This window comes from Escherichia sp. KS167_9B (assembly GCF_030295215.1).
Lineage (GTDB): Bacteria > Pseudomonadota > Gammaproteobacteria > Enterobacterales > Enterobacteriaceae > Escherichia > Escherichia coli_F.
The window spans coordinates 1,210,298-1,325,375 of sequence record NZ_AP025754.1; the positions used below are offsets into that span (position 1 = coordinate 1,210,298).

At 50.3% G+C, this 115,078-nt stretch carries 104 protein-coding genes, 1 tRNA gene, 12 pseudogenes and 2 other annotated features (2 of these 119 cut by a window edge); of the genes and pseudogenes, 66 read left to right on the plus strand and 51 right to left on the minus strand.

Translation table 11 applies throughout. The annotated features are described in order from the left end of the window. From QUE34_RS05940 to QUE34_RS06035, 20 genes and pseudogenes are all read left to right on the plus strand, one after another. A protein-coding gene (locus QUE34_RS05940) for a phage major capsid protein (RefSeq protein ID WP_089540288.1) crosses the window boundary here: on the plus strand, nt 1-1,192 show its 3' portion. The gene continues 35 nt to the left of window position 1, outside the view; only the last 1,192 of its 1,227 coding nucleotides appear in the window; its start codon lies beyond the left edge, outside the window; its stop codon occupies nt 1,190-1,192. A 45-nt stretch (nt 1,193-1,237) separates the two neighbouring features. Further along, nucleotides 1,238-1,561 (plus strand): head-tail connector protein, encoded by a 324-nt coding sequence (locus QUE34_RS05945; RefSeq protein WP_000924706.1) that lies wholly within the window; start codon nt 1,238-1,240, stop codon nt 1,559-1,561. Continuing rightward, on the plus strand, nt 1,558-1,974 hold the full coding sequence (locus QUE34_RS05950; protein WP_000702444.1) for a phage head closure protein: 417 nt from the start codon (nt 1,558-1,560) through the stop codon (nt 1,972-1,974). Before QUE34_RS05945 ends, QUE34_RS05950 begins: the two co-directional genes overlap by 4 nt. Then, complete coding sequence (locus QUE34_RS05955) at nt 1,940-2,464, plus strand: hypothetical protein (protein ID WP_047085174.1); 525 nt, start codon at nt 1,940-1,942, stop codon at nt 2,462-2,464. The genes QUE34_RS05950 and QUE34_RS05955 overlap by 35 nt, the downstream gene beginning before the upstream one ends. Further along, on the plus strand, nt 2,461-3,024 hold the full coding sequence (locus tag QUE34_RS05960; RefSeq protein WP_105283013.1) for a phage tail terminator protein: 564 nt from the start codon (nt 2,461-2,463) through the stop codon (nt 3,022-3,024). Before QUE34_RS05955 ends, QUE34_RS05960 begins: the two co-directional genes overlap by 4 nt. A 9-nt stretch (nt 3,025-3,033) precedes the next feature. Then, entirely contained in the window at nt 3,034-3,195 is a 162-nt protein-coding gene (locus QUE34_RS05965; protein ID WP_047085173.1) for a DUF2635 domain-containing protein, read from the plus strand. Further along, on the plus strand, nt 3,192-4,688 hold the full coding sequence (locus tag QUE34_RS05970) for a phage tail sheath subtilisin-like domain-containing protein (RefSeq protein ID WP_075843147.1): 1,497 nt from the start codon (nt 3,192-3,194) through the stop codon (nt 4,686-4,688). Before QUE34_RS05965 ends, QUE34_RS05970 begins: the two co-directional genes overlap by 4 nt. Further along, complete coding sequence (locus tag QUE34_RS05975; RefSeq protein ID WP_105283014.1) at nt 4,688-5,044, plus strand: phage tail tube protein; 357 nt, start codon at nt 4,688-4,690, stop codon at nt 5,042-5,044. The genes QUE34_RS05970 and QUE34_RS05975 overlap by 1 nt, the downstream gene beginning before the upstream one ends. Then, nucleotides 5,044-5,379, plus strand: coding sequence for a phage tail assembly protein (locus QUE34_RS05980; RefSeq protein ID WP_001251341.1), 336 nt, complete (start codon nt 5,044-5,046; stop codon nt 5,377-5,379). The genes QUE34_RS05975 and QUE34_RS05980 overlap by 1 nt, the downstream gene beginning before the upstream one ends. A gap of 84 nt (nt 5,380-5,463) precedes the next feature. Continuing rightward, on the plus strand, nt 5,464-7,377 hold the full coding sequence (locus QUE34_RS05985; protein ID WP_075843146.1) for a phage tail tape measure protein: 1,914 nt from the start codon (nt 5,464-5,466) through the stop codon (nt 7,375-7,377). A 15-nt stretch (nt 7,378-7,392) separates the two neighbouring features. Further along, on the plus strand, nt 7,393-8,784 hold the full coding sequence (locus QUE34_RS05990) for a DNA circularization protein (RefSeq protein ID WP_286338940.1): 1,392 nt from the start codon (nt 7,393-7,395) through the stop codon (nt 8,782-8,784). Further along, nucleotides 8,781-9,840, plus strand: a pseudogene (locus QUE34_RS05995) (phage baseplate assembly protein). Before QUE34_RS05990 ends, QUE34_RS05995 begins: the two are co-directional and overlap by 4 nt. Beyond that, entirely contained in the window at nt 9,840-10,373 is a 534-nt protein-coding gene (locus QUE34_RS06000; protein ID WP_075843144.1) for a phage baseplate assembly protein V, read from the plus strand. The pseudogene QUE34_RS05995 and the gene QUE34_RS06000 overlap by 1 nt, the downstream one beginning before the upstream one ends. 5 nt (nt 10,374-10,378) lie before the next feature. Further along, nucleotides 10,379-10,792: a phage GP46 family protein gene (locus QUE34_RS06005; protein ID WP_057697897.1), complete on the plus strand. Its 414-nt coding sequence runs from the start codon at nt 10,379-10,381 to the stop codon at nt 10,790-10,792. After that, the gene (locus QUE34_RS06010) at nt 10,785-11,867 is read left to right on the plus strand and encodes a baseplate J/gp47 family protein (protein WP_075843143.1); all 1,083 of its coding nucleotides are present in this window, start codon (nt 10,785-10,787) and stop codon (nt 11,865-11,867) included. The genes QUE34_RS06005 and QUE34_RS06010 overlap by 8 nt, the downstream gene beginning before the upstream one ends. Next, entirely contained in the window at nt 11,867-12,457 is a 591-nt protein-coding gene (locus tag QUE34_RS06015; RefSeq protein ID WP_075843142.1) for a YmfQ family protein, read from the plus strand. The genes QUE34_RS06010 and QUE34_RS06015 overlap by 1 nt, the downstream gene beginning before the upstream one ends. Then, nucleotides 12,444-13,550, plus strand: coding sequence for a phage tail protein (locus QUE34_RS06020; RefSeq protein ID WP_286338941.1), 1,107 nt, complete (start codon nt 12,444-12,446; stop codon nt 13,548-13,550). The genes QUE34_RS06015 and QUE34_RS06020 overlap by 14 nt, the downstream gene beginning before the upstream one ends. Before the next feature lie 26 nt (nt 13,551-13,576). Then, nucleotides 13,577-14,107: a tail fiber assembly protein gene (locus QUE34_RS06025; protein ID WP_215260606.1), complete on the plus strand. Its 531-nt coding sequence runs from the start codon at nt 13,577-13,579 to the stop codon at nt 14,105-14,107. A 23-nt stretch (nt 14,108-14,130) separates the two neighbouring features. After that, entirely contained in the window at nt 14,131-16,053 is a 1,923-nt protein-coding gene (locus tag QUE34_RS06030; protein ID WP_179799921.1) for a prophage tail fiber N-terminal domain-containing protein, read from the plus strand. 14 nt (nt 16,054-16,067) lie between these two features. Beyond that, complete coding sequence (locus QUE34_RS06035) at nt 16,068-16,652, plus strand: DUF4376 domain-containing protein (protein ID WP_100733702.1); 585 nt, start codon at nt 16,068-16,070, stop codon at nt 16,650-16,652. 139 nt (nt 16,653-16,791) lie between these two features. Here QUE34_RS06035 and QUE34_RS06040 read toward each other — a convergent pair. Continuing rightward, nucleotides 16,792-16,879, minus strand: a tRNA-Ser gene (locus QUE34_RS06040). A 425-nt stretch (nt 16,880-17,304) separates the two neighbouring features. Here QUE34_RS06040 and hyaA point away from each other — a divergent pair. The 10 genes from hyaA (at nt 17,305) to appA (ending at nt 27,081) form a co-directional block, all read left to right on the plus strand. Next, nucleotides 17,305-18,423: a hydrogenase 1 small subunit gene (gene hyaA / locus QUE34_RS06045; RefSeq protein WP_001353311.1), complete on the plus strand. Its 1,119-nt coding sequence runs from the start codon at nt 17,305-17,307 to the stop codon at nt 18,421-18,423. Continuing rightward, nucleotides 18,420-20,213: a Ni/Fe-hydrogenase large subunit gene (gene hyaB, locus QUE34_RS06050; protein WP_000107368.1), complete on the plus strand. Its 1,794-nt coding sequence runs from the start codon at nt 18,420-18,422 to the stop codon at nt 20,211-20,213. The genes hyaA and hyaB overlap by 4 nt, the downstream gene beginning before the upstream one ends. Before the next feature lie 18 nt (nt 20,214-20,231). Next, nucleotides 20,232-20,939: a Ni/Fe-hydrogenase b-type cytochrome subunit gene (hyaC, locus tag QUE34_RS06055; RefSeq protein ID WP_001186429.1), complete on the plus strand. Its 708-nt coding sequence runs from the start codon at nt 20,232-20,234 to the stop codon at nt 20,937-20,939. Beyond that, on the plus strand, nt 20,936-21,523 hold the full coding sequence (hyaD, locus tag QUE34_RS06060; protein WP_000003634.1) for a hydrogenase 1 maturation protease: 588 nt from the start codon (nt 20,936-20,938) through the stop codon (nt 21,521-21,523). Before hyaC ends, hyaD begins: the two co-directional genes overlap by 4 nt. Then, nucleotides 21,520-21,918: a hydrogenase-1 operon protein HyaE gene (gene hyaE / locus QUE34_RS06065; RefSeq protein WP_000063963.1), complete on the plus strand. Its 399-nt coding sequence runs from the start codon at nt 21,520-21,522 to the stop codon at nt 21,916-21,918. Before hyaD ends, hyaE begins: the two co-directional genes overlap by 4 nt. After that, nucleotides 21,915-22,772, plus strand: coding sequence for a hydrogenase expression/formation protein (locus tag QUE34_RS06070; RefSeq protein WP_032302818.1), 858 nt, complete (start codon nt 21,915-21,917; stop codon nt 22,770-22,772). Before hyaE ends, QUE34_RS06070 begins: the two co-directional genes overlap by 4 nt. A 133-nt stretch (nt 22,773-22,905) precedes the next feature. After that, nucleotides 22,906-24,450 (plus strand): cytochrome bd-II oxidase subunit 1, encoded by a 1,545-nt coding sequence (gene appC, locus QUE34_RS06075; RefSeq protein ID WP_000263563.1) that lies wholly within the window; start codon nt 22,906-22,908, stop codon nt 24,448-24,450. 11 nt (nt 24,451-24,461) lie between these two features. Beyond that, the gene (appB, locus tag QUE34_RS06080) at nt 24,462-25,598 is read left to right on the plus strand and encodes a cytochrome d ubiquinol oxidase subunit II (RefSeq protein WP_032302819.1); all 1,137 of its coding nucleotides are present in this window, start codon (nt 24,462-24,464) and stop codon (nt 25,596-25,598) included. A 12-nt stretch (nt 25,599-25,610) separates the two neighbouring features. Continuing rightward, the gene (gene cbdX, locus QUE34_RS06085) at nt 25,611-25,703 is read left to right on the plus strand and encodes a cytochrome bd-II oxidase subunit CbdX (protein ID WP_000270305.1); all 93 of its coding nucleotides are present in this window, start codon (nt 25,611-25,613) and stop codon (nt 25,701-25,703) included. A gap of 79 nt (nt 25,704-25,782) precedes the next feature. Continuing rightward, entirely contained in the window at nt 25,783-27,081 is a 1,299-nt protein-coding gene (appA, locus tag QUE34_RS06090) for a bifunctional acid phosphatase/4-phytase (RefSeq protein WP_032302846.1), read from the plus strand. Nucleotides 27,082-27,201: 120 nt separating this feature from the next. Here appA and etk read toward each other — a convergent pair whose 3' ends face one another. The 10 genes and pseudogenes from etk to cspH form a co-directional block, all read right to left on the minus strand. Further along, the gene (etk, locus tag QUE34_RS06095; RefSeq protein ID WP_000208674.1) at nt 27,202-29,382 is read right to left on the minus strand and encodes a tyrosine-protein kinase; all 2,181 of its coding nucleotides are present in this window, start codon (nt 29,380-29,382) and stop codon (nt 27,202-27,204) included. Between the two features lie 19 nt (nt 29,383-29,401). Next, nucleotides 29,402-29,848 carry a protein-tyrosine-phosphatase Etp gene (gene etp, locus QUE34_RS06100; protein ID WP_286338942.1) on the minus strand — a complete coding sequence of 149 codons (447 nt, stop codon included), beginning with the start codon at nt 29,846-29,848 and terminating at the stop codon, nt 29,402-29,404. Continuing rightward, a complete protein-coding gene (locus QUE34_RS06105; RefSeq protein WP_001295357.1) occupies nt 29,836-30,975 on the minus strand; it encodes a polysaccharide export protein in 1,140 nt (379 codons plus the stop codon). The genes etp and QUE34_RS06105 overlap by 13 nt, the downstream gene beginning before the upstream one ends. A 45-nt stretch (nt 30,976-31,020) precedes the next feature. Beyond that, nucleotides 31,021-31,851 (minus strand): annotated as a pseudogene (locus tag QUE34_RS06110) (YjbH domain-containing protein); the annotation flags it as partial. A 42-nt stretch (nt 31,852-31,893) separates the two neighbouring features. After that, a protein-coding gene (locus QUE34_RS06115) for an IS3 family transposase (RefSeq protein ID WP_394295875.1) occupies nt 31,894-33,107 on the minus strand; the annotation gives its coding sequence in 2 pieces (ribosomal slippage) (nt 31,894-32,819 and nt 32,819-33,107; 1,215 coding nt in all). Then, nucleotides 32,710-32,826, minus strand: a sequence feature (AL1L pseudoknot). Its footprint overlaps the gene before it by 117 nt. Before the next feature lie 54 nt (nt 33,108-33,161). Continuing rightward, nucleotides 33,162-34,430, minus strand: a pseudogene (locus tag QUE34_RS06120) (YjbH domain-containing protein); the annotation flags it as partial. After that, nucleotides 34,430-35,176: a capsule biosynthesis GfcC family protein gene (locus QUE34_RS06125; RefSeq protein ID WP_105268726.1), complete on the minus strand. Its 747-nt coding sequence runs from the start codon at nt 35,174-35,176 to the stop codon at nt 34,430-34,432. The pseudogene QUE34_RS06120 and the gene QUE34_RS06125, both read right to left, overlap by 1 nt. Beyond that, the gene (gene gfcB, locus QUE34_RS06130) at nt 35,173-35,817 is read right to left on the minus strand and encodes a lipoprotein GfcB (protein WP_001316256.1); all 645 of its coding nucleotides are present in this window, start codon (nt 35,815-35,817) and stop codon (nt 35,173-35,175) included. The genes QUE34_RS06125 and gfcB overlap by 4 nt, the downstream gene beginning before the upstream one ends. Nucleotides 35,818-35,923: 106 nt before the next feature. Further along, nucleotides 35,924-36,229 carry a hypothetical protein gene (locus QUE34_RS06135; protein ID WP_103253245.1) on the minus strand — a complete coding sequence of 102 codons (306 nt, stop codon included), beginning with the start codon at nt 36,227-36,229 and terminating at the stop codon, nt 35,924-35,926. A gap of 441 nt (nt 36,230-36,670) precedes the next feature. Next, nucleotides 36,671-36,883: a cold shock-like protein CspH gene (gene cspH, locus QUE34_RS06140; RefSeq protein ID WP_000087763.1), complete on the minus strand. Its 213-nt coding sequence runs from the start codon at nt 36,881-36,883 to the stop codon at nt 36,671-36,673. A 285-nt stretch (nt 36,884-37,168) separates the two neighbouring features. On the opposite strand from cspH, the gene cspG reads away from it, so the two are divergent. The 4 genes from cspG to QUE34_RS06160 are packed head-to-tail and all read left to right on the plus strand — an operon-like array spanning nt 37,169 to nt 37,948. Next, complete coding sequence (gene cspG, locus QUE34_RS06145) at nt 37,169-37,381, plus strand: cold shock protein CspG (protein WP_000066490.1); 213 nt, start codon at nt 37,169-37,171, stop codon at nt 37,379-37,381. Between the two features lie 10 nt (nt 37,382-37,391). Further along, on the plus strand, nt 37,392-37,580 hold the full coding sequence (gene ymcF, locus QUE34_RS06150; RefSeq protein ID WP_071524879.1) for a cold shock small protein YmcF: 189 nt from the start codon (nt 37,392-37,394) through the stop codon (nt 37,578-37,580). Then, nucleotides 37,555-37,785 carry a protein YmcE gene (gene ymcE, locus QUE34_RS06155; protein WP_103253243.1) on the plus strand — a complete coding sequence of 77 codons (231 nt, stop codon included), beginning with the start codon at nt 37,555-37,557 and terminating at the stop codon, nt 37,783-37,785. Before ymcF ends, ymcE begins: the two co-directional genes overlap by 26 nt. Next, nucleotides 37,775-37,948: a GnsA/GnsB family addiction module toxin gene (locus QUE34_RS06160; RefSeq protein WP_001019197.1), complete on the plus strand. Its 174-nt coding sequence runs from the start codon at nt 37,775-37,777 to the stop codon at nt 37,946-37,948. The genes ymcE and QUE34_RS06160 overlap by 11 nt, the downstream gene beginning before the upstream one ends. Nucleotides 37,949-37,996: 48 nt before the next feature. Here QUE34_RS06160 and QUE34_RS06165 read toward each other — a convergent pair whose 3' ends face one another. Then, a complete protein-coding gene (locus QUE34_RS06165) occupies nt 37,997-39,070 on the minus strand; it encodes a 4Fe-4S binding protein (RefSeq protein ID WP_103253241.1) in 1,074 nt (357 codons plus the stop codon). Between the two features lie 71 nt (nt 39,071-39,141). Further along, on the minus strand, nt 39,142-41,886 hold the full coding sequence (torS, locus tag QUE34_RS06170) for a TMAO reductase system sensor histidine kinase/response regulator TorS (protein ID WP_103253240.1): 2,745 nt from the start codon (nt 41,884-41,886) through the stop codon (nt 39,142-39,144). Nucleotides 41,887-41,968: 82 nt separating this feature from the next. On the opposite strand from torS, the gene torT reads away from it, so the two are divergent. Continuing rightward, a complete protein-coding gene (gene torT / locus QUE34_RS06175) occupies nt 41,969-42,997 on the plus strand; it encodes a TMAO reductase system periplasmic protein TorT (RefSeq protein WP_103253239.1) in 1,029 nt (342 codons plus the stop codon). Here torT and torR read toward each other — a convergent pair. Next, the gene (torR, locus tag QUE34_RS06180; RefSeq protein ID WP_001120131.1) at nt 42,970-43,662 is read right to left on the minus strand and encodes a two-component system response regulator TorR; all 693 of its coding nucleotides are present in this window, start codon (nt 43,660-43,662) and stop codon (nt 42,970-42,972) included. The genes torT and torR overlap by 28 nt on opposite strands. Nucleotides 43,663-43,791: 129 nt before the next feature. Between torR and torC the strand changes: the two genes are divergently transcribed. Genes torC through torD form a run of 3 tightly spaced genes read left to right on the plus strand, consistent with a single transcriptional unit; the run spans nt 43,792 to nt 48,106 of the window. Beyond that, nucleotides 43,792-44,964 (plus strand): pentaheme c-type cytochrome TorC, encoded by a 1,173-nt coding sequence (gene torC / locus QUE34_RS06185; RefSeq protein WP_032302826.1) that lies wholly within the window; start codon nt 43,792-43,794, stop codon nt 44,962-44,964. Next, complete coding sequence (gene torA / locus QUE34_RS06190; protein ID WP_103253238.1) at nt 44,964-47,510, plus strand: trimethylamine-N-oxide reductase TorA; 2,547 nt, start codon at nt 44,964-44,966, stop codon at nt 47,508-47,510. The genes torC and torA overlap by 1 nt, the downstream gene beginning before the upstream one ends. Continuing rightward, on the plus strand, nt 47,507-48,106 hold the full coding sequence (torD, locus tag QUE34_RS06195) for a molecular chaperone TorD (RefSeq protein WP_000209911.1): 600 nt from the start codon (nt 47,507-47,509) through the stop codon (nt 48,104-48,106). The genes torA and torD overlap by 4 nt, the downstream gene beginning before the upstream one ends. A 151-nt stretch (nt 48,107-48,257) precedes the next feature. Here torD and cbpM read toward each other — a convergent pair whose 3' ends face one another. Beyond that, a complete protein-coding gene (gene cbpM, locus QUE34_RS06200) occupies nt 48,258-48,563 on the minus strand; it encodes a chaperone modulator CbpM (protein WP_000024566.1) in 306 nt (101 codons plus the stop codon). Then, nucleotides 48,563-49,483: a curved DNA-binding protein gene (gene cbpA / locus QUE34_RS06205; RefSeq protein ID WP_000420641.1), complete on the minus strand. Its 921-nt coding sequence runs from the start codon at nt 49,481-49,483 to the stop codon at nt 48,563-48,565. Before cbpA ends, cbpM begins: the two co-directional genes overlap by 1 nt. A 257-nt stretch (nt 49,484-49,740) precedes the next feature. On the opposite strand from cbpA, the gene QUE34_RS06210 reads away from it, so the two are divergent. Beyond that, nucleotides 49,741-50,994, plus strand: coding sequence for a hypothetical protein (locus tag QUE34_RS06210; protein WP_000535375.1), 1,254 nt, complete (start codon nt 49,741-49,743; stop codon nt 50,992-50,994). Nucleotides 50,995-51,288: 294 nt separating this feature from the next. Next, nucleotides 51,289-52,530, plus strand: a complete 1,242-nt coding sequence (gene agp, locus QUE34_RS06215; RefSeq protein ID WP_032302828.1) for a bifunctional glucose-1-phosphatase/inositol phosphatase — start codon at nt 51,289-51,291, stop codon at nt 52,528-52,530. 37 nt (nt 52,531-52,567) lie between these two features. On the opposite strand, the gene QUE34_RS06220 is transcribed toward agp, so the two are convergent. Next, nucleotides 52,568-52,795: a YccJ family protein gene (locus QUE34_RS06220; RefSeq protein WP_001143120.1), complete on the minus strand. Its 228-nt coding sequence runs from the start codon at nt 52,793-52,795 to the stop codon at nt 52,568-52,570. A 20-nt stretch (nt 52,796-52,815) separates the two neighbouring features. Further along, on the minus strand, nt 52,816-53,412 hold the full coding sequence (gene wrbA, locus QUE34_RS06225; RefSeq protein ID WP_001151437.1) for an NAD(P)H:quinone oxidoreductase: 597 nt from the start codon (nt 53,410-53,412) through the stop codon (nt 52,816-52,818). Nucleotides 53,413-53,784: 372 nt separating this feature from the next. On the opposite strand from wrbA, the gene QUE34_RS06230 reads away from it, so the two are divergent. Then, nucleotides 53,785-53,958, plus strand: a complete 174-nt coding sequence (locus tag QUE34_RS06230; RefSeq protein WP_001273658.1) for a con-10 family general stress protein — start codon at nt 53,785-53,787, stop codon at nt 53,956-53,958. Nucleotides 53,959-54,215: 257 nt separating this feature from the next. Here the strand turns inward: QUE34_RS06230 and rutG are convergent. The 7 genes and pseudogenes from rutG to rutA all read right to left on the minus strand — a co-directional run bounded on the left by rutG (nt 54,216) and on the right by rutA (nt 59,658). Then, nucleotides 54,216-55,544: pseudogene (gene rutG / locus QUE34_RS06235) on the minus strand (pyrimidine utilization transport protein G). A gap of 20 nt (nt 55,545-55,564) precedes the next feature. Continuing rightward, nucleotides 55,565-56,059: an NADH-dependent FMN reductase RutF gene (gene rutF / locus QUE34_RS06240; RefSeq protein WP_001028095.1), complete on the minus strand. Its 495-nt coding sequence runs from the start codon at nt 56,057-56,059 to the stop codon at nt 55,565-55,567. A 10-nt stretch (nt 56,060-56,069) separates the two neighbouring features. Then, nucleotides 56,070-56,660, minus strand: a complete 591-nt coding sequence (locus tag QUE34_RS06245) for a malonic semialdehyde reductase (protein ID WP_032302831.1) — start codon at nt 56,658-56,660, stop codon at nt 56,070-56,072. Beyond that, nucleotides 56,657-57,469 (minus strand): pyrimidine utilization protein D, encoded by an 813-nt coding sequence (gene rutD, locus QUE34_RS06250; protein ID WP_105268729.1) that lies wholly within the window; start codon nt 57,467-57,469, stop codon nt 56,657-56,659. Before rutD ends, QUE34_RS06245 begins: the two co-directional genes overlap by 4 nt. A 7-nt stretch (nt 57,470-57,476) precedes the next feature. Continuing rightward, entirely contained in the window at nt 57,477-57,863 is a 387-nt protein-coding gene (rutC, locus tag QUE34_RS06255) for a 3-aminoacrylate deaminase (RefSeq protein WP_001126793.1), read from the minus strand. 11 nt (nt 57,864-57,874) lie between these two features. After that, complete coding sequence (gene rutB, locus QUE34_RS06260; protein WP_032302833.1) at nt 57,875-58,567, minus strand: peroxyureidoacrylate/ureidoacrylate amidohydrolase RutB; 693 nt, start codon at nt 58,565-58,567, stop codon at nt 57,875-57,877. Beyond that, a complete protein-coding gene (gene rutA / locus QUE34_RS06265) occupies nt 58,567-59,658 on the minus strand; it encodes a pyrimidine utilization protein A (protein WP_001297176.1) in 1,092 nt (363 codons plus the stop codon). The genes rutB and rutA overlap by 1 nt, the downstream gene beginning before the upstream one ends. A gap of 287 nt (nt 59,659-59,945) precedes the next feature. On the opposite strand from rutA, the gene rutR reads away from it, so the two are divergent. Beyond that, the gene (gene rutR, locus QUE34_RS06270; protein ID WP_000191701.1) at nt 59,946-60,584 is read left to right on the plus strand and encodes an HTH-type transcriptional regulator RutR; all 639 of its coding nucleotides are present in this window, start codon (nt 59,946-59,948) and stop codon (nt 60,582-60,584) included. A 39-nt stretch (nt 60,585-60,623) separates the two neighbouring features. Here rutR and putA read toward each other — a convergent pair whose 3' ends face one another. Beyond that, complete coding sequence (gene putA / locus QUE34_RS06275) at nt 60,624-64,586, minus strand: trifunctional transcriptional regulator/proline dehydrogenase/L-glutamate gamma-semialdehyde dehydrogenase (protein WP_105268730.1); 3,963 nt, start codon at nt 64,584-64,586, stop codon at nt 60,624-60,626. Between the two features lie 54 nt (nt 64,587-64,640). Between putA and QUE34_RS06280 the strand changes: the two genes are divergently transcribed. From QUE34_RS06280 to phoH, 6 genes are all read left to right on the plus strand, one after another. Next, the gene (locus QUE34_RS06280; protein ID WP_000979515.1) at nt 64,641-64,850 is read left to right on the plus strand and encodes a hypothetical protein; all 210 of its coding nucleotides are present in this window, start codon (nt 64,641-64,643) and stop codon (nt 64,848-64,850) included. 158 nt (nt 64,851-65,008) lie between these two features. After that, nucleotides 65,009-66,517 carry a sodium/proline symporter PutP gene (gene putP, locus QUE34_RS06285; protein ID WP_105268731.1) on the plus strand — a complete coding sequence of 503 codons (1,509 nt, stop codon included), beginning with the start codon at nt 65,009-65,011 and terminating at the stop codon, nt 66,515-66,517. 665 nt (nt 66,518-67,182) lie between these two features. Then, the gene (gene efeU, locus QUE34_RS06290) at nt 67,183-68,013 is read left to right on the plus strand and encodes an iron uptake transporter permease EfeU (protein WP_000497942.1); all 831 of its coding nucleotides are present in this window, start codon (nt 67,183-67,185) and stop codon (nt 68,011-68,013) included. Between the two features lie 57 nt (nt 68,014-68,070). Continuing rightward, nucleotides 68,071-69,198, plus strand: coding sequence for an iron uptake system protein EfeO (gene efeO, locus QUE34_RS06295; RefSeq protein WP_000154382.1), 1,128 nt, complete (start codon nt 68,071-68,073; stop codon nt 69,196-69,198). A 5-nt stretch (nt 69,199-69,203) separates the two neighbouring features. Continuing rightward, a complete protein-coding gene (efeB, locus tag QUE34_RS06300) occupies nt 69,204-70,475 on the plus strand; it encodes an iron uptake transporter deferrochelatase/peroxidase subunit (protein WP_032302836.1) in 1,272 nt (423 codons plus the stop codon). Between the two features lie 737 nt (nt 70,476-71,212). Next, nucleotides 71,213-72,001: a phosphate starvation-inducible protein PhoH gene (gene phoH, locus QUE34_RS06305; RefSeq protein WP_000533536.1), complete on the plus strand. Its 789-nt coding sequence runs from the start codon at nt 71,213-71,215 to the stop codon at nt 71,999-72,001. Nucleotides 72,002-72,050: 49 nt separating this feature from the next. Here phoH and pgaD read toward each other — a convergent pair whose 3' ends face one another. The 4 genes and pseudogenes from pgaD to pgaA (QUE34_RS06325) form a co-directional block, all read right to left on the minus strand. Then, the gene (gene pgaD / locus QUE34_RS06310; RefSeq protein WP_001061101.1) at nt 72,051-72,464 is read right to left on the minus strand and encodes a poly-beta-1,6-N-acetyl-D-glucosamine biosynthesis protein PgaD; all 414 of its coding nucleotides are present in this window, start codon (nt 72,462-72,464) and stop codon (nt 72,051-72,053) included. A gap of 1 nt (nt 72,465) precedes the next feature. Continuing rightward, nucleotides 72,466-73,791, minus strand: coding sequence for a poly-beta-1,6-N-acetyl-D-glucosamine synthase (gene pgaC, locus QUE34_RS06315; RefSeq protein WP_000610451.1), 1,326 nt, complete (start codon nt 73,789-73,791; stop codon nt 72,466-72,468). Beyond that, a pseudogene (pgaB, locus tag QUE34_RS06320) lies at nt 73,784-75,807 on the minus strand (poly-beta-1,6-N-acetyl-D-glucosamine N-deacetylase PgaB). Before pgaB ends, pgaC begins: the two are co-directional and overlap by 8 nt. Nucleotides 75,808-75,815: 8 nt before the next feature. After that, nucleotides 75,816-76,784: pseudogene (gene pgaA / locus QUE34_RS06325) on the minus strand (poly-beta-1,6 N-acetyl-D-glucosamine export porin PgaA); the annotation flags it as partial. 84 nt (nt 76,785-76,868) lie between these two features. Between pgaA (QUE34_RS06325) and QUE34_RS06330 the strand changes: the two are divergent. Further along, nucleotides 76,869-78,097 (plus strand): IS3-like element IS2 family transposase gene (locus QUE34_RS06330; protein ID WP_088895425.1). Its coding sequence is split into 2 segments (ribosomal slippage): nt 76,869-77,184 and nt 77,184-78,097, totalling 1,230 coding nucleotides; the frame shifts between segments, so codons are not numbered across the junction. An 11-nt stretch (nt 78,098-78,108) separates the two neighbouring features. Here QUE34_RS06330 and pgaA (QUE34_RS06335) read toward each other — a convergent pair. Further along, nucleotides 78,109-79,575 (minus strand): annotated as a pseudogene (gene pgaA, locus QUE34_RS06335) (poly-beta-1,6 N-acetyl-D-glucosamine export porin PgaA); the annotation flags it as partial. 589 nt (nt 79,576-80,164) lie between these two features. Between pgaA (QUE34_RS06335) and QUE34_RS06340 the strand changes: the two are divergent. Together QUE34_RS06340 and QUE34_RS06345 are read left to right on the plus strand one after the other, a co-directional pair. Next, complete coding sequence (locus tag QUE34_RS06340; protein WP_105268733.1) at nt 80,165-81,532, plus strand: GGDEF domain-containing protein; 1,368 nt, start codon at nt 80,165-80,167, stop codon at nt 81,530-81,532. 277 nt (nt 81,533-81,809) lie between these two features. Then, nucleotides 81,810-83,012 carry a tyrosine-type recombinase/integrase gene (locus QUE34_RS06345; protein WP_000279869.1) on the plus strand — a complete coding sequence of 401 codons (1,203 nt, stop codon included), beginning with the start codon at nt 81,810-81,812 and terminating at the stop codon, nt 83,010-83,012. A gap of 186 nt (nt 83,013-83,198) precedes the next feature. On the opposite strand, the gene QUE34_RS06350 is transcribed toward QUE34_RS06345, so the two are convergent. Next, nucleotides 83,199-85,016: a hypothetical protein gene (locus QUE34_RS06350; protein ID WP_047082477.1), complete on the minus strand. Its 1,818-nt coding sequence runs from the start codon at nt 85,014-85,016 to the stop codon at nt 83,199-83,201. A gap of 196 nt (nt 85,017-85,212) precedes the next feature. Here QUE34_RS06350 and QUE34_RS06355 point away from each other — a divergent pair. The 6 genes and pseudogenes from QUE34_RS06355 (at nt 85,213) to QUE34_RS06380 (ending at nt 92,399) form a co-directional block, all read left to right on the plus strand. Beyond that, nucleotides 85,213-85,905: pseudogene (locus tag QUE34_RS06355) on the plus strand (IS1 family transposase). A 222-nt stretch (nt 85,906-86,127) separates the two neighbouring features. Continuing rightward, nucleotides 86,128-86,424 (plus strand): helix-turn-helix transcriptional regulator, encoded by a 297-nt coding sequence (locus QUE34_RS06360; protein ID WP_001303889.1) that lies wholly within the window; start codon nt 86,128-86,130, stop codon nt 86,422-86,424. A gap of 307 nt (nt 86,425-86,731) precedes the next feature. Then, nucleotides 86,732-86,848: a hypothetical protein gene (locus QUE34_RS06365; RefSeq protein ID WP_001451890.1), complete on the plus strand. Its 117-nt coding sequence runs from the start codon at nt 86,732-86,734 to the stop codon at nt 86,846-86,848. Between the two features lie 218 nt (nt 86,849-87,066). Further along, on the plus strand, nt 87,067-88,500 hold the full coding sequence (locus QUE34_RS06370; protein WP_000335695.1) for a YfjI family protein: 1,434 nt from the start codon (nt 87,067-87,069) through the stop codon (nt 88,498-88,500). 820 nt (nt 88,501-89,320) lie between these two features. Next, complete coding sequence (locus QUE34_RS06375; protein ID WP_286338943.1) at nt 89,321-89,884, plus strand: YagK/YfjJ domain-containing protein; 564 nt, start codon at nt 89,321-89,323, stop codon at nt 89,882-89,884. 154 nt (nt 89,885-90,038) lie between these two features. Continuing rightward, nucleotides 90,039-92,399 carry a TOTE conflict system archaeo-eukaryotic primase domain-containing protein gene (locus QUE34_RS06380; protein ID WP_047082478.1) on the plus strand — a complete coding sequence of 787 codons (2,361 nt, stop codon included), beginning with the start codon at nt 90,039-90,041 and terminating at the stop codon, nt 92,397-92,399. Between the two features lie 161 nt (nt 92,400-92,560). On the opposite strand, the gene QUE34_RS06385 is transcribed toward QUE34_RS06380, so the two are convergent. From QUE34_RS06385 to tnpB (QUE34_RS06400), 4 genes and pseudogenes are all read right to left on the minus strand, one after another. Next, nucleotides 92,561-92,737: a hypothetical protein gene (locus tag QUE34_RS06385; protein ID WP_000136079.1), complete on the minus strand. Its 177-nt coding sequence runs from the start codon at nt 92,735-92,737 to the stop codon at nt 92,561-92,563. Between the two features lie 137 nt (nt 92,738-92,874). Continuing rightward, a pseudogene (locus QUE34_RS06390) lies at nt 92,875-93,117 on the minus strand (IS30 family transposase); the annotation flags it as partial. A gap of 38 nt (nt 93,118-93,155) precedes the next feature. Further along, nucleotides 93,156-94,694, minus strand: a complete 1,539-nt coding sequence (locus tag QUE34_RS06395; protein ID WP_000998048.1) for an IS66-like element ISEc8 family transposase — start codon at nt 94,692-94,694, stop codon at nt 93,156-93,158. 49 nt (nt 94,695-94,743) lie between these two features. Continuing rightward, on the minus strand, nt 94,744-95,091 hold the full coding sequence (gene tnpB, locus QUE34_RS06400) for an IS66 family insertion sequence element accessory protein TnpB (RefSeq protein ID WP_000612591.1): 348 nt from the start codon (nt 95,089-95,091) through the stop codon (nt 94,744-94,746). Nucleotides 95,092-95,256: 165 nt separating this feature from the next. Here tnpB (QUE34_RS06400) and QUE34_RS06405 point away from each other — a divergent pair. Next, a protein-coding gene (locus tag QUE34_RS06405; RefSeq protein ID WP_394295875.1) for an IS3 family transposase occupies nt 95,257-96,470 on the plus strand; the annotation gives its coding sequence in 2 pieces (ribosomal slippage) (nt 95,257-95,545 and nt 95,545-96,470; 1,215 coding nt in all). Further along, nucleotides 95,538-95,654: a sequence feature (AL1L pseudoknot), on the plus strand. (Overlaps the previous gene by 117 nt.) A gap of 42 nt (nt 96,471-96,512) precedes the next feature. On the opposite strand, the pseudogene QUE34_RS06410 reads toward QUE34_RS06405, so the two are convergent. Continuing rightward, a pseudogene (locus QUE34_RS06410) lies at nt 96,513-96,629 on the minus strand (complement resistance protein TraT); the annotation flags it as partial. A gap of 424 nt (nt 96,630-97,053) precedes the next feature. Here QUE34_RS06410 and QUE34_RS06415 point away from each other — a divergent pair. Together QUE34_RS06415 and QUE34_RS06420 are read left to right on the plus strand one after the other, a co-directional pair. After that, entirely contained in the window at nt 97,054-97,317 is a 264-nt protein-coding gene (locus tag QUE34_RS06415; RefSeq protein WP_000803992.1) for a type B 50S ribosomal protein L31, read from the plus strand. 301 nt (nt 97,318-97,618) lie between these two features. Further along, nucleotides 97,619-97,759, plus strand: a complete 141-nt coding sequence (locus QUE34_RS06420) for a Hok/Gef family protein (protein ID WP_001135715.1) — start codon at nt 97,619-97,621, stop codon at nt 97,757-97,759. Nucleotides 97,760-98,243: 484 nt separating this feature from the next. Here QUE34_RS06420 and QUE34_RS28545 read toward each other — a convergent pair whose 3' ends face one another. The 4 genes and pseudogenes from QUE34_RS28545 to tnpC (QUE34_RS06435) all read right to left on the minus strand — a co-directional run. Then, nucleotides 98,244-98,585 carry a colicin E1 family microcin immunity protein gene (locus tag QUE34_RS28545; protein ID WP_001303895.1) on the minus strand — a complete coding sequence of 114 codons (342 nt, stop codon included), beginning with the start codon at nt 98,583-98,585 and terminating at the stop codon, nt 98,244-98,246. A gap of 45 nt (nt 98,586-98,630) precedes the next feature. After that, nucleotides 98,631-99,302: a hypothetical protein gene (locus QUE34_RS06425; RefSeq protein WP_000397130.1), complete on the minus strand. Its 672-nt coding sequence runs from the start codon at nt 99,300-99,302 to the stop codon at nt 98,631-98,633. Between the two features lie 1,019 nt (nt 99,303-100,321). Next, nucleotides 100,322-100,495 carry a hypothetical protein gene (locus QUE34_RS06430; RefSeq protein WP_000097913.1) on the minus strand — a complete coding sequence of 58 codons (174 nt, stop codon included), beginning with the start codon at nt 100,493-100,495 and terminating at the stop codon, nt 100,322-100,324. A 339-nt stretch (nt 100,496-100,834) separates the two neighbouring features. Further along, a pseudogene (tnpC, locus tag QUE34_RS06435) lies at nt 100,835-101,572 on the minus strand (IS66 family transposase); the annotation flags it as partial. 67 nt (nt 101,573-101,639) lie between these two features. On the opposite strand from tnpC (QUE34_RS06435), the gene tnpA (QUE34_RS06440) reads away from it, so the two are divergent. The 3 genes from tnpA (QUE34_RS06440) to QUE34_RS06450 are packed head-to-tail and all read left to right on the plus strand — an operon-like array spanning nt 101,640 to nt 104,056. Next, nucleotides 101,640-102,065, plus strand: a complete 426-nt coding sequence (gene tnpA / locus QUE34_RS06440; RefSeq protein WP_000435663.1) for an IS66-like element accessory protein TnpA — start codon at nt 101,640-101,642, stop codon at nt 102,063-102,065. Next, a complete protein-coding gene (gene tnpB, locus QUE34_RS06445) occupies nt 102,062-102,412 on the plus strand; it encodes an IS66 family insertion sequence element accessory protein TnpB (RefSeq protein WP_047082742.1) in 351 nt (116 codons plus the stop codon). Before tnpA (QUE34_RS06440) ends, tnpB (QUE34_RS06445) begins: the two co-directional genes overlap by 4 nt. A gap of 30 nt (nt 102,413-102,442) precedes the next feature. Then, nucleotides 102,443-104,056, plus strand: coding sequence for an IS66-like element IS682 family transposase (locus tag QUE34_RS06450; protein ID WP_000088522.1), 1,614 nt, complete (start codon nt 102,443-102,445; stop codon nt 104,054-104,056). Nucleotides 104,057-104,086: 30 nt separating this feature from the next. Here the strand turns inward: QUE34_RS06450 and tnpC (QUE34_RS06455) are convergent. The 10 genes and pseudogenes from tnpC (QUE34_RS06455) to QUE34_RS06500 all read right to left on the minus strand — a co-directional run. Then, a pseudogene (tnpC, locus tag QUE34_RS06455) lies at nt 104,087-104,917 on the minus strand (IS66 family transposase); the annotation flags it as partial. An 81-nt stretch (nt 104,918-104,998) separates the two neighbouring features. Continuing rightward, entirely contained in the window at nt 104,999-105,340 is a 342-nt protein-coding gene (gene tnpB, locus QUE34_RS06460; RefSeq protein ID WP_000957248.1) for an IS66 family insertion sequence element accessory protein TnpB, read from the minus strand. Continuing rightward, complete coding sequence (tnpA, locus tag QUE34_RS06465; protein ID WP_000042916.1) at nt 105,327-105,656, minus strand: IS66 family insertion sequence element accessory protein TnpA; 330 nt, start codon at nt 105,654-105,656, stop codon at nt 105,327-105,329. Before tnpA (QUE34_RS06465) ends, tnpB (QUE34_RS06460) begins: the two co-directional genes overlap by 14 nt. Before the next feature lie 260 nt (nt 105,657-105,916). Then, nucleotides 105,917-106,384, minus strand: coding sequence for a tellurium resistance protein TerW (gene terW, locus QUE34_RS06470; protein ID WP_001176766.1), 468 nt, complete (start codon nt 106,382-106,384; stop codon nt 105,917-105,919). A gap of 17 nt (nt 106,385-106,401) precedes the next feature. Then, nucleotides 106,402-107,610 carry a DUF4236 domain-containing protein gene (locus QUE34_RS06475; protein ID WP_000506898.1) on the minus strand — a complete coding sequence of 403 codons (1,209 nt, stop codon included), beginning with the start codon at nt 107,608-107,610 and terminating at the stop codon, nt 106,402-106,404. Nucleotides 107,611-107,620: 10 nt separating this feature from the next. After that, nucleotides 107,621-108,577: an HpcH/HpaI aldolase/citrate lyase family protein gene (locus tag QUE34_RS06480; protein ID WP_000797372.1), complete on the minus strand. Its 957-nt coding sequence runs from the start codon at nt 108,575-108,577 to the stop codon at nt 107,621-107,623. Continuing rightward, the gene (locus QUE34_RS06485) at nt 108,577-109,656 is read right to left on the minus strand and encodes a cysteine protease StiP family protein (RefSeq protein ID WP_001182418.1); all 1,080 of its coding nucleotides are present in this window, start codon (nt 109,654-109,656) and stop codon (nt 108,577-108,579) included. Before QUE34_RS06485 ends, QUE34_RS06480 begins: the two co-directional genes overlap by 1 nt. 1 nt (nt 109,657) lies before the next feature. Then, nucleotides 109,658-110,431, minus strand: coding sequence for an HAD family hydrolase (locus QUE34_RS06490; RefSeq protein WP_001040060.1), 774 nt, complete (start codon nt 110,429-110,431; stop codon nt 109,658-109,660). Then, on the minus strand, nt 110,424-111,566 hold the full coding sequence (locus QUE34_RS06495; RefSeq protein WP_001280118.1) for a phosphoribosyltransferase domain-containing protein: 1,143 nt from the start codon (nt 111,564-111,566) through the stop codon (nt 110,424-110,426). The genes QUE34_RS06490 and QUE34_RS06495 overlap by 8 nt, the downstream gene beginning before the upstream one ends. Nucleotides 111,567-111,575: 9 nt before the next feature. Continuing rightward, entirely contained in the window at nt 111,576-112,634 is a 1,059-nt protein-coding gene (locus QUE34_RS06500) for an ATP-grasp domain-containing protein (RefSeq protein ID WP_001035166.1), read from the minus strand. 322 nt (nt 112,635-112,956) lie between these two features. On the opposite strand from QUE34_RS06500, the gene QUE34_RS06505 reads away from it, so the two are divergent. The 3 genes in view from QUE34_RS06505 to QUE34_RS06515 are tightly spaced (at most 22 nt apart) and all read left to right on the plus strand, a layout consistent with a single transcriptional unit that may run on beyond the window. Next, on the plus strand, nt 112,957-113,538 hold the full coding sequence (locus QUE34_RS06505) for a TerD family protein (protein WP_000254140.1): 582 nt from the start codon (nt 112,957-112,959) through the stop codon (nt 113,536-113,538). Continuing rightward, on the plus strand, nt 113,538-114,695 hold the full coding sequence (locus tag QUE34_RS06510; RefSeq protein WP_001054789.1) for a TerD family protein: 1,158 nt from the start codon (nt 113,538-113,540) through the stop codon (nt 114,693-114,695). The genes QUE34_RS06505 and QUE34_RS06510 overlap by 1 nt, the downstream gene beginning before the upstream one ends. 22 nt (nt 114,696-114,717) lie before the next feature. Further along, nucleotides 114,718-115,078 carry the 5' portion of a tellurite resistance TerB family protein gene (locus QUE34_RS06515; protein WP_000007449.1) on the plus strand. The gene runs 95 nt beyond the window's last position, so only the first 361 of its 456 coding nucleotides appear in the window; its start codon is at nt 114,718-114,720; its stop codon lies off the right edge, out of view.

Below are 115,078 nucleotides of genomic sequence, written 5' to 3' on the forward strand. Positions count from 1 at the left end.
GCAGGAGTTGCAGCGGAAGTTTGACGATTTTAAGGAAAAAAACGACAAACGTATCGATGCGATCGAGCAGGAAAAGGGAAAACTTGCTGGTGAAGTGGAAACCCTCAACGGAAAACTGGCTGAACTGGAAAATCTGAAAAGCGATCTTGAAGCTGAACTGGCTGAAGTCAAGCGTCCGGCAGGCGGCACGCAAAATAAAGTTGCCGGGGAACATAAAGAAGCGTTTATCGGATTTATGCGTAAGGGGCGTGAAGATGGCCTGCGTGAGCTTGAGCGTAAGGCGATGCAGGTGGGCAATGATGAAGATGGTGGTTATGCCATTCCGGAAGAACTGGACCGCACCATTCTGACGTTGCTGAAAGATGAGGTGGTGATGCGCCAGGAAGCCACTGTGATCACCCTCGGTGGCTCGGATTATAAAAAACTGGTGAATCTGGGCGGCACAACGTCCGGATGGGTGGGGGAAACGGATGCTCGTCCGGAAACCGCCACATCAAAACTGGGTCTGATTGAACCCTTTATGGGGGAAATCTACGGCAACCCGCAGGCCACCCAGAAAATGCTCGATGACGCTTTCTTCAATGTGGAAGACTGGATCAACAGTGAGCTGGCGCTGGAATTTGCCGAACAGGAAGAAATTGCCTTTACCAGTGGCGACGGCAGCAAAAAACCAAAAGGTTTTCTGGCTTACGAGTCCACCGATGAAGATGACAAGACCCGTGCGTTTGGCAAACTTCAGCACATTGCTTCCGGTGCGGCTTCCGGCGTGACTGCCGATGCGATCATTAAACTGATTTACACCCTGCGCAAGGCGCACCGCAGCGGCGCGAAGTTCATGATGAACAACAGCAGCCTGTTTGCCATTCGTCTGCTGAAGGATAACGACGGAAATTATCTGTGGCGTCCGGGTATTGAGCTGGGTCAGCCTTCTTCTCTGGCAGGGTATGGCATCGTTGAGAATGAGCAGATGCCGGATATTGCCGCCGATGCAAAAGCCATTGCGTTTGGTAACTTCAAACGCGGCTATACCATCGTTGACCGCATCGGTACCCGTATCCTGCGCGATCCGTACACCAACAAACCGTTTGTGGGTTTTTATACCACCAAGCGAACCGGCGGTATGCTGGTGGATTCTCAGGCGATTAAGCTGATGAAAATTGGGGCTGCAACCCGCCAGAAAGCCGCTGCGTAATGCGGTTTTTTTGTGCCCGCGTAATGGCGGGCACAGGAGGAAAATATGCTCCTGAAAGAAGAGGAAATTAAATCTCACCTCCGGCTCGATGATGGTTTGTACAGTGACGGCGATTTTCTGAAATTGCTGGCACAGGCGGTACAGAAAAGAACAGAGACATACCTGAACAGGAAGTTGTATGCACCGGAAGAGACGATTCCGGAAGACGATCCTGACGGGATGCATCTGACTGATGATGTTCGTCTGGCAATGCTGATGCTGGTCAGTCATTTTTATGAAAATCGCTCAACGATCACCGATGTGGAGAAACTGGAAACGCCAATGAGTTTCAGATGGCTTGCTGGCCCTTACAGGATTGTCCCGCTATGAAAATCAGGCAAAGTCAGACCAGTGCCACTTACCTTTTACCGGATCCCGGAGAGCTGAATCGCCGGATAAAGATCCGCCTTCGTGTGGATGAACCCACCGCTGATTTTGGTACGGAGCCAACGTATCCGGAGTCGTTTGATGTCTGGGCAAAGGTGGCTCAGCCAGGCGCTGCCGCTTATCAGGGCTCAGTGCAGACAGAAAATATCGTTACGCATTATTTTACGATCCGTTTCCGGCATGACATCACGGCAGATCACGAAGTGGTTTATTACGGTCAGGAGTACCGGATCCGGCGAATACGCGACCTGAACGGTCAGCGGCGTTTTTTATTACTGGAATGTGAAGAACTGCGTACAGCGCGACGACGGGGTGAATGCCATGAATCAGACAGCATTTTTACACGTCGACTTTAAACAACCAAAGGAGCTGGAGTTTAATCGCGCCCGTCTGCGTCGGGCGTTTGTGCAAATCGGGCGCGTTTACATGCGTGACGCCAGACGTCTGGTGATTAAACGCGGGCGTTCTGGCCCGGGAGAGAACCCGGGGTATCAGACCGGGCGTCTGGCCCGCTCCATCGGTTATTACGTTCCCAAAAAAACGACGCGTCGCCCCGGACTGATGGTGAAAATTTCCCCTAACCAGAAAAACGGGCAGGGGAATCGCCGTTTTCCTGAAGGCGCTCCTTATTATCCGGCGTTTCTGTATTACGGTGTTCGCTATTCGGCGTATGGAATGGATAAAAAGGATAAGCGACAGAAGAAGCACCATTCTTCGACTTTCCGGCTGGCCCCGCGTAATAACTTTATGGCTGACGTTATTGAGCGGCGGCGTCACTGGACGCAGGAACTGTTGTCCCGTGAGCTGCAGCGTTCGTTACGTCCGGTAAAAAGGAAGCATAAATGAAACTGACAACGATAATTGCGGCGCTGCGTGAGCGATGCCCGCGTTTTGAGGATCGTGTTTGTGGCGCGGCGCAGTTTAAGGCGATCCCTGATGCCGGAAAACTGCGACTGCCTGCTGCCTATGTGGTTCCCTCTGACGATGCGCCGGGGGAACAAAAATCACAGACCGATTACTGGCAGGATTTGACAGAAGGCTTCTCCGTTATTGTTGTGCTCAGCAATGAGCGTGATGAAAAAGGGCAGTGGGCAGCCTATGACGCTGTTCATGATGTCCGGAGAGAACTCTGGAAAGCCCTGCTTGGATGGATGTCGGATCCGCAGGGGGGCGAGATTGTTTATGCCGGTGGCACCCTGCTGGATCTGAACCGTTACGAACTGTATTACCAGTTTGATTTTACGGCGAAGTATGAAATCACGGAAGAAGACACGCGACAGGCAGAGGACGTGAATGCCCTGCCGGATTTATCCCTGCTGAGTATTGATGTGGATTACATCGATCCTGGTACTGGCCCGGATGGTGACATTGAGCACCATCTGGAAATGCGTTTCCCTCAGAAATAAGAGTCCCTCATGTTTGTGAAACCCCTGAAAGGGCGGTCAGTTCCTGACCCTGCCCGTGGAGACCTTTTGCCTTCTGACGGGCGAAATGTGGAAGAAAGCAGCTACTGGCTTCGCCGTATAGCGGCGGGTGATGTGGTACGTGTTAAACAGGATAAGGCTAAAGAATCATGACAATAAGTTTTAGTGCTGTTCCGTCGGATACGCTGGTGCCGTTGTTTTACGCCGAGATGGACAATTCTGCGGCAAATACAGCAGTGACCAGCGCGCCTGCATTATTGATCGGGCATGCCAGCAATGATGCCGCCATTGAGGTTAACAGCCTGGTGCTGATGCCGTCGGCAGATTATGCCCGTCAGATTTGTGGGGCCGGGAGCCAGCTGGCGCGTATGGTTGACGTCTACCGTCAGACAGATCCTTTCGGTGAACTGTATGTTATTGCAGTACCGGAAGCCAAAGGGGCGGCGGCGACGGTCAGGGTGACAGTTACCGGAGAAGCAGAGGAAAGCGGCACCCTGAGTCTGTATGTCGGGCGCTCCCGTGTACAGGTGCCTGTGGTGAATGGCGATGATGCCACTGCGGTTGCCACCGCGATTAAGGAAGCGGTAAACGGGGTTATCACCCTGCCGTTTGCGGCGTCATCTGATGCAGGTGTGGTGACACTGACTGCCCGCCATAAGGGGCTGTATGGTAACGAGTTGCCTGTCTGCCTGAATTATTATGGTTCTGGTGGTGGTGAGATTCTGCCCGCGGGGCTTCAGGTCGTGACGGAAGCCGGAACTGCGGGTAGCGGCGCGCCTGATCTTACCGCCGCTGTTGCTGCTATGGGCGATGAGGCATTCGACTTTATCGGTCTGCCGTTCAACGATGCCGCCTCCATCAATATGATGATGACCGAAATGAATGACAGCAGCGGTCGCTGGAGTTATGCGCGCCAGTTATACGGGCATGTCTATACCGCAAAACTGGGAACGCTGTCAGAGCTGGTTGATGCCGGAGATATGCATAATCAGCAACATATCACGCTTGCTGGTTACGAAAAAGAAACCCAGTCGCCTGTCGATGAACTGGTTGCCAGTCGCCTTGCCCGTGAAGCGGTATTTATCCGCAATGATCCGGCCCGTCCGACACAGACGGGGGAACTGGTGGGGATGCTTCCGGCACCGAAAGGTAAGCGATTCATCATGACAGAGCAGCAGACCCTTTTATCTCACGGCGTGGCGACGGCTTATGTGGAAGGCGGCACGTTGCGGATCCAGCGTTCCGTAACCACCTACAAAAAGAATGCATATGGCGTGGCAGACAACAGCTATCTGGACAGTGAAACACTGCATACCAGCGCATACGTTCTTCGCAAACTGAAATCGGTCATTACAAGCAAGTACGGACGCCACAAGCTGGCAAATGATGGTACCCGTTTTGGTCCGGGGCAGGCGATTGTTACTCCTGCCGTTATCAAAGGGGAGCTTCTGGCGACATATCGTCAGATGGAGCGTGCCGGTATTGTGGAAAATTACGATCTGTTTAAACAGTATCTGATAGTTGAGCGTGATGCGGATAACCCGAACCGACTGAACACGCTGTTCCCGCCGGATTATGTTAACCAGTTACGTGTCTTTGCGGTGGTTAACCAGTTCCGTCTCCAGTATTCAGAGGAGTCAGCATAATGGCAAAGATCGCCGGAACCTGTTTTTTTAAAGTGGATGGTCAGCAGTTATCGCTGACAGGTGGCATTGAAGTGCCGATGAACACCAATGTCCGGGATGATGTTGTCGGCATGGCAGGGGATGTGGATTACAAGGAGACCTGGCGGTCACCTTACGTTAAGGGCACGTTTAAAGTGCCCAAAAACTTTCCGGTCGACAAAATTACCACCTTAGACCAGATGACGATTACCGCTGAGCTGGCAAACGGCATGGTGTATGTGCTTTCGGCGGCATGGCTGCACGGAGAGGCTAACCATAATGCCGAAGAAGGCACGGCAGATCTTGAATTCCACGGCGAAGAGGGAGGGTATCAGTAATGGCAATGAACGTTACAGAAATTGTTTTAAAAAAACCGGTGACAGCGCATAACGAAATGCTGCATGTGCTGGAGTTGCGCGAGCCCACGTATGACGAAATCGAGGCGCTGGGTTTTCCTTTCATTATTTCCGGTGAAGGCAGTATTAAACTGGACAGCCAGGTGGCACTGAAATATATCCCGTTGCTGGCGGGAATCCCGCGTTCATCGGCGGCGCAGATGGCAAAACTGGATATTTTTAAGACCAGCATGCAGATCCTGCGTTTTTTTACCCAGTCGGAGACGGGAAGCACCTCCGGAAACGACTCTACAATGTTGCCTGGTTCTGGAAACTGAATCCACTGGAGCTGCGACGGGTGGCTATTTCGCAGTTTACAGAACTGGAAGCCGAGGCCGTCCGCATTAACGAGGAGATGAAGCATGGCTGACAGTTTTCAGCTGAAGGCGATCATCACTGCCGTGGATAAGGTATCGGCACCGCTGAAGGGAATGCAGCGCCAGCTGAAAGGTTTTAAAAAGGAGTTTGCCAGCCTGTCACTGGGCGCAGCGGGTGCCGGAACCGCAGTACTGGGGGCGCTGGCGCTCCCGGTCAAATCTGCCATTGCCCTTGAATCAAAAATGGCGGATGTCCGGAAAGTGGTGGATGGTCTGGATACGCCGGAAGCGTTTAAGGCAATGACGGAGCAGGTGCGCGACCTGTCAACAGAACTGCCCATGTCGGCGGAAGGTATCGCCGAAATTGTGGCGGCGGGTGGTCAGGCTGGTATCGCCCGTGACGAGCTGATGCAGTTTACTGACGACGCCGTGAAGATGGGCGTGGCCTTTGACACCACGGCAGAAGAATCCGGCCAGATGATGGCACAGTGGCGCACTGCCTTTAAACTGACACAGGGAGAGGTGGCAGGACTTGCGGACAAGATTAACTATCTTGGTAATACCGGTCCTGCGAGTGCGAAAAAGATTTCTGATGTTGTGACCCGTATTGGCCCTTTAGGCAGTGTTGCGGGGGTGGCCTCCGGAGAGATTGCCGCAATGGGGGCAACCATTGCCGGAATGGGGGTGGAATCAGAAATTGCGGCGACGGGGATAAAGAATTTTATGCTGTCGCTGACAGCGGGGAATTCTGCCACCAAATCGCAGAAAAAAGCGCTTCGCCTGTTGCGCATTGACCCGAAAAAACTGGCGGCGGATATGCAGAAAGACGCCCGTGGGGCCATGCTGCACGTACTGGATTCTCTGGCGAAAGTGCCGAAAGAAAAACAGGCTGCTGTGCTTAATGCGCTGTTCGGGAAGGAGTCTCTGGGAGCCATTGCGCCGCTGCTAACGAATCTGGATTTGTTGCGAACCAATTTTAATCGTGTGGCGGATGCGCAGCAGTATGGCGGCTCAATGCAGAAAGAATATGCCGCCCGTGCGGCGACGACGGAAAATCAGTTGTTGCTGCTGCAGAACCAGATCAATGCGATTTCTTCCACGTTGGGGGATACCTTCCTGCCTTCAATCAATGAAGGCATAAAAGAGATGAAGCCTTTTCTGGAAGAAGTGCGCACGTTTGTCAGAGAAAATCCTGAGGTCGTAAAAACCATCGCGAAAACTGGTGCGGCATTACTGACGATGGGCGTGGCGATTGGCACATTGACACGCATAACAAAAATCATGGGTAGCGTGATGAATATGACGCCGGCAAAGGGATTAATTGCGCTTCTCGTCGGTGGCGCATATCTCATAATTGATAACTGGGAAACCGTTGGACCGGTTATTAAAAATGTCTGGGAAGTCATTGATGGCACCGCCCAGGCTATGGGGGGATGGGAAACGATCCTTAAAGCTATCGCCATTTTTATGGCGACAAAGTGGGTCACCGATGTCACTAAATCAATCAGCATTGTGACGAAGGATATGCGCACACTCGGCAAGGTCACTGCCGCTACCGGATTGTTTGGTAAAGGCGGGGGCGTTATCGGAAAAGCCGGTGTATATGGGATGCTGGCTTCTATGATGTGGGAGCCCGTCGAAAATGCACTTGAATCAATTCTGCCTGAGAGCGATGTTAACTGGGCCAGGGATCATGGCATATATCTGGCCTCTGACTGGACCCCGTTTTTTAATCGAAAAAATTATGAGGAATACCAGGCATCCCTTAATCAGCCGCGTCAGTACAAACCGAATGTTCCTTTGCTTAATCCGGCGATATCGTCTGTGGCAGCACGTGGTGAAATCAAAGTCACGTTTGACAATGCGCCACAGGGAATGCGCGTTATCGATTTGCCGAAAACAGGCGATCCCTTTATGAAAATCACCCATGACGTTGGGTATTCACCTTTCAGGCGTTAATAATGGGGTATCAGAATGGATTTTCCTTCCTTACCTTCTTTGTCCTCTTTGTTTTCTTCATCTTCCGGAACGACCTGGCGCGATAATCTTTACGATGCTTCATTTCGTGGCGTTCCGTTTTCGGTGGAAAGCGACGAGGGTTCGTTCGGACGCCGCGTTCAGGTCCATGAATACCCTAACCGTGATAAACCGTACACGGAAGATCTCGGGCGTGCCACGCGACGGCTGACGATTAATGCGTATCTCGTTTGTGATGATTATGCAGAGCAGCGCGATCGGCTGATTACAGCGATTGAAACCGCCGGGCCGGGGACGCTGATCCATCCGCAGTTCGGTGAAATGCAGGGCTGTATTGACGGACAGGTGACCGTTTCTCACTCTAGCACTGAAGGCCGAATGTGCCGGGTTTCATTTCAGTTTGTTGAGAGCGGGGAACTGTCATTTCCGGTCGCCGGAGCCGCAACCGCCAGAAAACTGGAGGAGTCGTCCGGATTCCTGGATGAGCTGATTGAGGACATGTTCGGCGATTTTGATCTCGCGGGTATACCGGACTTTATTCAGAACGACGTTATTGTCCGGGCAACCGATATGCTGGGAACCGTTCAGACGGCTTTCAAAATGGTTAATTCTGCTGTTTCTGCCGGAATGAGGCTGATGCAGGGCGATTTATCCGTCATTCTGATGCCGCCATCGGTTGCCAGTGATTTTGTGCATACGTTGCAGGATACCTGGCGGGCAGGAACCAGACTGGTGGACAACACACAGGATCTGGTGCAGTCCATAACGACAATGTCCGGTATTACGCTGGATCCAGGACTGGCACCGCGTGCGGTGTGGCCCACAGATTCCGCATCGGTTGTCAGGCAAAAACAGCAGACAAATCTGGTGGCTGCAGTCATCCGGACGACGGCAATCAGCGAGGCTGCAAGGGCGGTCACTTCACTGCCGCAACCCGGAAGTCTGGTGAAAAATCAGCAGGCGGTTGTGGCTGTTGGTGGTTCCACTGAACGTCAGTCCGATATCATTCATGTTTCTCATCCGGCACTTGACAGTGTGGCTGCCAGTACAGAGCAGAATGAGACAGCACAACCACCCACGCGGGAAAATCTCACCATCATACGCGAATCGCTGAACGCGGCGATTGAGCAGGAGCTCAGGCGTACGGCGAATGACAGGCTGTTTTTTCAGCTGACGTCATTACGTACAGAACTGAACCGGGATATTCAGGCCCGTCTGGTTCAGACGGAGGAAACCGCAGAGCGAACGCCAGCGGAAGTTCTGCCTGCGCTTGTTCTGGCTGCGTCATGGTACGACGATGCGTCCCGTGAAACTGATATCCTGGATCGAAATGCCATCTCCCATCCGGGCTTTGTTCCGGTCAGGGCATTAAGGGTACCCGTCAGATGAATAATACCGTTTTACTTCGGGTTTCCGGTCGCGAATGGGGCGGCTGGACATCCGTCCGTATCAGTGCGGGCATTAACCGTATTGCCCGGGATTTTAATGTTGCCATTACCACCCGCTGGCCCGGAAGCCGGGATTATCAACCCCGGATAAAAAATGGTGAGCTGGTTGAAGTGCTTATCGGGGATGAGCCAGTTCTCACCGGATATGTGGAGGCACTACCGCTTCGTTATGACGCCAGCAGTGTCAGCATGGGAATTGTCGGGCGAAGCAAAACAGCCGATCTGGTTGACTGCTCTGCTTTGCCACTCCAGCAGAGCGGAAAAAACCTGCTCAGAATAGTCAGTGAACTGGCTGCACCATTTGGCATCACCGTTGTTGATGCTGGCGTGCCGCAGACAGCGGTGATTGATGCCCAGCCGGAACACGGCGAAACCGTTGCTGATTGTCTTAACCGGTTGCTGGGGCAGGTTCAGACGCTGGCTGGCTTATGACGATGAATGCGGGCGACTGGTTCTGGGAAAACCCGGAACAGGCAAAGCGGCGACAGCACTGGTGCTGGGAGAGAATATTCTTTCCTGTGACACGGAAAGAAGCATCAGAGAGCGGTTTTCTGAATATCAGGTCAGTGGGCAGCGCCCGGGTAACGACGATGATTTTGGTGAGGCCACCATTGCCGCAATACGTCAGACAATTCAGGACAGTGGCGTGACCCGTTATCGCCCTTTGTTGATTCAGCAGTCAGGTACAGCAACGACAGCAACCTGTAAGGCCCGTTGTGAATTTGAAGCGCGTCAACGGGCTGCGCTTACCCGTGAGACAACATATACGGTTCAGGGCTGGCGGCAGGGCAGTGGCGCGTTATGGCGTCCGGGGTTATCTGTCATCGTTTTCGACCCGCTGAATAATTTTGATAATGATGAACTGGTGATCGCAGAAGTCACCTATAACCAGGACGACCGGGGCACGACGACTGAATTACGGGTTGGCCCGGCAGATGCTTATCTCCCCGAGCCTGTTACCGCCAGGAAGAAAAAAAATGTTGAGGAGGATTTCTGATGAACGGGTTTTCTCTTCGCAATCTGATTTCCCGGGCTGTCATCACGGCGGTGGATTCCGCCAGAAAGTGTCAGTCTGTAGGGTTGAAAATGATAGCCGGAGATCAGAAACAACACGTTGAGCACCTTGAACCTTATGGTTTTACATCTGCCGCACAGAACGGTGCTGAGGGGGTTGCTTTATTCCCGGCGGGCGACCGTTCTCATGGTGTGGTTGTGGTCGTGGCTGACAGACGTTACCGGCTGAAAGGACTGAAACGTGGGGAAGTGGCGCTTTATGACGATCAGGGGCAGTCAGTTGTCCTGACCCGTTCCGGTATTGTGGTGAACGGGGCCGGTAAGCCCATTATTTTTAAAAACGCGTCTAAAGCGCGCTTTGAAATGCCTGTCGAATCCACCGCTGATATTACTGACAATTGCGACAGTGGCGGACTCAGCATGCAGCAAATGCGGCAGACCTACAATGCCCACAAACACACCGAAAATGGTGATGGTGGTGGGATCACTGACACGCCGGACCAACCGATGGGCTGAAAATCATGATGATTAATGTTAACGGGCGATCCGTGTCGACCGGGGCTTCGCTCGACCTTCTGACGCGTGCTGTGATTATTTCGCTTTTTACCTGGCGACGTGCCGGGCGGGATGATGATGCACCGCAGATATTTGGATGGTGGGGGGATACCTGGCCTGCGGTTCAGAATGATCGCACGGGGTCGCGTCTGTATCTGTTGCGACGCAGCAAGTTGACAAATAAAACCCCGCAGCTTGCCAGAGATTATGCCCGTGAGGCGCTGGCGTGGATGGTGGAGGATGGTGCTGCTTCCCGTCTTGATATTAACGCTGTCCGGACCGGGACAGACTCGCTGGCACTTGCCATTACCATTTACCAGCGTGACGGCAATATTCACAACATTATTTTTGATGATATCTGGAGTGAACTGAATGGCTGACAGTCAGTTTTATCGCCCCGGCCTCCCGCAACTTATTTCTATGATCCGGAGCGATTTATTAACCCGCTTTGAGCAGGATACGCTGCTTCGTCGTATGGATGCGGAAGTGTATGCCCGTGTACAGGCTGCAGCCGTACACACGTTATACGGGTATATCGATTATCTTGCCAGAAATCTGTTGCCGGACATGTGTGATGAAGACTGGTTGTACCGGCACGCCAGAATCAAACGTTGCCCGCGAAAAGATGCGGTGGCAGCCCGGGGATTTGTGCGCTGGGATGGCGTAGAGGGGACGCCGGTATTGCCAGCGGGAACGCAGATCCAGCGTGATGATCAGGTGACCTTCACCACGACGGCGACGGTGACCGCAGCCGATGGTCTTCTCCGGGTGCCTGTTGTGGCAGACGAACCGGGATCGGCGGGGAATACGGATGATGGTATTGCCATGCAGCTGGGAACACCCGTCAGTGGTCTGCCGTCCACAGGGTACGCAGACACCATTACAGACGGTGAAGATATTGAAAATCTGGAAATATGGCGTGCCCGCGTTATGGAACGTTATTACTACATTCCACAGGGGGGCGCAGACCCTGATTATGTTATCTGGGCGAAAGAAGTTCAGGGTATTAACCGTGCATGGACTTTCAGACACTGGAAAGGGATTGGAACGGTTGGCGTGATGGTGGCGACAAACGATCCGGAACACCCGGCCCCGGATGAAAGCGTGATTAACGCAGTCAGGGACCACATCCTTCCTCTGGCACCTGTTGCCGGAAGCGGATTGTATGTATTCGGTGCCACAGAAAAAGTCATCCCGATGACGATTGCGTTATCGAAAGACACACCGCAGATCAGGGCGGCAATAAAATCAGAACTGAATGCGCTGATGTTCCGGGATGGTGTGCCGGAAGGGCGCATGTATCTGTCCAGAATCAGCGAGGCTATCAGTTTATCTGCAGGTGAGGTGGCCCATCGACTCATCGACCCTTCATCGGATATTGACCTGGGGGAAACTGAGCTTCTGGTGCTCGGGGAGATCACATGGCAGGCTTATGACCCGGTAAGGAGTAAATAATGGATACGTTACAGGATGATTATACAAAATTGTTGTATGGCCTGATGCCGCCGGGACCTGCATGGTCAGATACCGACGGTGTACTTGACGGTCTGGCACCATCGCTTGTGCGTGTTCACCAGCGGGCTGATGAACTGGTGATTGAAATCGATCCCGGTCAGTCCACAGAGCTGATTGAACGTTATGAAGAATTGTATGGTTTACCTGATTCCTGTTCCCCTGTCGGAACCCAGACATTACGCCAGCGTCAGCAACGTCTTGAAGCAAAAGCCAATGTGGCTGGTGGCATAAATGAGCAGTTCTTCCTGGATCAGCTTGAGGCGCTGGGATATACCGGCGTGACGATCGAACAGTTCCAGAATCTGGATGCAAGCCCCGATCCGGAATGGGGAGATCGCTGGCGTTATTTCTGGCGTGTGACGTTGCCGGTGGATGCCGGTGCTCAGTGGCAGACATGCACAGACGCCTGCAACACACCGATCCGGATGTGGGGGGATACGGTTGCGGAGTGCGTGATTAATAAATTATGTCCGTCACACACCGTCGTTTTATTTTCCTATCCAGACGAGGATGAAGATGCACAGGATTGATACGCTGACAGCGGTAAAAGATAAGTTTGGCCCGGGCAAGAACGGATTTACTGATGGAAATCTTCGCACAGGACGTCTTGCCACCTGGCTGAACAGTGCAATGTGGGATGCCATTCAGGAGGAAATCTGTGGTGTCATTGAGAAGGCCGGGATAGAACTGAATAAAAAAGAACACGATCAGCTATATAAAGCCATATTATTACTGGTGGGTGGTGCAATTAACGAAGAGGCATTGCTGATAAAAAATAACCTTTCGGATGTGGAAGACAAGGATGAGGCTGTTGAAAACCTCGGATTAAAACCCACGGTGGACAAGGCAAAAAATGCCGTTCAGCGTGATGGCGACACCATGACCGGGAAACTGATATTGCCTCAGACTTCTGCATTTGGTGTAAATACAGAGAATATACTGGGCGGGAATTCACTTGCGATAGGTGAAGGGCAAACGGGTTTAAAGCAGGTATCAGGCACACTTTCCATATTTGTACAGGGAAATGAAGTTTTTTATCTGGAGGAGGATACCATTACCGCGATGGTGGATATTCTGCTCAATGGCTATTTGTCAGCGGATAAGGTGATGGTAGCCAGTAGCTCTGGCGGCTGGATTGATATGCGTAACCAGAGTGTTTTTCTTGGACGCAATCCGGTAAGCACAAACAGTGCCCAGGCTTTGTTGCGTCAGGATCATGCAGACAGAAAGTATTTCCTGGGGGGGTTGGGGAATAAGCAGTTCGGCATTTACATGATAAATAACAGCCGTTCAGATAATGGTACGGACGGGCAGGCGTATATGGACGAGTCGGGAAACTGGCTATGTGGTCGTCAGATTATCCCGTCAGACTACGGAAACTTCGATGCACGTTACGCAAAAACAGGGGCCAGTATCACTTCTGTAAGGCTGGGGTCAAGACAAAGCTACTCCCCCGCAGGTAACTGGTATACCTGGACGCAGGACCTTGGTAGCGGAAACGTCATGACCGGGATAATCGTTCAGGATACTGGCGACAATTCTGCAGATAACATTGGTGGTATTTATTACCGGACCATTCAGTATTGTGTGAATGGTACCTGGATGAATGTATCGTCGATATGAATTCGCGTAAAAGAACGGTAAACACCATGATAAACATTAAAAACTTCAGAGAATACACACCGGAAAATCCACCAGTAGCGTGGGCGTTATATCTCATCAGTGAGGATGGTCAGGACTGGTACGAATGCCAGAAACAGTTTGCGACGAATACATACAAAATCATGTATGACAGTAATAACATTGTCCGCAGCATTACAACCGATGTTTCTGCGCTCTGTCCACTTAATGCAAGTGTTACCGAACTGGATGTACTTCCTGATGGTGTGAATATTGATGGTGGATGGTATTACCAGGACGGCGAAGTGCTGCCTGTGCCAGTGGATTATGTGGCCAAAGCAGAGGCAGAACGTCAGCGTCTGCTGATGACGGCACAGGATATCACATCCGGTTGGGCTACCGACCTGGCGCTGGGCATTCTCAGTGATGAAGAAAAAGAAAAACTGAAAGTCTGGCGTATTTACGCAAAGGAATTGCAGGCGATGGATTTCAGCACTATTACTGATAAAGCCTCATATAACGCCATTGAGTGGCCCGTCTCTCCGGAAACCTCTTCCTGATTTAATTTATCGCGAGAAAAACTATGTCTGTAGTGATATCAGGTGCGTTGACTGATGGCGCAGGCATCCCCATGTCCGGATGCCACATAATTCTGAAATCCCGTGTGAACACCTCAGAGGTGGTGATGCGCACAGTTGCCGACGTGGTGACAGGAAACTGTGGCGAGTACTGTTTTAAGGCGCAGGCCGGAAAATATTGCGTGTATCTGAAGCAGGACTGGCGCGATGAGTACTATGTTGGCGACATTACTGTATACGATGACTCAAAGCCCGGCACACTGAATGATTTTCTGACCGCCCCCGATGAAGGCGACCTCAAACCTGATGTAGTGAAACGCTTTGAGGAAATGGTGGCGCAGGCGCAGCAGAGCGCCGAAGCCACCACTACCGCCCGTGATGATGCGGAACGTCTTGCGGGTGAGGCAGAAAACAGCGCACAGACATCAGGCTCTGCGCGGGATGAATCGGTTGATGCTGCTGAACGAGCCCGTCAGCACAAGGAAGCTGCGTCCTCAGCAGCAACCAGTGCCGGGCAGTCAGCAAATGTTGCGCTGGGCCATGAAAATAACGCTGCCGAATATGCCCGGCAGGCCAGAATCAGTCAGGAAGCGAGCGCAGACAATGCGCAGGAAGCGAAACAGTACAGGGATGAGGCACAGCAGATAGTTGATGACCTGAATGCAACAAATGCCAGCACGACAGAAAAAGGACTGGTGCAACTGTGTAGTGACACGGATAACGACAGCGAGGAACTGGCTGCCACGCCAAAGGCTGTCAAAACCGTCATGGAGGAGACGAAAACAAAAGCGCCACTGGACAGCCCGGCTTTCACCGGCACCCCAACCACCCCAACCCCACCGGATGATGCCGCCGGTCTGGAAGCAGCGAACGCAGCGTTTGTGCGCAAACTGCTTGCTGCGCTGGTTGGCTCATCACCGGAAGTTCTGGACACCCTGAACGAGCTGGCAGCGGCGCTGGGTAATGACCCGAACTTTGCGACCTCAATGATGAATGCGCTGGCAGGCAAACAACCGCTTAATGACGTCTTAACGGCAATCAGCGCACTGACGCAACGGGCAGATAATCTTCTGTACTTCAATACAGACGGGAATGCCTCACTGTCTCTGCTGTCAGAGAAGGGCCGCGCATTACTGGCGCATGACACGGCTGAAGCCATGCGCACGGAGCTTGAGCTGAACGCGGCTGCGACGATGGAACCCCAGAGTGATATCCGTGACCGCACACCGGGCAGGCTGGCCCTGTCCGGGATGTATGGGTTTGGACAGGCATTAACCAGAGCCGAAGCCCTGGCGTTTGAGGGGCTGTCTGATTTCGTTGAGTGGTTGAAGAAAGTCACGCCGGGGCGGTATGCGGTCAGTATTACAGACTCCTCGCAACTGCTTACCGGTACCACGCAATTTAACGGCATTATTGATGTGATGTGGTCACCGTACGCCAACAGTGAATCCGACACAGTCCGCAAATTTAAAACCCTGATGTGCTACAACCAGTATTATCAGGGTGAACACTGTATTCACTATATGCAGTACCGGTACAACGACAGCGATAACAGCTGGAACATGTCATCGCGGGTAGTTGTATACGACGGAGATTCACTGGCGTACCTGCTGTCCAGGATGGCGGGCTCAGGCTCATATTATAAATACCCGGCCGTTGGTGTGCCGATTATGGCGGCATATCAGGGGGAGAGTTTTGGTGCAGATGCGTCTCTGGGGCTCGGTGATATTGTGCCGGGTTCCCGTCTTGGCCCTCTGGCTATGAGTGCACGGGTTAGCGATACAGGGACATACGCATCCTCACCGCAGGTTGTGATTGGCGGTGCTGGTGAATACAACTTCCCCGGTCGTTACACGGCGCTTTCGGGGACCCGCATTAGTCACGATACAACGCGTGGCTATATCGGTCTTTTTGTACGCATTGAGTAATAAGGAAATAAGACATGAAAATCAGAGCGGTGAAAGGCATCAGAAACGCGCATTATCTTGAAAATGGTGCGGTTGACTGCGAGGTGTTATTTGAAGGTGAAACGGAGTTCGTCCTGTATACCGCCATACAGGATGATATGGCCCCGACAGGCCAGCATGTCTGGCAGGAGCTGCAAAGCGGGAAATGGGGCGAAATCGCCCCGTTCACCGTCACGCCGGAACTTATTGCAGCGGCAAAGGATGCCAAAAGGCGGGAAATTGAGGCATGGCGCGACAGTCAGGAAAACGTTGAGTTTATTTTCACGTTTGATGACCGTCGTTTTGATGGCGGAAAAACCTCGCAGTCACGCCTTGCCCCCGTGGTTGCAACAGCACAGGCCGGACTGCTTCCGGAGGGTTTTTTCTGGACTGATGCGGATAATAACAACGTCGTACTGACCAGGGAGAAACTTATTGCGCTGAACGATGCCATGATGGCGGCCATGGTGACGGAGGGCTTTAAAATCCACGAACGTCAGCGGGAGATGAAAGAGGAGCTGAGTAGCCTCGAGGATTTACACTCAATCAGGAAGTTGCTCGTTAACTCAGAAAAAATTTGAGATACCAAAGACATCAAAGAGGTGCTGGCGGGAAAATATCGCAGATATTAAAAACTGAAAATATACCAATTGGTATACCAAGTTTATACCAAGAACCCAAAAAGCAAAGGGGCTACCATTTGGTAACCCCTTGATTATTTGGCGGAAGCGCAGAGATTCGAACTCTGGAACCCTTTCGGGTCGCCGGTTTTCAAGACCGGTGCCTTCAACCGCTCGGCCACACTTCCGGAATGACGCGCACTATAAACATCCCGATGCGGCGTGTAAACCCCTAATTTGTTCGTTTGCCTGAAAAACAGCCAAAACCGCATTGATAGCGTGAAATAACAGCAGTTTGATCATTTCATCACCATGAATTCCTTCTCTTTTACTCGTTTAGCAACTGGCTAAACGTCCCCAATGCCCGGCAAAAGAAAAATAGGTCCATTTTTATCGCTAAAAGATAAAACCACATGGTTTGTATTGTTTTGTGCAAAAGTTTCACTACGCTTTATTAACAATACTATCTGGCGACGTGCGCCAGTGCAGAAGGATGAGCTTTCGTTTTCAGCATCTCACGTGAAGCGATGGTTTGCCTTGCTACAGGGACGTCGCTTGCCGACCATAAGCGCCCGGTGTCCTGCCGGTGTCGCAAGGAGAAGAGACGTGCGATATGAATAACGAGGAAACATTTTACCAGGCCATGCGGCGTCAGGGCGTTACCCGACGCAGCTTTCTCAAATATTGCAGTCTGGCTGCCACGTCGCTGGGATTAGGCGCGGGAATGGCACCAAAGATTGCCTGGGCGCTGGAGAATAAACCGCGCATTCCTGTGGTGTGGATCCACGGTCTTGAATGCACCTGCTGTACCGAATCTTTTATCCGCTCCGCTCACCCACTGGCGAAGGACGTCATTCTTTCTCTTATTTCCCTCGATTACGACGATACCTTGATGGCTGCTGCCGGTACCCAGGCGGAAGAAGTCTTTGAAGACATCATCACGCAATACAATGGCAAATATATCCTCGCAGTAGAAGGTAATCCACCGCTGGGTGAGCAGGGGATGTTCTGTATCAGCAGTGGTCGACCGTTTATTGAAAAACTCAAACGCGCCGCCGCCGGAGCCAGTGCGATTATCGCCTGGGGAACCTGTGCTTCCTGGGGATGCGTGCAGGCCGCGCGGCCCAATCCAACGCAGGCCACACCAATCGACAAAGTGATCACCGACAAACCGATCATTAAAGTGCCGGGCTGCCCGCCGATCCCGGATGTGATGAGCGCCATCATTACTTACATGGTGACGTTTGATCGTCTGCCGGATGTCGACAGAATGGGCCGTCCATTGATGTTCTATGGTCAGCGTATTCACGATAAATGTTATCGCCGCGCTCACTTCGACGCCGGAGAGTTCGTGCAGAGCTGGGATGATGACGCTGCCCGTAAAGGTTACTGTCTGTACAAAATGGGCTGCAAAGGGCCTACCACCTATAACGCCTGTTCCTCCACACGCTGGAACGATGGCGTTTCCTTCCCGATCCAGTCTGGTCACGGCTGTCTGGGTTGTGCGGAAAATGGTTTCTGGGATCGCGGTTCATTCTACAGCCGCGTAGTCGATATTCCACAAATGGGTACCCATTCCACCGCTGATACCGTCGGCTTAACCGCGCTTGGCGTGGTGGCTGCGGCTGTTGGTGTACATGCGGTCGCCAGCGCCGTTGATCAGCGCAGACGTCATAACCAGCAACCTACAGAAACCGAACAACAGCCAGGCAATGAGGATAAACAGGCATGAGCACTCAGTACGAAACTCAGGGATACACCATCAACAATGCCGGACGCCGCCTGGTGGTCGACCCGATTACGCGCATTGAAGGCCACATGCGCTGTGAAGTGAATATTAACGATCAGAATGTGATCACCAATGCCGTCTCCTGCGGCACCATGTTTCGCGGGCTGGAGATCATTCTGCAAGGGCGCGACCCGCGCGATGCGTGGGCGTTCGTGGAACGTATTTGCGGCGTCTGTACCGGCGTACACGCTCTGGCTTCGGTCTATGCCATCGAAGATGCTATCGGCATTAAAGTGCCGGACAACGCTAATATCATTCGCAACATTATGCTGGCGACGCTCTGGTGCCATGACCATCTGGTGCACTTTTATCAGCTTGCCGGGATGGACTGGATCGATGTGTTAGATGCGCTGAAAGCCGACCCGCGGAAAACCTCCGAACTGGCGCAAAGCCTCTCCTCATGGCCGAAATCATCCCCTGGTTATTTCTTCGATGTGCAAAACCGACTGAAGAAATTCGTTGAAGGCGGGCAGTTGGGGATCTTCCGTAACGGTTACTGGGGGCACCCGCAGTATAAACTGCCGCCAGAAGCCAACCTGATGGGCTTTGCTCACTATCTCGAAGCTCTCGATTTCCAGCGTGAAATTGTCAAAATCCACGCGGTCTTTGGTGGTAAAAACCCACATCCAAACTGGATTGTTGGCGGGATGCCGTGCGCTATCAACATTGACGAAAGTGGCGCGGTCGGGGCGGTCAATATGGAGCGCCTGAATCTGGTGCAGTCGATCATTACCCGCACGGCGGATTTCATTAATAACGTGATGATCCCCGACGCTTTAGCCATCGGTCAGTTCAACAAACCGTGGAGCGAAATCGGCACTGGTCTTTCTGATAAATGTGTCCTCAGTTACGGGGCGTTCCCGGATATTGCCAACGACTTTGGCGAGAAAAGTCTGCTAATGCCTGGCGGCGCGGTGATCAACGGCGACTTCAAAAATGTGCTGCCAGTGGATTTAGTCGATCCGCAACAAGTGCAGGAATTTGTCGATCACGCCTGGTATCGTTATCCCAACGATCAGGTCGGGCGTCATCCGTTCGATGGTATTACCGACCCGTGGTACAACCCCGGCGATGTCAAAGGCAGCGATACCAACATTCAGCAGCTGAATGAACAGGAACGCTACTCGTGGATCAAAGCGCCACGCTGGCGCGGTAACGCGATGGAAGTGGGGCCGCTGGCACGCACATTGATCGCTTATCACAAAGGCGATGCTGCGACCGTTGAGTCGGTCGATCGCATGATGTCGGCGTTGAACCTGCCGCTTTCCGGCATCCAGTCAACGTTGGGCCGCATTTTGTGCCGCGCGCACGAAGCGCAGTGGGCCGCAGGTAAGTTGCAATACTTCTTCGACAAGTTGATGACCAACCTTAAAAACGGCAATCTCGCCACCGCGTCCACTGAAAAATGGGAACCTGCAACCTGGCCGACAGAGTGCCGTGGTGTCGGTTTTACCGAAGCGCCGCGTGGAGCGCTAGGCCACTGGGCTGCCATTCGTGACGGCAAGATTGATCTCTACCAGTGTGTGGTGCCGACCACCTGGAACGCCAGCCCGCGCGACCCCAAAGGGCAAATTGGCGCTTATGAAGCCGCGCTGATGAACACCAAAATGGCGATCCCCGAGCAACCGCTGGAGATCCTGCGTACTCTGCACAGCTTTGACCCGTGCCTCGCCTGTTCAACACACGTGCTGGGCGACGACGGTAGCGAGCTGATCTCCGTGCAGGTGCGTTAACAGCGAAGGAGAATCATCATGCAACAGAAAAGCGACAACGTTGTCAGTCACTATGTCTTCGAAGCGCCAGTGCGGATCTGGCATTGGCTGACGGTGTTATGCATGGCGGTGTTGATGGTCACCGGATACTTTATCGGCAAGCCGCTGCCTTCGGTCAGCGGTGAGGCGACGTATCTGTTTTATATGGGCTACATCAGGTTAATTCACTTCAGCGCCGGGATGGTTTTTACCGTGGTCTTGCTGATGCGGATCTACTGGGCTTTTGTCGGCAATCGCTACTCACGCGAGCTGTTTATCGTGCCGGTATGGCGTAAAAGCTGGTGGCAGGGCGTGTGGTATGAAATCCGCTGGTATCTGTTTCTGGCAAAACGTCCGAGTGCCGATATAGGTCATAACCCCATCGCCCAGGCGGCGATGTTCGGCTATTTCCTGATGTCGGTATTTATGATCGTCACCGGCTTTGCGCTGTACAGCGAACATAGTCAGTACGCTATTTTTGCGCCGTTCCGTTATGTGGTGGAATTTTTCTACTGGACGGGTGGCAACTCAATGGACATTCACAGCTGGCATCGGCTGGGGATGTGGCTGATTGGCGCGTTTGTGATCGGTCATGTCTACATGGCGCTGCGTGAAGACATCATGTCCGACGACACGGTGATCTCCACCATGGTTAACGGCTACCGTAGCCACAAATTTGGCAAAATAAGTAACAAGGAGCGTTCATGAGCGAGCAACGCGTGGTGGTAATGGGGCTGGGCAATCTGCTGTGGGCCGATGAAGGCTTCGGCGTGCGGGTGGCGGAACGGTTGTATGCCCATTACCACTGGCCCGATGAAGTCGAGATTGTTGATGGCGGCACTCAGGGACTGAACTTGCTGGGGTATGTCGAAAGCGCCAGCCATCTGCTAATTCTCGACGCCATTGATTACGGGCTGGAACCCGGAACGCTACGAACGTATGCCGGAGAACGCATTCCGGCCTATCTCAGCGCGAAGAAAATGAGCCTGCACCAGAACAGTTTCTCCGAAGTACTGGCGCTGGCAGATATCCGCGGAAATCTGCCAGCACATATTGCCCTCGTCGGCCTGCAACCCGCGATGCTCGACGACTACGGCGGTAGCCTGAGCGAACTGGCTCGGGAGCAACTGCCCGCCGCGGAACAGGGGGCGCTGGCGCAACTGGCTGCGTGGGGAATTGAGCCGCAACCGGCTAATGAATCGCGCTGTCTCAATTATGACTGTCTGTCGATGGAAAACTACGAAGGCGTTCGCTTGCGCCAGTACCGGATGACGCTGGAGGAGCAGGAATGAGCAACGACACGCCATTTGATGCGTTGTGGCAACGTATGCTGGCGCGCGGCTGGACGCCGATCAGTGAATCCCGTCTTGACGACTGGCTTACGCAAGCGCCAGACGGTGTGGTGTTATTAAGCAGTGACCCGAAACGCACGCCAGAGGTCAGCGATAATCCGGTAATGATTGGCGAATTACTGCGCGAGTTTCCTGATTATACATGGCAGGTAGCGATTGCCGACCTTGAGCAAAGCGAAGCCATCGGTGATCGTTTTGGCGTATTTCGTTTTCCCGCCACACTGGTGTTTACCGGTGGTAGCTATCGCGGCGTGCTGAATGGTATTCACCCGTGGGCGGAACTGATAAACCTGATGCGCGGGCTTGTCGAACCGCAACAGGAGCGTGCCTCATGAGCGAAACTTTTTTCCATCTGCTGGGGCCAGGAACGCAACCGAACGATGACAGTTTCAGCATGAATCCACTGCCGATCACCTGTCAGGTGAATGATGAACCGAGTATGGCGGCCCTGGAGCAATGTGCTCACAGCCCGCAGGTGATTGCGCTATTAAACGAGTTACAACATCAACTAAGCGAGCGCCAGCCGCCGCTGGGTGAGGTGCTGGCAGTCGATCTGTTCAATCTCAACGCCGACGATCGTCACTTTATCAATACGCTTCTCGGGGAAGGGGAAGTGTCAGTGCGCATTCAGCAGGCTGATGGTAGTGAAAGTGAAATTCAGGAGGCGATCTTCTGCGGATTATGGCGGGTTCGCAGACGTCGCGGTGAACAGTTGCTGGAGGACAAACTGGAGGCTGGCTGCGCGCCGCTGGCATTGTGGCAGGCGGCAACGCAAAACGTCTTGCCGACAGATTCGCTGTTACCGCCGCCCATTGATGGCCTGATGAATGGCCTACCGTTGGCTCATGAATTACTGGCACATGTACGTAATCCCGACGCGCAGCCGCACAGCATTAATCTGACGCAATTACCTATCAGCGAGGCTGATCGGCTTTTTCTCTCACGTCTCTGTGGGCCGGGAAATATTCAGATTCGCACCATTGGCTATGGCGAGAGCTATATTAACGCGACCGGCCTGCGGCATGTCTGGCATTTACGCTGTACGGACACCTTAAAAGGCCCGTTACTTGAGAGTTATGAAATCTGCCCAATACCGGAAGTGGTGCTGGCAGCGCCAGAAGATTTGGTCGACTCTGCGCAGCGGCTTAGCGAGGTATGTCAGTGGCTGGCGGAAGGTGCACCGACGTAAAAAGACGGTAAGTATCGCTTTCAGGCTTATGAATATCGCAATCGGCGAATACCTCTGGTCGTAGAGTTTCAGGATAAAGAGGGAGATCTACCATTAACGGGTTATTTTTCTCTCTTCGCCTACAGGAGTGCGCATGTGGGATGTCATTGATTTATCGCGCTGGCAGTTTGCTCTGACCGCGCTGTATCACTTTTTATTTGTACCCCTTACCCTGGGGCTGATTTTTTTGCTGGCTATCATGGAAACCATTTACGTGGTCACCGGCAAAACAATCTACCGCGATATGACGCGCTTCTGGGGTAAGCTCTTCGGTATCAACTTTGCTCTTGGCGTGGCTACCGGCCTGACGATGGAGTTTCAGTTTGGTACTAACTGGTCATTCTATTCCAACTATGTGGGCGATATTTTTGGCGCACCGCTGGCAATGGAAGCATTAATGGCCTTCTTCCTCGAATCCACCTTTGTCGGGCTGTTCTTCTTCGGCTGGCAACGGCTGAATAAATACCAGCACCTGCTGGTGACGTGGCTGGTGGCGTTCGGTTCAAATCTCTCTGCGTTGTGGATATTGAATGCCAACGGTTGGATGCAATACCCGACCGGTGCGCATTTTGATATCGACACCCTTCGTATGGAAATGACCAGCTTCAGCGAGCTGGTCTTTAACCCGGTCAGCCAGGTGAAATTTGTGCACACCGTAATGGCGGGCTACGTGACCGGGGCCATGTTTATTATGGCGATCAGCGCCTGGTATTTACTGCGCGGACGGGAACGCGATGTTGCATTACGCTCGTTTGCCATCGGTTCCGTCTTCGGTACTCTGGCGATTATCGGTACGCTGCAACTCGGAGACAGTTCTGCGTATGAAGTCGCGCAAGTACAACCGGTAAAACTGGCGGCAATGGAAGGGGAGTGGCAAACGGAACCTGCACCTGCACCGTTCCATGTAGTTGCCTGGCCGGAACAGGATCAAGAGCGTAACGCCTTTGCCATCAAAATTCCTGCGCTGCTAGGGATCCTCGCCACTCACTCATTAGATAAACCCGTGCCGGGTCTGAAGAATTTGATGGCTGAAACCTACCCACGCTTGCAACGCGGACGTATGGCCTGGCTGTTAATGCAGGAAATATCGCAAGGCAATCGTGAGCCGCATGTGTTGCAGGCATTCCGGGAGCTGGAAGGCGACCTTGGTTACGGCATGTTGCTCTCCCGCTATGCGCCGGATATGAACCATGTCACAGCTGCACAGTACCAGGCGGCGATGCGTGGCGCGATACCTCAGGTTGCGCCGGTATTCTGGAGTTTCCGCATCATGGTGGGCTGTGGTTCTCTGCTGCTACTGGTGATGCTGATTGCGCTTGTCCAGACGCTGCGTGGCAAAATCGACCAGCATCGCTGGGTACTGAAAATGGCGCTCTGGAGTTTGCCGCTGCCGTGGATTGCGATTGAAGCCGGGTGGTTTATGACCGAGTTTGGTCGTCAGCCGTGGGCGATACAGGACATCTTACCGACATACTCCGCGCACTCCGCTTTAACCACAGGACAACTGGCTTTCTCACTGATCATGATCGTAGGGCTTTACACCCTGTTCTTAATCGCCGAAGTCTACCTGATGCAGAAATATGCCCGTCTGGGGCCGAGCGCGATGCAGAGTGAACAACCGACGCAGCAACAGGGGTAAAGGAGAAAATCATGTTTGATTATGAAACATTGCGCTTCATCTGGTGGCTGCTGATTGGCGTGATCCTGGTGGTCTTTATGATCTCCGATGGATTTGACATGGGGATCGGCTGTCTGCTGCCGCTGGTGGCGCGTAATGATGATGAACGCCGGATAGTGATAAACAGCGTTGGCGCGCACTGGGAAGGCAATCAGGTCTGGTTAATCCTCGCAGGTGGGGCATTATTTGCCGCCTGGCCCAGAGTGTATGCAGCGGCGTTTTCCGGCTTTTATGTGGCGATGATTCTGGTGCTGTGCTCGCTGTTCTTCCGCCCGCTGGCCTTTGATTATCGTGGGAAAATCGCCGATGCACGCTGGCGTAAAATGTGGGATGCCGGACTGGTCATCGGCAGTCTGGTGCCGCCGGTAGTCTTCGGTATTGCCTTCGGCAACTTGCTGCTCGGCGTGCCGTTTGCCTTCACACCGCAATTACGCGTGGAATATCTCGGCAGTTTTTGGCAACTGCTGACGCCATTCCCTTTATTGTGCGGATTGCTCAGCCTTGGGATGGTGATTTTGCAAGGTGGCGTCTGGTTACAACTAAAAACTGTTGGTGTGATTCATCTGCGTTCACAGCTGGCGACCAAACGCGCCGCACTGCTGGTGATGCTGTGCTTTTTGCTGGCGGGTTACTGGCTGTGGGTCGGTATTGATGGCTTTGTACTGCTCGCCCAGGATGCTAACGGTCCTTCCAATCCGTTAATGAAACTGGTGGCAGTGCTACCTGGTGCCTGGATGAATAATTTCGTCGAATCGCCTGTTTTGTGGATCTTCCCGCTGCTGGGGTTCTTCTGTCCATTGCTGACGGTGATGGCGATTTATCGTGGTCGCCCGGGATGGGGATTTTTGATGGCGTCATTGATGCAATTTGGCGTAATTTTCACGGCAGGCATCACGCTGTTCCCTTTTGTCATGCCTTCGAGCGTAAGTCCGATCTCCAGCCTGACGTTGTGGGACAGCACTTCCAGCCAGTTGACGCTGAGCATTATGTTGGTAATCGTGCTGATATTTTTGCCCATTGTGTTGCTCTACACTCTCTGGAGCTACTACAAAATGTGGGGGCGCATGACAACAGAAACTCTCCGCCGTAACGAAAACGAGATGTACTAAGGAGCAGGAACAATGTGGTATTTACTTTGGTTCGTCGGCATTTTGTTGATGTGTTCGCTCTCCACCCTTGTGTTGGTATGGCTGGACCCGCGTCTGAAAAGTTAACGAACGTAAGCCTGATGAGGCGCATTAGCGTCGCATCAGGCAATCAATAATGTCGGATATGAAAAGCGGAAACATATCGATGAAAGCGATCTTGATCCCATTCTTATCTCTTCTGATTCCGTTCACCCCGCAATCTGCATTCGCTCAGAGTGAGCCGGAGCTGAAGCTGGAAAGTGTGGTGATTGTCAGTCGTCATGGTGTGCGTGCGCCCACCAAAGCCACGCAACTCATGCAGGATGTCACCCCAGACGCATGGCCAACCTGGCCGGTTCAACTGGGTTGGCTGACACCGCGCGGGGGTGAGCTAATCGCTTATCTCGGGCATTACCAACGCCAGCGTCTGGTGGCTGACGGATTGCTGGCGAAAAAGGGCTGCCCGCAGCCTGGTCAGGTCGCGATTATTGCTGATGTCGACGAGCGTACCCGTAAAACAGGCGAAGCCTTCGCCGCCGGGCTGGCACCTGACTGTGCAATAACCGTACATACCCAGGCAGATACGTCCAGTCCCGATCCGTTATTTAATCCTCTAAAAACTGGCATTTGCCAACTGGATAACGCGAACGTGACTGACGCGATCCTCAGCAGGGCAGGAGGGTCAATTGCTGACTTTACCGGGCATCGGCAAACGGCGTTTCGCGAACTGGAACAGGTGCTTAATTTCCCACAATCAAACTTGTGCCTTAACCGTGAGAAACAGGACGAAAGCTGTTCATTAACGCAGGTATTACCATCGGAACTCAAGGTGAGCGCCGACAATGTCTCATTAACCGGTGCGGTAAGCCTGGCGTCAATGCTGACGGAGATATTTCTCCTGCAACAAGCACAGGGAATGCCGGAGCCGGGGTGGGGAAGGATCACCGATTCACACCAGTGGAACACCTTGCTAAGCCTGCATAACGCGCAGTTTTATTTGCTACAACGCACGCCAGAGGTTGCCCGCAGTCGTGCCACCCCGTTGTTGGATTTGATCATGACAGCGTTGATGCCCCATCCACCGCAAAAACAGGTGTATGGTGTGACATTACCCACTTCAGTGCTGTTTATCGCCGGACACGATACTAATCTGGCAAATCTCGGCGGCGCACTGGAGCTCAACTGGACGCTTCCAGGTCAGCCGGATAACACACCGCCAGGGGGTGAACTGGTGTTTGAACGCTGGCGTAGGCTAAGCGATAACAGCCATTGGATTCAGGTTTCGCTGGTCTTCCAGACTTTACAGCAGATGCGTGATAAAACGCCGCTATCATTAAATACGCCGCCCGGAGAGGTGAAACTGACCCTGGCAGGATGTGAAGAGCGAAACGCGCAGGGCATGTGTTCGTTGGCCGGTTTTACGCAAATCGTGAATGAAGCACGCATACCGGCGTGCAGTTTGTAATGCATAAAAAAAGAGCATTCAGTTACCTGAATGCTCTGAAGCTGATGACAAACGAAGAACTGTCTGATGCGTAGGCCGGAAAAGGCGTTCACGCCGCATCCGGCCACCTTACCTTCAGTTTTACTCTTTCTCGGAGTAACTATAACCGTAATAGTTATAGCCATAACTGTAAGCGGTGCTGGCGCGTTTAATCACACCATTGAGGATTGCGCCTTTAATATTAACGCCAGCCTGTTCCAGACGCTGCATTGACAAGCTCACCTCTTTGGCGGTGTTCAAGCCAAAACGCGCAACCAGCAGGCTGGTGCCGACAGAGCGCCCCACGACCGCAGCATCGCTCACCGCCAGCATCGGCGGCGTATCGACAATCACCAGATCGTAATGGTCGTTCGCCCATTCCAGTAATTGACGCATCCGATCGCGCATCAGCAGTTCAGACGGGTTAGGTGGCACCTGACCGCGAGTAATCACATCAAAGCCTCCTTTGCCAAAATGCTGGATCACTTTGTTGAGCTCATCTTTCCCTGCCAGATATTCCGACAAGCCATGTTCATTACTCACGGTAAACAGGTTATGCGAATAACCACGACGTAAGTCGGCATCAATAAATAACACTTTTTGATCGGACTGGGCGATCACCGCCGCCAGAGTTGAACTGACGAACGTTTTACCACTGTCTGGCGTCGCACCGGTGATCATCAGAATGTTATTCTCTGTCTCCATCATAGCGAAGTGCAGACTGGTTCGTAGCGCACGTACGGCTTCCACAGCAGAATCCGCCGGGTTATCCACCGCCAGGAAGGGGATATTTTTAGTACGATGGCGCTGCTGATTAGAAAATAAATTTTTCTTACGCAGACGGGTACGCTTATCCAGCCACTCGGACATCGGGATAGTGGCATAAACGCTGATGCCGTGCTCTTCCAGTTGTTCCGGTGCTTCTACACCACGACGCAACATCGCACGCGCCAGCACGGCACCCACCGAAATAAACAGGCCAAGAATAAAACCAAGCACCACATTCAACGCTTTTTTCGGTTTCACTGGCTGCGGCTGAGTGACTGCCGGGTCGATAATCCGCACGTTACCAATCGCACTGGATTTCGAAATACTCAACTCCTGCTGGCGGTTAAGTAATTGCAGATATACCGCACGGCCCGCTTCTACGTCACGGCTTAAACGCAATACTTCCTGTTGAGTGGAAGGCATTGCCGATACCCGCTTATTCAGGCGTTTGCGTTCTTGCTCCAGCGTCTGGCGTTTTTCCAGCAGCGCACGATAAGTTGGGTGATCTTTCTTATACAGCTGGGAGATCTCGGCCTCGCGGAAGGTCAGCTCATTGAGTTGATTATCAACGTTAACAATCTGCTCAAGAACGGCTTTGGCTTCCAGGTTAAGGTCAACCGAATCGCGCTGCTGGCGATAAACGTTGAGTTTTTCTTCCGCCTGGTCCAGCTCGCTGCGCACTTCTGGCAACTGGCGCTGTAAGAATTCAAGGCTTTGTGAATCCTGCGCCGCCTGGCGAGCGATATTCTGTTGCAAATAGTTGTTAGCGATGCTGTTCAGAATACGAGTAATCAACTGGGGATCATCACCGGTCATGGTAAGTTCCAGCATCCCGCTTTCTTTACTGCGTTCGCTAACGGTAAAGGTTTCCTGCAACGCGTTAATCGCTTCCAGTTCGGTACGCTGGCTCAGGACAAACTGCGTTCCTGGTTTGGCCTTAATGTCCGCGATAGTCAGCGCAACGCCGTCTTTTTCCAGACGCTGGCCGACCATACCATTGACGGTGAACCCTTCACCTTCCAGCGTATAGTGGCCATTTTCCCCAACTGTGAGTGTAAGTTGCTGATCCTGACCATTCAGTTGTGGAATATGCATCCAGCTGATCGCCAGCTCACCTGGTTTCTCTTTGGTTAATCTCGCCCAGCCGCGACCCACAATCGGAAAATACTTCTGCTCAACCATGTCGCGCAGATTCAGTTCAGCAATGGTTTTACCGAGAATCATGCGCGATTGCAGCAGTTGGATCTCCGGTGCTGACTCGGGCGATGAGTTAGGGATCATATCGCTCAGGCCGCTGAGAATGGCGTTGCCCTGTTTCTGCTCAACCTGGACCAGAGTATCTGCCTGATAAATTGGCGTGCTTAACAGCGAGTAAGCGACAGCGATCAGCGTGAACAACGCGGTTACGCTGATAATAAACTTACGGTGATCCCATAACTCGCCGACCAGACGAAGCAGATCGATCTCATTTTCCTGAGTGCTGCCTGGTGGCGTATTCATATTTTTAGTTGTCATCGTATTTTATAAACTCAAATTACCGGCTGAGGCGCTTCGCCCATTCCTGACTGGCGCGCTCCAACATACCGTAGACATGCTCAAATGCGTCCTGACTTTTACGATAGGGATCCGGGATCTCTTTCTGTTCCAGCCATTGCCCAAACAGCATTGTCTTCCCGCGGACCTCGGGAGCGATTGCCGTAACCTGAGCAATATGTTCCGACTCCATTGCCTGAATCAGATCGTAATTTCGTGCCATCTCAGCAGTAAGCTTACGTCCGGCATGTCCTTCAAGAGATACGCCATGATTAGCGGCAACATCTGCCGCTGTTGCATCTGCAGGGTGCTTTACCAGACCATGAACACCTGCCGATTTGACTTTTACGCCTGGCAGACGTTTACGCAGCAAGCGCTCGCCAATGGGCGAACGGCAAATGTTGCCGGTACAAACCACCAGGATTGAGTTAAATTTTAGTTGGGCCATGTTTGAATCCACCGTGAAGTTTCTGTCAGGTCATGCACCCCGGAAATCGTCGGTACCAGCAGAGAAATCACACGGTTCCAACGAGCCAGCGGCGCGGTAGTGACATAAACAATGTCGTAAGGTTCAAGCTGGAATTCCGTTCCGAGTATCATTGCCGATGCGTCCTTCGCATTCAGCTGATAAATATTGGCGATTTTGCCATTCTGCTTGTTTTGCGTTGCACGAATAACAAAAATCCCCGTCGCATCAGCGACATCCTGATTCATACCCTCAGCGTTACCCAGTGCTTCCGCCAGGGTCATACCGCTGCGGTCCATTTTCAACGTGCTCTGTTTACCCACTTCACCCATCACGAAGACTTTCAGATCATCGTTGCGCGGAATAAATAAAATATCGCCCGGGTGCAGCAGTTTGTTCTGGCGCAAGTCGCCACGCTGCATCAGCGCATAGAGGTTCACTTTGGTCTTTACGCCATTCTGGGTGAGCACCACGTTGCGCCAGTCTGCATCTGCGGTCAGACCGCCCGCGGCGTTAATCGCATCCATGATGGTCAGAGGAATATTGGTAATCGGCTGCTGACCCGATTTGCTGACTTCGCCGGTGACGTACGCTTTTTGCGATCGGAACGCCGCGACGCTGACATCGACTTGCGGGCTTTCAATGACTGAGTCCAGACGCGCTGTAATCTCGTTGCGTACTTGGGTAAGCGTTTTCCCGGCCACTTTCAGGCGACCAATATAAGGGTAGAAAATTGCACCATCAGCGTTAACCCAGTTGCCAGTATCACTGGCGCTACGATATTGCCCTGCGGGTGTGGTTAGTTCCGGGTGATCCCAGACCGTCACCATCAACACATCACCAATGCCGATACGATATTCATAGTTCGCGATTTGCTGCTCCAGCTCCGGGTTAGCCTGCGACATAATCGGTTTGGCGCGCAGCTGATCAATCAATCCTGGCGTGACGGGATAGATATTGACCATTTTGTCCAGGTCATACTGATTGTCAGGTAGTTCAATGACATCCTTGTTACTGGTCGATAAATTCTGACCAGGAACAAGGGTACATGCTGTCAAAGACAGAACAGCCAATGTCAGTACCGAAAACTTAAAAATGTTCTTTTTCATTGGTTTATATTTATCAGTCATTGTAATGTTATGAATTACTTCAGGTTATTGTCCAACCGGTACTTCTCGCTCTGCCGTCATTGGATAGAGCTGGTATTTGCGTGACAGCATTTGTCCACCATCACGCGTCAATGGTGTCCACGAAACCACCGCGCGGTTGCGGTTAGGTCCAATGGTCATCAAGTCGAACGGAATCGAGATATAAAAACCTTTACTAAAGCCGCCTTCGCCGTAGTCATCTTTAGATACGTTACTGATTGCCGCCCATACCCCTACCGCCACGCCGCTGTCAAAGCGTTTGGCGACGTCGATCGTTGCGCCTTTATCTTTTGCCAGATATTGCCCAACGCTAAGTTTCATCAGTACGCCATTGAGCGTCGGCGGATTCCAGTAAGCCGTCACGAAACCTGTTGGCGTGGAATAATCGGTGAAACGCATCATGTTGTCCCAGTCACGCTGCTTCACGTAGTTAACGTCCACACCTAGCGCCCAGCTGGCATCTAGCGGGCGATAAAGCAGCTCGGAACCGACACCGGCATACATCGTTTCCAGATAACCGCCATACACCTGGCCATAGAAACCATTGCCTAAGTCGGCAAAATAGTTCGCCTGCAAGTTGTTGAGATAAACGTCATTGCGAACGTAGTCACGGATATGCGTGCGCACGCGGGGGAGGGTAGAGTCCGCGGGTAACAGCGAAGACTTAAACTTGTCGTAGTTGTTGTAAATATTGGTGAAAATACCGCCATCAAGCAGCAGGTGATCGGTAAACCAGTAGCGGGCGCTGGACATCAGCCCCAACTGGAACATATAGAAATCTTCCGGGCCGCCCAGCGACTGTGAAAGTGTTGGGTTGAAAGAGTAGCTAAAGCGATCTGAACCGCCCCGGTTTTCCTGGAGAGTGTTTTATCTGTGAACTCAGGCTGCCAGATCATCGTTTCTGATGGAAGCATAATAAGCTTTTTCTGCTTCTGCCGGAGGGATATGACCCAGCCTTCCCAGCAATCGTCGATTGTTATACCAGTCCACCCACGTGAGTGTGGCCAGTTCCACTTCTGCACGGTTTTTCCAGCTCTTACGGTGTATTACCTCCGCTTTGTAAAGACCATTGATGCTCTCCGCCATCGCGTTGTCATACGAGTCACCTGTACTCCCTGTTGATGCCAGCAGTTTTGCTTCTTTTAGTCGCTCCGTATAGGCCAGTGATACATACTGAGAACCTTTATCACTGTGATGGACTGTGCCGGACGGCCGACGGGCCCACAACGCCTGCTCCAGTGCATCCAGCACGAATGTCGTTTCCATAGACGATGAGACTCGCCACCCCACGATACATCCGGCAAACACATCAATGATGAACGCCACATAGACGAAGCCCTGCCATGTGCTGACGTAAGTAAAATCAGCCACCCACAGCTGGTCAGGACGTTCTGCCACGAACTGACGGTTTACGCGGTCGCCTGCGGAAACGGCTTTCCGGCTGACGGTAGTACGGACCTTTTTACCCCGGAGAACACCGGCAAGTCCCATAACCGCCATGAGGCGCGCCACTGTACATCTGGCCACCCTGATACCTTCGCGTAACAACTGGCGCCAGACTTTACGCACACCGTACACCTGATGATTTTCATCGTATACGCGCTGTATCTCTCTCTTCAGCCAGTCATCGCGCTGAGCACGGGCACTGCGTTTATCAGGATGATGTCGCTGTTGCTGACAGTGGTAATACGTTGACGGGGCAATATGCAGCTCACTGCATACCGGTCCGACCCCGTACTGCTCACGCAGCTTATCCAGCAGTGGCATTATTTTTTCCAGAGGCGGTCGAACTCCGCCTTCGCAAAATAAGCGGAAGCCTGGCGAAGGATATCGTTACTGCGGCGCAGTTCACGATTTTCACGTTCCAGCTCTTTCAGACGCTGACGTTCAGCGGTGGTGAGTCCACCATCACCGCCCCCGGTATCCCGCTCATGCTGACGAACCCACACACGCAGAGTCTCTGGTGTACAGCCAATCTTTGGGGCAATGGAACAAATTGCCGCCCATTGTGAGTCATATTCGCCCTGACTTTCCAGAACCATACGGACTGCCCGTTGACGGACCTCGGGGGAAAAACGTGTATTTTTAGTCATCCTGTTTACCTCTTTCTCAGGGAGTTTAGTCTCCAGGATTCCCGGGGCGGTTCAATCTTCACGAATACGGTAGCCCCGACCAAAGGCAGAAAGATCTTCAGCTTCAACACGTTGTTGTTGCAGTGGCTCTGCTTTACCAGGCGCGGTACCGGCGAGCTGTTTGCGCAGGCTGGCTACGTCGGTTTCGGTCGTCACCATCGCCATATGCTCGCGCTTTTGCGTCACGCTAATCTTCTCAACGCCTTGCGGCAGGTTATTCACCAGAATCCGGTTGGCACGATCGACCGCTTCACGAGAGTCACGGTATTTGTATTGCTGACCAGACATATATAGCGTCTTATCGCGCAGCTGAATTTCTGGCGCGTCAAAGCCCGCGTTATACTTCAACGCGGTAAGTTGGTTCGCTACTGTGGTGTACTGCAATCCTTCAGATTCCGGCGCAGGTTGATACGCCGGTTTTGGCGTATCGCGCAGGGCAGGGCGCAGATCGTTGAAATTGGTCCGTAATGTGAAGCCAAACATCAATGTGTTACCGCGCTCGTAGCTAAGGTTAAGATCTGCCCAGCTGGCAGCACGATACACAGCACCGAAATTGAAATGACTTGCCTGCGGCAATTTGCCCGCAAAATCATTCTGGTAATTGTTGCCGTCGTATTCGAGTTTCAGACGCAGAGGATTCCACGGCGTTTGATACTCAATGCCGCCAAAGATGGACGCCGGACCACGAAAGATATCGCTAAAGCTGATATCTCCCGCATCGTGAGACTCTGCACGATGACAATATTTATCGCTCACCCGGCAAAACGGGTTGGTAATATTGCCCGCATTACCGGCGTAGCCCCACGCCATCCCGAGGGTGAAATCAAATGGCCCCGCTTGCTTGCTGGCCACCAGATATTCACCGTCAAACAGACCCGTACCAGCAATATCACGTTTACCAAACGCCACTTGCGGTAGCCAGTAACCTTCTTCCCACAGGCGAAGTTTAAAATCGAAAGATTTGTCTTTGTATGACTGATCGCCGCTGAAATCTTCTCACTGGCTATATTTGCGTGTGCGCACATCCGTATAACGAATGGTGCCTTCCAGCCATGGGAACAGCGCCACGGACGTGGAGTAGAAACGGTATTGATCGTTATCCCGGTAGTTGACGCTGAATTCACCTTCCGGTGCGATGCGCGCATTTGGCATCTGCAACAATCCTGTGCCGCCAAAGTCTGATTGCGACGACCCCAGTGGATCCGGGTAGGTGAATACTTCAGCATGACAGGCACTGGAGACGGCAATGGCCAGGCAGCTTAAAAGATAAGAGTTCTTCTTCATCAGTCAGGAACACGTTGCGTTAAAACAGACACAATCTGGTCATTTAAATCAGCATATTTTTCGGGCAGTACATGCGCAGAAAAGCCCAACCAAAGCTGGCTGCCAGGCGGTGGTTCCACATGTCTTTTATTCCACAGGGCAACAGGGGCGACGACAGTCTCACCCTCAGGCGTAATCACCATAACGTTATTCTTGTCCGCGCCTGCAAGACGGGTGTGATCTTGCAGATAATCGGTAACGCTACGGCCTGCCAGCCAGGGCAATTGCCCAGCCCCAGAAACCGCACCCAGCAGAGTAATAGTCACTGGGCGCTGTACGGTATAGAGCGTATAGTCCCCGACCAGCGGGGGATTGCTGTTCTCATCCACTCGCACAAAATCAGGGTCCAGTTTGACTGGTAAGCGACCAGTGATATTGAGATTGAGTAACTGCTGGCGCACGGATTTAATCGTTGCCGTCACATCGTCGTCAGCTTCTACTTCCCAGGAAGCAAGCTGTGCCATGACATGTTGGTAGTCTTTAAGCGCTTTAGCTTTCGCCGCGGAGTCGGTCAGCAAGACTCCAGGCCACCAGAGGCGATCGCGCAGTTGCGGTTGTGTCACCAACTGGACAACATTCTCCACGGGGCCAACGGAAAGGGGCTGTTGTTCGCCAGGCAGATAAATAGTCACCGTTCCTTGCGCAAAGGCATGGGGTGTCATTACGTAAAGTACGCTGGCAATGAAATACGACAGTAATTTATTCATGGTGCGGGTTTAAGAAACGTCATTTCTACGGGAATAACCCCTGCGCCTAACATTTGCCGACTTTGACGAACCTGGCCAGTAGCCGAATCGACCCAGAATGTGTTTTGCCACTGTTTTTCTGGCAGCGTGGAAGTCACCTCTTCCTGCCAGACATTACACAGCACATCGCGACCCGCAATATTCAGCGTCTCTAATCCAGCAAAGGAAAAAGTGGAACTCAGGGTCGCAGAGCGAAAATGATTGTCTTCACTCCAGAGAATATCGCGCGTCCAGCGGCTGCCGTCTTTTATTGCCAGCGCGTTACGCAGAGGGTCCTGCCCGGAATTTGTCACTTCCAGCAGATTATTATTAAGTTTGACGGTTTTTAAAAGACGTCCATTGTGGGTAACCAGCATGGCGTTATCCTGGGATAACCATTTGCTTTGTTCTTGTTCTATATATCCCAGTACCACAAAGATTCGTTGCCCTTCATTAAGGCGTAAATACATCGTGGAATAAGGCAACGCCTGGATCTGCTGATCCGCTACGGTGATATCCTGATTATCGAATAGGCTGGCGCGAAATGTATCGACCATACTTTGCTGGCTGTGCGTACATCCCGCAAGAAATAGTGCGAAAATTGATAAAATAAGAGGGCGCACCTTTAATCCTTGAAAGGTTAATTAAAAAAATGCAAATCTCTAAAGCCCGGTACGAATATCGCAACCGGGTATCATTTAACTTTAATTTCGACGCGTTAAAGTGGTATTAGCGCGTAGTGGACGTGGTGGTTGAGGTGTTATGAGAACCGCCATCGCCACTGTCATTTGCTGCAACAACTGCCAACGTCGCCACACCAACAGCCGTTGCCACACCGACAACAGTCGCTGTGCCGACCGCGCCAGCAGCTACGCCACCGGTGGTAGCAGCAGTCGTAGTGGCACCAGTAGTGGTCGTTGTGGTGCCAGTAGTACCCGTCGTTGCCTCGGTCCCGTTTGCTGCTTCTGGTGCAGCAAACGCAGCTGGCGTCGTCAACATGAAGGCCATAAGGATTGCAGAAAACTTGTGTTTCATAACTTTTCCTTTATTCATCGCATGGACAATACGTACGCTTGAGATCAGAATTATCTACTTTGAGTATAACATCCTTGTGAAATCTCCCTTTCCTCATACCGCTTGCACTATATACTGCGGGTAGGAAAGGCGCGCAGAGGGAAATATAGGATTGTTAACGATTTCCCTCTGGAAATACGACTCGTGGGCATAAGATAAATCTTAGAAAAATATAAATTAAAGATAAGAAAATTGTTGAGAAAGCTATTAACTATTGTTGGTAATATAGTTTCAAATGGTACTATAACCGACTGTTAAGTGGCGTTTATAACTATTAGGTACAGAGATATTCGGTCAAATGTATTAGTTTCTTGATGAAAAAGTAACTTGCGTTATAATGTGTAGTGTTGACTATTAATCTATTCCAATAAAACCAGTCAGTTTTAAACAAGCAGCGTCATATTAAGAGAGATAAACATTTGCCGCTGTTGGTCCACGCAGGCCATTTACGCGGCAAAATTCCACGCGTAATCCTGGTATAAGCACTTCTGCATCGCGGGGAGTGAATGCGGAAATATGGACCTGGACTTCTTTACGACCGTCGGAGGGGATAATGAATCCTTTGCCGCTTTTGCGATCAAAGGTTTTGACAATTCCTGTCATTTTACGGGACAAACAAATTCCTTACTGAAAATACTGCGCTGCACTATACGGGGTTAATAAAATAAAGCCAGCGATATTTAAGACCGCCGGACGGCTAAAATAAAATTTGCTTAATCTCAATTATCATGCGTTAATAGCTGCGTCGGTTTGAAAGACAGACAGCATACAAAGTAGTTTACTAAAGCAGTTCTCATTATCAGGCATTATCCCCTTCTTTTGAGTCTCTCTCCTGAACACTAAGTAGTTTCTGTATTAAAGCCCTGTTTGCCGAAAGGCCCAAAATGAAGGAAGTAAAATATGTCTAATAAAATGACTGGTTTAGTAAAATGGTTTAACGCAGATAAAGGTTTTGGCTTTATCACTCCTGATGATGGCAGCAAAGACGTTTTCGTCCATTTCACTGCCATCCAGAGCAATGAATTCCGCACGCTGAACGAAAATCAGAAAGTTGAATTTTCTATTGAGCAGGGGCAACGTGGTCCCGCGGCAGCGAACGTTGTTACGCTCTAAGGTTGCCGTTATTACTCAACATCTCCATTTCCGCTGTCCATGTTGTCATGGTTCACAGTACCGCACATCGGCATTCGATGTGACGGAGCGAAATCCTTTAGGGGCAAAGTGTATTTTTTGTAAATCGACGATGATCACCTTTGATAACGTCGCGCTGCAAATACGCACTGACCATGCGCCGCTGGATTTCACAAAATAAGATCAGGCTCCCTCGTGGAGCCTTTTTTATATCTGCCTTATTTTTCTTCAACGCTGTATGTATAGTAAGCGATAACCTGTTGATTATTGAATCTTTCGGGGAGATGGCTTATAACATTTCTTACCTGACCAGGGGACCGGGAACCAACACCTTACTGGCGTGTTGCTGTCTTTTAAGACCAGAAGAGGTTAACAGTGAATATTGAAGAGTTAAAAAAACAAGCCGAAACGGAAATCGCTGACTTTATCGCGCAAAAAATCGCCGAGCTGAACAAGAATACAGGGAAAGAAGTCTCTGAAATTCGCTTCACCGCACGAGAAAAAATGACCGGGCTTGAAAGCTATGATGTCAAAATCAAAATAATGTGATTTTGTGAACATCACCCCGTGCGAGGTGATGTTCCGCTTGTTGCTAATTTAGTGACCAATCATTGGCGCTTGCGGAATTAAGCGTCGGTACAATTCCTCCGGCACCGGGCTTTGCCATACTCCCGCATACATTGCGTAACCAATCACCGCAAACATAATCCCCAGAACCAGTAGCGTCATTAACCAGCCAGACAACGCAAAGGCTTTTTTATTTGCCGCAGGTTTTTGCAGTGAAAAGGTCAATGTTGAGGCTACCGGACATGACTCTACGCAAGTCATACAACCGGTACATTCCACGGTTCGTACCTGAATTAATTTATCGACCGGGATCCGCGATGGGCAATTTTTTGCGCATTTGCCACAGTCGATACAACTTTCGGCATTGCGACGAATCTTAAACGGCGACAATAGCGAAACCACGCCCATCAGCGCGCCATATGGGCAAAGATAACGACACCAGGCATGGCGAATAAACAGACTGACAATCAGCAAAACGGTCACGCTGATTAATGTCGCGGTCCCCATATGACGAAAGAAATCGAGCATTTTAACGTCCATCACCACGCTGTAGGGCGACAACATAAAATAGTGAATAGCCTGAGCGGGCATCAATAACGCGATATAGAGAAAAAAACTCAACAGCAAATACTTCACGCCGCGCAGAGGAATATCCAGACAGCGGGGAAGGACAAATTGCCGACCAAACAGTTTGTTACCGAGATCGCCGATGAATTCAGAAAGCGTACCAACCGGGCATAACCATGAACAAAAGGCCTTTTTTAGTAATAGACTGATGACGATAAAAGCGACCAATAACAGCATCGCGGCGGCGTGGACGGACGGTAACTGGCCTGTTGCAAGGCTATATTTCAGATTCATCAGACCGGCAATCGGTAGCCAGCCTTCGATGCCTCCTGGCCTGGCGACAAATGTCGTACTACCTGCCGTTTCGTAATAGCGCACCCAATACCAGAACGTGATGGCAATATAAATATTAATTGCCAACAGTAATAATTGCGTCGCTTTACGCCAGGTCGTGGCATTGCGCCAGTCATTCCACGGTAATTTGCCGCCCGTCGTGCCTGGCCGCCGCTGCCAGCGGGTTCTTCTTTTCTCTGCCATGATTTTGCCAGTCCGTTAAGTTGCATGCCAAATGCCACTATTCTAGTTGTTCTTAACTGGCTGATATTGATTCAAATCGCGTTCAGGTCTTTCTTATTCAACCATGCTTCCAGAGCGGCAACACTGCGTGTAATTTCTTCGTGTGGAAGGGGGGCAGATAATGGCTGCTGCTCCAGTTGTGCGCATAGCTGGCTGGCGCTACGCATTCCCAGACTCGAGCAACTGCTTTTTAGCTGATGTGCGGCACGCTTTATTTTCTCGCTTTCCTGACTGGCGCGGGCAATGTCGATGTCATCGAGAAGCGGCAGGGCATGTTGTTTAAATAATGTCAGCCATTCCTGGATCTTCTCCGTCCCCATCAACTGAGCATCTTCATTGAGTTGCGATACATCCAGCGGTTGATCGTTATTGACTTGCAGTTGAAGATAGTGCGCCAGTAACTGACCGAGTACTTCACGCGGCACCGGTTTAGGGATAATCCCGTGAAATAGCGAACTGGTACGCTGGCGCAACGTTTCGTCGATGACATGGGCGCTAAAGCCAATCAAAACCAGCGACGGATATTGCTGTACCAGTTGTCGGGCAAGGGTAATACCGTCGATATCCGGCAGATCAAAATCCACCAGTGCGGCAGCAAACGGTTCGCTATTTTGCAACGTCTCTATCGCGTGCGCGGCATTGCCAACAGCAACGACCTGCGCACCACTGTTGTTCAGCATCTCAACGGTAATTCGCTGGGTTAGCGGGTTATCTTCAATTAACAGCAAACGTAAACCGTCCAGATGCACCGCCTGATTGACTGTTTTTGGCACGGGTGCCGTGGCAATACGTAACGGCAAGCGTAAACAAAAACAGCTTCCAACCTCCGGCGTGCTGGTGGCGCTGAGTTCGCCGCCCATCGCCTGGGCCAGACGGCTACTGATAGTCAGCCCCAGCCCGGTGCCGCCGCGTTTGCCGCTAACCTGAACAAATGGCTGGAAGATTTCAGCCAGTTTCGAGGGATCAATACCGCAGCCGCTGTCTTCCACTTCGACCAGCCATTGTTCGCCATCAGTGCGACTACGCAGGATAATGTGCCCTTCGTCGGTGAAACGCAGGGCGTTGCTCAACAGGTTGGTTATAACCTGACGAATACGCCGCGGATCGCCCATTAACGCAGTCGGTACATCGTCGGCAATTTCAGTTACCAGGCGAATCGGACGACCTTTCACCCGTCCGCTCATTAATTGCAGGGTACTTTCCAGCAGCGGGCGCGGTTCAAAGGGCTCATCGCTGACCGAAACATTCTTGCCACCCGCTTCGATAGCCGAATAATCGAGAATGTCGTTAAGGATGGTCAGCAACGATTCACCAGAGTCAGTAATTGCCCGCAAATCATCACGCTGGGCATTAAGTGCGGGATTATCCGCCAGCAGTTGCGCGGTGCCGAGAATACCGTACAGCGGTGTGCGGATCTCATGGCTCATCGCCGCCAGAAACGCCGATTTTGCCTGGCTGGCTTTTTCTGCTTCCGCCCGTGCCTGTCGGTGTTCTATCACCAGCTCCTGCAATTCAGCTGTACGCGCTTTGACCTGCGCCGCCAGCTGTTCGCGGTGGCGATTCAGTGCATGAACACTGCTGCGAAACGCATCCATCAGCCGCCCGATGGTGTCCAGCTCCCGCACGCCAGCGGTTTCCGGGAAAGGGGAGTTGATATCACCGTCCAGCAGTCGTTGCAGCGCCTGCGTTTGTTCGGCAAGGGGACGCGTGACTGAGCGATAAACCACGCGCCAGAGGATCAGAATCAGTGCGCAAAGAGAAACTATCCCCAGCAATAACAGGCTGTATTGCCCGCGTGCACTGGCTTTTTCCAGATGCGCCAGGCCATGCTGATTACGCAGCTCAATGGTGTCGACCAGTTGACTGACTTCGCTACTAAACTGCGCGAACTGGGCGATGTTATTTTGGGCGAGAGTTTGCAGGTGATTGCTGATTTCACTGTCCTGCTGATACAGCGCCAGCAAATCGCTATATTGGCTAACGGAAGTTAACGTTGTTGCGACCTGAGCACGAACTCCCGGATCTTCAATGCGTATTTGCCGACGTTGCAGAATTTTCACCGCATTATTGAGCTGCTGTTCCAGCGTTGGCGCATTTTTCTGGATCTGTTCCAGCCCCAGATTCATCACCATTTGCTGCACGCGCAGGGCGCTAAGGCGCAGTTCATTCATCTGGTTAACGTACTCAAGATCGATATCAATCAGCCGATCAAGTGCGTTTTCTGCGGCCTGACGCTGATGTTGTTCGATCAAATCGTAAATCCCGGCCTGGGTCGCTCCGGCAGAGGTCGCCGCATTATTCGCCTGACCTTGCGCCAGGCGTGCGATCTCATCGGCAGCAGCGACTATCTGCTGGCTGAGTTGCTGTTGTTGCTGGCGCAGTTGCAAACGCTGCCCCACCAGTTCCCCTTGTTGACGTAACGAACGGGAGATCTCCTGCTCCTGTTGTTCAATAGCGGTGGTATCAAAACCTTGTTCCCGTAACGCTTGCAGCAACGCGTTAATCTTCAGGCTTTGTGCGGTGAGCATTCGCCCCTGCGCCTGCCACATCTTTTCGTTATCGGCACTGGTCAGGTTCTGGGCGGCGAAAAGTTCCCAGGCGCTGGCTTCGCTCAACTGGCGCGCCATATTCATGGTAGGAATCAATGCCTGAGTATTGTCTTTTTCCACCTGGCTGATAAAGCGCAGGTTGTACCATCCCACCAGGGTACTGGTCAGGGTTAACAGCGCCATCAGGGCAAAGCCCATCCAGAGTCTTCGGGTCAGGGTTAAATTCACGGTCAGTGTACTTAAGGTGAAAAAGGTTGAGTCGCAAAGCGGAATGCATCTAGCATAAAGCCTTATTATTGATGAGGCTATCATGCGCGTACTGCTATTGTTACTTCTTTCCCTTTTCATGTTGCCTGGATTTTCGGCTGATAACTTGTTGCGCTGGCATGATGCGCAGCATTTCACGGTGCAAGCCTCTATGCCGCTTAAAGCCAAACGCGCATGGAAACTGTGCGCGCTTTATCCCAGCCTGAAAGATTCATACTGGTTATCGTTGAACTATGGTATGCAGGAGGCTGCTCGCCGCTACGGTGTGGATTTAAAAGTGCTGGAGGCAGGCGGCTACAGCCAGTTGGCTACCCAGCAAGCACAAATCGACCAGTGCAAACAGTGGGGGGCAGAGGCCATTTTGCTCGGAAGTAGCACGACGTCATTTCCCGACCTGCAAAAGCAGGTAGCAAGTCTGCCGGTGATCGAACTGGTAAATGCTATTGATGCTCCCCAGGTGAAAAGCCGCGTTGGTGTGCCGTGGTTTCAGATGGGCTATCAACCAGGGCGATATCTGGTGCAATGGAGTCACGGAAAACCACTGAACGTGCTGTTGATGCCCGGCCCCGATAACGCCGGGGGCAGTAAGGAGATGGTAGAGGGTTTCCGCGCCGCCATTGCCGGAAGCCCGGTGCGTATTGTCGATATTGCGCTCGGCGACAACGATATTGAAATCCAGCGTAACCTGTTGCAGGAGATGTTGGAGCGCCATCCAGAAATCGACGTTGTGGCCGGAACGGCGATTGCGGCAGAGGCGGCAATGGGTGAAGGGCGCAACCTGAAAACGCCGCTGACCGTGGTGTCATTTTATCTTTCACATCAGGTGTATCGCGGACTAAAGCGGGGAAGAGTGATTATGGCTGCCAGCGATCAAATGGTCTGGCAGGGGGAACTGGCGGTTGAGCAAGCGATCAGGCAATTACAGGGACAATCGGTGTCTGATAATGTCAGCCCACCGATTTTAGTCCTGACGCCGAAAAATGCCGATCGCGAACATATCCGCCGCTCGCTGTCACCAGGGGGATTTCGTTCGGTCTATTTTTATCAGCACACATCAGCGGCTAAGAAATAACCTTCGCCATGTTGTGTCACCAGTAAATCCGCGCTGAGTTTATGACGTAAACGACGAATTAACACATCGACGGTGCGCAGGTCGGGATTTTCCACCCGGCGCGCAGAAAGCATACGCAGCAGACGTTCACGGCTGAGAATTTCGCCCGGATTGGTCACAAATGCCACCAACATTTCATACTCTGCGCGGGTTAGTTTAATCGGTTCGCCATCAAGCTCCAGCGTATGGCGCGACACATTCAGGCAATAACCGGCAAAGCGATAGCAGTTGTCCTGAGTGAGCGGTTGAGCTTGTCGCGCGAGGTCGATTCGCCAGAGCAGATTTTTCACCCGTACCACCAGTTCGCGCAGTTCCAGCGGTTTGGTGACGTAATCGTCTGCGCCCATTTCCAGCCCAACAATACGGTCAATCCGATCGCTGCGTCCGGTAACCAGAATAATACCCACCGTCGAACGTTCCCGCAGGGCGCGGGTTAACATCAGGCCATTTTCATCGGGCAAATTGATATCCAGCAGAATTAAATCCACTGGCTGGTTTTGCATAATTTCACGCAGCCCGGCACCGCTCGCCGTAACGGAAACGGTATACCCCTCCTGAGTGAAGTAGGTTTGTAATCGCGCCTGGGTAACCGGCTCATCTTCAACAATAACAATGTGATGTGGCATCAGAGAGTTTTACTCATTCTGTTCATATCTGTTCATATTCTGCCGTAAGCCGTTCATCCTGACCAGTGCCGCTGTTCATATTTGCTCATTAAGATCGCTTCACTAAACCATAATTTTACAGGGGCTATTATGCGGAAACTCTGGAACGCGTTACGCCGACCCAGTGCTCGTTGGTCGGTACTGGCGCTGGTCGCTATTGGGATTGTGATTGGCATTGCGCTGATTGTGTTACCTCACGTGGGTATCAAAGTCACCAGCACAACCGAATTTTGTGTCAGTTGCCACAGTATGCAATCGGTGTATGAAGAATATAAACAGTCGGTGCATTTCCAGAACGCCTCCGGCGTGCGAGCTGAATGCCATGACTGCCATATCCCGCCGGATATTCCAGGCATGGTGAAGCGTAAACTGGAAGCGAGCAACGACATCTACCAGACCTTTATTGCCCACTCCATTGATACACCTGAGAAATTCGAAGCCAAACGCGCGGAACTTGCCGAGCGTGAATGGGCGCGAATGAAAGAAAACAACTCGGCAACCTGCCGCTCCTGCCATAACTACGACGCGATGGATCATGCGAAGCAGCATCCTGAAGCGGCACGTCAGATGAAGGTGGCAGCGAAAGATAATCAATCCTGCATCGACTGTCATAAAGGTATTGCCCACCAGTTGCCGGATATGAGTAGCGGCTTCCGTAAGCAGTTCGATGAGCTGCGCGCCAGTGCAAATGATAGTGGTGATACGCTGTACTCCATTGATATTAAGCCAATTTATGCGGCGAAAGGCGATAAAGAAGCCTCTGGTTCTCTGCTGCCTGCTTCGGAAGTGAAAGTCCTTAAACGTGACGGCGACTGGCTGCAAATTGAAATCACTGGCTGGACGGAAAGCGCAGGACGTCAGCGTGTACTCACCCAGTTCCCTGGCAAACGCATCTTTGTTGCCTCGATTCGTGGCGATGTTCAGCAGCAGGTGAAAACGCTGGAGAAAACCACCGTTGCCGATACCAATACCGAGTGGAGCAAATTGCAGGCCACCGCGTGGATGAAGAAAGGCGACATGGTGAACGATATCAAACCGATCTGGGCTTATGCGGATTCGCTGTACAACGGCACCTGTAATCAATGCCACGGCGCACCGGAAATCTCTCACTTTGACGCTAACGGTTGGATCGGCACGCTCAACGGCATGATTGGCTTTACCAGCCTCGATAAACGTGAAGAACGCACCTTGTTGAAATATCTCCAAATGAATGCGTCTGACACCGCAGGTAAGGCTCACGGCGATAAGAAGGAAGAAAAATAATGAACAATAACGATCTCTTTCAGGCATCACGTCGACGTTTTCTGGCACAACTCGGCGGCTTAACTGTCGCCGGGATGCTGGGACCGTCACTGTTAACGCCGCGCCGTGCGACAGCGGCGCAAGCGGCGACTGAGGCTGTCACCTCGAAAGAGGGCATTCTGACCGGGTCGCACTGGGGGGCTATCCGCGCGACGGTGAAGGATGGTCGCTTTGTGGCCGCAAAACCGTTCGAACTGGATAAATATCCGTCGAAAATGATCGCCGGATTGCCGGACCACGTACACAACGCGGCGCGTATTCGTTATCCGATGGTACGCGTGGACTGGCTACGTAAGCGCCATCTCAGCGACACCTCCCTGCGCGGTGATAACCGCTTCGTGCGCGTGAGCTGGGATGAAGCCCTCGACATGTTCTATGAAGAGCTGGAACGTGTGCAGAAAACGCACGGGCCGAGTGCCTTGCTGACCGCCAGTGGTTGGCAGTCGACGGGGATGTTCCATAACGCGTCGGGGATGTTGGCGAAAGCTATTGCCTTACATGGTAATAGCGTTGGTACGGGTGGGGATTACTCGACCGGTGCTGCGCAGGTGATCCTGCCGCGTGTAGTTGGCTCAATGGAAGTGTATGAACAGCAAACCTCCTGGCCGCTGGTATTGCAGAACAGCAAAACCATTGTGCTGTGGGGCTCCGATTTGCTGAAAAACCAGCAAGCGAACTGGTGGTGCCCGGATCACGATGTTTATGAATATTACGCGCAGTTGAAAGCGAAAGTCGCCGCCGGTGAAATTCAGGTCATCAGCATCGATCCGGTTGTTACATCCACTCATGAGTATCTGGGACGCGAGCATGTGAAGCACATTGCGGTTAACCCGCAAACTGACGTGCCGCTGCAACTGGCGCTGGCGCATACGTTGTACAGCGAAAACCTGTACGACAAAAACTTCCTCGCTAACTACTGTGTGGGTTTTGAGCAGTTCCTGCCCTATCTGCTGGGCGAGAAAGACGGTCAGCCGAAAGATGCCGCATGGGCTGAAAAACTGACTGGCATTGATGCCGAAACCATTCGTGGACTGGCGCGGCAGATGGCGGCGAACAGAACGCAGATTATTGCTGGTTGGTGCGTACAGCGTATGCAGCACGGTGAACAGTGGGCGTGGATGATTGTGGTTCTGGCGGCGATGCTGGGGCAAATTGGCCTGCCAGGTGGTGGCTTTGGTTTTGGCTGGCACTATAACGGCGCAGGCACGCCGGGACGTAAAGGCGTTATTCTGAGTGGTTTCTCCGGCTCTTCGTCGATTCCGCCTGTTCACGACAACAGTGATTACAAAGGCTACAGCAGCACCATTCCGATTGCCCGTTTTATCGATGCGATCCTCGAACCGGGAAAAGTGATCAACTGGAATGGTAAATCGGTAAAACTGCCACCGCTGAAAATGTGTATTTTTGCCGGAACTAACCCGTTCCATCGTCATCAGCAGATCAACCGCATTATCGAAGGCTGGCGCAAGCTGGAAACGGTTATCGCTATAGATAATCAGTGGACCTCAACCTGCCGCTTTGCCGATATCGTACTGCCTGCGACCACGCAGTTTGAGCGTAACGATCTCGACCAGTACGGTAACCACTCTAACCGTGGGATCATCGCCATGAAACAGGTGGTGCCGCCGCAGTTTGAGGCGCGCAACGACTTTGATATTTTCCGTGAGCTGTGCCGTCGCTTTAATCGTGAAGAAGCCTTTACCGAAGGGCTGGACGAAATGGGCTGGCTGAAACGCATCTGGCAAGAAGGTGTACAACAGGGCAAAGGACGCGGTGTTCATCTGCCAGCGTTTGATGACTTCTGGAATAAGAAAGAGTACGTCGAGTTTGACCATCCGCAGATGTTTGTTCGCCACCAGGCATTCCGGGAAGATCCGGATCTCGAACCGCTAGGCACGCCGAGTGGCCTGATTGAGATCTACTCAAAAACCATTGCCGACATGAACTACGACGATTGTCAGGGGCATCCGATGTGGTTTGAGAAAATCGAACGCTCCCACGGTGGGCCCGGCTCGCAGAAGTATCCGTTGCATCTGCAATCTGTGCATCCGGATTTCCGACTTCACTCGCAGTTATGTGAGTCAGAAACGCTGCGTCAGCAATATACGGTCGCGGGTAAAGAGCCAGTATTTATTAGCCCGCAGGATGCCAGTGCGCGCGGTATTCGTAACGGTGATGTGGTACGCGTCTTTAACGCTCGTGGTCAGGTGTTGGCTGGAGCAGTGGTTTCTGACCGCTATGCACCCGGCGTGGCACGAATTCACGAAGGGGCATGGTACGATCCAGATAAAGGCGGTGAGCCTGGTGCGCTGTGCAAATACGGTAACCCCAACGTGTTGACTATCGACATCGGTACTTCGCAGCTGGCGCAGGCGACCAGTGCGCATACCACGCTGGTGGAAATTGAGAAGTACAACGGAACAGTGGAGCAGGTGACGGCGTTTAATGGCCCCGTTGAGATGGTGGCGCAGTGCGAATATGTTCCCGCGTCGCAGGTGAAATCATGACCACGCTGACAGCACAACAGATTGCCTGTGTCTACGCCTGGCTGGCGCAGTTGTTCTCCCGTGAGCTGGACGATGAACAACTGACGCAGATCGCCAGTGCGCAGATGGCTGAATGGTTTTCGTTGCTAAAAAGCGAACCGCCGCTCACAGCGGCGGTGAGTGAGCTGGAAAACCGTATTGCCACTCTGACAGTACGTGACGACGCCCGTCTGGAACTGGCCGCTGACTTTTGCGGCCTGTTTCTGATGACCGACAAACAAGCGGCGCTGCCGTATGCATCGGCCTACAAACAGGACGAGCAAGAGATTAAACGCTTGTTAGTTGAGGCAGGGATGGAAACCAGCGGCAATTTCAACGAACCGGCAGATCATCTGGCGATCTATCTCGAGTTGTTGAGTCATCTGCATTTTTCGCTGGGAGAGGGGACCGTTCCTGCGCGAAGAATCGACAGTTTGCGGCAAAAAGTACTGACGGCGCTGCAACAATGGTTACCAGAGTTTGCGGCACGTTGCCATCAGTATGACAGCTTTGGTTTTTACGCGGCACTAAGCCAGTTATTGCTGGCGTTAGTGGAGTGCGACAACCAAAACAGATAATGCCGTTTGTAGGCCAGATAAGACGCGTTGAGCGTCGCATTAGACATTAAGGCAGATCCGCCGGATGCGGCATGAACCTTATCCGGCCTACGGGGACAGTGCGCTTTGTAGGCCTGATAAGACGCGTTAAGCGTCGCATCAGGCAACAAACTCACGGATGAGCCACAAATCGGGAAAGCCGCTGGCGCAGCAGGCGGTTTTCCTGCTTCAGGTGCGCAATATCATCCATTAATGTTAGCGCCACCGCGATCCCCGGCCAGTCCAGTGCCAGTTCATGACGCAGACGTACCGCACGTTGCACCACAATGGCGGCATGGTCGTCAAATACCCAGGTTGTTTCCAGGCGCTCTCGCGGTTCAACCACCCCCAAACCGACAATTTCATTCAATTCCTCTTCAGAGATGCCGGTATGTAGGCAAAATTCGGTAATAGTAAAAGTCACCGTAACATTAGCCATCATGCTTTCCCCCAATCTTTACGTGGATCAAAAGACGACTGGGCGTCTGCCAGTTGCTGCCACAGCGCGGCCGTATTTTCATCCGGTTTCGGCGGCATCACGATTTTCAGTACCGCATACAGATCGCCGGTCTGTTTTTTGCTCACCAGGCCTTTGCCTTTAACGCGTAATCGTTGCCCGGCCTGACTGCCCGGCGGGATAGTTAGCAAAATGCTTTCTTTCAGTGTTGGAACGGTGACTTTAGCACCCAGCGCCGCTTCCCACGGGCTAACCGGCACCACTATTTCCAGATCCTGGCCGACAATATCAAACAATGGATGCGGCGCAATATGAATCACCAGCCACAAATCGCCATTTGGGCCGCCATTTTCGCCCGGCGTTCCCTGGCCTTTCAGGCGGATGCGTTGACCATTGCCGACGCCCGCCGGGATCTTCACATTCAGCGTTTTCGGGATTTCCTGTTCGATCATGCCAAAGGCGTTATAAACCGGCAGGTTATAGCTGATGGTACGCTTATGCTCAGTAAGCGTTTCTTCGAGGAATACCGCCACTTCGATTTCAATATCGTGGCCGCGTGTGGCGGGGCGTTGACGGCTCTGGCGGGCATGCTGACCGAAAATTGACGAGAAGATATCGTCAAAATCTTCGGCGTTAAAACTCTGACCGTCTCCATGCTGGAACTGACGGCTAAATTGCGGATCGTTGCGATGTTGCCACATCTGATCATACTCAGCGCGACGTTGTTCATCACTCAACACTTCCCAAGCTTCAGCGACCTCTTTGAAGCGGGCTTCGGCATCCGGTTCTTTGCTGACATCAGGATGGTATTTGCGGGCCAGTCGACGATAGGCGGTCTTGATTGTCTTGAGATCGTCCGTCGGTTTCACGCCCATGATGGCGTAATAATCCTTTAGTTCCATAGCGTTATCTCGCGTAAATCAACACAAATTGAAGGAACCCCTGTAAGGTAACTCCTATAAGTGTAGGGTAATCCTCAAAATTTCATATGCCAACACAGAATATGTTATTGAAATCATCGTGGAGAGGAGGTGGCGTCAAGATGGATTGCTGAGCATAGTTTAAACAGGTAAAAGGGTGAGCGATTTTTGATAGTTAAATCAGGCACTTTAAGCTTAACTAGGACGTCATTATTTATTAAATTTTATAGGCGCTATATATGGGTAGTAATATACATGGAGTAAGTTGCAGTGCTAATAATTATTTGAAAACAGCCTGGGCCGATATAAAAACCAGGCGCGAAGAAAATCAAAAATGTTCAATCACGCTTTTTGAACAAAAACTAGAGTGTTTTATGCGGTTGTACAATGAAATCATGCGGAAAGAAGAAAATATTTCATGCCTGGTGTGTGAATCACTAGAAACAGAATTAGAGGAAATGCAAAATGATAATGATTTATCTTCATTTATGAAAACATTACGTACTCATGATACAAACACTTATTCAGGGGATTCAGGAGGCATTACCTATACTATACAATATTTTCAAGAAAGAGAGCTTGTTAATATATCCTTGCCGGGTATGTTTTCACAGGCTATTGCAGGCTTTAAAAGTAGCTGTTGGTATAAATTTATAGCATATGTTGATATCTTAAATGAGTGTAATGATGTTTTTTCTGAGTATTGCTTTGATGATGATGAAATTACGAGTGTCCAGCCAAAACGGATAAATACGCCGGGAATATATGATTCAGTTACTGGTATTGATTTGTCTGGTATATCTTTTATTCAGAGTGAAATTAATCAAGCACATAAATTAAAATACGCGCCTGTAGATGGCGATGGATATTGTCTGTTAAGAGCCATACTGGTTATAAAACATGTTGATTATTCATGGGCGCTTGGTAGTCAAAAGACGCAAAAAGAAGTATACGACGAATTTATTAAAATTGTTGATAAACAAGTGATTGAGTCTTTTGTTGATGCAGCATTCTTTAATCTCAGGGAAGATATTAAGACATTATTTGGCGTTGATCTGCATTCTGACAACCAAATTCAGGATATGGGTAATTCTTTAGCGTCGAATTTTATTAAGTTTAAAAAAGAATTCATTGGTAGTTGCTTGAATGACGAAAGATGCATATTGCATTTACCCGAGTTTATATTTAATGATAACAAGGGTTCGCTTGTTTTAAATACCGACTCTCCGGAAAAGGTTAAAGCAGTGAAGAATTTCCTTGCTGTGCTTTCAGATAGCATTTGTTCATTGTTTATTGTTGCCTGTAATGTGGGATCAATCTCCTTGGGAAGTGAATCCTTTTCAACGGATGAAGATCTTGAGTATGGTTATTTAATGAATACTGGCAATCATTATGACGTTTACCTCCCTACTGAACTTTTTGCTCAGTCATACCAGTTAAACCATAAGGAAATGAAAGCGCAACTGGACTATTTAAATCGTTATGCCATCTAATGATAAAGACATGTGCTAAAATAGTTTTTATTAGTCTCACATTCTCTTTTTACTAGTAAATATTGCCCCTGTATCGATAACGTCGGTGATATTCTGTCTAGCCCATGGTGAAATCATCAACGGCGTACACGAGGCAGGGGCTAATCATGCATAGGTTGCGTCAAATCTTGCCTTTTTTTAATGACAAATATAGAAAAACAGGCACTCAACAAGCCATTTTGCGAACCTGTTCCCGGAAAAATGTCATATTTCTGTCACACTCTTTGGTGATTGATAACAAAAGAGGTGCCAGGAATGAACAAAACGCTAATCGCCGCAGCTGTGGCAGGGATAGTTTTACTCGCTTCAAATGCTCAGGCACAAACCGTACCGGAAGGCTATCAGTTGCAGCAAGTGCTCATGATGAGCCGCCATAACTTACGTGCGCCGCTGGCGAACAATGGCAGTGTGCTGGAACAATCCACACCGAATAAATGGCCAGAATGGGACGTCCCCGGTGGGCAGCTCACCACCAAAGGCGGTGTGCTGGAAGTGTATATGGGCCACTATATGCGTGAGTGGCTGGCAGAGCAGGGGATGGTGAATTCGGGGGAATGCCCGCCGCCGGACACCGTTTATGCCTATGCCAACAGCCTGCAACGTACCGTCGCAACCGCGCAGTTCTTTATTACTGGCGCATTCCCTGGGTGTGACATTCCAGTCCACCACCAGGAAAAAATGGGCACCATGGACCCAACCTTTAACCCGGTGATCACCGATGATTCCGCCGCATTCAGTGAACAGGCGGTGGCGGCAATGGAGAAAGAGCTCGGCAAACTCCAGCTTACCGACAGCTACAAGCTACTGGAAAAAATCGTTAACTATAAAGATTCTCCTGCCTGTAAAGAGAAGCAACAGTGTTCGCTTGTAGATGGAAAAAACACCTTTAGCGCGAAGTATCAACAAGAACCGGGCGTTTCCGGGCCGCTGAAAGTCGGCAACTCGCTGGTAGATGCGTTTACTTTGCAATACTACGAAGGTTTCCCGATGGATCAGGTGGCGTGGGGAGAAATCAAATCTGACCAACAGTGGAAAGTGTTGTCGAAGCTGAAAAACGGTTACCAGGATAGCCTGTTTACCTCACCGGAAGTGGCGCGCAATGTTGCGAAACCACTGGTCAGTTATATCGACAAAGCGCTGGTGACAGATCGCGCCAGTGCACCAAAAATCACTGTGCTGGTGGGGCACGACTCAAACATTGCCTCTCTGTTAACGGCACTTGATTTCAAACCGTATCAGTTGCATGACCAGAACGAACGCACGCCCATCGGCGGCAAAATCGTTTTCCAGCGTTGGCATGACAGCAAAGCTAATCGCGATTTGATGAAAATTGAATATGTGTATCAGAGTTCGGAACAGTTGCGTAATGCCGACGCGTTAACGTTGCAGGCTCCGGCTCAGCGCGTGACGCTGGAATTAAGCGGTTGCCCGATAGATGCCAACGGTTTTTGCCCAATGGATAAGTTTGATAGCGTGTTGAATGAAGCGGTGAAATAACAGAAAACTCCCCCGCGTGAAGCGGGGGAGTCGCTGATTAAACGTTTTTACGTTCGATGGTCTGTTCGCCCCAAAAAAGCGAATCTTTATCGGTTTTAGCAAAGGCTTTAACTAACACTTCATCGCTACCTTCTTCCCAAATCTTTTCCGCCATTTTTTCGTCGTACCCGGCGACTTCGAAAATGGCCTCGGCTATTTCCGGCGACGTATTGCGCAGAGATGCCCATTCACCGACGTGATGAGCTTTCGCTTCTTGAGTTGGCATGCGTATCCTCCTGTTGAAGATTAGCCGTTAAGTTTAACTGCCAGACCTGCGACATATTCCCCTTGATAACGAGCAATAGACAGTTCTTCCTGGCTGGGCTGGCGTGAACCGTCACCGCCTGCGATGGTGGTTGCGCCGTACGGCGTACCGCCGCGAACCTGTGAAACGTCAAATAATTCCTGCGCTGCGTAGCCAATGGGGACAATCACCATGCCGTGATGCGCAAGGGTCGTCCAGGTGGATGTGATTGTTTGTTCCTGACCGCCGCCAGTACCGGTGGAACTAAAGACGCTCGCCAGTTTTCCGTATAGTGCGCCGGAAGCCCACAGGCCGCCCGTCTGGTCGAGGAAGGTACGCATTTGACCGGACATGTTACCAAAGCGGGTAGGTGTACCAAAAATAATGGCGTCGTAATCGGCAAGTTCTTGCGGGGTTGCAACCGGTGCAGTTTGCGTTTTACCGCCTGCTTTTTCAAATAATTGCGGCGGCATGGTTTCCGGTACACGCTTAACGACAACTTCTGCGCCATCCACTTTGCTTGCACCCTCAGCAACTGCGCGTGCCATCGTTTCAATATGTCCGTACATGGAATAATAAAGCACCAGAACTTTAGCCATTTCTAACCACTCCTCGTGTTATCTCTATTCCGTAGCGATTCGCTACCACTTATTTAAAGATAAGACGTCCTTTTCAGAGTGCAAATTTCACAACCACTTATTTGATTTATAACAACTTTCACAAGCACGCAATTTTGTCGCAAAATGACACATTTTTATCTCATCGCGTTTTTTTAATCATAAGAGCGGCTTATGGATAATTATTGGAGATGATATCTATTCTCGCTAAGAAGCTGTTGCAGGATATTACCAAACGCGGGTCTGTCCGCGTCAGTTCACTAAGCTTAGTCCCACGTAGCGAAAATATGGCAGCCGCCATACGCCGCGTTAATTCTATGCAGTATGATGTCTATACCCAGACGGAGGTCAGTAATGGCAAACCATCGAGGCGGTTCCGGCAATTTTGCAGAAGACCGCGAAAGAGCATCAGAAGCAGGTAAAAAAGGTGGACAGCACAGCGGGGGTAATTTCAAAAATGACCCGCAGCGCGCATCTGAAGCAGGTAAAAAAGGTGGCAAGAGCAGTCACGGCAAAAGCGACAACTAGCCGGGCTAATCAATGACGCATGCATTTTTGTCTGTAGCTCGTCAAAAAACCATCACCGCCGGTTACCCCGGCGGTTGATACTGATGACAAATGTAAGCTTGCCTGATGCGCGATGCTTATCAGGCCTACCAGAAGATTGCAATATATTGAATTTGCACTGTTTTATAGGCCGGATAAGGCGTTCACGCCGCATCCGGCATGAACAATGCGCACGTTGTCAACAATCTGCACCGCCGGTAATCCCGGCGGTTTTCTGTTTATGGTTCCTGATGAACAACTTCTGGCGGAGGAACGTCAACCAACCTTCTGCTCAACAACGCATTGAGTAAAATCGCGCCAAAGGTTGCTGTACCGATCCCTCCCAACGTAAAACCGCCCAGCGTGAGAGCAAAATCACCCGCGCCCAGCACTAAGGTTACTGCGACCATAATCAAATTACCGTTCTGGCTTAAATCGACACGGTTTTGTACCCAGATCCGTGCGCCTGCGACGGCAATCAGCCCGAACACAACAATTGAAGCACCACCAATCACCGGTGCAGGAATGGTATGGATCAGCGCGCCAAATTTCGGCGAAAAGCTCAACAGCAAGGCGATGACGGCAGCAGCAACAAACACCAGCGTCGAGTAGACTTTTGTCACAGCCATCACACCGATATTTTCAGCATAGGTGGTTACGCCGCTACCGCCGACAGAGCCGGAAAGCATCGTTGCCAGCCCATCGCCCACGAATGCCCGCCCCATATATGGATCCATATTGCGTCCGGTCATCCCGGCGACCGCCTTGAGATGACCTAAGTTTTCCGCCACCAGAATCACCGCCACGGGCGCAATCAGCATCATTGCCTGACCATTAAAAGCAGGAGTGGAAAAATGTGGCAGACCGAACCAGGTAGCATGGCTGACGAGAGTAAAATCGACGGCTTTTCCCAGCCCTAAAACGTTGGTCATCACGCCATACAGCAGTCAGGCGACAATTAATCCTACGAGAATCAATAATCGCTGGATCATGCCACGGGTAAACACCGCCACCAGCCCAATACACAGCACCGTCATTACCGCCATCCAACTATCAAAGGCCGAAGCCGATACACTTTTCACTGCGATAGGCGCTAAGTTCAGGCCAATCGCCATCACCACCGCACCCGTCACAACCGGCGGCATTAGTCGTTCAATCCAGCGCGTACCGATTTTCATCACCACCAGGCCAATGACGGTATAAACCAGCCCACAGGCGATAATCCCGCCCAGCGCGATGCTGATATTCGGATTAATTCCCTGACCATTAAAGCCCGTCGCGGCGATCACCACGCCGACAAAAGCCGCGCTGGAACCGAGATAACTGGGGACGCGCCCGCCGGTAATAAAGAAAAACAGTAACGTGCCGATCCCCGACATTAAAATGGAAAGGTTGGGATCCAGCCCCATCAGAATCGGCATTAACACTGTCGCGCCAAACATTGCCACCGCGTGTTGAACACCCATCACTGCCGTTTGAGCAAACGGCAATCGTTCATCCGGCGCGACCACGCCGCTCTCTGTAGAGGTCGATTTTAACTGCCAGTGAGGAAAACCGAACATTGCCATCAGCTGTCTCCTTAAGGAGGTTAACAAGCAGGGCGCATTAGCGCGTGATAACTGCGATCAAACCACACCAGTCCGTAGGGAGTAGCGTGACGATGAATCGCTTCGATGGCGCAAAACAGAATGTCGTGAGTGCCGACGCTCACCACCTGGCTGATACGGCAGTCAAACGAAACCAGTGCTTCTTCCAGTTGCGGGCATCCGGTCACACCAGTCTGCCAGCGGGCGGCGGCAAAGCGGTGTTCCATGGGCGTTTTACCGCCAAAAAGGTTTGAAAGCGGCTCCTGCCCGGCGCTAAGTGTATTTACACACAGCGTCCGATTTTCATTGAATACCGGCCAGACGGACGCCCCACGATTCAGGCACACCAGTAATGTGGGCGGCGTATCGGTCACGCTGCAGACGGCGCTGGCGGTGAACCCGGCGCGCCCGGCTGGACCGTCCGTGGTGATGATATTGACCGCCGCGCCCATGCAGGACATCGCATCGCGAAAAGTTTGTTGATCGACAATGTTCATAGTTTGCTCCTTACAACAGCCCGCAGGCTTCTTCAAAGGACAGACGTGGCAGGCGCGTATAAAGCTTGCTGCTATCGCCATAGCCGATATTAATCAGCAGATTGCTCTTCAGCGTGCTGCCCGTAAAAAAGGCGTCGTCCACGTGTTGACGGTCAAAGCCGGACATCGGGCCGGTATCCAGCCCCAGCGCCCGGCAGGCGACGATCAGATAGGCCGCCTGCATGGAACTGTTGCGAAACGCCGTTTCTTCAGCAAGTTTTGGGCTGGAGGTAAACCAACTGCGGGCATCGCCGTGGGGAAACAGTTGCGGTAACCGTTCATAAAATTCGCTATCCCAGGCGACGATAGCAGTGACGGGCGCGGTCAGGGTTTTTTGCAGATTGCCGCTGGAAAGCGCCGGGCGCAGACGTTCTTTTGCTTCTGCAGTGCGGATAAATACGATGCGCGCCGGAGAACAGTTGGCTGACGTTGGCCCCCATTTCATCAGGGCATAAATCTCCCGTAACGTCTCATCGCTGACGGGTGTCTCCCGCCAGCCGTTGTGAGTTCGGGCGTCGGTAAACAGGGTGCTAAGCGCACCAGGGCTAACGGCTTCGTTCATAGCAATTCCTTACAGGCGGCTTCACGATGATGTAACAGGCTGGCAAGCCCGTTGAGCAACAGAGCATTAAACGTTTCGGGATCGGTCACGTTGCAGGCGTGTCCGCCATAGCGCATCACCATTTTCTGGCTATCGGGCAGGGCGGCATGAAGTTCACTGGAACAGGCTGAGGGCACCAGCAGATCATCACTGGCGCAGATGATTTGCACCGGGCAGCGGATGCGATCCGTATGGCGACTAAAGTCAGCACGTTTGAGGGCGTTAAGTCGACGCAGTAAATTGTTTTTGCCCTGAAAATGCGCCAGTGCCAGCGCGTCCTCCGCTTCAAGGCGAGGGGCGCGGGCCGCCATCCAGTCGGCGGGGTAGAGGAACAACGGCTGCGCTTCCACCCATGCCTGCGCGCCGCCGCTATGCAGTAATCGTTCGCGAACCTGAAAACAGCGGCGGGTATGGGCGTTTATTCGTAGCCAGCCGTTAACGCTGACCAGTGCAGTGACCGATGCGGGATAATCCAGCGCCAGCTGCATTCCCACCAGCGCCCCGAGCGCATGGCCGATCACCGCATAACGCTCAATCCCCACACTCATCAGCGCCTGATGCAGTTCCTCTGCCATCTGCGCCAAACTGTAGTCTTCCGCCAGCGTATCTGGATTATTTCCGGTACCGCTCTGGTCGTAACAGACTACCTGATACTCCTGATCCAGCACCGCCAGTTGCGGTAACCAGTAACTGCCGCTACCGCCAAGACCCGAAATCAACACCACTACGGGCGCATCAGCATAAGGGGGAGGTGAGAGTGAAAGTTTCATCGCGGCCTCACTTGGCGATATGCGCAATTGTGGCGATTTCCACCAGCGCGTCAGGTTTTACCAGTCCGCACTGAATGCAGAATCGCGCCGGTTTGTCACCCGGGAAAAACTCGGCGTAGATTTCGTTAATCGCGGCGTAATTTTTCCAGTCGGTAATAAAGATGCTGTTGAAGGTCACATCCGCCATCGTGCCACCCGCCGTCTCGATGACCTTGCGGATGGTTTCCAGAACGTGGCGGGTTTGCGCCTTTGGGTCATCAGCAAACAGCACGTTGTTATGTTGATCAAAAGCCAGCGTGCCGGAGACATACACCACGCCATCAGCCATCGTGCCGGGAACGAAGGGGGCCAGCGGTGCGCTGCTGCCAGCAGGAATAATTACGGATTTCGGCATCATTAAACTCCTTAAGCGATACGGGCAAAGGACGTGGGAGAAAGCGCGTCGCAGAACGTTTCGACGTCGCTCACCCAGCCAAAAAAGGTTTCGATATTGAACAACGCGGCTTTCTGCGCAAACTCCGGCCCCGCCTGGTGGGTTGCGTCTTCCAGCACCACGCCGAAATACTCCAGAAAAAAGCCGTCGCGCAGCGTCGATTCGACGCAGACGTTGGTAGCGATACCGGTGAAAATCAGGTGGCGAATTCCGCGGCTGCGCAAAATGCTGTCCAGCGGCGTATTGAAGAAACCACTGTAGCGCGGCTTCGGCAGCACAATATCGCCAGGCTGCGGCACCAGTTCATCCACCAGTTGATAATCCCAGGAGCCTTTCGCCAGCAATTTCCCCTGCAGCTGCGGCTGCTTACGCATGGTCTTCAGGGCGTTCGATTTATGAAAATTAGGTGAGCCGGGGCCGCCAGCCTCGACATACTGTTCATCCCAGCCATTTTGAAACCAGATGATCAACATCCCTGCTGCTCGCGCCGCGGTCACGGCAGTTTGGATATTGGCAATGACCGGGCGAGTGGTTGAGACATCAAAACCGGCGAGATCTAAGTAGCCGCCTGGTGTGGCATAAGCGTTTTGCATATCCACCACGATCAGCGCACTTTGCTGCGGATCGAAGGTAATGGCTTCCGGTCGAGCGGTTAAGGTTTTCATCACGCGACCTCCTGAGTAAGCGCGGGGAGATGGGCGCGGCACTGCATTAGCGGCTGAATACGCTCGCCGAAGGTTTCGATTCCCGACAGAAAATCATCGAAGGTCAACAGCACGCCTTCGGCACCAGGCACGCTTGCGACTTCATCTAACATGCGCGCGACACTGGCGTAAGAACCGACTAACGTCCCCATATTGATATTCACCGCCGAAGTGGGATCGGCCATCTGACGGACGTTGGTGTCAGTACCGGAGCGGGTATCTTTCTGACTTTGTTCGGTTAGCCAGCTTAACGCCTCTTCATCGGCACCCGCTTTATAGTGTTCCCATTTGGCGCGAGCGGCATCGTCGGTTTCGTCGGCAATCACCATAAACAACACATAAGAGCCAACGTCGCGCCCGGTTTGCTCTGCGGCCTGTTTCATCCGAGCGGCGGTCGGGGCGAAAGCCGTGGGCGTATTTACGCCTTTGCCGAAACAGAAGTTGAAATCGGCATACTGGGCGGAGAACGCCATGCCAGCGTCGCTTTGCCCGGCGCAGATCACTTTCATGGGTACGCTCGGTTGTGGACTGACGCGGCAATCATTCATGGTGAAAAAATCGCCTTTAAAATCGCTTTTCCCCGTGCCCCATAGGTCGCGCAGCACCTGAACATATTCGGTGAGATAGTCGTAACGACGGGAGAAATAGTCATCGCCAGGCCAGATACCCATCTGCTCATACTCGGGCTTTTGCCAGCCAGTCACGAGGTTGACGCCAAAACGCCCGCCAGAGATGGAGTCAATGGTTGCGGCCATACGGGCGACGATTGCCGGAGGTAACGTTAAGGTGGCGGCAGTGGCGTAAATCTGAATGCGCGAGGTGACGGCCGCCAGCCCCGCCATCAAGGTGAACGACTCAAGGTTGTGATCCCAGAACTCAGTTTTGCCGCCAAAGCCACGCAGTTTGATCATCGACAGGGCGAAGTCGAAATGGTAGTGCTCCGCTTTTTGCACAATGGCTTTATTCAGTTCAAAGGTCGGCATGTACTGCGGCGCGTGGGTCGAAATGAGCCAGCCGTTGTTGCCAATAGGTACGAATACGCCAATTTTCATCATCAACCTCTCTTCGTCTCGTAAAGTGAAAGTCAGACGGGGCGCTGCATCCTGCATATCCTTTTCAGCCGCGTAATGGTTTGTTTGCAAAGCGGATGCCAGTTTTTAAAAAGTGAATGTTATTAATGTGTTAATGTTAAGTTGTCTAAAATATCTGGAAAAAAGTGGACTAAACGGTCAAAACAGTTGCACATAAAACATGCATCCGTGCGCGATGAGAGTGCAGAAGGTCGAGGCCGGGCAGGGGTTTTGCTATCCTGTTGCCAATCTACAAGAGGGGAGAGCGCATGACGCAAGGCGCAGTGAAAACAACGGGTAAACGTTCGCGCGCAGTGAGCGCGAAGAAAAAAGCGATTCTTAGCGCAGCACTGGACACTTTTTCGCAATTCGGTTTTCACGGCACAAGGCTGGAGCAGATCGCAGAGTTGGCAGGCGTTTCAAAAACCAATCTGCTGTATTACTTTCCGTCAAAAGAGGCGCTGTATATAGCCGTACTGCGGCAGATTCTCGATATCTGGCTGGCACCGTTAAAAGCGTTTCGTGAAGATTTCGCCCCGCTGGCGGCGATCAAAGAGTACATCCGTCTGAAGCTGGAAGTCTCACGCGATTATCCGCAGGCTTCGCGCCTGTTCTGTATGGAGATGCTGGCAGGCGCGCCGTTGTTAATGGATGAACTGACGGGCGATTTGAAGGCATTAATTGATGAGAAATCGGCGCTGATTGCCGGTTGGGTAAAAAGCGGCAAACTCGCGCCGATTGACCCGCAGCATTTGATTTTTATGATTTGGGCTTCCACTCAACATTACGCCGATTTCGCCCCTCAGGTGGAGGCGGTGACAGGCGCGACGTTGCGCGATGAGGTATTTTTCAATCAAACGGTTGAAAACGTGCAGCGGATTATTATTGAGGGGATTCGACCACGTTAATGATGCCGGAGGAGGTTATAGCATCCTCCGGCAACCTGCTTAACCGATCGTCATTAAACTGGCGTTACCGCCAGCGGCAGCGGTATTCACGCTCAGCGAGCGTTCGATATACAGCCGTTCCAGAAGGATATTGCTTTCACCACGGGCAAAACCCTGCACTGAAACAATTGCACCATCCCGTGCGGCAACGGCTTCACACAATGCGCGAAGCTGATCCGAATCACCGTGGAAGATCACCGCATCAAAGGGTTGAGCGGTTATATTTTCCGCTTTCGCCAGTTGAATACGTTCGCTGACTGCCGATGGCAATGCCTTCACTAACTGACGATGCAGCGTGTCATCCGGCCACAGTACCTGGCTGCCCACCGCCAGCACGGCGGCGAGCTGAGTCAGCGCATCCTGTTCATCATCCGCGATACACAATACGCGCTCACGCGGCAGCAGCGTCCAGGTGTTGCGTTCACCCGTCGGCCCTGGCAGCAATCGTTGTGTTCCTGCCTGCGCCAGCTCGCCATATTGCGTACATAACGCCTGCAATTCTGGACGATTTGCTGCCCATTCCCGCAGTGCATTTAGCGGCTGAGTCAATGCGGCTTTCAACTGCGCATCGACCGGATACTCTGCATCCTGACGCGCGAGCGTCACCGCCAGCGCACTTTCCGGGCGATTCGCCAGCAGACGGTAGAGATAGAGCGGACCGCCTGCTTTCGGCCCGGTGCCGGACAACCCTTCGCCGCCGAACGGCTGCACACCCACCACTGCGCCCACCATATTACGGTTAACATACAGATTACCGACATGGGCCGAGCCAGTGACCTGGGCAATGGTTTCATCAATACGTGTATGAACGCCAAGCGTCAGACCATAACCGGAAGCGTTAATCTGCTCGATCAGCTCTGGGAGCTGGTTACGGTTGTAACGCACCACATGCAGCACCGGACCAAAGACCTCTTTTTGCAATTCGGCAAAATCATCCAGTTCGATCAGCGTCGGGGCGACAAAGGTGCCACTTTGCCATTCGCGGGCATCTTCACTGTTTTCCCGCACCGCCTGGAACACCGGACGGCCTTTGCTACGCATGGTCTGAATATGGCGCTCAATATTGGTCTTCGCTTCGCCATCAATCACCGGACCGATATCGGTGGTCAGGCGACCCGGATTACCCATCCGGCATTCGGCCATTGCACCGCGCAGCATTTTTAACGTGTGGTCGGCAATTTCATCTTGCAGACACAGCACGCGCAGCGCCGAACAACGCTGACCTGCACTGTCGAAGGCCGAGGCCAGTACATCCACGACGACCTGTTCGGTCAGGGCGGAGGAATCGACAATCATCGCGTTCATGCCGCCGGTTTCCGCAATGAGTGGAATTGGGCGGCCCTGAGCGTCCAGGCGGCTGGCGATATTGCGTTGCAGTAACGTAGCGACTTCGGTTGAACCGGTAAACATCACCCCGCGCACGCGATCATCACCTGTCAGTTGCGCGCCTACGGTTTCACCCTGACCGGGCAACAACTGCACCACGCCTGGCGGTACACCCGCTTCCAGCAAAATGGCAATCCCTTGTGCGGCAATCAGCGGCGTTTGTTCTGCCGGTTTTGCCAGTACGCTGTTACCTGCCGCCAGTGCGGCAGCGATTTGCCCGGTGAAAATCGCCAGCGGGAAATTCCACGGGCTGATACACACCACAGGCCCTAATGGACGGTGGGTTTCGTTAGCGAAATCATCCCGCACCTGTCCCGCGTAGTAGTGGAGAAAATCGACGGCTTCACGCACTTCGGCAATGGCGTTACTGAAGGTTTTTCCGGCCTCACGTACCAGAATACCAATCAGTTGCTGCATCTGGCTTTCCATCAGTACGGCAGCGCGATGCAAAATCGCCGCGCGTTCGGCCGGAGGCGTGGCAAACCAGATTGGCGCGTTATTAACTGCACTTTCCAGCGCCTGTTCTACTTCACGCGGTGTGGCTTCACGTACATAGCCCACAATATCTTTCGGTTCCGCCGGGTTGATAACGGGTGACATTTCACCAGCCGCGACCGGTTGTTCCAGCATTGGCATGGCCTGCCATTTTTGCAGTGCACTGTTGAGCAGGGCTGAGGAGAGCGAGGCCAGTCGGTGTTCGTTGGCAAGATCCAGCCCTGCCGAGTTGTCGCGCCCGTGACCGTAAAGATCGCGCGGCAGGGGAATTTTCGGATGGGGTAATCCAGTTTGCCCTTCCTGCTGCGCCAGTTTTTCTACTGCAGTGACTGGATCGGCAACCAGTTCATCCAGTGGCAAAGAGGTATCAGCAATACGGTTAACAAACGAGGTGTTAGCACCGTTTTCCAGCAGGCGACGCACCAGATATGCCAGCAGTGTTTCATGGGTACCGACCGGAGCATAAATACGACACGGTCGGTTAAGTTTACCGTCGGCAACTTTCCCGGTGACCTGCTCATACAGTGGCTCGCCCATACCATGCAGGCACTGGAACTCGTACTGACCCGGATAGTAGTTTTGACCCGCCAGTTGATAAATTGCCGCCAGCGTGTGGGCGTTGTGCGTTGCAAACTGCGGGTAAATGAGATTTGGCACCGCCAGCAGCTTTTTCGCACAAGCGAGATAAGAAACATCGGTATACACCTTGCGGGTATAAACCGGATAACCTTCAAGGCCGTCCATTTGCGCACGTTTGATTTCACTATCCCAGTACGCGCCTTTCACCAGGCGAATCATCAGACGACGACGGCTGCGGGTGGCGAGATCAATCAGGTAATCGATCACCAGCGGGCAGCGTTTTTGATAAGCCTGAATAACAAAACCGATGCCGTTCCAGCCTGCCAGTTCAGGCTCGAAACAAAGCTTTTCCAACAGATCGAGGGAGATCTCCAGACGATCGGCCTCTTCGGCATCAATGTTAATACCAATATCGTACTGACGCGCCAGCAAGGTTAATGATTTCAGACGTGGGTAAAGCTCTTCCATTACCCGATCGTACTGGGCGCGGCTGTAGCGCGGATGCAGCGCCGACAGCTTGATTGAAATGCCCGGACCTTCATAAATGCCGCGACCATTGGAGGCTTTACCAATGGCGTGAATCGCCTGCTGATAGGAAACCATATACGCCTGCGCGTCTGCTGCGGTCAGTGCGGCTTCGCCCAGCATATCGTATGAGTAACGGAAACCTTTCTCTTCCAGCTTGTGGGCATTGGCTAACGCTTCCGCGATGGTTTCACCAGTGACGAACTGCTCGCCCATCAGGCGCATCGCCATATCCACACCTTTGCGGATTAGCGGTTCGCCACTCTTACCGATAATGCGATTCAGCGAACGGGAGAGGCTGGCTTCGTTATGGGTAGAAACCAGTTTGCCGGTAAACAGCAGCCCCCAGGTGGCAGCATTAACAAACAGCGACGGGCTACGACCAATGTGTGACTGCCAGTTACCGTTGCTGATTTTGTCGCGTATTAGCGCATCACGGGTGGCTTTGTCGGGAATACGCAATAGTGCTTCCGCCAGACACATCAGCGCCACGCCTTCCTGCGATGATAGCGAAAACTCCTGCAATAATCCCTGAACCATGCCTGCGCGACCACTGGCATTTTTTTGATTACGTAGTTTATCGGCCAGTTGATACGCCAGTTTATGCGCCTGTTCAGCAACCGGCTGCGGCAGGCGAGCTTGTTCCAGCAGCATAGAAACCGCTTCGGTTTCCGGGCGGCGATAGGCGGCGGTGATAGCCGCACGGGAAACCGACTGTGGCAAAATTTGCTCGGCAAAGTCGAGGAATGGCTGGTGTGGTTCCTCTGCCGGATTCGGTACTTCATCGCTCTCATTGGCCGCGCCAGAAAGCAGCGCAGGTAGCTCCGGCAGAGTATCGCTGTTTTCCAGTTGTTCAAGATAAGAAAAAATCGCCTGCTTAATTAACCAGTGCGGTGTGCGATCGATACGTGTCGCGGCAGACTTAATGCGTTCACGCGTCGCGTCGTCCAGCTTAACCCCCATGGTGGTGGTTCCCATGCCATTACTCCTGTTGTTCTGAAAGGTGCAACTTAACGTTATCGTGAAATATCCATGATGTTGCAACTTTGTGCAACCATGTTAAATGTGACCTGCGTAGCAAGCTTAAAAATGAATGAAATGTTAATAAAAGAAATCGATATGACAGGGATTAAAAAAATAACTCAGACTTTTTCTCTGCGGCAGTTAACATTTTTGAAAGGTGCAACCGCAAAAAATGTGAGGGAGTGCAACCTGATGAAAAATAGTATCGCTGAGCACTAAAATTTAATGTAAATGGTGTGTTAAATCGATTGTGAATAACCAGCGCTTCCGGCAGGATACGGTCGCCCTGGGAAAACATAAACTCTGTTACCCCGTTCCGGTGGCAGATATAACGGCAAGTTTCGACATTGCCGATAATAATTTTTTGGAGACTTTAGATGGCTATTAGCACACCGATGTTGGTGACATTCTGTGTCTATATTTTTGGCATGATATTGATTGGGTTCATCGCCTGGCGATCAACCAAAAACTTCGACGACTATATTCTTGGCGGTCGCAGCCTTGGGCCATTCGTGACGGCATTATCGGCAGGTGCGTCGGATATGAGCGGCTGGCTGTTAATGGGATTACCGGGTGCAGTCTTTCTTTCCGGGATTTCCGAAAGCTGGATCGCCATTGGCCTGACATTAGGCGCGTGGATTAACTGGAAGCTGGTGGCCGGGCGCTTGCGTGTGCATACCGAATACAATAATAACGCCTTAACATTGCCGGATTATTTTACCGGGCGTTTTGAAGATAAAAGCCGTATTTTGCGCATTATCTCCGCGCTGGTAATTTTGCTGTTCTTCACCATTTATTGTGCTTCGGGCATTGTGGCTGGCGCGCGTCTGTTTGAAAGCACCTTCGGCATGAGCTACGAAACGGCTCTGTGGGCGGGAGCTGCGGCGACGATCCTTTACACCTTTATTGGCGGCTTCCTTGCGGTGAGCTGGACTGACACTGTACAGGCCAGCCTGATGATTTTTGCCCTGATCCTGACGCCGGTTATCGTGATCATTAGCGTCGGTGGGTTTGGCGACTCGCTGGAAGTGATCAAACAAAAGAGCATTGAAAACGTGGATATGCTCAAAGGGCTGAATTTTGTCGCCATTATCTCGCTGATGGGCTGGGGGCTGGGTTACTTCGGTCAGCCGCATATTCTGGCGCGTTTTATGGCGGCGGATTCTCACCACAGCATTGTCCATGCGCGTCGTATCAGCATGACCTGGATGATCCTCTGTCTGGCAGGCGCGGTGGCGGTCGGTTTCTTCGGCATTGCATACTTTAACAATAATCCAGCGGTTGCCGGTGCGGTAAACCAGAACTCTGAGCGCGTGTTTATCGAACTGGCACAAATATTGTTTAACCCGTGGATTGCCGGGATTCTGTTGTCGGCGATTCTGGCGGCGGTGATGTCGACGTTAAGTTGCCAGCTGCTGGTGTGCTCCAGTGCGATTACCGAAGATCTGTACAAAGCATTTCTGCGTAAACATGCCAGCCAGAAAGAACTGGTGTGGGTAGGGCGTGTGATGGTGTTGGTGGTGGCGCTGGTGGCAATTGCGCTGGCGGCGAATCCGGAAAACCGTGTGCTGGGCTTAGTAAGCTACGCGTGGGCAGGCTTCGGTGCGGCGTTTGGTCCGGTGGTGCTGTTCTCAGTGATGTGGTCACGCATGACGCGTAACGGTGCACTGGCGGGGATGATCATTGGCGCGCTGACGGTTATTGTCTGGAAACAGTTCGGCTGGCTGGGTCTGTACGAAATTATTCCGGGCTTCATCTTCGGCAGTATCGGGATTGTAGTGTTTAGTTTGCTGGGTAAAGCGCCGTCAGCGGCGATGCAAAAACGCTTTGCTGACGCCGACGCGCACTATCATTCAGCGCCGCCGTCACGGTTGCAGGAAGGGTAAGTGACTTAGCCTGCGGCGGTTTTGTTTGGCTTCAGCAGCGGGTTGCGCTCCCTTAATGTGCCTCGCCATATAAATTGAATGGTGCAGGGAGCGCGCAGGGGGCGGCCAATCGCCGCCGCCCCCTGCACCCCCGGGCTCTGGCGAACAAAATCGCCGCTGCGCGGTACCTTCAGCTTATCCCCTTCGGCTACCGGGTCGGGCGCGAGGTAACGTCCTGTAAGACGCGCCCTCAGCCCACATCCATGTGGGCTGCCCCGGCCTTCGGGGAACGCTTCAGCGATTTTGACGCCACCAACACCCGAGCTGTTATTATGTTCCGGGCAAAAAGTTAGATTTGATAATCGCGGATGGACGAAATTGCTTGATACACCCGCTTATCAGTTTTACATGGAAGCTCTGATGCATTGAGTCTGGACAGTTTTGTCGGCTGGATAAGGCGTTTACGCGGCATCTGGCAAGAACACATGGCTCGTTGTAAACAATCCCATCTTTGTACCTGGAATAATCGTTTATATCCCCTGGCATTACCTCTCTTTGTTTACATTCCAACATCATTTTATAAACATTCCGCTTGTGTTTTTCTTCACCGTAATGATAATCGCTATCACTGCGATTTACTTTTCTTTGCATAGATTGACTCAGAAAAACGTTTAAGGGTGGGTGGCATGTTTGTTCCGTTTCTCATTATGTTGCGCGAAGGACTTGAAGCCGCGCTGATTGTCAGCCTGATTGCCAGCTATCTTAAGCGTACCCAGCGAGGTCGATGGATTGGTGTCATGTGGATTGGCGTGTTGCTAGCCGCTGCGTTGTGCCTGGGGCTGGGTATCTTCATTAATGAAACCACCGGCGAATTTCCGCAAAAAGAGCAGGAATTGTTCGAAGGTATCGTGGCGGTGATTGCCGTGGTGATCCTCACCTGGATGGTTTTCTGGATGCGTAAAGTGTCGCGCAACGTCAAAGTGCAACTGGAACAGGCAGTCGATAGCGCATTGCAGCGTGGGAATCATCATGGCTGGGCGCTGGTGATGATGGTCTTTTTTGCCGTTGCAAGGGAAGGGCTGGAGTCGGTCTTTTTCCTGCTGGCGGCGTTTCAACAAGATGTCGGGATCTGGCCTCCGCTGGGTGCAATGCTCGGTCTTGCTACAGCCGTGGTGCTCGGCTTCCTGCTCTACTGGGGCGGTATTCGCCTCAATCTTGGCGCGTTTTTTAAATGGACCAGCCTCTTTATTCTCTTCGTCGCCGCAGGGCTGGCGGCAGGTGCTATTCGCGCGTTTCATGAAGCCGGGCTGTGGAACCACTTTCAGGAAATCGCCTTCGATATGAGCGCGGTGCTCTCAACTCACTCGCTTTTCGGTACGCTGATGGAAGGTATCTTTGGTTATCAGGAAGCGCCGAGCGTCAGCGAAGTCGCCGTCTGGTTTATTTATCTCATCCCGGCGCTGGTGGCATTTGCTCTGCCGCCGCGCGCAGGGGCGACAGCGTCTCGCTCCGCGTAACGAAAATGACGCAAACTTTTGCTTAGTTACAACATACTTTAAAGGGATAGTCTCGTCATGACCATTAACTTCCGTCGTAACGCATTGCAGTTGAGCGTGGCTGCGCTGTTCTCTTCTGCTTTTATGGCTAACGCCGCTGATATTCCGCAGGTCAAAGTCACTGTGACAGATAAGCAGTGCGAACCGATGACCATTACGGTTAACGCCGGGAAAACACAGTTCATTATTCAGAACCATAGCCAGAAGGCGCTGGAGTGGGAGATCCTCAAAGGCGTGATGGTGGTGGAAGAGCGGGAAAATATCGCCCCTGGTTTTAGCCAGAAAATGACGGCGAATTTACAGCCTGGCGAATACGATATGACCTGCGGTCTGCTGACTAACCCGAAAGGGAAGTTGATCGTCAAAGGTGAAGCAACGGCGGATGCGGCGCAAAGTGATGCGCTGTTAAGTCTTGGTGGTGCAATTACTGCATATAAAGCGTATGTCATGGCGGAAACCACGCAACTGGTGACCGACACCAAAGCCTTTACCGACGCTATTAAAGCAGGCGATATAGAAAAAGCGAAAGCACTGTATGCGCCGACGCGCCAGCACTATGAGCGCATCGAACCGATTGCTGAGCTGTTCTCTGATCTGGATGGTAGCATTGACGCCCGTGAAGATGATTACGAGCAAAAAGCCGCCGATCCGAAATTCACCGGTTTCCACCGTCTGGAAAAAGCCTTGTTTGGCGACAATACCACCAAAGGAATGGATCAGTATGCTGACCAGCTTTATACCGATGTGGTCGATTTGCAAAAACGCATCAGTGAACTGGCTTTCCCACCTTCAAAAGTGGTCGGCGGCGCAGCCGGACTGATTGAGGAAGTGGCAGCCAGCAAAATCAGCGGTGAAGAAGATCGCTACAGCCACACCGATCTGTGGGACTTCCAGGCTAACGTTGAAGGCTCGCAGAAAATTGTCGATCTGCTGCGTCCACAACTACAAAAAGCCAACCCGGAACTGCTGGCAAAAGTCGATGCTAACTTCAAAAAGGTCGATACCATTCTGGCGAAATACCGTACCAAAGACGGTTTTGAAACCTACGACAAATTGACCGATGCCGATCGTAATGCGCTGAAAGGGCCGATTACTGCGCTAGCGGAAGATCTGGCGCAACTTCGCGGTGTGCTGGGGCTGGATTAAGCGTTATGCAGTATGAAGATGAAAACGGCGTGAATGAACCGTCACGCCGACGTTTACTGAAAGGGATTGGCGCGCTGGCACTGGCGGGAAGTTGCCCGGTAGCGCATGCGCAAAAACCACTAAGTGCGCCGGGGACGCTTTCACCGGATGCGCGCAGTGAAGCGCAGCCGTTTTATGGCGAACATCAGGCGGGTATTCTGACGCCGCAGCAGGCCGCAATGATGCTGGTGGCGTTTGATGTGCTTGCCAGCGATAAAGCTGATCTTGAGCGATTGTTTCGCTTGTTGACTCAGCGTTTTGCTTTTCTGACTCAGGGCGGAGCGGCACCAGAAACGTCAAATCCACGCCTGCCGCCACGCGATTCCGGCATTCTTGGCGGCTACATTGCGCCCGATAATCTCACCATCACGTTATCGGTGGGCCACTCATTGTTTGATGAGCGTTTTGGCCTTGCGCAGCAGATGCCGAAAAAGTTGCAGAAGATGACACGTTTCCCTAACGACTCGCTTGATGCGGCGTTATGTCATGGTGATGTGTTGCTACAGATTTGCGCCAATACCCAGGACACGGTGATCCATGCACTGCGCGATATCATCAAACACACGCCGGATTTGCTCAGTGTGCGCTGGAAGCGGGAAGGGTTTATTTCCGACCACGCAGCGCGTAGTAAAGGCAAAGAGACGCCGATTAATTTGCTGGGCTTCAAAGACGGCACTGCTAATCCTGACAGCCAAAATGCGAAATTGATGCAAAAAGTAGTGTGGGTGACGGCAGATCAGCAGGAGCCTGCGTGGGCTATCGGCGGCAGCTACCAGGCGGTGCGTTTGATTCAGTTTCGAGTGGAATTTTGGGACAGAACGCCGCTGAAAGAACAGCAGACAATTTTTGGTCGCGACAAACAAACCGGCGCGCCGCTGGGAATGCAGCATGAGCATGATGTGCCTGATTACGCCAGCGATCCGGAGGGGAAGGTGATCGCGCTGGACAGCCATATCCGGCTGGCGAATCCCCGCACGGCGGAGAGCGAGTCCAGCCTGATGCTGCGTCGTGGCTACAGTTATTCGTTGGGTGTTACCAACTCCGGGCAACTGGATATGGGGTTGCTGTTTGTCTGCTACCAACACGATCTGGAAAAGGGCTTCCTGACAGTACAAAAAAGGCTCAATGGTGAAGCGCTGGAGGAATACGTTAAACCCATCGGCGGCGGTTATTTTTTTGCGCTGCCGGGGGTGAAGGACGCGAGCGATTATCTTGGAAGCGCATTATTGCGAGTTTAATTTTTAGAGGCGGATAAGGCATTTACGCCGCATCCGGCGTTCGTGCGCTGATGCCTGATGCGACGTTTGCGCGTCTTATCATGCCTACAATCGGTGCGGGTTCGGTAGGCAGGATAAGGCGTTCACGCCGCATCCGGCGGTAATGCGCTGATGCCTGATGCGACGCTTGCGCGTCTTATCATGCCTACAATCGGTGCGGGTTTGGTAGGCAGGATAAGGCGTTCACGCCGCATCCGGCGTTCGTGCGTTGATGCCTTATGCGAATCCTGCTGAAAGCACACAGCTTTTTTCATCACTGTCATCACTCTGTCATCTTTCCAGTAGAAACTAATGTCACTGAAATGGTGTTTTATAGTTAAATATAAGTGAATATATTGTTGCAATGAATGCGAGATCTGTTGTAATTATTAAGTAGCAGCGGAAGTTCCCGGCAGTGATAGTCAGTCACTATGGAGATCGCGGATGGTAACGTCCTGTACTGGACAATGTTTTGTTAAGCAACGCTCCACCACTCGCGGAGATTTCTCCTCCGGTAGCAACTTCGTCACTCTGTATTTTTCTCACTTCCTCACTTTACTCGTGTTACCGACGCCGCAAACGGTGTGCGTAGCCGTTTTTCGGCATTTTATCCAACAGCAAACTATGGCTTACAAGGAAGCCAACCCTCTGATGTTCGTGCGCATAATCGCGCTGCCAACGGCGCGTGTGATGAATACAAACAACTCAAGGTGCTCTCCATGGGAAGACAAAAAGCAGTGATCAAAGCTCGTCGCGAGGCAAAACGTGTGCTGAGACGGGATTCGCGCAGCCATAAGCAGCGTGAAGAAGAATCGGTCACCTCGCTTGTGCAGATGAGCGGCGTAGAAGCCATTGGTATGGCCCGCGACAGTCGCGATACCTCGCCCATCCTCGCGCGAAATGAAGCGCAATTGCACTATCTGAAGGCTATTGAGAGTAAGCAGCTGATATTCGCCACCGGCGAAGCCGGGTGCGGAAAAACCTGGATCAGCGCAGCAAAAGCGGCAGAGGCCCTGATACATAAGGATGTCGACAGGATTATCGTCACCCGTCCAGTTCTGCAAGCCGATGAAGATCTTGGCTTCTTACCTGGAGATATCGCAGAAAAGTTTGCTCCCTATTTTCGTCCGGTCTACGACGTGCTGGTCCGGCGCTTAGGGGCTTCCTTTATGCAGTACTGCCTGCGACCGGAAATAGGGAAGGTGGAAATCGCGCCGTTCGCCTATATGCGTGGACGTACCTTTGAAAATGCAGTCGTCATTCTTGACGAGGCGCAGAATGTGACTGCCGCGCAAATGAAAATGTTTTTAACCCGCCTCGGGGAGAACGTGACGGTTATCGTCAACGGTGATATCACGCAATGCGATTTGCCTCGCGGCGTGCGCTCCGGATTAAGTGACGCGCTAGAACGTTTCGAAGAAGATGAAATGGTCGGGATCGTCCGATTCGGTAAAGAGGATTGCGTACGTTCGGCACTTTGCCAACGTACGCTACATGCATACAGTTAAGTGTATTATCGGCGCAGAGCCCGGGCGAACCGGGCTTTGTTTTGGGTGTTTATGCCCGGACTAGCGCTTTTTCTGAAACAACCATTTTTATTTGCCCTTGGCTGGTGAAGTGTACGCTCATCCTGTGGCTTTTTTGTAGTTGCTGATAGAGCTCATCAGGTATTGCTAAGCTCTCTGCATATTCTTGCGGCGTATATTGGTAGGCTGCATGATGCTGCTGTTTTTGAAAACGCAGCTTATTGTACAGCGCCCAGACAATTAACACGACGGCATTCGCCACTGCCAGCAAAAAATAGAACTGAAGTCGGCTTCTGGCCTCACTTTGCCAGTAATAACCCGTCAGCAGATCCATGGTGAATAAGAATATGAACAAAGCAAATAATGTCCATAAGATGGTTGTGGCAACATAATCAACCATTAAACGTACTGGCGATTGTCGGGTCGTAATAATTAAATTGTTCATATTAACCTCTCAGAATCCCTCGATCGGGACTTACCCAACGGGCGCGTTGCTTTTTAGGCATCAACATGACTCGTGTAAATGATACCAATGTCGTTGCCAGGCTCAGCATCCAGAAAATAACCGGGAACCAAATAATCCAGAAAAGCGATGAAGTCAGATTATGCTCATAGCGATTCTCGATCATCAGGCTGACAATAAATTGCAGTAAACATAACGTACACAATAATATTCCGGCAGTATGTGTCGCAGCGATATGTGTCAATTCAATATTTAACGGTACACCTGCAAGTTGGACTGCGTAAATAATGAAACCGACCAGGCAGGTAAAGGCCCATATTGTCGTCAGACAGTATTCAAAAAACAGTGGCCACATTCGAAAGTTTTCTTTGCGCCATAGCCTTGTCATATTTTTGAGGAATACTTCTGCACCGCCCTGAGCCCAGCGCAGGCGCTGTTTCCACAGCCCTTTTAACGTTTCAGGCATTAATATCCAGCACAGCGCCCGTGGCTCGTAAAAAATCGTCCACTGATTCAACTGCAGCTTCCAGCTAATATCAATATCTTCGGTGATCATATCGTCACTCCAGTAACCCACTTCTGCCAGGGCGCTGCGACGAAATGCGGCAATAACACCAGAAACGGTAAATACGTTTCCATAGATACGCTGGGTTCGCTTGATCAAACCAATAATTGAGGAATACTCGCCAACCTGAATTTTACCCACCAGGGTAGAACGTGTTCGAATACGAGGATTACCGGTTACGGCACCCACACGCGGGTTGTACAACATCGGTTCCACAATATATGCCGCCGCATCGCGGTCTAATAACGCATCGCCATCAATGCACACCAGATATTCACTTTTCGCCGCGGCAGCTCCGGTTTTAAGCGCAATGGCTTTCCCCTGGTTTTGCGCCAGATGAATGACCCGCAGGTGGGGAATTTGTGCAGCCATGCGATCCAGGATGGCACGGGTTTTGTCTGTTGAACCGTCATTTACGGCAATAACTTCAATGTTCTCATAACGCTGTGCTAAAGCGGCGTGTATGGTTTCCTCAACGTTTTTCTCCTCATTAAAACAGGGAATGATAATGGAGATAGACGGATTATCTTTCAACTGGGGAGCTGGTGCGTTTTCTCCCCACGGCCAGTGGCGTTCACGATAGACCCAGAAATAGACGCCGCCAACAATCCACATAATGGACATAAAAAACGGCCAGAAGAAAACGAACCTCATCATCAGTTCACCAGAGTGAAAGTACGCTACGCATAGGGGTATGCATAACACCAGACATAATATAAAAAACGATACGATGCGATTAATCATTTTTCGGATACCAGGCTGTTGAAAACTCAGGACGAATAACGTCTATTTCAGGTTGGTTATGCAGAAAATTGTCGGGATAATAACCATAGTTTTTCATTCCATTCAGTTGTAATAGGCTCATCCAGTGAGCGAGTTGTTGCGAAGAAATAGCCTGATGCTGACCATTTTTCTGCCAGTTTTGTGCCTGTAATTCTAAAATAGATTTGTCTTTAGCCTGAGGGATGTTTTTAATTTGATTGGTCAATTGTATTAACCATTGGTCAGCCGATTTTTCTGCGACACCTTCCATATAAGGCATAGCCATAATAGCGGTCCAGTCATAGCTTTTTAGGAAATCAGCATAATTCTGTGCAAACCAGGCTTCACTTTCAGGTTGTATTACCGGAAGTGCAAAAATATTTCGTGCAGTTTTAACATGTGGACCGCGAATGGCTTTTACGCGCGCACTAAGTTCTAAAGTGAAGTCAGTTAACGCACGACTTTTAAAGCGGGTCCACTGTTTAAATTGCTCCGGGTTTTGTCGAATTTCGCTCAGACTCCCGCTAAAGCCTGCTTGCTGATAAGCCGTGATAGCCGGTGCACTGGCATCTTCATAATCTGAAAGCAAAGCATCATCGTGGAACAATATGCCATCAAAAGCAGCATGTCCGGCAAGATCTTCATATAACATGCCAACTTGTGCTCTGACCCTGTCATCAAAAGGAGATAGACGGCGATATTGTTCAGGATGAATTTGTGCTTTTTTCTCCCCTGTTGGTAAATATTTTACTCGCGTTAATGTGGGATCTAAATCCCAGCTTAATACCGGCATCCACGCATAGATGTTTACACCTGAGCGGGTACGTAATTGCCAGGCAACCCGACTAAAAATATCTGCTTTCATTGGTAGCAAACGATTTGGAAACCAGACCTCTTTGACCAGCCCATCACCATCGGGATCAGCAAATGCCTGCAAATACACGGTTGATATTTGCATATCTTTCACCCGCTGAATTAGCACATCAATATTGCGATCCATTTGCTGGCGGTTTTCGTCATAAACGTAATCAAGATCGATATGCATTACCCGTTGTGATGATTTTTCCTGTACGGTAATAATTTGCTGGGCAAACTCTTTTAATGAGGGATTATTGGCGATTAATACTCGCGGAATGGAATCCAATTGTGACGCATTTGCCAAACCTGATTCAAGGGTGAAGAACATGTCATAACCGAGTTTTTTTAATTCCTCTATCGCTATGCCATTCGCTTCGCCATAAGGCCAAACAAAAACGTGTGGATTTACCTTAGCCTTTGTACGCAGGTATTCCGTCATTTTTACAGCATCCAGACGAATTCTTTCCCGGTATTCTGCTGCGGTTTCATACCGTGCGTGGTCAGTAAAATATGCACGATTTACATATACAGGCAATAAGCTGCCGGTGGCATTAGCCTGAATACCGTAGTGAGAATTCCATGTATGAGAAGCGACCTCAACGAGCCGGGAACGCGCAACTTCTCGCACTTGTTGCCACGTGGCAAAATATTCTCGATCGACCATCTCATCGCCAAATTTTACTTGTTCATCCGCTGGCGTATCGACCCAACTGCCGACGGGGGCCCATACAGCAGGCCACTGGAAGGCCTGAAGAATTGGGAAGACGCGGGTATAAAAACTCTGGTAGCCGTCATCAAAAGTCAGCACTACTGCTTTTTCCGGTAGCGGTTTTCCTCCTCGATGTGCTTCACGAATTTGAGCAATACTGACCGGTTGATAACCGTTCTCGCGCAGCCAGGCAAATTGTTCACGCAGTGCTGATGTCCGCACTGACATAAAACGCTGGTCGGCAGCTTCGTCTTCAACGTTATGCCATGAAATCGCCACAAAACCATTATGCGGCCACGGTTGCTCGGCGAGTAAAGATTCGCGATCCTGTGGCGGTATGGTATAAATGATGTTCTTGACTGGCTAATGCACGCAGTGAGCATAATTATACTCACCAGCATCAGGAGATATTTATTTCCATTACGTAACATATTTATCCTTAAAATCTGAATGTCATATCGAATTCAACGTATAAGTTGTGTTCTCTGTCACCGTCATAAGGTCGTTTTTCCCAGCGTAGCGTTGCGCCAGCATCAATCACGTTATTCCAGCTAATGCGTTGCCCGTAGCCGAGTTGGGTGACGACATCCGTGCCATAATGTTTTTGCCAGGAGGCACCAACACCTGCGCTGAAGATTTGCTCCCAGCTATTTTCATAGCTTCGCCATAACAAATGACTTGCCTCAAATGCCGGAACAATATCGAACATTTTTATAGGGTTGTAGTATGGGGTGTCGTGTTCTGTATTTTGTTCGTAATACAGATTGGGGAGGAAATCGACAATCAAATATGGTGAAGACCAGATGCGTTCCTGACCCTCAAGTGAGACTTCATGACGCTGATTACTGTCAGAAAAATCAGTGAAAGCCCAAGAGACACCGTACTTACGCCGCTCATTTTGATACCAGCGAACATAAGCCTGTGCACTGTTGCCTGTAACACCATTTTTCATTGCCCGTAATGGAACGCGGTGAGAGAGGCGTTCCAGTTGCGAACCAATACGCCAGTTATCATTAAAATCATACCAGCCAGACAGGCGCGCGCCGGGTTTATGCTCATGATTGAAAAAGCGTTCGGTGTACTCCGCCTCAAGCCAGATATTACGTGACCGCCACTCAACACCCGCAAGCCAGTCGCGAATAATCCCTTTTCCTTCGCTAAATTGTCCATCGGCATAACCGAATCCAGCAAAACCGCGCCAGTTATCATTCAGCGGTGGTGAATAAACGATGGTGGTTAAGTCGACATCATGTTTGCCACTATCCGGACCTTCGGCATCAATTCCTGTTGAACCAGCGATACGAAGCTCTGCAAGATTATGTACATCAACCGCACGTTTTAAACGTACAACGCCGGGATCTTGCGGTTCACGTTCGACAACATCGTGCGTTAAGACCGCTGTAGACTGGCCCCCTGAATCTCCAGACAACCAGTATCACTTAAATAAGTGATAGTCTTAATACTAGTTTTTAGACTAGTCATTGGAGAACAGATGATTGATGTCTTAGGGCCGGAGAAACGCAGACGGCGTACCACACAGGAAAAGATCGCAATTGTTCAGCAGAGCTTTGAACCGGGGATGACGGTCTCCCTCGTTGCCCGGCAACATGGTGTAGCAGCCAGCCAGTTATTTCTCTGGCGTAAGCAATACCAGGAAGGAAGTCTTACTGCTGTCGCCGCCGGAGAACAGGTTGTTCCTGCCTCTGAACTTGCTGCCGCCATGAAGCAGATTAAAGAACTCCAGCGCCTGCTCGGCAAGAAAACGATGGAAAATGAACTCCTCAAAGAAGCCGTTGAATATGGACGGGCAAAAAAGTGGATAGCGCACGCGCCCTTATTGCCCGGGGATGGGGAGTAAGCTTAGTCAGCCGTTGTCTCCGGGTGTCGCGTGCGCAGTTGCACGTCATTCTCAGACGAACCGATGACTGGATGGATGGCCGCCGCAGTCGTCACACTGATGATACGGATGTGCTTCTCCGTATACACCATGTTATCGGAGAGCTGCCCACGTATGGTTATCGTCGGGTATGGGCGCTGCTTCGCAGACAGGCAGAACTTGATGGTATGCCTGCGATCAATGCCAAACGTGTTTACCGGATCATGCGCCAGAATGCGCTGTTGCTTGAGCGAAAACCTGCTGTACCGCCATCGAAACGGGCACATACAGGCAGAGTGGCCGTGAAAGAAAGCAATCAGCGATGGTGCTCTGACGGGTTCGAGTTCTGCTGTGATAACGGAGAGAGACTGCGTGTCACGTTCGCGCTGGACTGCTGTGATCGTGAGGCACTGCACTGGGCGGTGACTACTGGCGGCTTCAACAGTGAAACAGTACAGGACGTCATGCTGGGAGCGGTGGAACGCCGCTTCGGCAACGATCTTCCGTCGTCTCCAGTGGAGTGGCTGACGGATAATGGTTCATGCTACCGGGCTAATGAAACACGCCAGTTCGCCCGGATGTTGGGACTTGAACCGAAGAACACGGCGGTGCGGAGTCCGGAGAGTAACGGAATAGCAGAGAGCTTCGTGAAAACGATAAAGCGTGACTACATCAGTATCATGCCCAAACCAGACGGGTTAACGGCAGCAAAGAACCTTGCAGAGGCGTTCGAGCATTATAACGAATGGCATCCGCATAGTGCGCTGGGTTATCGCTCGCCACGGGAATATCTGCGGCAGCGGGCTTGTAATGGGTTAAGTGATAACAGATGTCTGGAAATATAGGGGCAAATCCACGCTGCCTGCTGCCATTCTTGTAACGTTAATGCTGTCCAGGCTTGTTCAACCTCCAGATTAATATTACGTGGCTCGATCACTTCTGCTTTTTTTAATTCATTTTCTGCCGCACGAGGCCAACCGCGGGCTTGTAACACACTCGCGTAATCAATGCGCAGTCCCTGATTTCCTGGTGCGTTATAAGCAAGCTCTCTGGCTGTCATTTCAGCCTGAGGAAGATCATTACTATATTTTGCTACGGTTGAGAGAAACGAATGCCCCTGTAACCAGGTATCATTCGGGATGCTCGTAGGCGTGCCCATTAACCGAAGGAAAGGCGGCGAAGTATTAATGGTATGTTGGGTGACAGTTAGCGCGCCGGGATAATTTTCACTCTCCAGGTGGCTGTAAAAGAGATCCGCAAGTTCTTCATCGGATAAATCCGGGGCAATGGTCTCCTTGTGATAAAAGAGCTCTGTCATTATTGACTGTGCTTTTTTTGGCTGATGTTCTTTGAGATAAGCCGACGCAACCCAATATTGCGCCCAGGGCGGAATAATTTGCCCCGTCTTTTTTAAACGCTGATAGTGAGAAATAACGTCTTTATAACGATCGCGAGTTAATAACGCGCCAAGATGATCAATCTGAATACGCTGGTACTGGGCAGTGCGGTCAGGGTTATCATGCCACAGAATTTCTAATGCAGCGTATTGGGCGAGGGCGCGATCGGCAATGGCATAACGTTCACTTTCACTGCGCGTAGGCATAAACGACAGTCTGACCAGTTCGGCATGAATATCAGCGCGAATATCTGGCGTTAAATTGGCATCGTCAATCGCGGCAGCAAGTTGATTATTCCGTAATGCCTGCACGTATTCTGTGGGATATTGTTGCGTTAAGGCATTTTCAGGTAATGACCCTGTCATCGCCCGTAATTCATCCTCATGCCGCCCCGCCAGTTTATAGATATAGGCTTCTGCGAGTAAATTAGCTTTGTCCGGTGCTCCAGAGTTAAGCTGCTTAAGTTTAACCAGCGCAGAATCATAGTGACCCGCATCTGCCAGGGTTAAAATTTGTCCCCGTTGATAATCCTTATTTTGCGACTCCAGAGAGAGTGCCTTTTGCCACAGTGTAAGCGAGTTTTGCCATTGTTGCAGGTTACGATAAGCGACGGCGACAGCTGCATAACCACGCGCTGGTAATTGCTGATGACGGTAGCGGTTGTAAACGGTAATAACCTGTTTATCTTGCCCGGCCCATAAGGCAATCTGTAACCAGTCAGCAATTTGGTTATTACTGAGTGCTGATTTTTGTGCAAACCATAACAAAGCTGGCTGAGTATTTCCCTTGCGAGCTTCGATAATCAATGCATCATAGGCATTATTAACAGCACTCTTCGCCGCGGGACTCGCTGCTAAAAATGCGGCAGTAAGAATTTTCAAAGCCCATTTGGTTTTCGGACACCTTTTTCTGCTACTTGAATACATCCTGTATTACTCCATGTATTGCCGAAATCTCTCTCTGTATCTAATTACAGGTAACTGAAACGAAAGATATTTTTTTTGCACATCATAATCCGTTATTAAACGCGGAAGAGAGACGTGAATTGTTGATGATGAGAAGAAGAAATGATGAGTAGAGTATCCATATAAAATCCTTTTCTCGCCCGAAAATCCATTCCAATGATGAGGAACTTCAGGAATACGGCATAAATCCCAATGCCTTTTTCAAAATAAATTAGGATTAAAATAATTAAATCAGTAAATTCCGATGCATGATATCGGATTTTTCGAAAGTCCTGATGAAATGCAGTGTTACTGTACTCACGGATTCAATTGTTATTCCTAATATATCTATGAATTAATGTTTTATAAGGATTTCCTTATAACCATTTATATGTATTTGCAAGCCTGTCTTGTCGCGAAGAATGTATAAAGCACTAAGGTAATAATAATTGCGGTCTGCAACTATCATCATTGGTATTGTTTGTGGTGGATTTTTATATTGACAACAGTACAGTTCTTATATCTATTAGTGACAGAAAGGGATCTACAACCTACAGATTGGTGTAGCTTTATGGAAAAAGACTATTTGGGAATTAGTAGTACTGTATTGGTGAGCTTATTGTTTGGGCTTGCATTCGTTTTGGTAAATAGTTGGTTTAATCAGCCAACCGTTGAGGAGGTTGTTCCACGATCAACCTATCTAATGGTTATGATTGCTTTATTTTTTATCGATACCGTTGCATTTATTTTCATGCAATTGTATTTCATTTATGATCGTGTGCAATTTTCAAACTGTATACTTAGTTTAGCGTTTCTGAGTTGTTTGATTTACTTTGTTAAAACTGCCATTATCATTCAGCAATTTATTGAGGGGCATTTGATAAGCAGCGTTGTACAAAATGATATTGCAATTTATTATTTGTTTCGTCAGATGAGTTTGTGCATGTTAATATTGCTAGCGCTGGTGAATAAAGTTAGTGAAAACAATAAGAAACGCTGTTTTTTTTCCAAAAAAATGACATTGTGTATAAGCCTATTTTTTATTTTTGGGGGGGCGGCAGTTGCTCACATGCTAAGTAGTCATTATGATGACTACAGTTTACATATTGCCGAGTTAACAAATGAAAATGGTCAGGTAGTCTGGAAAACCTCATATGTTACCATAATGATTTTCATGTGGTTAATCTTGCTTTTGGTTAATCTATACTTTAATGGTTTACGCTGTGATATCTGGAATGGAGTATCAGTGATTGCTTTCTGTGCCGTGCTGTATAATATCTCTCTGTTATTTATGAGCAGGTATAGTGTGTCCACTTGGTATATTAGCCGCACTATTGAAGTAGTCAGTAAATTAACCGTTATGGTAATATTTATGTGCCATATTTTCAGTGCGCTACGAGTAACAAAGAACATTGCCCATCGCGATCCATTAACTAATATATTTAACAGGAATTATTTTTTCAATGAACTGAAGGCTCAATCAGCATCAGCCCAAAAAACGTCTTATTGTGTCATGATTATAGATATCGATCACTTTAAAAAAGTTAACGATACGTGGGGGCATCCGGTTGGCGATCAGGTGATAAAAACAGTGGTGAGCATCATTGGGAAAAGCATACGACCAAATGACCTTTTAGCACGCGTTGGCGGCGAAGAGTTTGGCGTCTTGCTGACGGAGACCGATACTGAAAGCGCGAAAGTTTTAGCCGAAAGGATAAGGGCAAATGTAGAGCGTTTGACAGGCGATAATCCTGAATACGCCATACCGCAAAAAGTGACGATTAGCATTGGCGCTGTGGTGACTCAGGGAAGTGCGTTAAATCCGAATGAAATCTATCGAATGGCTGATAATGCACTATATGAAGCGAAAGAAACCGGACGTAATAAGATAGTTGTAAAAGAGGCAGAAATTCTTATCAACTGCAAGGATGATGATTGAGTTTGTCGCCAGTTGTCGAACCCCGGTCGGGGCTTTTCATCCCCCGGTGTGTGCAATATACGAAAAAAAAGCCCGTACCTTCGTACGAGCTCTTCTTTAAAGATGGCGGTGAGGGGGACCGCCTGAAATAAATCTGACTTAATCCAGGGGTGTTATATAATTTCATTATAAACAATGTATTACACTTTTTGTTGTCCGATATTATCTAATGTATTCTTAGTGAAGCGAGAGACTAATGGCATACTGGATGGCATACCAGAGTGACGGGAATTAGCGTATGGCAGTATTGACGGATACGAAAGCAAGACATATCAAACCTGATGACAAACCATTGCCCCATGGGGGAATTACCGGACTGACCCTTCATCCTTCTTCAGTAAAGGGGCGGGGGAAATGGGTTTTTCGTTATGTAAGTCCGGTGACACAAAAAAGACGTAATGCTGGATTGGGAACTTACCCAGAGGTCAGTATTGCTGAAGCTGCACGTACTGCCCGGATAATGCGAGAGCAACTTGCTGCAGGTGATGATCCTCTGGAGATTAAAAAGGCTGAATCTGAGAAAGTCGCTATCCCAACATTTGCCGATGCAGCCAGGCGTGTACATGCAGAACTGTCTCCTGGATGGGAAAATCCAAAGCATGTAAGGCAGTGGTTATCGACGCTTGAGAATTACGCGTTTCCTCAACTGGGAGCAAAAACGCTGGATTCGATTACGGCTGCGGACGTGGCAGAAACACTGCGTCCAGTCTGGTTAACCTTGTCAGAAACGGCAAGCCGGGTTAAACAGCGCATTCATGTTGTTATGCAGTGGGGATGGGCGCACGGTTTTTGTGTAGCAAATCCTGTTGATGTGGTTGACCATTTGCTTCCTCAGCAGACAAGAGGACGTGATGAACACCAACCCGCAATGCCCTGGAGGCAGTTACCGCTTTTTGTGGCGACCAGTGTGTATACCGATGAACCTTATAATGTTACCCGCGCACTGTTATTAATGGTGATACTTACAGCAACTCGCTCGGGCGAAGCCAGGGGAATGCGCTGGGCTGAAATTGATTTTCATAAGCGGGTATGGACTATACCTGCAGAAAGAATGAAAGCCAGGATACAGCATCGTGTTCCTTTATCCCGGCAGGCTATTTACATTCTGGAAAATATACGTGGCCTGCATGATGAACTGGTGTTCCCTTCACCCAGAAAGCAGCAGATCCTTTCCGATATGGTGTTGACAAGTTTTCTGCGTAAAAAGAAAGCCGTCAGTGACATTCCGGGGCGAGTTGCCACGGCACATGGTTTTCGCTCAACATTCAGGGACTGGTGTAGCGAACAGGGGTATTCGCGGGATCTGGCGGAAAGGGCGCTCGCTCATACGCTGAAAAATAAGGTTGAGGCGGCATATCATCGTACTGATCTACTGGAGCAGCGTGTACCGATGATGCAGGCATGGGCGGATTATGTGATGTCTCAAATTGTGAATAAATAATAGTGAAAATGTATATTGTACGATCATGATTTGATATGTGATCGTAGCAGTAGTAATTAAGAAACCGCTTTTATGTCAAATGTATTGAGCTGATAATTATCAGATCGTCAGGAAAGCGTATTTTGATTAACAGGGGATTACTTAACAATCCCCTTTTTATAAAAAATAATTTGCCTGTTTAACTCTTCACTCCTGCTGAGACTGAATTATTCCTAGTGCGTCATAAATCAGTCTTCTGCGTAGTTTATTGTTTTTATCTGCACCATATAACATAAATATATTTTCAGCTTTTTCTTCAGGTGTTCTGAGATAATGGATAAGAAAGGTTATCATTCCAACACAATGGAATAAAGTGAATCCATCAAACAGGCTTATCAGGTTTCCTTTTTTTTCCCGTGTTGTAAGTATTTTTTCGCGGGTAAGAATATTTGCCAGTTCATGGGGGGCTGATATGTTTCTGCTGTCTATAATGTCATTTATTTTACCAAGGGCTATATCAACTTCCTGTAATAGGTTATTTATCATAGCTGAGTGAATGTTATTGGTTTCATGTTCCTGACAGTTTATGAACTTATAAATCATTGAGTTATACAGAAATATTACTCTTCCTAATAAATATGTGTTTGTGTCATTTTGAAGACAGGACTCTGGGTATTCGTGATCCAGTGAAATAAGGTTAATGGACTCGCCCTGATAAGTCATAAAATAATTGATGTCATTTAATAATGCTCGGATATTTACATGATTTTTACTGAATTTTATTTTAAATGCTATCTTTAGTATAGCAAACGCGGCAATGATAAATCCAAAAGGTAATTTCTCATAGTTCAGTTTATTGATGGTGCGATGAACACTTTCAGTCTTTCCTGAAGTAAGTTGTCTCAAACAGTTAACAAATTCTGTATAGCCATTTAAGACATAATGGCATGAAGAATCTTTTAAAGAGTTTTCTATGTTTTGTAATGTGACGCCGTTGTTCAATGTATAAATGTAACCGCCAAAGACAATGTTTTCAATCTCAACGACACAATTTATTGTTTTTTGTTCAGGATAAAGATAAATATCAGAAATACTATAGTCTCGTATTGCGTCAATGGCATCCCACGATAATGCACTGTCAATTTTCAGTGTATAAAATGGTGAGTTCTCATTAGGAAAGTAATATATGTATTTGTTCAGTATATTCATTACATCTATTGGGTTGGTTAAATATAATAACTGGCATTCATATTCTGAAACTTCTCTTTCGCTTATCAGCATTTTATATAAAGTTGCCAGGGTGCTTGTTAATGAAGTTCGTCTTTCGAAAGCCAGTAATATAGTGAGATAATAACATGCAACCTGAACTTTATCTAAGTCAGAAATTATTTTTTCCTTGTCTTCATTACTTAAATAAAGCAGATGTTTACAGGTTTCTTTGCATGTGTTGATAGTTGCGATAAGTTTTGTTTTTCCTGGTGTACTGTTTTTGCGAATATTACGAATGAATTCATATACGCCATCAAAGATATCTTTGAAATGCGCATTCGCTGGCGTGTATCCGGATAAACATAACTTAACGTAATTTCGCAGATATGTCCTTGCAGCATGATATATATCATCCTCATTATCCGGTATCTGAGTGAGAAAAGAATGAATATGATAGTAAAATGCCATCTCATTATCCGGGCGATATGTGTTCCTGATGTCGAGTGCGAGAATCATTGGTACAATGTCATTAAAATATTTTTGTTTTATTATTTGATGTGTTTTGTCTGTAAAAACAGAATAGTGCATTAGCTTAACATAGAGATCTTCATATCTCCTAAATATAACTTTTCGTTGTTCTTTACTCAATACTTGTTCTTTATCAATAATGTTTATTAATTCATCAAACATGTCGCCCAGTGAATGTTGATGTGAGGAAAAATTTTTAATATTTCGGATGTCACGGCTATTCTGGTTTTTAGCCAGAACACCAAAACATGAAAAGACATCATACATTATAGTGATAAAATTATACATAACATTCTCCTTTTATTGCACTATATAAAATTTTAACATTATATCATTTTGCTTTTCTGTTAACTGGTTTTCATTTTTGAATCAATATTTTCTGAACAGGGTAATAGTACACGTATTAACAGATTATGTCAGAAGGCCCCGGTGATGCCTTCTGACGATAGATTAATGTTGTATTCTATTGGTATCTGGAGACCATATGGCAACAGTTACAGTATATTCTCCCCGCTGTAATTCCTATAAAGTGTACCGTTATGATCACAGCACCTCAGATCATGAGCGTTTCCAGTGCTAATCCTGCAAACGTGTATTTCAACTGAATTACATCTACGAAACCCGAAAACCAGGCATTAAAGAGCAAATTGTTGAAATGGTTCATAACGGAGCCGGGGTTCGCGATAGCTCCAGAACGCTGAAGGTGGATATCAACACCGTCATTCTCACTTTAAAAAACGCTCACCACGTAAAGTAACCATATCTCCAGCCGCCAGTGTCGATGTGGCACTTATCTGTGAACTTGATGAACAATGGAGTTTTGTCGAAAACAAAGCTCGTCAGCAGTGGCACTGGTACGCGTATAAGACCAAAGCTGACGGTGTGCTGGCTTACACTTTTGGTCCTCGCACTGATGAAACATGCCGTGAGTTGCCGGAATTCCTGAAGCCATTCTCCGCAGGCATGATAACCAGAGACAACCGGAGCAGTTATACCAGAGAAATGCCACAGGATAAGCATCTTGTCGGCAAGATATTTACCCGGCGCATTGAGCGCAACAATCTGACACTTCGTACTCACATCAAACGACCTGCCCGGAAAACGATTTGCTTTTTACGCTCCCTGGAAATTCACGAAAAGCCATTGGTTCATTTATCGAAAACACATGTACTACTGACAGGAGTCATTACCAGGGCCTCTTTTGCTGTTTTTTTGCCATGAATGATAATGAGAATCGACAGCGATAAGGGAAAAGTAAAATAACACTAATGCTGTCGTTTTCTATCATATTGATTTTTAATTATTTATTGTCTTTTTTCTCAACCCATTTTTTTACGCAGACAAATTTACCCGGGGAATACAAACTGTAACGACAGTTCACCACACTATGGGGGATAAAATGCCAGATCAATCCGGACACTGCAGGACTCCTTCACGCATCTTACGGATGCCTGAACTGAGCCAATTGTTAGGTATATCTCGTTCGACAATTTACGAAAAAATGAATCCGTTATCGAAATACTACGATGCAACCTTCCCCAGGCCGGTACGTCTTGGTAGTGGTTCTGTGGGCTGGCGTTCATCAGCTATTGACGAATGGCTTACTTTACATACTGTACCTGCCAGATCAGCAGTCAAAGGTGTTAATGACGAAGTGAGACATACGCTTTCTTCAGATATGACCATGAGCAGATAAGTTTTTGTCATCACGTGATCACCTCAGGAGGAAAAAGAAGCATAAGAACAATTTAGCCAGAAGTTTAATTGATAAACAGAATTTCCAGCATTCATTGTTGAAAGAGCAGCTATTGTCGCTATTGTAGCGGTAATTGCTGCTATAACCGAAACGTATTACGAAAAAGGAAGCATTTATGCCTTACATCAAACCGGATATGTCGTATTCAGTATATGCATGACCATCAATGATAGGGAAGGCAATAATTAAAGCTCAATACAATAAACAAGTACCTCTGACTCTGGTTGCAATGTCAGTATTAACAGCGATGTCAATTGCCTGTCAGAATCAGGTTGACGTATGCAGTCCCGGAAATTTACGTGGGGCCGTTAATATTTACACTATGGTTCTGGAGAAAGGGAAAAGACCGGGGGAAAGGTATTAGTGAAATAATTTCCGGAGGTATTAAGAATGAGAAATATGAATGATATTTCGTGGTGAATAATACAGTCTTCACTGAATTAACCTTATCGGTTTATTAAACATCAGATCTACAAATGCTCTGTATTTCTCAGAGCATCAGGTCTGAATAGCAGCTATTTTCGCTATTGTAGCGGGATTTGCTGCTATTTTACTAACCCATTAATGAAAAGAGAGGCTTTTATGTGCTTACTTGCACCAGAAAATCCTTATCCGATATATGCACTACCACCGCTGGTGAGAAATGCAATAATTGAAACTCAAAAAAATACACAGGCACCTTTGGCTATGGTGGCAACATCCGCATTAACAGCGATCTCAATTGCCTGTCAGAATCAGATTGACGTGTGCAGACCTGGAAATTTACATGGGCCTGTTAATCTTTACTCTCTGATTCTGGCTGATTCCGGTGAAAGGAAAACGACCGTGGATAAAGTGTTTATGAAAGCATTTTATCTCAGGGATGAAGCCCTGGCGGATGAATACGCGAAACTGGTTGAGAATTACAGTACAGAAAAGGAAATATGGGAGCAAAAACAAAAAGCGCTGGAATCAAAATTTCATAAAGAGATTCGTGCCGGTAAAGATTACAAGGCAACAGAATCAGAGCTTGAAACGCATCTGAATAAACCTCCTGTTCCGCCGCAGATACGTCGAACAATTTTTAATGAGACAACGATAGAGGGAATGTTAAAATATTACTCCGATAGCAATCGCTCTTTTGCTCTTGTATCCAGTGAAGGGGGGGTAATTTTTGACAGCCGGGCCATGAGTAAACTGGGAATTATTAACACTTTGTGGGATGGAGGTTCTCTTTTCATCGACAGGAAATCATCTCCCGGAATTAATTTGAAGGAGCCAAGACTGACGATATCGGTGATGATTCAGCCTGATGTTTACCACAAAGGTTTTTGTACGCGAAAAAAAGAAATTGTGAAAACGTCAGGACATCATGCAAGGTTTTTGATGTGTCAACCAACATCAACGCAGGGGACAAGGATAATAACCGGAGATAATTATTCATCACAGTATCAGGATTTGTTTGAAGAGAGGATCAATGAGCTTATTGATGAAAGTCTGGCGATGAGTGGTGAACGACGTTGCCTTCACTTTTCTCCTCAGGCTGCCAGAATCTGGACGGATTATTACAATGATGTGGAATCGAAGCTGGGGGGATTGGGGCCTTTAAGACATTGCCGGGAATATGCTGCTAAAAATGCAGAGTATATGGCAAGACTGGCAGGACTTATTTACCATTCGAGCGGTGAAGAGGGGGAGATTTCCCCTTACACTGCAGAAATGGCGAGAGAATTAGCAATATGGTACGGTAATGAGTATGTGCGGTTGTCTAATCCGTTAACTTTTGACAACTCTGCCCTGACCGTACCTGTGCGACTCATTCCAGAGGAGCTTGAACTTTTCAACTGGATAAAAAGCTATTGTATTGAGAAGGGGATCCTCTGTATGAAAAAAAATGACATTTTACAGCGTGGTCCGAACCGTTTCCGGAAAAAGGATAAAATCAACTGGTTACTGGATTTACTGTATGAACAAAACAGAGTTGTACCGGTTATTGAGGGAAAAACGTTGTGTGTCGCACCTAACTTTGACCTCTGAACGACTTAATCGTTGAGTACATATAGTCTCCTCTGCTACTTGCGGAGGAGACTAATGTCTTTACCATGTCAGCGTTGTATTAGAAAACTCTGGTACAGGTCAGTCAGTAAATATAACTGGTGTAACCACTATTTACTATTGGATAGAGTGTTGCTCAGGATATTGTCGGCTTTAGTCTGAGGTGAGGTGGGGCCTTCATTGTTTTCGTGTTCAATAAATAATTTAGGTTAATTAGTATTATTAGTGGAAGTTATGTGATCTGTTATGTTGTCTTGTACGCACTTAACACTGGTTACGTACCGGAACACTATTAGAGTATGTTATGGCTCTGTTACAGTTTATAGGTATGAAAAAATATAATCTTTCCTGTATGAAATAATATTCTTATGGTGTGTGGGGTATGGTCTGTATACCATCATTTTTATGGTGAAGTTAAATATCTGTAGAGGCCTTAAGCTGGGTCGCTGTTTTTACTTAATGGTACAGAAGTATTAATAGCGGTGTTGCCTGTGGCTACCCGATACTGGCTTTTGTGAATGTCAGATTACTTCCTGTAAGTGATTGAATGGTACTTCCTTAAACTCAATTCTATGAGGTGTGTTTTTACCATTGTAATTCGTACTGGTCCTCAGTTTAAGTGAGTCTTACTGTACTCTGAAATATTACCTCTTTGGAGTAATGAGGTAATACGAAACAGTTTTATCAGGTTGTCTGTGCTGCTGGTTACCTCGTTTATTAATGCCGCGGTACGGCGTTTCTGTACTCTCAGTATTTATGTAATTCCACCTTCCTGTAACTTTTATAAAGTAAGGACTATAAAATGTATAATGCTAATCCCAATTACGAAATGGACTTCATGATTCTGAAAGACGTGAATGAACACATGGAAGGTCTGTTTCAACGTTTTTCTAAACTGTTACCTTTCAGAATTGATTTTGCCTACAGGAAAGACACGCCCAGTTTTGGTCATTCCTGTAGGCACAGTATGTGTATTGAAATGCACCGCTTACTTAGTGAAACCCAAACGATGCTGGCGGGATATTACTGGGTAATGGAATATACGTCAAACAAGGGACTTCATATTCATTTTATCGGCTACCTGGATGGGCAACGTCACAACAAATCTTATCGGATATCCAGGCAACTGGGAGATATCTGGAGGCGGATCAGGGAAGGGGAGGGTTATTTTCACCTGTGCAGGGCTAAAGACAAATACCCGGTGCGTATCGATCACGTAATTCACTATAGTGATAAATCTGCGGTAGACGACTTACGTTACGCCCTTAGCTATCTGGCCAAACAGGATCAGAAAGAACACGGTATTATTCTGAGGCGTAGCAGGCTTCCCGAAAAAAGTAACCGGGGCCGACCACGACATAACTGAATTACAGCTGTATTAGGTATTAGAATTAAGTTTCTGTAAGTTGTTGGGAGGTGCTTGAGTTAATAGGCAGAAGAGGGCGGGGCGCTTTGTCATCAGTGTAGGGGACCCGAATTTCTGCCGTGGTGCCTCAGTGGATCGGATACAGGTAACGAATATGGTTCATAAATCTGACAGTGATGAATTAGCTGCATTGAGGGCAGAAAATGCCCGTCTGGTCTCATTACTTGAAGCTCATGGGATTGAATGGCGACGTAAACCGCAGACTCCTGTGCAGCGCGTTTCTGTATTATCCACCGACGAGAAGGTTGCATTATTTCGTCGGTTGTTTCGTGGGCGTGATGATGTATGGGCACTTAGATGGGAAAGTAAAACCAGCGGCAAATCAGGGTACTCTCCTGCCTGCGCTAACGAATGGCAGGCGAGAATATGCGGTAAACCCCGGATAAAATGTGGGGACTGCGCTCACCGTCAGTTGATTCCTGTATCCGATCTCGTCATCTACCACCATCTGGCCGGTACCCATACTGTCGGGATGTATCCGTTGCTGGAAGATGATTCCTGTTATTTTCTGGCAGTTGATTTTGATGAAGCTGAATGGCAGAAGGATGCACCCGCATTCATGCGATCCTGTGATGAGCTGGGTGTACCTGCTGCGCTGGAAATATCCCGTTCACGTCAGGGGGCGCATGTCTGGATATTTTTTGCCTCACGAGTTTCGGCCCGCGAAGCTCGCCGTCTGGGGACTGCTATTATTAGCTATACGTGTAGTCGGACCCGACAGCTGCGATTGGGGTCTTATGACCGATTATTTCCTAATCAGGATACTATGCCAAAAGGGGGATTTGGTAATCTCATAGCGTTACCTCTGCAAAAAAGACCGCGTGAATTGGGGGGAAGCGTTTTTGTTGATATGAATCTCCAGCCTTATCCTGATCAGTGGGCTTTTCTTGTATCGGTGACCCCGATGAATGTGCAGGATATTGAACCGACGATATTACGGGCTACAGGGAGTATCCATCCTCTGGATGTGAATTTTATCAACGAAGAAGACCTGGGTACGCCGTGGGAAGAGAAAAAATCATCAGGAAACAGACTGAATATTTCTATTGCAGAACCGCTGAAAATCACGCTGGCAAACCAGATCTATTTCGAAAAAGCGCAATTACCTCAGGTGCTGATTAACCGACTTATTCGGCTGGCAGCATTTCCGAACCCTGAGTTTTATAAGGCTCAGGCAATGCGTATGTCAGTCTGGAATAAGCCCCGTGTTATAGGTTGTGCGGAGAATTACCCGCAACACATTGCGTTGCCCCGGGGATGTCTGGACAGCGTATTATCTTTCCTTAGGGACAACAATATTGCTGCAGAATTAATCGATAAACGATTTGCCGGGACGGAATGTAATGCCGTTTTTATGGGAAACCTCAGAGCGGAGCAGGAAGAGGCCGTTTCGGCATTACTCCGTTATGACACTGGTGTGCTTTGTGCGCCAACGGCTTTTGGTAAGACAGTTACCGCAGCGGCAGTGATTGCCAAGCGGAAAGTGAATACACTGATACTGGTACACCGGACTGAATTGCTGAAGCAGTGGCAGGAGCGTCTCGCGGTGTTTCTGCAGGCCGGTGACAGTATTGGTATTATCGGGGGAGGTAAACATAAACCCTGTGGCAATATTGATATTGCGGTGGTGCAGTCCATATCCAGACAAGGAGAAGTTGAACCTCTGGTCAGGAATTATGGGCAAATCATTGTGGATGAGTGCCATCATATTGGCGCGGTTTCATTTTCTGCGATTCTGAAGGAAACGAATGCCAGATATCTGCTTGGCCTGACGGCAACACCAATCCGACGGGATGGTCTGCATCCCATTATTTTTATGTACTGTGGTGCCATTCGCCATACAGCGGTCCGCCCGAAGGAAAGCCCACATAATCTGGAGGTACTGATCCGTTCCCGTTTTACATCTGGTCATTTACCATCGGATGCGAGAATCCAGGATATTTTCAGAGAAATTGCTCTGGATCATGACAGAACGGTGGCGATAGCTGAAGAAGCCATGAAAGCTTTCGGGCAGGGGCGAAAAGTTCTGGTACTGACTGAACGTACAGATCATCTGGATGAGATAGCATCAGTGATGAATTCACTGAAATTGTCTCCCTTTATTCTCCATGGTCGACTATCGAAAAAAAAGCGTGCGATGCTGATATCCGGGCTGAATGCTCTTCCTCCCGATTCTCCTCGAATTTTGTTGTCAACAGGCAGACTTATTGGTGAGGGATTTGACCACCCTCCGCTGGATACGCTGATTCTTGCCATGCCTGTGTCATGGAAAGGGACATTACAGCAGTATGCAGGGCGTCTTCACAGAGAGCATACCGGTAAAAGCGATGTCAGGATCATTGATTTTGTGGATACCGCGTATCCTGTGCTGCTCAGAATGTGGGATAAACGTCAGCGGGGTTATAAAGCGATGGGGTACAGGATTATAGCTGACGGCGATGAATCAGTGATTTAATTTTAAGGAGTACTTTACCCTTTTTAAATAATTTGAGCTCCCCGGGTTGTTCGGGCAACAAAGAGTCCCAGTATACAGGCTTCAGGAATATGTTGTAGTATCAGGCTTTTCATCGCTTTAAAATGACTACCGGCAGTGAGAACGTCATCAAAAATAACAATCTAGGGCCTGCACCCTTCCAGTAATTGTTCATCCAGTTGGTAGTTTGCCATAATCGCTTCTGGTAAGGGCCGGTTTGTTGCGGTATGAGAGGCTATTGTTGATACGTTTTGCACAACCAGTTCCCAGAAATCCAGCCATGGTTCGTAGGTTTGCGCAATTCGCAGAATTTCTGTCATACGGTCATCGTAAGCGGCATCTGTACGGCATTTGGATGGTGGTACGGGAACAAATGTGTATTCCTCAAGATTACCGATATTTGATATGAGCATCTGAGCAACATACTCAATAGCAGCCTTTTTATAGTGGTAATCAGGCTACGAAAGTACAGCGTTTTATAAATTGTCTCAGGTGATATTCGCAGCGTTTTTTGACGTGGTTTTGTTCGCCTTAACCATCCTGATATTTGCTCTGGAGACCATTTCATCTCCAGCTTTTCCAGAACAAGCTTTCGCAATGGTAAATTTTGATCCAGTAAGCACGGTTTTGGCCTTTTCGCCATTCTGTTGGCTCGGTTATTAGCATCAACAGCTTTGTAATAGCGTCTGCCCCGATTACGCGTAAGCGTACAGCGAGGGCCGTATTGACGGGGATGTGTTATTCAGCTGGCAGTGCTATGCGCCACGGAAGCAGTTCGCTGACCCGGTTGACCGGCCAGTCTGCTATGACGCCAAGCACATGGCGAAGGTAGCTTTCTGGATCCACGTCATTCAGTTTGCACGTCCCGATCAGGCTGTACAGTAGCGCTCCCCGCTCACCACCATGATCAGAGCCGAAGAACAGGAAGTTTTTACGACCCAGACTGACCGCCCGCAGGGCATTTTCAGCGATGTTGTTGTCGATTTCCACCCAGCCATCGTTCGCATAGTACGTCAGTGCCGGCCACTGGTTAAGTGCGTACGCGAACGCCTTCGCCAACTCTGAGTGTCGCGACAGGGTCTTCATCTTTTCACGCAACCAGCTTTCCAGGGATTTCAACAACGGTTTCGTTTTTCGCTGACGTTCAGCAAGCCGCTGCTCTGCCGGCATTCCCCTTATATCCGCCTCTATGGCGTACAACTGACCGATCTGCTCCAGGGCTTCTTCCGTCAGTGCTGACGGGATGCGGACGTGCACATCGTGGATCTTTCGGCGGGCATGAGCCCAGCAGGCAGCTTCCGTTATCCCACCATTGCGATACAGCTCGTTGAACCCGGCGTACGCATCCGCTTGCAGCACACCGCTGAAGCAGGCAAGATGAGTCTGCGGATGGATGCCTTTTCTGTCCGGGCTGTAAGCGAACCACACTGCAGGTGCCAACGCTGACCCTGCATTGCGGTCATCACGAACATACGCCCACAACCGCCCGGTCTTCGTCTTCTTATTACCCGGCAGCAGTACCTGGACCGGGGTATCATCGGCATGGAGTTTGCCGTCAGTCATGACATAGCCATGAAGCGCCTCTTCCAGCGGAGACAGCAGCCGGCAGCATGCATCCACCCAGCCCGACAGCAGTGAACGCCTCAGCTCCACACCTTGCCGGCCGTATATTTCTGACTGGCGATACAGCGGGGTGTGCTCTGCATACTTCGAGGTCAGCACGCGGGCCAGCAGCCCCGGTCCGGCGATACCCCGCTCGATGGGCCGCGAAGGTGCAGGTGCCTGCACGATGGCATCGCACTGAGTACAGGCATGTTTTTCCCGTACCGTCCGGATAACCCGGAAGGCGCTACGCATCAACTCCAGCTGTTCGGCGGTATCCTCGCCCAGATAGCTCAGTGAACCGCCGCAGTTCGGGCAGCACGGCGCCGCAGGCAACAGTCGCTTTTCGTCACGGGGTAGTGATTCAGGGAACGGCTTACGGGTGCGGGTCTGACGCAACGGACGCTGTACTGCCGGGTCATACACCCTACCAGTCAGCGTATCGCTCTCTTTCTGAAGCCGGTTCAGATCGGCTTCCATTTGTGCGATACGGCGGGAGACTTTTTCGGAACGACTGCCGAAGTTCATCCGGCGGAGTTTATCCAGCTGCGCCTGCAGATGGTCTATTTCGCGCTCCCGGTTGCTCAGCTTTTCCTGCAGGGCGTGGATCAGCGCTTCCTGTTCGGCCAGGCGCTGTTTCAGCAGGAAGATGTCGTCAGAAGAGATGTCGTTCATAAGCCCGTATTTTACCGGGCTTATTCTGTGACAACCAGGATAAAGAGATTTACAGCATGGTCAGGGAGGTCAGCAGCCGCTTAGGCTGTCGCCAGTCGATACCTTCCAGCAGCATCGCCAGCTGCGCCTGCGTAAGGAACACTTTGCCATCACGGGCTGACGGCCAGGCGAAGCGCCCACGCTCCAGCCGTTTGGTCAGGAGGCACAGTCCGTCACCGGTGGACCACAGCAGTTTAACCTGACTGCCGCTGCGGCCCCGGAAAATGAAAACATGGCCGGACATGGGATCGTCTTTCAGCGCCGTTTGTACTTTCGCAGCCAGGCCGTTGAAGCCATTTCTCATATCGGTGATACCGGCAACCAGCCAAATTTTGGTCCCGGAAGGTAACGGGATCATCGCTTCAGTTCCTGTATCAGCAGAGTCAGGAGCTTTTCGCTGACATTGCCATTGAAGCGGAGCGTCCCGTGCCGGAACGTTACCTCACAGCTGATACTGAGGGTTTCCGGGTGAACCGCCCCGGGAATCCTGGAGACTAAACTCCCTGAGAAAGAGGTAAACAGGATGACTAAAAATACACGTTTTTCCCCCGAGGTCCGTCAACGGGCAGTCCGTATGGTTCTGGAAAGTCAGGGCGAATATGACTCACAATGGGCGGCAATTTGTTCCATTGCCCCAAAGATTGGCTGTACACCAGAGACTCTGCGTGTGTGGGTTCGTCAGCATGAGCGGGATACCGGGGGCGGTGATGGTGGACTCACCACCGCTGAACGTCAGCGTCTGAAAGAGCTGGAACGTGAAAATCGTGAACTGCGCCGCAGTAACGATATCCTTCGCCAGGCTTCCGCTTATTTTGCGAAGGCGGAGTTCGACCGCCTCTGGAAAAAATAATGCCACTGCTGGATAAGCTGCGTGAGCAGTACGGGGTCGGACCGGTATGCAGTGAGCTGCATATTGCCCCGTCAACGTATTACCACTGTCAGCAACAGCGACATCATCCTGATAAACGCAGTGCCCGTGCTCAGCGCGATGACTGGCTGAAGAGAGAGATACAGCGCGTATACGATGAAAATCATCAGGTGTACGGTGTGCGTAAAGTCTGGCGCCAGTTGTTACGCGAAGGTATCAGGGTGGCCAGATGTACAGTGGCGCGCCTCATGGCGGTTATGGGACTTGCCGGTGTTCTCCGGGGTAAAAAGGTCCGTACTACCGTCAGCCGGAAAGCCGTTTCCGCAGGCGACCGCGTAAACCGTCAGTTCGTGGCAGAACGTCCTGACCAGCTGTGGGTGGCTGATTTTACTTACGTCAGCACATGGCAGGGCTTCGTCTATGTGGCGTTCATCATTGATGTGTTTGCCGGATGTATCGTGGGGTGGCGAGTCTCATCGTCTATGGAAACGACATTCGTGCTGGATGCACTGGAGCAGGCGTTGTGGGCCCGTCGGCCGTCCGGCACAGTCCATCACAGTGATAAAGGTTCTCAGTATGTATCACTGGCCTATACGGAGCGACTAAAAGAAGCAAAACTGCTGGCATCAACAGGGAGTACAGGTGACTCGTATGACAACGCGATGGCGGAGAGCATCAATGGTCTTTACAAAGCGGAGGTAATACACCGTAAGAGCTGGAAAAACCGTGCAGAAGTGGAACTGGCCACACTCACGTGGGTGGACTGGTATAACAATCGACGATTGCTGGGAAGGCTGGGTCATATCCCTCCGGCAGAAGCAGAAAAAGCTTATTATGCTTCCATCAGAAACGATGATCTGGCAGCCTGAGTTCACAGATAAAACACTCTCCAGGAAAACCGGGGCGGTTCACATCTGGGTTTTTACTTCCAGATTTCGTTTTTTGATCGCTGTGCCCATGGCTCCACATCCTGAAAGAGCCAGCGCAGAGCTGACCAGTGCAATCATCATAACTTTTTTGGTTTTCATTTAATGCCCTTCTTATCCGACAGGTTTATGGAAGACAGAGAAACCGCCTTTACGGTATATTTTTTCAGCGGGCTTCTCAAGTATGTTAAAGGATACAGGTAAAAACAGCGGGATCAGATACGTCGGGTAAACGTTTATTTCATAAGAAGTTTTTAGGTCAGAATAAAATAATGGGTGTTGTTATATTATCAGATGATGATTTATGTGAGCGCGTTACGGATATTGCACATGAGGTTAAAGGAGAGAGCAAGCCTCCGCAACGGCTCGCTTCTTATTTAATGGATTTTTTCGGGAAGTCCAGTTTATAATTATATAACATATTGTAATACTGAAAGAGAGTGAGGTTATAAGAACAGACAGTTGAATCTGACCGTCTGAATATGTACCTTTATGCGGAATTTTCACTTAAAGGGGGAAAACTGTTGTGAAACCGAATATCCATCCGGAATACCGTACAGTAGTATTTCACGATACCAGTATTGATGAGTACTTCAGGATCGGTTCGACGATCAAAACTGACCGGGTAATTGAACTGGATGGTGTAACTTACCCATATGTTACAATTGACGTTTCTTCTAAGTCGCATCCGTTTTATACAGGTAAACTGAGAACTGTCGCTTCAGAAGGTAATGTTGCACGCTTTACCCAGCGTTTTGGGCGTTTTGTTGATGCGAAAAAAGGTGGCTGATTTTGCCGCCAGGGTGCGTTTGACAATTTAAAAACGCACCAGACAGAGAGATCCTGCACCTGAATATACCGTTAGCCCGTCCCACCGGGGCGTGTGCAGATGATCTCGTCACCGGAAGATTGCGGACCTCTCTGAAAACCAGTACATTACGCGCGGGTGCCTTTCGGCTGACGGCTGGAAGGATTACCTGAAGGCCGGATGTGGAAAGGCCCCGAGTCAACTTAAACGTTAACCCGAGGCCCTGACCATCTACCTTCAGCAAGTGGAAGGTTAGCGCCTCTCTGTAAAAGGAGCAAGTGCTATGCCGCAAAAAACGATCATTGTGGGCATGTTATGCCTGACCATGTTGCTGACCGTCTGGGTGTTACACGCATCACCGTGTGAATTCAGGGTAAGCTTCATGTGGTCGGAAATTGCGGCGTTCTTGCAGTGTAAACCGTAAGAAACCGCAGCGGGGACAACAGTCCCCGCTATCCGGTTGCCAAAGGTTCGGTCGAAAGTCGCACCCTTGCACACAAATCACAAAGAAAAAACAAAAGTCCGCAGTGTAAAAACTGTGGGCTTTTTTATTCGCATCCCGAAAGTGTGGTAACAGCGTGGGGGCACCAAAAAAAGCCCCATAAAATGGGGCTGAAGATTCTGTAAGGAATTTCACAGCAATGAGATTCCTGCTTTCTCCAAGGATATACGTGTCTTCAGGCTGAATCAATGGGGGCGTGGCTCTGAATCCACCTGCGATTAAAACTTGCACAATGCCGGGAGTTGAGTTAGAAAAGTACAGGGCGCGATATCCGGCTTATTTTGTTGCTGTGTTTTGCCTCGTGCTGGATGTCGCGTCCACCGTTTTTCTGATGATTCATATGAAATGGTACTTTATTGATTTACTGCCATTCTGATTTGCCTTTTTATGTTCATTATTGCGGTTGTCACTTCCAGTTTCTGGTGATGTTTTGATAAAAGTGAAAGAATAAAACGATAATTGCAGAAGGTATTGCTAAAACTATACATATCATTATATAAACAAGATGAAAATGATATATACCATAAGACCAGAAAAGAGGTTTTTTCCAGAATGATATGGATGTGTATTTTAGTGTGATTGTTTTTGTCAGGTATATTGAACAAGGAAGGGCCAGGCCACTGAGTATCAGAAATAAGTCAACTTTTATCGATGCTTCTGTTGGTGTGTCATATATCAGATGCAATATGGATATTATAATGGGGCACATTCCCCACAGGATATTTTTGAAATAGAATTTCCGGTTCATATGTTTATGCTCTTTTGTTTTATCTCGGGAATTGTCTCTTTTTTTTTATTCCTGAACATTTTCGTTGTTTAATAACCATGGGGTATTATGATTATCCTTTATTTTTGATATGTAATTGTCAATAGTGGATTTCGTTTCATTATTGTGGTTATAGTAATCATGAAGAGTGCAAAACACATCATCTTTTATTGTGGCGATTAATGGGGGTTGGGTGAGGTTAAAATATAAAGAACGATTGCTTAGTGTCCTGAAATGAATTTTTTCGCCAATGACCAGATCGGTGTTTATTATATTGTAGCCTATTTCAATTATATTGTTTGATGGCATGTGTAATACATATATGGGATATTTGTTGTGTTTTTCTATTGAATAATAAATAAAATCAGGCACAGACGTCTGTTTTAGTTTTTTTTGCATCTTTCTTATATGTCGTGACATTAATATCATTTTCGAGAGAATGAATAAGAGTCTAAAAAAGAGATTAAATACTATATTCAGTACTATCAGAGTAACAAACAGGCCAACTCCCCATAGTTCTGAAAATATATTGTCATTGTAAATATACTGGAATGTATATCCGGCTGATAAAAATGCCAATATATATAACGCTATGTCTGTTTTGTTTAGGTTTTTTATTAGATCGGTTATTATTGATTTTAAGAATAAGATGGTAATAAGACCAGTGATAACCCAGAAAAAAATAACGGAAAATTCCATAATTATACCTTTATCGTGTTTCTGGGGTGGTAATCTATCATTGTGCTGATATGTGTGTAAATACATGCATTATCTGTTTCTTATATTCTTTTTATGAAGTTACTGATTAATTTATATTAGAACATCACATTCATAATGAAATCAACATGTTCATATGGTTGGGTTGACGGCAGATTTCCCTTTTTGTTAACCTGTATTTGCATTAACTGTCGCTTTTGCGACCAGCCAATGTTCCAGCAGTCTGAGAGGGACGCCTTCGGGTGACTGCCAGCCAATGTTTCAGCAATCTGAGAGAAACGCCTTCGGGTGATTGCAATATCCTCGTAGCCTGAAAGAGGATGCCTTTATGGTGGTACATCCGTTTAGCCTCTGGGAACGGATATCACTACGGTGATTGAGGTACGTTGATTTTTCCTTCGGATTACCGTGGTGCTTCCGGACAACCGGACTACTGTGTATTCCCGGCAGACTGGCATAAAAACGCCTTTAAAATCTGCGTCTTAAGATATTTTCTGACTTTCCGCATGCGCTTCTTATGACTGTGCGCACGGCATAAGACCATTTGAAATTTGGTCGCTTGCGTGTGCATGTGGAGTTTGAAGCTGTGCGGGCGTCACTTTCGTCAGCGTTAAAGCTGACAAAGTGACGCTCGCACGTCTACTCAACGAACCCGCATAAACTGGCTCTTTACGAGATGTTTTTTAACATTTGAAGAAGTGACCAGACGTGAACGTTTTTTTCAACCTCATTCTGTATCGTACTGGCGCTTCTCCGGACTGACTTACTGAAAGCTTCGTACCAACAGAATCGCATTGTTTTTTAAGGAGTTTTATGTAGTGAGATACCGAATCGGCGATATGTCTGACAGGCAGATATATCGGGGGCGACCTTTAAAGGTACAGTTAATTCTGCGGTCGGTTAGCCAAACCGACTTGACACCCCGCTAAACCTGAACTGATTGCGTTACCCTGACGCACAGGTACTCACTCACCGAAGGAACGTAACTACAAACCGTGTCGTCAGTAATATTCCGGCGAACTCATATTGACGCGTTTTTCGGGCGCATCATCAGCGATGCATACGAATGATCGCAGTCTGACGATGGTTGATTTATTCTGTTGCGCCGGGGCGACCGCCAGGCTGGTATCGGAGGCGGGTTCTGAAGAACTGAGGTATTGTTCCGGCGAACTCATATTGACGCATTTTTCAGGCGAGCCACTGGCAGCGCATACGATTGATCACCGTCTGACGATGGTTGATTTATTTTGTTGCACAGGGGCGACCGCCAGGCTGGTATCGGAGGCGGGTTCTGAAGAACTGAGTCGGGTAATTGCGTCAGGTCGCGAAGTACTGACACGGGTACTGATGGCAGGTGATGAAGTACAGCCCCGGGAATGGCTCCGGGCTGATTCAGGTTCTGACTCACTGTCAGCCCGCGTGGTCGCTGCTCTGGCTCATTTCCTGTCGTCAGGCGTTCAACTCCCGACTGCGGGTTATGGCCCGCTGCACGAACACCTGATGGCAGGTATCACTCACCCGGAGAAGGTAAATCCCTCAAGGGGCAGCAACTCTTCCAGTCGGTCTTCCGGCCACTCCGGTAGACGCGTCAGAACGTCTGTCAGCCAGGCATGCGGCTCCAGACCATTACGTTTTGCCGTTTCCAGAAGGCTCATTATCTGTGCCGCGCGGTTCCCGGCCATCAGTGAACCGGCGAATAACCATGCTTTCCGCCCCATGACCACCGGGCGGATAGCACGCTCGCAGATATTGTTGTCCAGGGGCACGGCTCCGTCACTCAGGAAGCAGCTCAGTTCATCGCGCCGGTTCAGGATATAATTAATCGCTTTGTTTAGTGGTCCGTCGGGCGGACAGCACGGCTCCTGCTCTTCAGGCCAGGCAAACAGGTCATTCACTATCGGCCGGGAATACCGTTGTCGCCATTGCCGTATTTTTTCCACAGGACGTTCACGGATGAACTTCTCAATGCGATAAAGACCCGCGATTTTTCTCAGCGCCATGGCTGCACGGGGCTCCCTGCTGGCCTTATACAGATTTGCGAAACCGCGCCTTGCGTGGCTCCAGCAACAGGCAGATGTAATACCGGGGTCATTATCCGCCAGAGATTTGTACACGCTGTATCCGTCACTCACCAGCGTACCGCCACACCAGCCCTGCAGCCAGGCCTCAGGATATCTGAGGGCCCGTCCGGTCTGCGAGTCAAAACAGACGACCGGCGGACCGCTTCTTTCTCGTAAGCGTAAACTGACCGCCGTATGTAGCCATTAAGCCAGTATTGGTAACGTAGGTGCCCACCTTTTCAACTAGTGGACACCTGTTATGGAACAGAAAATATTATCCTCAGAACCCCGCAGATCATTTTCAAATGAGTTTAAACTTCAAATGGTTAAACTGGCTTCACAACCAGGAGCCTCTGTTGCCCGTATTGCCCGGGAACACGATATCAATGATAACCTCCTGTTCAAATGGCTCAGGCTCTGGCAGAACGAAAGGCGTATATCGCGGCGTCTTCCGGTAACAACCTCTTCTGGCGCTGGCGTTGAATTATTACCTGTTGAGATAACGCCTGATGAGCAGAAAGAGCCTATGGCGGCTCTTACTCCGCTTTTATCCACTCCTTCACAAAGCACAGTCAGTGCCAGTTCCTGTAAAGTTGAGTTCCGCCACGGTAACATGACGCTGGAAAATCCTTCACCAGAGCTGCTCACGGTGTTGATCCGTGAACTGACCGGGAGGGGACGATGATCTCGCTCCCATCAGGCACTCGAATCTGGCTGGTTGCCGGCGTTACTGATATGCGTAAATCCTTCAACGGTCTGGGAGAACAGGTACAACATGTGCTGGATGAGAACCCCTTCTCCGGTCACCTGTTTATCTTTCGCGGCCGACGGGGTGACATGATTAAAATTCTGTGGGCTGATGCTGATGGTCTGTGCCTGTTCACCAAACGTCTGGAGGAAGGCCAGTTTATCTGGCCTGCGGTGCGTGACGGTAAGGTATCCATTACCCGCTCGCAGCTGGCAATGCTCCTCGATAAACTGGACTGGCGTCAGCCCAAAACATCCCGCCTTAATGCACTGACAATGTTGTAAAAATGTCATGGCCGGATTATAAAAACGGTCATGAGTCGGAAATACCTCATTCGTATCACTGAGCTGGAAAGGCTGCTCTCTGAGCAGGCTGAAGCCCTCCGTCAGAAAGATCAGCAACTGAGTCTGGTTGAAGAGACGGAGGCCTTCCTGCGCTCTGCACTGGCACGTGCCGAGGAAAAGATCGAAGAGGAGGAGCGGGAAATAGAACATCTGAGGGCCCAGATAGAAAAACTGCGCCGGATGTTGTTCGGTACCCGTTCTGAAAAACTGCAGCGTGAGGTTGAACAGGCTGAGGCCCAACTGAAACAACGCGAACAGGAAAGCGATCGTTACAGTGGGCGTGAGGATGACCCGCAGGTTCCCCGCCAGTTGCGACAGTCACGTCATCGTCGTCCGTTACCGGCACATCTTCCCCGTGAAATACACCGTCTGGAGCCTGAAGAAAGTTGTTGCCCGGAGTGTGGCAGTGAGCTGGATTATCTGGGGGAAGTCAGTGCTGAGCAGCTGGAACTGGTGAGTAGCGCCCTGAAAGTGATCCGCACTGTTCGGGTAAAAAAAGCCTGTACAAAATGTGACTGTATAGTTGAAGCGCCAGCGCCGTCCCGCCCGATAGAGCGCGGCATCGCGGGCTCCGGATTACTTGCCCGCGTGTTAACGGGAAAATACTGCGAACACCTGCCACTGTATCGTCAGAGTGAAATCTTTGCCCGCCAGGGCATCGAACTGAGCCGGGCATTACTCTCCAACTGGGTTGACGCATGTTGTCAGTTAATGACTCTGCTGAATGATACCCTGTACCGTTACGTGATGAACACCCGCAAGGTTCACACTGACGACACACCAGTAAAAGTGCTGGCACCGGGCAGAAAAAAGGCAAAAACAGGACGCATCTGGACGTATGTCCGGGATGACCGGAATGCGGGCTCATCAGAGCCACCGGCGGTCTGGTTCGCCTACTCACCAGACAGGCAGGGAAAACATCCGGTACAACACCTTCGTCCCTTCCGGGGTATCCTGCAGGCGGATGCGTTCAGCGGTTACGATCGGCTGTTCAGTGCAGAACGTGAAGGTGGTGCACTGACAGAAGTTGCGTGCTGGGCCCATGCCCGGCGAAAAATCCACGATGTATACATCAGCAGCAAAAGTGCGACGGCAGAAGAAGCCCTGAAGCGAATCAGTGAACTGTACGCCATCGAGGATGAAATACGGGGATTACCGGAGTCAGAGCGTCTTGCCGTCAGGCAGCAGCGAAGCAAAGTGTTACTGACGTCACTGCATGAATGGATGGTGGAGAAGAATGGTACGCTGTCGAAAAAATCCAGACTGGGCGAAGCGTGCAGCTATGTACTGAATCAGTGGGATGCCCTCTGTTATTACAGTGATGACGGTCTGGCGGAGGCGGATAATAATGCTGCGGAAAGAGCGCTTCGTGCAGTCTGTCTCGGAAAGAAAAACTTTATGTTCTTTGGCAGCGATCACGGCGGCGAGCGTGGAGCACTGTTGTACGGGCTGATCGGCACCTGCCGTCTGAACGGTATCGATCCGGAAGCGTATCTGCGCCATATCCTGAGCGTACTGCCAGAATGGCCTTCCAACCGAGTTGATGAACTCCTGCCATGGAACGTAGTACTCACCAATAAATAAGCGTCAATACGGTGCTCCGTTGACGCTTACTCTTTCTCCGCTGACGTAAGCCCACAGCCAGCCGGAGCAGGATTTACCGCCTTTCCGGGTATCAAGGAGCCTCAGGGACGTTTCATCTGCATGAATAACATCCCGTGTCAGAAGCTCGTGGCGTAACAATTTTGCCAGCGGGGCCAGTGCAGCGCCAGCAACACCGACCATATCCGCCATTGTACTGACGGGGAGCTCCACCCCCATTCGGGAGAAAATGTGCTGCTGGCGATACAGGGGCAGATGGTCGGTATATTTGCTGATGACAACCTGTGCGATGACCGATGGCTCAACAGCACTTTTCGGAAGGATATGTGCCGGCATTTTTCCGCTGAACACTTTCTCACAGCAGGGACAGCTGTACTGCGGGCGGATATAGCGGTTGACCACGACCTGTGCCGGAATATATTCCAGCTTCTCGCTGACTTCATCGCGAATGAAGTGCAGGGGGGCATCACAGTCAGGACAACGTTCCTCAGCTGGCGGGATAACCTTTTCAGCACGGGGAAGAGGTGAAGGCAAGGGCTTACGAACAGGACGTGTTGTTGTTTTTTCTTCGTCCCCGGTCTGAGGAAGCAGTTTGTCCAGATGCGCCGAGATTTCTGCGATATCCGCGTCAACATCCTCTTCGAACAGGGAACGCTGCATCCCGGCCAGCGATTCGCATTTTTTACCGAAACGCTGCTGGCGTGCGAGCTTCATCTGCTCTTCCAGGATGCGGATACGGTTCTGAAGTTCTGCATTCTCAGCCATGACTTTTTGCACCATGGCAATTGCCAGAGCGCGAAGCTGTTCAGGGTCACTGGTGGTACTGAGAAGCGAGATATCCATGCGGTGGATTATATGACATCACGCATGGATATTCATTATATTTCATTGAGTTATTGCGTTGCTCTGAGCATCTTCGGGTTCTTACTGGTATACCCATTTTGCCAGGTCATGCCCTTTCACCTGTTGCCAGTCAACCCCAAAGACCAGCCAGTGAAACTCATCCTGTGTGAGATGCCATGTGGCATCACCTTTCCGGGGCCAGCGGAAGCTTCCCCGGTGCAGTCGTCGGGTACACAGCCATACGCCATGTTTGTCCCACCGGAGAACTTTTATGCGGGAGCGGACTTTATTGGTGAAGACAAAAGCAGCACCGTCATGCCATGCAGCGTTAAGTTCGTTCTGGACGTACTGTGTCAGTGTGTCGATACCCCGGCGCATATCGACGGGTTTTACGACCAGGAATACGTTATCAGGCGTCAGCATGGCGAAGAGCCCGGAAAACATCGGTTAACTGAGAAGGCTGGCAGCACATCCGGATACCACCGGGCAGGAAGAGAGTGACAGGCTCATCCGACAATGGTCTGCCATCAGTCATTCCGGAAGAGCCAGATACTGAAACAGGAATAATTTCTGGTGCTCTGGCTCGTTTTTCGGCTTTTGCGACATCCTGCGGCCACTGGCGCAGGGATTTAAACGGAATGTCGTAAAGTTCACAGTACTGTTCACGGGTAAGGCCGCTGGCGCGCCATGCGGCAACGTGATGTTTTTTCTGATCAAGCGTCCATCGGGGTTTTGACATTGATTATCTCCGGTAAGTTGGTGAATGGATGTCGGTAATGCTAACTGACTGAAGATCCCTGTGAAGATGACTTCCCCGTAACGACACCAGGATGCCAATCAATGAGCGGAAGCATGCCAAATCGTGATCGATTGTGATGCCAAACAGTGATCGGAAATGGATGCCAAACCATGATCGATTCAGATGCCATTTTGCATCACGCCAATACAGAGGTGAAATATGACAAAACCGGAGTTTTCACCCCGGTCTGAGATTTAGCGTCAGGACTTTTTAGCGCTGTATTCTTTTATCAGTTCATCAACGGAGTGCAGAGCCAGCTTCTCTACCGCTTCACTTCGGGTCGAGTCACTCAGCGCAGCCAGACGGTCAATTTTTCTTAGAATCCGCATGCGTAGCGATAATGACACGGCTGTTTTTTTATCCTTATCGAGTACGACCTTCCCTGTGGACTCACCGGTTTTCAGTTCAGCATTCTGTGCGAGCGCTTCATTCATCCGGCGGAGGGTCTTTTTATCCAACTGGCCCGGATTAACGAGATGATAGGAATGACCTGCCTTGCTGTATTTGATCTCCGCAGAATATGACTCGCGTAGCTCTTTGAGGGCCCGGGTTAATGTCGGCTCAGAGCATTCCAGACTGGTTATAATGTCGGCAGCGGAAACGGGCTTGCCGGTGCCCAGTAAGTTGGCAAGCTTAAAAATCCGGGCCTGTCTGGTATTTAATTGCATCGTAAGATTTAGCCTGCTTAAAGGGTTAGTGGTTCAATAGGCTGAAAAATGAAGGTACTGCTCATCTTTCGAATAACCGGTTGATCGCCTAACGCTTCAACCGGATCAATGTGTTTTATGCCTGCAAAATTTACTGACGACATCTGGCTGCGAGTGCATTTGCAGGACAGGATATACTCATCCTCCAGATAGCCGGTCCGCTTACTGACCCGTTGCGTAAAGCCTGACACAATCACGTTGTCGAAAGGTAGCGTATGTAAAACGATACCGACCAGGCGGAACAAGCAGCCATGGACGTGGTGGGCATAGTTTTCGCGTACGGCTTTTTGCGTCATGGCTTTTTCCGTCAGCTCCGTTCCCCGGGCATTAACGCCGTAAATCTTATCAGGGAAATCTTCAATCTCAGCTAAATCAACGTCCAGCAGGACTGCTGATAGCTCCGGCTTTACTTCAAATGCAACAAGCGTTTCACGCGGCCATTCAGTTTCTGCCAGCACACCCGCCAGGTATGATTCGAAAAACGCGGCGTCTGTCCGGAACTGCTGCCGGGCATCTGCCTGAGCCGTGGCGAGCCGTTTTTCATGTTCTTCAGCTTCAAACTTCCAGTTTGCATACTGTTCGGCCCAGGCCGTCCGTTGTTGCTGGTACCGGTGCTGTCGAAGGGTATTCTCACGCTCCACATCAATCAGCTCCTGCTGCCACCGGCGAAGATTTTCGGCGTGGCGCTCAGCTTTAGCTGATTCCGATTCAAACCATTTACCCAAAAAACTAATGCCTTCGCTCTCGGCAGGCTTTTCCGGCAATACAAGGTAGTCTGGCTTTTCTGGACGCACCGGTGCCGGAACCTGAAAAGGCGACGTTCTGTTATGCAGGTATACTGCTTCCAGCTCTGCCCAGCTGATGCCTGTTTTTGGATCCGGCGTCAGCTCGTGAATATTACGGATTGCGGTTACCGCTGACATGAGTTCAGCGGCTTTCTGCTCAAGCGCCTGTCTGAGCCCCGGGTCGGTTGCCGTCCGGTTTTCACCTCTGGAACGCGCGGCCCGGTCAAGCCGGGTACGGTAACTCAGCCCGGTACCGGGCAAGCCCAGATTGGCATAGGTCCCCCGGCTACCAAAAGAAACGGAAGCACCTCTCGGCCCGACACTCAGGCTCGGTGCACCGTTACTCAGGTTGAGGCGAACGCCAGGAATAATGTTGATCGACTTTCTGAACCTGAACCCCATTATGATTTCCTTAATGATGCTGGGTCACGGTAAGTAATCTGATTCCATCAGCGCTTTGCTCGTTCTGTAACCCATAAAAACGAGCCCTGTCCAGAATGCCAGCCGCCCAGCGGCGATGTGTGGCGGGTTCACACATTGCTCCCTGCGACTTAAACACGGCCTGGGTAGAGTTCAGGATCCGCAGAGCGTCAGAATGCTCACCCTGAGTGACCATCAGCGCGTTTTGAATGACCTCTATCTGACCCGGGTGAATGGCCGTTTTCCCAACAAGCCCGTGTGCCATATCAAGAGCCAGCTCTCTGGCCATAACGGCATGATCGTCAATATGCTCACATACAGGCGCGGTCAGGGCAAAATCACGCGGGCCGAAGACCGAAACGAGCATTTTGATGACGTAGCCCATCGGGCTGTCATACAGCGTCAGGTCCCGGGGACGGCGAAGCGACACAACGTTCATAAGATCGTTGCCGCCGATTCGAAGCGCAATAATGCGGTCGTGGCAGGGATGTTCCTCCAGACGGGTAGCCAGCTCGCGCATCTGAACCACGTCAAAGACATCTTCTGTTTCCAGCGTTGGCATCATGCACAGGTGAGTCCCGACCATGATATCCCACCATTCAGCTAACGAACTGAGGGTAAATTTAGGCAGCACAAACCCGTCGACAGCGGAAAGATCATAATGCGCTTTTAACCATCTGCCCATTTCGGCATGCCGGGGGCGAATGAACACCAGAGGCCAGTCATTTTTACCCAGGCTACTCATGCTGTTACTGAGCTCGTGCAGCAGGTGCTCCAGATTTTTGAGGGCGACGGGGATGTCTGCTTCACTGACAGCATCCTCCAGGCAAATCACCAGAGAGCGCAAGCCCGGGATTTTCCCGTGCAGGACGGCATCAGCAATATCTTCCCGTGTTGCAGGCATGTATAGCGTGGCTCCCAGATTCCAGGGAGAAAGACGATTTTTCATCAGAGTACCTTCTTGATAATGGTTACAGCCCGATACTGGCCGAGGGTTCCCCCCATTTCTGTAACAACTATTCCCTTTTCACGAGCAAGCCCTACAAGCAAGGCAACGTCCGGGTCGTCAATAGAACGCACAAATACATGGTCCGGTACCCGACGTAATACAGCCCGGGTTGCTTCAGCAATACCGGGTTTAATACGATTGACGCTGTCCACTTTAAATTCATCGGCCAGGAACGCGATAACGTCGCGACTTGTCTGCCATAAGACCCGGGCTGATTCCGTATTCCAGCTCAGGGGAGCGAGGGATGACGGTGTTAACTTCTTACGGAAATGAGCGACGGTATCGGCAAGCATCCGGCTGCATTCGAATTCACTGAGATGCTCGCAAACCATGCACCCGTGTAATCCTTCAGAGGACCATACTGACCGGGAGATCAGGCCTGATACCGGCGCCCCCATGATGCCAAAAGGAATGAGCCAGTCATCATCACTGGCTGCAAGCCAGGAGCAGCCACAGGGATCGGCCAGGACAACCAGTCGCGGCTGCTCAGGATAGCCCGGGCGATCTTTCAGTGCGCGTACAAGCTCTCCGGTAATTGCGCCTTTACCTGTCCATCCGTCAACAAAGACAATACCGCTGGTACCATGCCGCTCTTCAATGACGTCGAGGGCTGCACCGTCAATTCCACGATCCCGGATAATGCTGATACCGTAATGCCATGAGGTTTTCCCCATGTCACGCAGGGCCTGGTGCAGCATAACGCCGAGCGGAACGCCAGCCCTGACAAGACTGGCCAGTACAATGGGCTCATCACCGAAGCGTTCGGCCAGAGCAATAGCGAGCTGTGTGACTTCTTTTGCAAGCCTCTCTGCGCCCCGATCCAGCGCCCGGTGAAACAAATCAAGATGCCATTGTGTAGGCGCTGGCTCCTGGCTGAGCATGTCCGAATAATGTTTCTTCCCGGACTGAATCAGTTCTTCTTTTTTCTCAACCGGCGTCATCTCAATGACAACCGGCTTTAGCAGAAATTCCACGTCACCGGGCTGGTATGAGCCGGTAAATGTTTCATGTGGCTGCATTTTAATTTTCTCCAAAAATTCGCTGTGAAATGGCATCTGCAAACTGACTCTGACGCGGGATGCCAAACCAGCTGCACAGTTTCATAAAACGATGATCGCTCAGGCTGTCGCCCAAACCAATTACGGGGAAAACTCCTCGTTCAGCCCGAAGTTTTTCAAGCAGCCAGCTGACTGCCAGCCCTTTCTCAACCGGGGTGGGAAGCCAGGCCACGTTATTACTGTTGCGGTGGATGTAGAAGCCCTCGGTCGGAAACACCGTTTCTATCTCATCTGCAATGGCATTGAGCTCGTCAAGGCGGGTGCTGTCGCGGTGTTTCATCACCATATAAACCGCCGTTTCACCGTATTCGAAGTTCAGCCTTGCCCAGGCATTGATTCCTTTTGCGTCCATCATTTCAGTGATCAGACGCTGCATCGATGTCAGCTTTTCCTGGTAGGGAGCCAGCTGGCCGAGCATATGGGCCTTCCACTCCTCGTCGGGTTTGCCTTCAGGCGTGAGAATGACGGCCCCGTGCGTTGTGATTGCCCAGGAGTGGAAAGGGATCCGTACGCGGCTGATTTCTTCAGTTCCCCGTGCGGTAACGGGTATGAGTTCAGCCTGCTCCAGGAGCCAGTCCACCAACATGGACTGTTCTTCCGTCATAAAGCTTCGTGGATTCAGGGTGCGATCAACGGCACCGGTACGGAATGGCTCCAGGGCCAGCTCGTCCACCATTTTACGACGGGTCTGAAAGAGCGTGTCGTCAAGGTCGCTCAGAACAACGGGTTTATTCATAGGTAACAATCTCCACGACGGGCGCAACCTCAGCCAGCGCTTTAAGAAGCTGCGTGTCAATACTTTCTGCGGGTGTCTCAGTACACACAAGAATGCGGTCAAACTGCTGGTGGGCGACGTTATAGACAAAATTGGGGATGCCCAGCCCGTAGTTATCCGTAAAGGAAATGGCGGACTCAATGGCATAACCAACGGCGACAGGGGAGCGGGTGGTCGATCCATAAAATGCCTGTGCTCCGGCAGCTTCGAGCCGTTCAGCAAGCAGGAACGGCTCCCAGACGAATTCCCCGGTCCCGAGAACCAGAATACGTTCCCCCTTGTGGACGGAGACCTCATGGCCGAGATCGGCCGCAGGTGCGAGCATCCCCAGTCGGCCCCATGACTGTTTCCCCTGGATGTCCCATTCTCCTCGTGAAGTTACGTTGACTTTCGGCATGTCCGGGACAGGTGCATCAGGTAATGGGGTCCATCCCCACTGACCGCTTACAAGCGAAACCGAAGTGACGGGCAAGGGGGTGCGCTCCGACAGGGCATTGCCACTCCAGTCGGTCAGCGTTACGGCGATAACCTGTTCAATATGTTGAAGCTTGCCGGTATTACGCAGGGCAGAAAGCAGGTTAATAAAGGTATTACCGGTGGTTGCCTCGTCATCAATCAAAACCAGCGTTCGTGCGTTGGTAACACGACGTCTTTTCTCTTCATCATCTGGCAGATAGATCAGATGATCGGTGGCGTGGCTGTGTTCTTCCTTGAACTCGCAAAGCAACGTGCCATCAACCGGGTGACGGGTAGAGGTCAGATAGACAGATTCACGATGCTGGTGGCGCACTTCATCAAATACACCGGCCCCAAGCCCAACGGCGGTTTCAGCCATACCGATAAACAGTACGGGTCCTGTCAGTGTCGAGGGGAACTGGCTGGCAAGCTGTCTGTAGGCCTGCCGCATGACTGAGGGTGGCACGGGAATGTGCCTGCCGAGTACTTTGCTGACAAACAGAAAGGCGCGTTTCGGGTTACGTCTTTCAGCGATGTCAAACAGGTCATCGAGCGAAACTTCACCCTGGTCACGGGTTACCTGAATCGTACCGCATGAGAGGGTACGGCGATAAATCATATCTTCGAGGATATCAGACATAAATACGCCTTAATTCAGAAGGTTAGAGAGTGATTCCGGGTATGCAATTACATCCGTAATGGATCTCACCGCAACCGGAGAAAAGGTGTTTTTAGCGCTCTGGCGTACCATATCTTCAGACATCAGACCGAGCTTAAAGGCAGCAAATAACCCAGGAAGGTTCACACCGCTGTGAAGGGTATAACCCACCCCCCCTGACGGACGCATGTTGGTTTCAAGCAGCACCGGGTTGCCATTCACATCGTTTCGCGTCTGAACATTCACCAGCCCGTCGGCCTTCATAACACGGGCGCAGTCACACGCCAGTTCCCAGGCGCTTCCTTCGTTTACCAGATACTGGATAGCCCCTTCCTTACGGCGTCCCACGGCTGCGAGTATTTCGCCCTTATCCGCGAGGATATCGACGGAAAATTCCGGGCCTGGCAGGTACGGCATCAAAACAAGGGGTTTAAACGACTCAGCAGCTGATGCTGCTGCAATATACTGTTGCGGACTGACCAGACGATGTTCGGGATGATTAAAGACGGCCATAGGCGAAGCACTGTCATCAAAGCGCCAGAATCCCATGCCATAGATACCCGTCACCGGCTTCACGCATACCGGGCTGTCAGTGAACGGCGGGGCCGCGAGGTGTGTCTTTAATTCTGCCAGCGTATTCACCCGCCAGGATGGTACGACCGGGAGACCCTTTTGCTCCATAAACTGAGCAAAAGTAACTTTTTCGTCAGCCAGAGTTAACCAGTCGACGCCCGTTGCACCGGTAGTAAGGGTGGCACCGGTCGGTTCAATGGCTGAACGGTGTTCTTCAAACCACTGGCTGTTACGGCCAGTATGAATATGGTGGATGCCGTAGGTCTGAATGGTTTCCTGGATAAACTGAAGACGTTTTTGAGGATCTTCAGGTTCAGTCAAAGAATAATCGGCAACGGAAAGGATTTCATTTCTTTCGTTACGGTGGGAGGCAAAAACGGTAATGGCAAAATTATTTTTTTGTGCAAATGATTTTACCCCCTGAATAATATCTCGCTGGGAGGATAAACCTTCCATAAACCAAATTTTCTTGTTCATTTTTTTTAATTATCCGGAACGCCATGCAAATTTATGATTGAGAAGTGAGTCTATGAGTGACTAAGCTACATGTCAATCATAATATGATTAATAACTCCTGTGGTTATGGAGTGCGTCAGTGTTTTTTGGATTCCTTATAACACATTGATATTTAAATTAAAAATAGAAAAACTAACACCCTGAAAAGGATTTCTTTTTGTGTTTTTACAGAAAACCACAAAAATTTCCCTTGTCAGAGAACTTCATCATGATATGATTTTCTTCGTCAGTTACTAAATATACCTTTGATTGTCTCGGTCATTACCATTTTAAGGAATAAAACATGGTTTCATTAGTTAAGAACCAGACGGTATCACTCAGCAAAGAATCATCTGCATTAAGCCAGCTTCATTTCGGTCTCGGTTGGGATCCGGTTAAGAAAAAAGGTCTTCTTGGAGGATTGTTTGGAGGCAACGACTCAATCGATCTCGATGCTGGCTGTGTATTAATGGACAGCACAGGTAAAACAATTGACACCATCTGGTTCCGCAAACTGAAATCCACCTGCGGCGCTGTTGTGCACAGTGGCGATAACCTGACCGGTGAGGGTGACGGTGACGATGAAGTGATTAAGGTCAACCTCTCCCGCCTGCCTGCAAACGTTGAATACCTGGCGTTTACGGTAAACAGCTTCCGTGGTCAGTCGTTCAATGACGTCGAAAACGCTTTCTGCCGCGTTGTCGATCAAACCGGCAAAGAGCTGGCTCGCTACAAGCTGACTGAGCAGGGCTCACATACCGGGATCGTTATTTCTTCGCTGCGCCGTAATAACGGCAACTGGGACTTTACCGCCCTTGGCCATGCCTGTCGCGGCCGCACAATTGACGATATGCACTCCGATATCGTTTCAGCGGTTATTCGCTAATGAACCTGACGCCGGGGGGCAATGCCCCCGTTCCAGCCCAGGAGTTGCGGGTCCGGATCACCTCGGGCGGCCAGGTGGATGCTTCGGCGTTTCGCCTGTATGCCGACGGGAAGGTGCAGGGTGATGCGGACATGGTGTTTTATGGTCAGCCACGTAACGATGATGGTACCGTCAGCCTGGTCAGTGAAGGCCAGTACTCAACCTTTACTGTCGCGCTCAACCGGCTGAAACCTGATGTCCAGAAAATTGCGTTCACCGTGACCTGTGACGGTGGGCAGACGGTGTCCGGTCTTCGTAATCTTTCCATCGACGTGGAGCAAGGGGCTACCGGCCTGGTTAGCGGCAGTGTCGAACTGAGCGGCCGTCAGGAAGCAGCCTTAATTCTGGGGGAATTTTACCGTCGTAATAATGACTGGAAATTCCGCTTCGTTGCGCAGGGGTTCAACGGTGGACTTAAACCGCTGGCAGAGCATTTCGGCGTAAATATTGCCGACGAACCGGCTCCCGCAGCCCCAACTCCTCCGGTTGTAACCCCTCCGCCAGTTGAGACAAAAATCAGCCTGAGCAAGGTATCGCTGACAAAAGAGAAGCCTGCAATCAGCCTGACCAAACGGGATAACTTCGGTGAAATCCGGATCAACCTGAACTGGCACCGGGGCAGTAGCAAATCAGGCTTTGCAGGTATGTTCGGCTCCAAAGGAATCGACCTGGATCTGGGGGCCTTTGTTGAGCTTCAGGACGGGTATAAATCGGTCATTCAGGCGCTCGGTAATGCATTCGGTGATTATCGCGATGAACCGTATGTTCAGCTCAAGGGCGATGACCGGACGGGTGATGTATCAGACGGCGAGTGGCTGCATATCAATGGACGTGAATGGAAGCATATCCGCGAAGTGCTGATTTACGCCTTTATTTATGAAGGTGTTCCCAGCTGGGACAAGACTGATGGTGTAGTCACCATTCATGTGCCGGATCAACCGCCCATTGAGACCCGCCTGACCGAAGGTGAGAACCGTCGCACATTGTGCGCCATTGCCAGACTCGTAAACGAAAACGGCGCAATTAAAGTCGAGCGAATTAACCAGTACTTCAAAGGCCAGGACGAAATGGACCGGGCATTTGGCTGGGGATTTCGCTGGAGCGCCGGTTCTAAATAACACAGCAACAAAGGAAACAGGTATGAGCTTTTTCGACAAAGTTAAAGGTGCCATTAACTCAGGCCGTGACGAACTGACCCGCCAGGTTGGCCGTTTCAAAAACAAAAAATTCATGCAGGGCACCGTTGCTGTATGTGCCCGTATTGCCGTATCGAGTGACGGCGTAAGTTCGGAAGAAAAGCAGAAAATGATGGGCTTTCTGCGCTCTTCAGAAGAGCTGAAGGTCTTCGATACCAATGAGGTGATTGAGTTCTTCAATAAACTGGTTTCAAGCTTCGATTTCGATGTTGAAATTGGCAAGGGCGAAACCATGAAATACATCCTGGCGCTGAAAGATCAGCCTGAGGCCGCTCAGCTGGCCTTACGTGTTGGTATTGCCGTTG

Excerpts from the sequence above, each read along its gene's own strand:
- QUE34_RS05945 (WP_000924706.1), top strand. The coding sequence starts at position 1,238 with ATGCTCCTGAAAGAAGAGGAAATTAAATCTCACCTCCGGCTCGATGAT.
- QUE34_RS05950 (WP_000702444.1), top strand. The coding sequence starts at position 1,558 with ATGAAAATCAGGCAAAGTCAGACCAGTGCCACTTACCTTTTACCGGAT.
- QUE34_RS05955 (WP_047085174.1), top strand. The coding sequence starts at position 1,940 with ATGAATCAGACAGCATTTTTACACGTCGACTTTAAACAACCAAAGGAG.
- QUE34_RS05960 (WP_105283013.1), top strand. The coding sequence starts at position 2,461 with ATGAAACTGACAACGATAATTGCGGCGCTGCGTGAGCGATGCCCGCGT.
- QUE34_RS05965 (WP_047085173.1), top strand. The coding sequence starts at position 3,034 with ATGTTTGTGAAACCCCTGAAAGGGCGGTCAGTTCCTGACCCTGCCCGT.
- QUE34_RS05970 (WP_075843147.1), top strand. The coding sequence starts at position 3,192 with ATGACAATAAGTTTTAGTGCTGTTCCGTCGGATACGCTGGTGCCGTTG.
- QUE34_RS05975 (WP_105283014.1), top strand. The coding sequence starts at position 4,688 with ATGGCAAAGATCGCCGGAACCTGTTTTTTTAAAGTGGATGGTCAGCAG.
- QUE34_RS05980 (WP_001251341.1), top strand. The coding sequence starts at position 5,044 with ATGGCAATGAACGTTACAGAAATTGTTTTAAAAAAACCGGTGACAGCG.
- QUE34_RS05985 (WP_075843146.1), top strand. The coding sequence starts at position 5,464 with ATGGCTGACAGTTTTCAGCTGAAGGCGATCATCACTGCCGTGGATAAG.
- QUE34_RS05990 (WP_286338940.1), top strand. The coding sequence starts at position 7,393 with ATGGATTTTCCTTCCTTACCTTCTTTGTCCTCTTTGTTTTCTTCATCT.
- QUE34_RS06000 (WP_075843144.1), top strand. The coding sequence starts at position 9,840 with ATGAACGGGTTTTCTCTTCGCAATCTGATTTCCCGGGCTGTCATCACG.
- QUE34_RS06005 (WP_057697897.1), top strand. The coding sequence starts at position 10,379 with ATGATGATTAATGTTAACGGGCGATCCGTGTCGACCGGGGCTTCGCTC.
- QUE34_RS06010 (WP_075843143.1), top strand. The coding sequence starts at position 10,785 with ATGGCTGACAGTCAGTTTTATCGCCCCGGCCTCCCGCAACTTATTTCT.
- QUE34_RS06015 (WP_075843142.1), top strand. The coding sequence starts at position 11,867 with ATGGATACGTTACAGGATGATTATACAAAATTGTTGTATGGCCTGATG.
- QUE34_RS06020 (WP_286338941.1), top strand. The coding sequence starts at position 12,444 with ATGCACAGGATTGATACGCTGACAGCGGTAAAAGATAAGTTTGGCCCG.
- QUE34_RS06025 (WP_215260606.1), top strand. The coding sequence starts at position 13,577 with ATGATAAACATTAAAAACTTCAGAGAATACACACCGGAAAATCCACCA.
- QUE34_RS06030 (WP_179799921.1), top strand. The coding sequence starts at position 14,131 with ATGTCTGTAGTGATATCAGGTGCGTTGACTGATGGCGCAGGCATCCCC.
- QUE34_RS06035 (WP_100733702.1), top strand. The coding sequence starts at position 16,068 with ATGAAAATCAGAGCGGTGAAAGGCATCAGAAACGCGCATTATCTTGAA.
- hyaA (WP_001353311.1), top strand. The coding sequence starts at position 17,305 with ATGAATAACGAGGAAACATTTTACCAGGCCATGCGGCGTCAGGGCGTT.
- hyaB (WP_000107368.1), top strand. The coding sequence starts at position 18,420 with ATGAGCACTCAGTACGAAACTCAGGGATACACCATCAACAATGCCGGA.
- hyaC (WP_001186429.1), top strand. The coding sequence starts at position 20,232 with ATGCAACAGAAAAGCGACAACGTTGTCAGTCACTATGTCTTCGAAGCG.
- hyaD (WP_000003634.1), top strand. The coding sequence starts at position 20,936 with ATGAGCGAGCAACGCGTGGTGGTAATGGGGCTGGGCAATCTGCTGTGG.
- hyaE (WP_000063963.1), top strand. The coding sequence starts at position 21,520 with ATGAGCAACGACACGCCATTTGATGCGTTGTGGCAACGTATGCTGGCG.
- QUE34_RS06070 (WP_032302818.1), top strand. The coding sequence starts at position 21,915 with ATGAGCGAAACTTTTTTCCATCTGCTGGGGCCAGGAACGCAACCGAAC.
- appC (WP_000263563.1), top strand. The coding sequence starts at position 22,906 with ATGTGGGATGTCATTGATTTATCGCGCTGGCAGTTTGCTCTGACCGCG.
- appB (WP_032302819.1), top strand. The coding sequence starts at position 24,462 with ATGTTTGATTATGAAACATTGCGCTTCATCTGGTGGCTGCTGATTGGC.
- cbdX (WP_000270305.1), top strand. The coding sequence starts at position 25,611 with ATGTGGTATTTACTTTGGTTCGTCGGCATTTTGTTGATGTGTTCGCTC.
- appA (WP_032302846.1), top strand. The coding sequence starts at position 25,783 with ATGAAAGCGATCTTGATCCCATTCTTATCTCTTCTGATTCCGTTCACC.
- etk (WP_000208674.1), bottom strand. The coding sequence starts at position 29,382 with ATGACAACTAAAAATATGAATACGCCACCAGGCAGCACTCAGGAAAAT.
- etp (WP_286338942.1), bottom strand. The coding sequence starts at position 29,848 with ATGGCCCAACTAAAATTTAACTCAATCCTGGTGGTTTGTACCGGCAAC.
- QUE34_RS06105 (WP_001295357.1), bottom strand. The coding sequence starts at position 30,975 with ATGAAAAAGAACATTTTTAAGTTTTCGGTACTGACATTGGCTGTTCTG.
- QUE34_RS06125 (WP_105268726.1), bottom strand. The coding sequence starts at position 35,176 with ATGAATAAATTACTGTCGTATTTCATTGCCAGCGTACTTTACGTAATG.
- QUE34_RS06135 (WP_103253245.1), bottom strand. The coding sequence starts at position 36,229 with ATGAAACACAAGTTTTCTGCAATCCTTATGGCCTTCATGTTGACGACG.
- cspG (WP_000066490.1), top strand. The coding sequence starts at position 37,169 with ATGTCTAATAAAATGACTGGTTTAGTAAAATGGTTTAACGCAGATAAA.
- ymcE (WP_103253243.1), top strand. The coding sequence starts at position 37,555 with ATGCGCCGCTGGATTTCACAAAATAAGATCAGGCTCCCTCGTGGAGCC.
- QUE34_RS06165 (WP_103253241.1), bottom strand. The coding sequence starts at position 39,070 with ATGGCAGAGAAAAGAAGAACCCGCTGGCAGCGGCGGCCAGGCACGACG.
- torT (WP_103253239.1), top strand. The coding sequence starts at position 41,969 with ATGCGCGTACTGCTATTGTTACTTCTTTCCCTTTTCATGTTGCCTGGA.
- torR (WP_001120131.1), bottom strand. The coding sequence starts at position 43,662 with ATGCCACATCACATTGTTATTGTTGAAGATGAGCCGGTTACCCAGGCG.
- torC (WP_032302826.1), top strand. The coding sequence starts at position 43,792 with ATGCGGAAACTCTGGAACGCGTTACGCCGACCCAGTGCTCGTTGGTCG.
- torA (WP_103253238.1), top strand. The coding sequence starts at position 44,964 with ATGAACAATAACGATCTCTTTCAGGCATCACGTCGACGTTTTCTGGCA.
- torD (WP_000209911.1), top strand. The coding sequence starts at position 47,507 with ATGACCACGCTGACAGCACAACAGATTGCCTGTGTCTACGCCTGGCTG.
- cbpM (WP_000024566.1), bottom strand. The coding sequence starts at position 48,563 with ATGGCTAATGTTACGGTGACTTTTACTATTACCGAATTTTGCCTACAT.
- cbpA (WP_000420641.1), bottom strand. The coding sequence starts at position 49,483 with ATGGAACTAAAGGATTATTACGCCATCATGGGCGTGAAACCGACGGAC.
- QUE34_RS06210 (WP_000535375.1), top strand. The coding sequence starts at position 49,741 with ATGGGTAGTAATATACATGGAGTAAGTTGCAGTGCTAATAATTATTTG.
- agp (WP_032302828.1), top strand. The coding sequence starts at position 51,289 with ATGAACAAAACGCTAATCGCCGCAGCTGTGGCAGGGATAGTTTTACTC.
- QUE34_RS06220 (WP_001143120.1), bottom strand. The coding sequence starts at position 52,795 with ATGCCAACTCAAGAAGCGAAAGCTCATCACGTCGGTGAATGGGCATCT.
- wrbA (WP_001151437.1), bottom strand. The coding sequence starts at position 53,412 with ATGGCTAAAGTTCTGGTGCTTTATTATTCCATGTACGGACATATTGAA.
- QUE34_RS06230 (WP_001273658.1), top strand. The coding sequence starts at position 53,785 with ATGGCAAACCATCGAGGCGGTTCCGGCAATTTTGCAGAAGACCGCGAA.
- rutF (WP_001028095.1), bottom strand. The coding sequence starts at position 56,059 with ATGAACATTGTCGATCAACAAACTTTTCGCGATGCGATGTCCTGCATG.
- QUE34_RS06245 (WP_032302831.1), bottom strand. The coding sequence starts at position 56,660 with ATGAACGAAGCCGTTAGCCCTGGTGCGCTTAGCACCCTGTTTACCGAC.
- rutD (WP_105268729.1), bottom strand. The coding sequence starts at position 57,469 with ATGAAACTTTCACTCTCACCTCCCCCTTATGCTGATGCGCCCGTAGTG.
- rutC (WP_001126793.1), bottom strand. The coding sequence starts at position 57,863 with ATGCCGAAATCCGTAATTATTCCTGCTGGCAGCAGCGCACCGCTGGCC.
- rutB (WP_032302833.1), bottom strand. The coding sequence starts at position 58,567 with ATGAAAACCTTAACCGCTCGACCGGAAGCCATTACCTTCGATCCGCAG.
- rutA (WP_001297176.1), bottom strand. The coding sequence starts at position 59,658 with ATGAAAATTGGCGTATTCGTACCTATTGGCAACAACGGCTGGCTCATT.
- rutR (WP_000191701.1), top strand. The coding sequence starts at position 59,946 with ATGACGCAAGGCGCAGTGAAAACAACGGGTAAACGTTCGCGCGCAGTG.
- putA (WP_105268730.1), bottom strand. The coding sequence starts at position 64,586 with ATGGGAACCACCACCATGGGGGTTAAGCTGGACGACGCGACGCGTGAA.
- QUE34_RS06280 (WP_000979515.1), top strand. The coding sequence starts at position 64,641 with ATGATGTTGCAACTTTGTGCAACCATGTTAAATGTGACCTGCGTAGCA.
- putP (WP_105268731.1), top strand. The coding sequence starts at position 65,009 with ATGGCTATTAGCACACCGATGTTGGTGACATTCTGTGTCTATATTTTT.
- efeU (WP_000497942.1), top strand. The coding sequence starts at position 67,183 with ATGTTTGTTCCGTTTCTCATTATGTTGCGCGAAGGACTTGAAGCCGCG.
- efeO (WP_000154382.1), top strand. The coding sequence starts at position 68,071 with ATGACCATTAACTTCCGTCGTAACGCATTGCAGTTGAGCGTGGCTGCG.
- efeB (WP_032302836.1), top strand. The coding sequence starts at position 69,204 with ATGCAGTATGAAGATGAAAACGGCGTGAATGAACCGTCACGCCGACGT.
- phoH (WP_000533536.1), top strand. The coding sequence starts at position 71,213 with ATGGGAAGACAAAAAGCAGTGATCAAAGCTCGTCGCGAGGCAAAACGT.
- pgaD (WP_001061101.1), bottom strand. The coding sequence starts at position 72,464 with ATGAACAATTTAATTATTACGACCCGACAATCGCCAGTACGTTTAATG.
- pgaC (WP_000610451.1), bottom strand. The coding sequence starts at position 73,791 with ATGATTAATCGCATCGTATCGTTTTTTATATTATGTCTGGTGTTATGC.
- QUE34_RS06340 (WP_105268733.1), top strand. The coding sequence starts at position 80,165 with ATGGAAAAAGACTATTTGGGAATTAGTAGTACTGTATTGGTGAGCTTA.
- QUE34_RS06345 (WP_000279869.1), top strand. The coding sequence starts at position 81,810 with ATGGCAGTATTGACGGATACGAAAGCAAGACATATCAAACCTGATGAC.
- QUE34_RS06350 (WP_047082477.1), bottom strand. The coding sequence starts at position 85,016 with ATGTATAATTTTATCACTATAATGTATGATGTCTTTTCATGTTTTGGT.
- QUE34_RS06360 (WP_001303889.1), top strand. The coding sequence starts at position 86,128 with ATGCCAGATCAATCCGGACACTGCAGGACTCCTTCACGCATCTTACGG.
- QUE34_RS06365 (WP_001451890.1), top strand. The coding sequence starts at position 86,732 with ATGTCAATTGCCTGTCAGAATCAGGTTGACGTATGCAGTCCCGGAAAT.
- QUE34_RS06370 (WP_000335695.1), top strand. The coding sequence starts at position 87,067 with ATGTGCTTACTTGCACCAGAAAATCCTTATCCGATATATGCACTACCA.
- QUE34_RS06375 (WP_286338943.1), top strand. The coding sequence starts at position 89,321 with ATGTATAATGCTAATCCCAATTACGAAATGGACTTCATGATTCTGAAA.
- QUE34_RS06380 (WP_047082478.1), top strand. The coding sequence starts at position 90,039 with ATGGTTCATAAATCTGACAGTGATGAATTAGCTGCATTGAGGGCAGAA.
- QUE34_RS06385 (WP_000136079.1), bottom strand. The coding sequence starts at position 92,737 with ATGACAGAAATTCTGCGAATTGCGCAAACCTACGAACCATGGCTGGAT.
- QUE34_RS06395 (WP_000998048.1), bottom strand. The coding sequence starts at position 94,694 with ATGAACGACATCTCTTCTGACGACATCTTCCTGCTGAAACAGCGCCTG.
- tnpB (WP_000612591.1), bottom strand. The coding sequence starts at position 95,091 with ATGATCCCGTTACCTTCCGGGACCAAAATTTGGCTGGTTGCCGGTATC.
- QUE34_RS06420 (WP_001135715.1), top strand. The coding sequence starts at position 97,619 with ATGCCGCAAAAAACGATCATTGTGGGCATGTTATGCCTGACCATGTTG.
- QUE34_RS28545 (WP_001303895.1), bottom strand. The coding sequence starts at position 98,585 with ATGAACCGGAAATTCTATTTCAAAAATATCCTGTGGGGAATGTGCCCC.
- QUE34_RS06425 (WP_000397130.1), bottom strand. The coding sequence starts at position 99,302 with ATGGAATTTTCCGTTATTTTTTTCTGGGTTATCACTGGTCTTATTACC.
- QUE34_RS06430 (WP_000097913.1), bottom strand. The coding sequence starts at position 100,495 with ATGAGTTCGCCGGAACAATACCTCAGTTCTTCAGAACCCGCCTCCGAT.
- tnpA (WP_000435663.1), top strand. The coding sequence starts at position 101,640 with ATGGAACAGAAAATATTATCCTCAGAACCCCGCAGATCATTTTCAAAT.
- tnpB (WP_047082742.1), top strand. The coding sequence starts at position 102,062 with ATGATCTCGCTCCCATCAGGCACTCGAATCTGGCTGGTTGCCGGCGTT.
- QUE34_RS06450 (WP_000088522.1), top strand. The coding sequence starts at position 102,443 with ATGAGTCGGAAATACCTCATTCGTATCACTGAGCTGGAAAGGCTGCTC.
- tnpB (WP_000957248.1), bottom strand. The coding sequence starts at position 105,340 with ATGCTGACGCCTGATAACGTATTCCTGGTCGTAAAACCCGTCGATATG.
- tnpA (WP_000042916.1), bottom strand. The coding sequence starts at position 105,656 with ATGTCAAAACCCCGATGGACGCTTGATCAGAAAAAACATCACGTTGCC.
- terW (WP_001176766.1), bottom strand. The coding sequence starts at position 106,384 with ATGCAATTAAATACCAGACAGGCCCGGATTTTTAAGCTTGCCAACTTA.
- QUE34_RS06475 (WP_000506898.1), bottom strand. The coding sequence starts at position 107,610 with ATGGGGTTCAGGTTCAGAAAGTCGATCAACATTATTCCTGGCGTTCGC.
- QUE34_RS06480 (WP_000797372.1), bottom strand. The coding sequence starts at position 108,577 with ATGAAAAATCGTCTTTCTCCCTGGAATCTGGGAGCCACGCTATACATG.
- QUE34_RS06485 (WP_001182418.1), bottom strand. The coding sequence starts at position 109,656 with ATGCAGCCACATGAAACATTTACCGGCTCATACCAGCCCGGTGACGTG.
- QUE34_RS06490 (WP_001040060.1), bottom strand. The coding sequence starts at position 110,431 with ATGAATAAACCCGTTGTTCTGAGCGACCTTGACGACACGCTCTTTCAG.
- QUE34_RS06495 (WP_001280118.1), bottom strand. The coding sequence starts at position 111,566 with ATGTCTGATATCCTCGAAGATATGATTTATCGCCGTACCCTCTCATGC.
- QUE34_RS06500 (WP_001035166.1), bottom strand. The coding sequence starts at position 112,634 with ATGAACAAGAAAATTTGGTTTATGGAAGGTTTATCCTCCCAGCGAGAT.
- QUE34_RS06505 (WP_000254140.1), top strand. The coding sequence starts at position 112,957 with ATGGTTTCATTAGTTAAGAACCAGACGGTATCACTCAGCAAAGAATCA.
- QUE34_RS06510 (WP_001054789.1), top strand. The coding sequence starts at position 113,538 with ATGAACCTGACGCCGGGGGGCAATGCCCCCGTTCCAGCCCAGGAGTTG.